Genomic DNA, 115,343 nt, shown 5'->3' with positions numbered 1-115,343 from the left:
TGACCGCCCTTGCCGATGTCGCCTCCTCGGCACACTTCAGCAATTTCCATTACGAGGTAATCGATCTCGATCTGAACGACGGCATCACGGCCGCCCTGACGCTGGACGAACCCGGCAAGGGACTGACCGCCGGCTTCGACCCCGGCAACGGTTTCCCCGACCCGCTCGAGTACCTGTTCGAGGATGGCACCGTCAGCGCCACGGTCGGTGCCGGCAGTGCGATGGCATCGCTGGCAAACGGCGTGGGGCATGCATCGGCATCGTTCAACGGCGTTACGGGCGAGCTCTTCAGCACGATCGCCGTGGGTCACACGTACACGCTGACGGCGAATACGCAAGTCATCCTGTACCTCGATGCTGAGGTCGCCGGAGGCGCTGGCGCCGGCAATGTGTGGAGCCCGAGCTACACCGGACTGTTCGCCATCAACGACGATCCCGTCACCGGCGTCCCGGTCCAGACCGAGGACTATCTGGCGAGCTACCTCGGCAACACGGCCGGGCGCCAGCTCACCGTGAGCTTCACGAGCGGCGACACGGAACAGGTCGGCGAACTCGGCTACTTTGCCGGCGCCTACGCCGGCGTCAGCCCGGTGCCGGAACCATCGCAGGTCGCTCTGCTGACCCTGGGCCTGGCGGGTTTTGGCTGGCAGGCGCGCCGCGCACGGCGCAAATAACACGGCAGCGTCACCTCGCCACGCAAAAGCCAACCGTCGGCGGTTGGCTTTTTTGCTTTTCATGCACGACGAAACGCCTTGCGGATCGAAATGATTCTCATTTATATTGCAGGCTTTTTGCCGAAAGCCCCCATGCCCGCCCGCAAGTCCCCTTCTCCCGCCACCAGCCTTGCCGCGCTGTGCCTGCTTTCCGCCACGCTGCCGGCAGCCGCCAATACCGATGATGCCGACGAAACGACGATGCAGCAGGTGACCGTCGTTGCCGAGCGCACGGCCGAGGGCTATAACGCGCAGCAGGCGCGCGGCGCCACGCGTACCGATACGCCGCTCAGGGAAGTGCCGCAATCCGTGCGCGTGATCGGCCAGCAGCAGCTCGACGATCTGGGCGCGACGCGCATGGCCGACACCGTGGACTTCGTCAGCGGCATCTCGCGGCTGAACGACTTCGGCGGCACGTGGGACAACTTCGCGATACGCGGTTTCAGCAGCACGGATATGGGCTACCTCGTGAACGGCTTTCCCGGTTCGCGCGGGTACAACCCGCCGCGCGACACGGCCACCGTGGAGCGCTTCGAATTCCTGAAGGGGCCGGCCGGCGCCGTCTATGGCAGCAGCGAGCCCGGTGGCACGATCAACATCGTCACCAAGAAACCCAGGTTCGAGAATGCCAATGTGGCCGAGGTCAGCCTCGGCAGCACGGGCCTGCGGCGCGCCACGCTGGACAGCACCGGCGCGCTGACAAACTCGGTGGCCTACCGGCTGAACATGATGGCCGAGGAAGGCAGCACGCGCTCCTCGCTGCTGCACAACAAGCGCCATCTGGTCGCTCCCGCGCTGACCTGGGTGATCGACAGCCACACCACGCTGAACGTGGAATCGGAATTCCTGCGCACCAATACGCCGCTCGACCGCGGCGTGATCAACGTGCGCGGCGTGCTGGGCACGCTGCCGCGCGACCGCGTGCTCAACGAGCCCGGCGACGAGAACATGCGCCTGAACAGCGACATGTACCAGGCCACGCTCGAGCACATGCTGGCGGACGGCTGGCGCCTGCGCGTCGGCGCCAGCTACAAGGAAAGCGATTTCTACGGCGAGTACACGGAAGCGACTGCGCTGGCGGCGGACAACCGCACGCTGAACCGCCAGGCCACCTGGCGCACGCTGCCCTCGCGCGACGCGGCATTGCAGGCCGAACTGGAAGGCAAGTTCGCTACCGGCGGCGTCCAGCACACGCTGCTCGTCGGCGCCGAGGCGTCGCGCCTGTGGATGAACATGGAGATCCTGCGTTCGGCGAACCGCCCGATCGATATCTACACGCCCGTGTACGGCACCCCGGCCGCGGCGCTGACGAACCTCACCACCAGCTCCGACGAGCGCCAGCGCGTGAAGGCCGTGTTCGCGCAGGACCAGGTCAGCCTCACCGATCGCTGGAAACTGCTGGCCGGCCTGCGCTGGGACGAATACAGCCAGTCGCTGGAGAACCGCGTGGCGAAAACCTTCGTGTCGCGCAAGCAGAGCGCCGTCACGCCGCGTGCCGGCGTCACGTACCTGCCGAACGAATACAGCTCGCTGTATGTGTCGGCCGGCAAATCGTTCCGCGGCAATAACGGCACCGACATCGCGGGCCAGGCCTTCGATCCGCAGCGCTCGACCGCCTATGAAGCGGGCTGGAAACTGCAATCGCGCGACGGCCGGCTGGGCGCCACGTTCGCCCTCTACGACATCGTGAAGACCAATGTGCTGACCGCCAGCGACATTCCCGGCTACTCGGTGGCGGCCGGAGAAATCCGCAGCACGGGCGCCGAGGCCGACGTGAACGGCCAGGTAGGCCGCCACTGGCGCATGATGGGCAACGTGGCATGGGACGATGCGCGCGTAACGAAGGACAAGACGCTGGCCGCCGGCACGCGCCTGGCCAACGTGCCCGAGGTCAGCGCGGGCCTGCTGGCGATCCGCGAAGACCGCCTGCCCGGCGGCGGCCGCTACGGCGTCGGCGCCGGCGTCAATTACGTGGGCGAGCGCTCGGGCAACAACGCCGATACGTACTCGCTGCCGGCCTACACCACGTTCAAGCTGGTCAGCTACTGGCAGCTCAACGGGCGCACGCGCCTGTCGGTCGACGTGCACAACCTGGCCAACCGCATGTTCTACACGTCGTCGTGGGGCAACCTGTACGTGACGCCGGGCGCCGAACGCAGCGTGGTCGCCCGCCTGAAGGTCGACCTGTAAAGCGGGCAGCCCCGGTCTCTCAGGACCGCAGTGACGCGCCGTCGGCCGGCCAGGCCGGCGTGGCCGAAGCAGCTGGGGTAGAAGTCCGCGTTGCAGCGGACTGCACGGCGCGACCCAAGGGCACCTCCACCCAGCGGTGGAACATGGCGCCGGCCGCGAGGCTCGCCGCCCATGCGATCGCCATGCCCAGCAGCTGCCATTGGGGCTCGGCCGGCACGAAGCGCGTGAATGCCGCGTTCACGACCAGGCACACGGGGAAGTGCACGAGGAACACCGCGTATGAAATGCGCCCCAGCCTGCCGATGGCCGCTGCCGCGAGGCCGCCCGACTGCGTGCGGGCGCGGCCGAACAGGAACAGCACGCCGGCCACGGCCAGCGCCAGCGCGATGCGCTCGCGGAATTCGAGCACCAGCGCACCCAGCACCGGCAGCACGGCCAGCGCCACCAGCATTGCCACGGTACCGCCCTTGCGGGTGCGATCGCCGGCCCACCAGGCCATCGCTCCCAGCCCGTAGCTGCCGAAGAAATACGGCGCCCAGTCGTCCCAGTCTCCATCCAGGTTGAAGTACAGCAGCGAGACCGCGATGCCCGCGGCAACGGCGCATGGCACCAGGTATGGCAACGGGCGCGAGCCGGCCACTCTTCCCGCGAGCCACAGCAGCAGGGCCAGCGCCGCATACAGCTGGAAATCGATGGCGACATACCACGCGCCGGCCGACAGCGATTCATATCCCAGCACGCCGTGCAGCAGCACCGCATGGGCGCACAACTGCGCGAACGTGGCCGGTGCGGAAATCGAATCGTGTGTCATCCAGGCTGCGGCCCAGGCGGTGACCACTGCGGCCAGCAATGTCGCGGCCATGAAGGGTGGTACCAGCTTCACGTAGCGGCGCCAGATCGCCGCGCGCGGCCGGGGCAGCCCGGCATGCCCGGCGGGGCTCAGCGACTTCGCGGCCAGGAAGCCGCCGATGACGAGGAACACCTGCACGGCGATGCGCGCCGTGTCGCCCAGCCAGTCCATCAGGTCCGGCATCAGGGGGCGCGCCCGGTCGGCCATCGGGCCGTAGAACGCCATGTGGTGCAGCACGATCAGTTGCGCCGCCACCGCCTTCAACAGGTTAATGAGTACGAATTCCGATCCGGTCTGCGTGTTTTCTCCAGGGCTTGCCAACTTCATCCGCTTCCTTTTTGCTGCCCGTCACGGCTTTCGCGGCCGTGACGATTTGATAAAGGACGGGAGAATAGCCGAGTTGACTGATCCGTGGCGCAAGAAAGTGCACGGCTGTTCGCAACACGGCTCCGGCTCGCCCTTATTTTCCGTTCTTCAGCCGCCAAAGCGACGTGGGCAACGCGATCGGCGCACCGGGCTTGAAGAACGCGGAATCCTGGATGCGCGACGTGGTCACGTACACGGTGCCGTCCGGGCCCTGGCTGAACGTGTCGGGCCAGCGCAGGCGCGGGTCGCGGATCACCAGCCGCGGCTCGCTGCCGGGCAGCTGCAGGTTGCGTACCTTGACCGAGTCGTCCTCGGGCGACGTGATGTACATGTGCTTCCCGCCGCGGTCGATCAGCAACCCGTCCGCCACGCCGTTGCGCCCCACCGTTTCCACCTTGCCGCCGATATCGTCGCCGCGCCAGCCCTCCTCGACCAGCACGCTGGTGGCGATGCGGTACAGCGTATCGCCCTTGATCGCCTGCCAGTACAGGTACTGGCCATCCGGCGACAGCGCGATGCCGTCGGCGGCGAATTCGATGCCCTTGCCGTCCGGCCGGCGCAGCGGCTTGCCGTCGGCCGTCACCACCAGGCCCTTCTTCGGCTGCGTGGAAGGATGGCCGTCCAGCAGCCGCTTTGCTTCGCCCGTGCCCAGGTCCACCAGCACGATGGCGCCGCGCACGCCGGAATCGGTGATGTACGCCCACTTGCCATCCGGCGAGAAGCGCACGTCGTTCAGGTAGGAACCCTGCGTGGCCACGCTTTCGTCGAAACGGATGTTCTGCAGCACCGCGCTCGACGCCAGGCTCACGCGCACCAGCTTCGGCCCGCCCGGCACGATCGGCCCCTGGGCCGGCGCGGCGGGATCCAGCACCCATACATTGCCCGCCTTGTCGGCCACCACGCTCTGCACGCACACCCAGTGCTCGCCGGGCGACAGTTCATCCTTGCGCGCATTGCGCCACGCATTCCACTGCTCGTTCGGGAACGGCACGGTCGCGCCATCGCGCACCTCGGCTACGGAGATGGGCGAATCCTCGGTCCAGCGCGGGAAGTTGACGAAGATGCGGCCATCCTCGGCCACGGTCACGCCGGTGACCTGGTGGCCGAAGTCGGCCACTTTTTCCAGCGTAAAACCTTTTTGAAGCGGCGCGGTCTGGGCGATGGCGGACGTGCCGCTGGCCATCAGGGCGGCGGCGAAGAGGGTAATGTACAGGCGGGACAGGCGGAAAAGCGGCAAGCGGGATGGCATCTGATTTCCTTTCGTGACAGGATCGTTTCGGAAACTGCGGGGAAACTGCGGGAAACTTCGGGGCACGGGGGAAAGTTCCCGCACCGCGATGCGCGCGATGATGCCATACGGGTTGCATGTTGCGGCAAGGTAGCGGAACGGGGTGCTACAGTGCGGTTTTCCCTTGCAAGGACATGCAATGAACTGGTTGTACCTCGCCATCGCCATCGTGGCCGAAGTGATCGCCACCTCCGCGCTGAAGGCTTCCGAAGGCTTTACGCGACCGCTGCCTTCCGTGCTCGTGGTGGCCGGCTACGGCATCGCGTTCTACCTGCTGTCGCTGACGCTGCGCACGATCCCGATGGGCGTCGTGTACGCGATCTGGTCCGGCGCCGGCATCGTGCTGATCACGCTGGCCGGCTACGTCCTGTACAAGCAGCGGCTCGACCTGCCGGCACTGGTCGGGATCGGCCTGATCGTCGCCGGCGTGCTCGTCATGCAGCTGTTCTCGAACTCGACGTCGCACTGACCATCGCGCCCGAGGCCGGCGCCGCATGGACCGCGGCGCCGGCGGCGAGCAGCGCACCCGCCAGCAACAGTTGCGTGGCGCGCATCAGGCGTCCGCCCCGATCAGCCGTGCCAGGCCGGAGACGCGCACTGCGCTCCCCTGCCCCGGCAATGCCTGCGCACGCAGGTGGCATGGCACGCCCATGTCCTCTCCCTGCGCGATGTCGATGGCCGGTTCGGGCCAGCCGCTGTCGCGCAGGTAGCCGGCCAGCGCGGCGGCGGCCGCACCGGTTGCCGGATCCTCGTAGACGCCGCCGGAAGCAAACGGATTGCGGGCGTGGAAGCGGCGCGGCGTTTCGGCATGCACCAGCGCGATCGTCGCCCAGCCTTCGCGCCGCATCAGCGTGCGGCCCGCGGCGAGGTCATAGCGCATCGCGGCCAGTGCCGCGCGCGTTTTCAATGCCAGGATCAGGTGGCCCGCGCCGCCGTTCGCCAGCGCCGGCGCAATGCGCTCGTCAAGGTCGGCATCGGTGTAGCCGAACAAGGCCAGCGCTTCGGCGACGATCGCCCTTGGGGCCGGGGTACCGGTGGCAGGCGGGGAAACGAGGCTGGCGGCGAGCGCACCACCTTCCACCCTGGCTTCCACGGTGACGGGCGCATGATTGGTCCGGAGCGCGAACGTGCCCGGACCATGTTCGAGTGCCAGCACGGCGCCGAGTGCGATCGTTGCGTGGCCGCAGAACGGCACCTCGGATTCGGGCGAGAAATAGCGCACCCGCCACTCTGCCGCCGCGCCTTCGCCATCGGGCGCCGCGAACACGGTCTCCGAATACCCGACCGCGGCGGCGATCCGCTGCATGTCCGCTTCCGTGGGCAGCGCCATGCCTGTCCATACGCCGGCCGGGTTGCCGCCGCGGCTGTCTTTTCCATCGCCGGCGCAGAATGCCGCCACCCGTTTCACTTCATCGATCATTGGCCATCCTCCTGGGCGGCCAGTATACCCGCCGTTTTCCGGTTGAAGGCCGGTTGACGGCCGGTTGAAGGCCGATTGAGGGATCCATTGAAGCTCAGTTGAACTCAGTTAAAACTCAGCGCGCCGCTCTCCGCGTTGGTTACTTTCCTGCCTCTCAAATCGATCGTGAAGTGCCCGCTCGGCTTGGCCGAACCCAGGCCCTTGAAGATGCCGAAGACCTGCTTGAACTGGTTCTGGAACGCCACGTGCACGGGGTTCTGGTCGGACACCTGGCTGCCGCTCATCGCGATCGCCGCCGGCGTAGCAGGGAAAGCGCCCATCAGCACCTTGTACTGGTTCACGCGCTCCTGGCCCATGTCGCGCAGTGCCAGTTCGCCGGCATACACGGTGCGGTGGAAGTCGCCATAAAATTCATAGGGGGTGATCTTCGCGAAACTGGCCAGCGTGAGGCCGGCGGCGCCGGCAAGCCGGTCGGCCTTCGCCGTGGCTTCAGCCCAGTCGGCGGCGAGCTGGCTGGCAGCCACCGCATCGGTGCCGGCCGTTCCCTTCGCGGCGCAGCCCGCGGTCAGCGGCAGCACGCCCGGCACGTCCTTCAGCTGGGCCAGCGTGACCTTCGTCCGCAATTGCGACAGGACCAGCATCTGGCGGCCATCGAGGTTCATCGCCGCTTCCTTCATTTCGCAGGGCCAGTATTCGTCCATGAAGCGCAGGCGGGACAGCTCGCCGAAGTAGTAGCGCGTGAACTCGCCGTACGACTGCGTGTCGAGCACGGCGCGGTTCCAGCGCTTCGCCGCATCGGCACTGCCCTGCAGGTAGTCGTATTCGACCTGGTAATACGGGAACAGCTCGTTGAAGCGCGGTACCGCGTTCAGCGGCACCGTCTGCACGTCGATCGTGTCCTTGTCCTTGTACGCCACGATCTTGTACGACGCGCCATACACGGCCAGCGACGGCGACTGCACGTTGACGAGGAAATTGCCGTTCGCATCCGCATGGTCGTTGGTGCCGTTGAAATGCATGTGGCCACCCACGTGCAGCGGGATGCCGGTGGCGGCCACGGCGGCCGTGGTGGCCGCTTCGGGTACGCGCGCGGTCTGGAAAGCGCCCGGCTTGAATACGGCTTTCATCGCGCCCGTCTGGTTGGCGTAGAAATCCATCGTGGGATAGTGCGAGAACGCCATCAGCTGCTTGCCCTGCGCCTTCGCCCGCTCGTTGACGGACCTGATCCATTCCATCAGGTGCTGCTTGTGCGTGAGCACCTTGTTCCAGCCGGCGTTGCCCGCGCCATCGAAGCCCTTGAAGTTCTTCGGGTTGGCCGGATCGAAGTTCCCGTTCGGAACGAACACGTTGGCATCGATCGCCAGCAGCCACAGGCCCTTCACCGGTTCCACCAGGTAGCTGGCGTCGACGATGCTGGTGCACTTCGTGTATGGGCGACCCAGCCTGGTCTCGCCCGCTGCCTTGTATGCGCCGCCCGTGCCCTCGGCGCAGATCTCGAAGTTGCGGTTCGCCAGTGCCGCCTGCGCGCTTGCCTGCTCATACGTGTACGCGCCGCCGTACTTGCTGAACGGCGTTTCCCAGTACACGTCGGCGCGGTTCGGCATGAAGCCGTGTCCGCCCAGTTTGGCCAGCAGTTTCTCGTAGCCCTGCTCCATCAGCTGGTCGGTGCAGACCACCGCCGGATCCCTGGCCTTGCACGCCGCATTGCCGGTGGCGTACACCTTCTGTTCCTTGCCTTCCTTTGTCAGGAAGTCGCTCTTGCCCGCCTCGTTGTCGTCGTGCGGTTCGTTCGGGTCGTGGTTGCCCGGCGCCAGGAAGAAGCGCATGCCCTTCGCCTGGTATTCCTCCAGGATCCCGGCAATGCCGTCGATGTTGATCGGCTGCGCGTCGTCCGAATAATCGCCCGGCAGCGCCACGTGGCGGATACCCTTCGCATAGGCGTCGTCCAGCGCGGCGCGGAACGCAAAGTAGTTTTCGTTGAACAGGCGGGTGGACGTGAGCTGCGCGTACATCGTGCGGATCGTCGCATTCCTGCCATCCTTGGTCGGGATGCCGGCGAACTGGCTGCTCTTGAAGTCGCCGTACACGTTCTCGAAGTGCACGTCGGTCATGAATGCCACCGCAGGCGTGGCGGCCGGCGCCGCCGGCGCGTCAGGCGTTCCCGGCGCAGTTTGCGGCGGGCTGGCGGGGGTGCCGTGGTCGTTGTCGCTGCCGCAGGCGGACAGCAGTGCCAGCGCCAGGATGGCGCCGTACGCGCGAGGTTGCATGCAATACTCCGGTCGGATAAAGGCGGCCATGATCCCATCGCAATTTGACGGCATCATGACAGTTCCTCTCCTCTTGCAAGCTTTATCGAAGGAGGCTTCCATGGATTCATCGACCGAATTTTCCGGCCGTGCCGCGCTGGTGACGGGCGCGGCGACAGGCATCGGCGAGCAGGTCGCACGACGGCTTTTCGATGGCGGCGCCTGGGTCACGGTAACCGGGCATGACGGCGCCACCCTGGAGCGGCTGCGCCGCGAACTCGATCCGGACGGCGAGCGGGTGCTGGCCATCGAGGCGGACGTGCGCGACGAAGGGGCGATGCGGCAGGCGGTGCGCCGCACCGTCGACACGTTCGGCGCGCTCCACCTGGCCGTTAACAACGCTGGATTGACGGGGCCCCACGATACGCCGCTCGAAGCACTGTCGCTGGATACCTGGAACACGGTCATTGGCACCGACCTGACGGGTATCTTTATCAGCCTGAAGGCGGAGTTGCCGGCCATCGTCGCGGCCGGTGGCGGCGCGGTGGTCAACCTGTCGTCCGCCAACGGCATCGTCGGCGTGGCCGGGATCGCCGCCTACACGGCCGCGAAACACGGCGTGCTGGGATTGACGCGGGCAGCGGCGCTCGAATACGCGGACAAGAACGTGCGCATCAACGCCATCGGACCCGGTTACGTGGCCACGCCGCGCATGCTGGAATCGCCTGGTGAAGCACTCGATGCCATGGCCGCATCGCATCCGCTGCAACGCCTGGCCACCCGGGAGGAAGTAGCCGAGTTCATCGCATTCCTGCTGTCGGAGCGGGCATCCTTCTGCACCGGCGGCTTTTATGCGGTGGATGGCGGCTATACCGCGCGATAGGCACCCGGAAGGTCCGAAAAAGGCTGAAAAAAGGCCCGCCTGAAAAGGCGGGCCAGACCGGAGATGCTGGAATCAGCTGGTTGAGCTTATTTCTTGACCTGGATCGAGCTCTTCACGTCCGTCACGCCCTGCACGCCCTTGGCCAGCTCGACAGCGCGGTCAGCCTCGGCCTTCGATGGCACGAAGCCGCTCAGCATCACTACGCCTTTCTGGGTTTCCACGTGCACGTCCATTGCCTTCACGGTATTGTCGGCAGCCATGTCGGCTTTGACTTTGGCCGTGATCATCGTGTCGGACATCGCAGCCTTTGCGGTGCCCGTGGCGTCGGCGGTCTTCTCTTTCGCCGACTGTGCCATGTCGGAAGCCTTTTCGCGCGCATTCGCGGTGGCGGCGGCGGTGCGGTCGCCGGCACGGTCCATCGCGGCGGCGGTACGGTCGCCCGCGCGGTCGGCGGCGGCGGCGGTACGATCGCGCACGTCGGCAGCGGTACCGGCCACGGCGGCACCCGTGCCGTTATCGACCAGCACGGCGGTGCGGCCATCGCCGGCCATCGTCGACGCCATGTTGGCCTTCATCGAACGTGCCTGGGCCTGGCAGGAATCCTTGGCGTTGCCACTCAGGTCGTCGCATTTTTCCTGTGCCAGTTCGAACTTGGCTTCGGCCAGCTTGCGATCGGCGCGGGCCAGTTCGTTGCCGGTGTTCTTGTGCTTGGCCACGGCGTCGCGTTCAGCCTGGGCCTGGGCGACCTTGGCTTCTTCTTCGCACACGTCCTGGGCGTTATCCTTCAGCTTTTCGCAGCGGTCCTTGGCGGCCTTGTAGTTGGCTTCGGCTTTGTCGTGCGCTGCCTGGTAGGCCGAGTTGTTCGCGGTCTGGGCGGTGGCGAATGCGCTGACCAGTGCCAGCGTGATGAATGCGGCTTTTTTCATGGTAGTCCCCTTAGGATGGTTGGCAGGGACGATTAAACGCTACCGCAGCCCATCCTTCTGTGCGCAGCCGTACACAGACTGGAACTTGTTGTCCTTTTGTTACTCAGGCATGAGCAAGCCCTTGCTCCACAATGTCGAGGCTTGCTCGAACGGGCCGGCGCCGGCGGCAAATACGCCGCCATGCGGCGCCAGCTGAAGCCAGGCCCGGGTATCGTGCGAGCCATGGCTGGCCGGCTGGTCGTCACGCACCTTGCGCATCCAGCCAACCACGTGGCCATACTGGGCCGGATGGCGGTGCTGCGTCCATGCCAGGGCTACCAGGTCGGAAAACCCTTCCTCGCGGCGCGTTTCACGCATCTGTTTCGACATCTCCAGCAACTCCGGCGTGGCGGCGGTTTCGTGCCCTGCCTCGGTAAACCCGGCCGGCAGCGCATGCCAGCGGCCCTGCGCGATACGCCAGCAATGGCCTACCTCATGGGCAGCCATTGCCTCGATCAGCACGTCACGCCGTTCATCGGCCACGCCGGCAAGGATCGTCTCCGCGTTCGGGTTGCCGCGCATCGACAGCACCAGCTTGCAGCGCCCGTCGGCGTATCCCATGGCCAGCGGCACGTCGTTCGGGCCAGCCTTCGGCTGCACGATGATATCGATCGGCAGGTTCAGCGACTTTGCATAGTCGAGCACGGGAGCCGCCGCGGCAAGCCAGCGGGTTTCCAGTGTGGTGAGCTGGGCGGCAAAAGCGGAGGTCGCGGACAGCGAAAACAGCAGTGCGGCGGTGGCAGCGCGGGCAGGGATAAAGGAAAACGTCGGCATGAATTTCTCCATCGGGAAGAATTACTATACATGCCGTACGGAAATTTGTTACCGGGAAATCGAGGCTGTTACAAAATATTTCCTTACCGAAATTTACAAGTTTGCAGGAAGCGCAATGGCCCTTGCGTCAAGAAGTATCGGTCTTTACAGCCGGCAATATTTAATTGCCATGCGTCGAGGTTGAGATATCGCAAAAGCATGCAGAATGCGCGACAGACAGCGCGGGGATTGGCAGGCCACGCGGCCTGCCATGGGGATTTAATTCGCTAGCAGTGCCGCGGCCGTCGGAAACGCCGGGCGGATATCGTTCGGAATCGACTTCATCCGGTCCAGCGCGCGGGCGATTTCAGGCCGGATCACGACGTACTTCGCCATCATGTCTTTGGCGCGGGTATAGTCGCCGGTGGCTTCGACCGTCAGGAATTCCCGGTCGAGATCGGTGACGGCCTGGCGGATCTTCGCGAAGTCCACGGAGAACGTGCCGTCGGCATGGGCGACGAAGCCGCCCTTGTCCAGCAGGTAGTTGACCTGGATCGCCATGCCGCGCGCATGCGAGCTGGAGAGGCCGAAATGCAGCGTGCGGAAAGCCGATGCCAGGAACGTCGTGTACAGCCTGCGTTCGGCCGCTTCCCCCTGCCCCAGTATGCTTTTCAGCTGGTCCTTCTCCATCATGGTCGCCAGCGCGTACAGGCCCGTAACGTCGGCCTTGGCTTCCTCGATCGTCGAGTACGTGTCCTTCAGGTCCTGGCGCGGCGTCGACTTGCCGCCCTGCGTGCTGTGGGGGCCCAGGCCGTGCGTGATTTCGTGCGCCAGGATGTGCGTGAAGAAGGAATCGAAGTCCAGGTCCTGCTGGTCCTGCGGCCGCAGCACGATCCGCGCGATCGGCGTGAGCGTGGCCTTGAACTTTGCTTCCTGCACGTTCTTGAGCATCACCCGCTTGGAACCGCGCTGGCTGATGATGCGCTCGTCGTTCGGCAGGTTGTAGGCGGCCGTCTGCACGCCCATGTTGCCGTCGCCGGCGCCGAACACCTGGTTGACGACGACCATCGGTGCCACCGCGCCCACTTTGGGGTTGCGGTATTGCGGATCGAGCGGCAGGCTGTCCTCGATTTCCTGCATGTGCTTTGCAAAGAAATCCAGCTTTGCCGTTTCGGCCTCGTCGCGGATGCTGACATAGGCTTCGAACGCGGCCTTGTAGCCGAACAGCTCGTCGTTATAGGTTTCGTAGGGGCCGATCGTCACGTCCACCGCCGAATCGAGGTCCATCCACGCGAGGTCGGACGGTAGATAGTCGTTCGACAGGAACGCGTCCGCCCGCAGGGTGAGGAATTTTTTCAGCGATGCGTTATCGGTGGCGGCCGCCGCATCCCTCAGCAGCGCCGCCAGCTTCGCGAGTTCGGGCCTGTATTCGTCGGCATATTTCACCGTGCGGAACTTGCCGTCCTTGCCGGCGCGGATCGTCGTGAAAAACCACTGGGCCTGCTGCCTGTCGGCCGGTGGCAAGCCGTTCATCCACTGTTCGAGCGATTGCTTCGTGGCGCCGGCGGGATAGAAATTCGCGCCTTCCGGCTTTTTGGGGGGGATCGCGACGCCACCGATGTGCGCGGGCAGGAACGAGGCGTTGCCGTCCAGGTTCGACCATGGCCCCTTGTTCAGCCAGAAGTAATCGGCACGCGCCTTGCCGAGCGGCGTCGTGTCCTTTTTCAGCGCGGCCCACAGCGCCTCGTTGTGCACCCAGCGCTGGCGCAGCTGCAGCGTGTCGATGACCTGCGCCGCCTCGATCAGCTTCGCGATCGCCTTGCGGTCGCCGGCCGACAGCTTCGACGTGTCGGCCTTCAGCTCGACGGGCGCGAACCGCTGCGTCATCCGGTTCAATTCGGCCACGCCGGGCGGCGCCGCCATCGCCGTCGCGGCCGACACGGCCAGTACCATCGGGAGCAGGAGATTCTTCATGGGCATACCTCTTTGGAATGAAGCGCCCATTGTATGCCCGCGTCCCGTGATACCGGGCCGGCCGGCAAGGGACTTATTCGACTTCGGTAACGAACTGCTCGCGCGGCCGGCGCACTTTCGGCAGGTTCACGAGCCAGTCGCCATCCTCGGCGCGATACCCCAGCGGCAGCATCGCCACGCTCTTCAGGCCACGTGCATGCAAGCCGAGGATGTCGTCCACGGCGGCCGGATCGAAGCCTTCCATCGGCACGCTGTCCACTTCCTCGAACGCGGCCGCGATCAGCGCCGCGCCCAGGCCCAGGAAGGCCTGCCGGGCGGTATGGCTGAAGTTCACCTCGGCGCCGCGCTGCGGGTATGTGGCGAGCAGCTGCTGGCGGTAGGCTTCCCAGCCTTCGTTGCGGAAACCGCGCACTTCGTTCGTGTAGTCGAACATCTGGTTGATGCGCTCGGGCGTGTAGTCGTCCCATGCGGCGAACACGAGCAGGTGCGAACCGTCGACGACCTGCTGCTGGTTCCACGCCACCTCGGCGATGCGCTTGCGGATGGCCGGATTCGTCACCAGCAGGATTTCATACGGCTGCAGGCCGCTGGACGTGGGCGCCAGGCGGGCCGCCTCGATGATGCGCTCGACCTTGTCCGCCGGCACCGGACGGCTTGGGTCCATTTTCTTGGTGGCGTAGCGCCACTGCAGTTTTTCCAGTAATGGCATGGTTAATTTCCTTTGTGGGTGAATGAAGCCATTGTATTTTTCGCCGAAGCGCCGATAAACTGGCCCTTCGACAAATCATCTGTTCTTGAAAGGCTAAAATGGCGCGCCGTTTCGATCACCTGGCCGACGTGGAGGCATTGCTGCGCGTCGTCGACGAAGGTTCGCTGACGAATGCCGCCGTCGTCCTCGGCACGACGCCCTCGGTGCTCAGCCGCGCAATCGCCCGCCTGGAAGCGCGGCTCGGCACGCAACTGCTGCGCCGCACGACACGCAGCCAGGGGCTGACGGACGCCGGCCGCATCTATGTGGACGAGGCGCGGCAGGCTTTCGCGCTGGTCGAGAAAGCCGAGCAGGCCATCAGCGGCAGCGCGCCGCACGAGGAACTGGCGGGCCGCGTGCGCCTCAGCGTGCCCACCAGCTATGCCCACTGCCGGCTGGCGCCCATGCTGGCCACGTTCGCGCAGCGCCATCCGCGCGTGCATGTGGAACTGAACATCACGAACCGCAACGTGGACCTGGCGGCCGAAGGCTACGACATGGCGATCCGCTCCGGCCCGCTGCCGGACAGCAGCATGGTCGCCCGCAAGCTCGAGGACGGGGCGATGATCCTCGTGGCCTCGCCCGGCTATGTGCGCACCGCCGGGCCGCTCGACACGTTCGACGACCTGCGGCGCCAGCGCTGCATCGCCTTCGTGCGCCCCAGCACGGGGCGCGTGATCCCGTGGATGCTGCGTGTCGACGGCAAGGATGTGGACTGGCCGCCCACGCCTGCCATCACCGTGTCCGACGACGTGATGGGCGTCGTCACGCTGGCCGCGCAGGGCCTGGGCATCACGATCTGCGCGGCGCTGATGGCCACCGAAGCCATTGCGGCGGGCCGGCTCGTGCCGGTGCTGCCAGCGCTGTCCGGGCGCATGCGCGCCTTCTCTCTCGTCTATGCGCCGCACCGCGGCCTCTCGCCTGCCGCGCGGGCATTGATCGAGATGCTGGCCGAGGAAACCGCGCAGCGCACGTGAGCTTACTGCCCCGGCGCCTGTGCCAGCTGCCCCAGCCTGCCTTCGGGCTGCCAGCCGGCACCCAGTGCGCGGGCCACCGACACGGCGGCCAGCAGCCGCTGCGTGTCGATCTGCGCGGCGGCCCGATCGGCCGCCAGGGCGCTGCGCTGCGCATCCGTCACGTCGAGGTAGGTGGACAGGCCGCGCTCGTAGCGGGCCCTTGCCACCAGGTAGGCGCGGCCGGCCGCTTCGCGCGATACCGCCTGCGCCTTGCCCTGCCGCTCGCGCTGCTGCACGTCGGACAGCGCATCTTCCACTTCGCGCAATGCCGTCAGCAGCCGGTCCTGGTGGTTCGCCACGGCTTCGTCATAGCGCGCCTGCGCCGCGGCCAGGTTGGCCTTGTTGCGGCCGCCATCGAGGACCGGCAGCGACAGCGCCAGCGGGCCGAAGCTGAACTGGCGCGAGCCGCCCTTGGCGATCTCGGACAGGCTCTCGGACGCGAAGCCGAAATTGCCCGTGAGGCTCAGCGTGGGATACAGCGCGCCCTCGGCCACGCCGATATTCGCATTGGCCGCCTTCAGCGTGGCCACGCTTTGCGCCAGGTCCGGCCGCTGCGCCAGCAGGCTGGCCGGCAGGCCGACGGGGATCGCCGGCGGCCGCGGCAGGCCGGCACTTGCCGTCTCCAGCACGGTCGACGACGGCGATGCGCCCAGCAGCACGGCCAGGCCATGTTCCAGCGCGTTGCGCTGGCGCTGCGCTTCTTCCAGGTCGGCTTCGGCATTGGCGCGTTCGATCTTCGCGCGCGACGTGTCGAGTTCGTTCGACAGGCCGGCATCGAAGCGCGCGTTCACCAGTTCCTCGGTTTCGCGGCGCGTATCGAGTGCGCCGCGCAGGATGCCGATTTCCGCGTCGAGCCCGCGCAGTTGCCAGTAAGTCGTTGCGACCTGCGACGTCAGCATCAGCATCACGCCATCGCGGTCGGCCTGTGCGGCCAGTGCCTGCGCATCGGCTGCTTCCACGGCGCGGCGCACGCGGCCCAGCAAGTCGAGTTCGTACGAGAACGACGAGCCGATCGAATAGTTGTTGCCGGCGACGGCGCGGCGGCCCAGCGCGATGCCCTGCGCCGTGTTGGCCGATGTGCGCGTGTTCGAGACACCGGCATTCACGTTCAACTGCGGCCGTTCGCCGGCGCGCGTGACGCCCAGTTGCGCCTCGGCCTGCAGCAGGCGCTGCGCCGCCGCCTTCACCGTGGGGCTGTCGGCCAGCGCCTGCTGCTCGAGCCGGTTCAGTGTCTCGTCGCCGAACACGCTCCACCACTGCCGTGGCAGGCTTGCCGCGGCATCAACACCTTGCGGCAGGCGTGCCGCGGCATCCGCGGCATCCGCGGCATCCACGGCTCGGGGCGCATGGCGGAAGTTCGCGTCCGCCACGCCGGCCGGCGCCTTGAAGTCGTTGCCGACGGTGGCGCAGCCGGACAGGAACAGCACGGCGGAGGCAACCGCCACGGTGATGCTTTGCTTGATGAACATGGTGTGACCTTTGTGTATTTGTCTCAGTGGCCGCCGCCGCCGGCACCCGATGGCGATTTCACATTGTCCGACAGCCAGAGGATGGCGATGCAGGACAGCAGGATGCCGCCGACGATGAAGAAGCCGTCGTTGTAGGCCATCACGAACGCTTCGCGCCGCACGATGCCGTCGATCGCTTTCAATGCCTTGTCCGCCGCGTTGACCGGATCGAAGCCCTGGCCGATGAAGGCCTGCGTCATCTGGTCCAGCCGCTGCTGCGTGGCCAGCGAGTAGCTGGTGATCGATTCACCCAGCCGCGCCGAGTGGAAGTGTTCGCGCGTCGACAGCGCGGTGGCCAGCAGCGCGATGCCGATCGAGCCGCCCAGGTTGCGCGTCATGTTGAACAGGCTCGATGCGGAAGGCATGTCCTTCGGCGCGATGCCGTTCATGGCGAAGTTCGACAGGGTCAGCATCACGAACGGCTGGCCCAGCGCGCGGATGATCTGCGACAGCATCAGCTGGTCGTAGCCCGTGCTCGCGTCCATGTAGGCGTTCATCAGGCACGAGCCGCCGAACAGCAGCAGGCCGAACGAGCACAGGATGCGGTTGTCGATCTTCGACGACAGCTTGGCCACGAACGGCATGATGAACAGCTGTGGCAGGCCCACCCACATGATCACTTCGCCGATCTGCATCGGCGAATAGCCGGCGATCTGGCCGAGGAACAGCGGCAGCAGGAACGACGAGCCGTACAACCCCATGCCCATGACCGCCGACAGCACGGTGGCGACGAGGAAGTTGCGCTGTCCATACAGGCCCAGGTTGACGAACGGCTGTTCGCGCATCGCGCTCGTCACGATCCAGCCCAGCAGGCCGACCAGCGCCATGGCGGCGAAGGCGACGATGAAGCCGGAATCGAACCAGTCCTTGCTGTTGCCTTCTTCCAGGAAGATCGTCAGGCAGCCCAGGCCCATCGCCATGAACGCGATGCCCAGCCAGTCGGCGTTCCACAACTGGTCGAGCTGCCATTTTTCCTTGTCCAGGCCATAGGCGATGCCCGCCATCAGCAGCACGCCCGGCACCCAGTTGATGTAGAAGATCGACGGCCAGCCATACAGCTCGGAAAGGTAGCCGCCCAGCGTGGGGCCCATGGCCGGCGCCAGCGTGGCCGTGAGGCCGAACAGCGCCATGCCGGCCGCGCGTTTCGACGGCGGCAGCTTGGTCATCACCAGCGTCATCGCCATCGGGATCAGCGCGCCGCCCGTGAAGCCCTGGGCCATGCGGAACACGATCATGCTTTCCAGGTTCCAGGCAAAGCCGCACAACGTGGAAAACACGAGGAACAATCCCGTGGTGCCCATCATGTAGCCGCGCAGCGAGAACACGCGCGTCAGCAGGGCCGTCAGCGGAATGACGATGATCTCGGCCACCAGATAGGCCGTGGAGATCCACGAACCCTCTTCCTGCGTGGCCGACAGCGAGCCGAGGATGTCCTTCAGCGACGAATTGGTGATCTGGATGTCCAGCACCGCCATGAACGCGCCCAGCATGCCCGCGGCCACGGCGATCCAGGTGCGGCCGGACACCGCGCCGCTGGCCTGGCCATAGGCCAGGGCGCCGGGCGGGCTGCCGGTCAGGGTTTGCGTGCTCATTGGATGTGCCGCTTAGTGAACTTGCGGCTGCACTCGGGAAGCGGCCTGCGCATGCTGCGGCGCTTCGTCGCCGATCGCCACTTCGGCGATCACCGACATGCCGGGCACGAGGCGGCCGGCCAGCGCTTTCCGGTCCTTCTCGTCCAGCGTGATCTTCACCGGCACACGCTGCACGATCTTCGTGAAGTTGCCGGTGGCGTTATCGGCCGGCAGCAGCGCGAACTGGTTGCCCGAGGCGGGCGAGAAGCTGTCGACGTGACCGGTGAGTTCCCGGCCCGGCAGCGCATCGACGCTGATGTGCACCGGCTGGCCCACGTGCATGTCGGCCAGTTGCGTTTCCTTGAAGTTCGCGGTGACCCACACGTCGTCCTGCACCAGCGCCGCCAGCTGCTGGCCGGGCGACACGCGCTGGCCCACTTCGATGTTGCGCTTGCCGACACGGCCGCCGACCGGCGCGACGATGGTGTTGTAGGCGAGCTGCTGTTCGGCTTCCTTCAATTGCACTTTCAGCACGTCGATCTGCGCCTTCAGCACGTCGCGCGCGGACGTGGCGGCGGCGATCTGCGCCTTCGCGGCGCTGACGCTGTCCTTGCGGGCCGCCAGGTCGGCCACCGCGCTGGCGCGGCCGGCATTGGCGGCATCGAGTTCCGCCTTCGACACGGCCTTCATCTGGCTCGTGTACAGCTGGCCATAGCGCTCGGCATCCTGCGTGGCGCGCACCAGCAGCGCTTCGGACTGTTTTACCTGGGCGGCGGTGGCGCTGGCCTGGGCCTTCACCTGGGCGACCTGGGCATCGGCCTGCAGCACCTGCGTTTCGGCGCTGGCGATCTGGGCGCGGATCTGCTCCACCTTCACGCGCTGGTCGAACGGATCCAGTTCGGCGATCACGTCGCCCGCCTTCACGTACTGGTTATCGTCGATCAGCACTTTCGTGACGGTGCCGGCGATGCGCGACGACACCGGGTGCACGTGGCCGGCCACGTAGGCGTTTTCCGTCTCCACGAAGTGCGCGCTGCGATACCACATGCGGCCGCCGCCCGCGATGGCCGCGACGGCGATCAGGCCGGCCACGACCAGCACGCGGCGGTTCGGCTTTTTCGCCGGCGCTGCCGCCTGGGGGGTGGCTGTCGATTCGGCGCCCAGCACTTTTTGTTCTGCCTGGTTGGACATGGAAAACGCTCCGAGAAATGAAATGAAATGAGTTGAGCGCATTATTCGTCATTAGATGCTTGAAGTCAAGAAATGAAACGGTTGCATTTCATTTCCGGCTGGAATAAAGTGGCGTCATCTGATAGCCTCCGCGGTACTCCCACTACCTTCCGCCTATGTCCGACGAGCACACTTCCGCCGATTCCCCCTGCCCGATCGCCCGCGGCGCCGGGCGCCCGCGCGCCTGCGACGCGGAAGCTCGCACGCAAGAACTGATGGGCGCCGCCGCCGAGCTGTTCCTGGAAAAAGGTTATGCAAAGGTCAGCCTGGACATGATCGCGCGCCGGGCCCGCGTGGCGGTGCGGACGATCTATGTGAAGTTCGGCGGCAAGAGTGGCCTGTTCCGGGAAATCCTGAAGTCCGGCCGCGACGTCTACTTCGAGTCGATGGAAGATCTGGAAACGAACCCGCGCCCGATCCGCGAAGTCCTTGTCGATTTCGGCATGCGGGTGCATGAACTGATGTCGTCCGACGGGGCCATCAAGCTGCACCGCATGGTGATCGCCGAGGCGCACCACGATCCCGAACTCGCCGAAGCTTTCTTCGAATCGGGCCCGCAGCAGACCCGCCTTGCACTGCAGCGCTATTTTTCGCGGCCCGACGTGCGTGCCCAGCTGCGCGACCTCCCCGCCGAGCAGTTGGCCGTGCACCTGATGAACTGCCTGATGGGCGACCTGCTGAAGCGTTACCTGTTCGCCTCGCACGTTCCCGTTCCGCCTGGCGACGCATCGCTCGTCGAAGGGCGTGTCGACCTTTTCCTGCATGGCGCCAGGGCTTGACGCGCATGTGAAATTCGCCTGGCACTCACTTGACACCTGCGCGCCGGTAACTCATCCTTGGTGACCATTGCTTGGTGCGCTAACGCACTGAGTGTATGCTGGCGGGCAGGGATAATGTTGTCCTTAAGACTATAAATTGCAGGGAGGCTTTATGAGCAAGTTTGACAGGCTGGAATGGACGCAGAAAGTAGCTGCGCTCAACGAGCGCATTCGCGGTTTCCAGGCAAATCCCAGCGAGGAACAACTCGAGTTGGCCATCAACGAATTGCGTGACTATGCCGCCGCCGCCAGTGCCGGCATGGAAATCCCGCCGCGCTTCATCGCCAGCTAAGCAAGATCCAGCCAGCACACCCAAACCCGGGACAGACCCCTGTTTCAAGGAAATTTCTTGAAAACAGGGTCTGTCCCGGGTTTTTTTATTGCTGAAAAACAGTAGCGGGAGCGGATTTTTCGTAATTGACACGGCATCGGCCTTGCGGTCTAATGTCCAGCACTGCATGAAATCGTTTTCATGGATTTTCCCCTACTCTTCCAGCAGACAAGACAATGACCGACAAACTGCAATTTCCGCCTTCGTTCACGTGGGGCGTGGCCACCAGCTCGTTCCAGATCGAAGGTGGCGCCACTGCCGATGGCAAGGGCCCTTCCATCTGGGATACGTTCAGCCACACACCCGGCAAGGTGATCGATGGCAGCAATGGCGACGTGGCGTGCGATCACTATCACCGCTATGCGGAAGATGTCGGCATCATGGCTGACCTTCACGTGGACGCCTATCGCTTCTCGATGGCCTGGGCACGCGTGCAGCCTGCCGGCAAGGGCGCCTGGAACGAAGCCGGCTTTGCCTTCTACGAACGCCTGCTGGACGAGCTGGACAAGAAAAATATCGCTGCGCACGTCACGCTGTACCACTGGGACCTGCCGCAAGGCCTGCAGGATGAAGGCGGCTGGCTGAACCGCGATACCGCCTACCACTTCGCCGAGTATGCCGCCGAAGTGGCGCGCCGCTTCGGTAATCGCGTGAAAACGATTGCAACGCACAACGAGCCGTGGTGCACGGCGAACCTCGGCTACGGCAACGCGCAATTCGCGCCGGGCGTGGCGGACGTGAAGCAGTCGGTACAGGTATCGCACCACCTGCTGCTGTCGCACGGACTGGCGATGACGGCGATGCGCGCCGTGGGCGGCTCCGCCCAGCTGGGCATCGTGCTGAACCAGTGGACCGCCGACGCGGCCACCGACAGCCAGGCCGACCGCGATCTCGCCGCGTGGGAATATGCCCGCTCGGTGCAATGGTTCATGGACCCGATCTTCAAGGGCCATTATCCGGAATACGCGCTGCGCGGCCATGGTGCGAACGCGCCGGACGTGCAGGAAGGCGACTTCGGCATCATCCGCCAGCCGATCGACTTCCTTGGCGTGAACTACTACTTCCGTTCGTTCTGCAGCGCCGAAACGCCACCGCGCCAGGCCCCGGCCGCGCTGGGCACCACGGACATGGGCTGGGAAATCTATCCGCAAGGCCTGACGGAACTGCTGGTCAAGCTGAAGGGCGAATACGACCTGCCGCCGATCTATATCACCGAGAACGGCATGGCCAATCCCGACCACCAGGTGGTCGAAGGGCGCGTGGCCGATGCCAAACGCATCGACTATGTGGAGCGCCACCTGGCCGCGCTGAAGGAAGCGATGGACGCGGGCGTGGACGTGCAAGGCTACTTCCTGTGGAGCCTGCTGGACAACTTCGAGTGGAACTCGGGCTACGCCAAGCGTTTCGGCATCATCCACGTGGATTACGCGACCCAGAAGCGTACGCCGAAGGACAGCGCGCTGTGGTATCGCGAATTCATCGACATGCAACGCCGCTGATGGTGGAAAAAGCGGCATTGTTGGCGCTATCATGATGAGTACAGCGTGACGGGCACAGCGGCAATATAGCCCGCGTGCACGACCCAAGACAGGAGACGACATGAACACGAAAGCCGCCGCGCCGGGTACCCTCCCCGGCAATGGCACGACGGGCACGACGGGCGCCGCCGCCCCCGGGCGCCGGGCCAGCCCGCTGCTGTGGGTGCCGACCGGGTATTTCACGATGGCGCTCGCCTATGTCATGCTCACCAGCGTGACGGCGATCATGTTCAAGAACCTGGGCATGGACAACGGCAAGGCGGCCGAATATGCGAGCTACCTGATCCTGGCCTACACGATCAAGCCGCTGTTCGCGCCGTTCGTGGAAATGTACCGCACGAAGAAATTCTTCGTGCTGTGCGCGCAGCTGATCGTGGGCGTCGGTTTCGGCCTCGTGGCGCTGGCGATGTCCCTGCCCGGCTACATGGCGATCATGATCGGGCTGTTCATCGTGCTGTCGTTCGTGGGCGCCACGCAGGACATCGCGTGCGACGGCGTCTACGTGACGGCGCTCGACACGCGCACGCAGTCGCTGTACTGCGGCATCCAGAGCCTGTCGTGGAACGTCGGCCCGATCGTCGCTTCCGGTGGCATGGTCTACCTGTCCGGCTGGCTGCACGTCAATGTCTTCGGCCACGATCCGAAGGTCTTCGGCGAAGCCTGGATCGACAGCTGGCGCATCGTGTTCTTCATCGTGGCGGGCATCACGCTGGTGATGTCGGTATGGCACCTGCGCACGATGCCCGAGGGTTCCAGGGCGGAAAACGCACCCGCGTCGATCGGGCAGGCTTTGACCATCCTGTGGGATTCGTTCGTCACGTTCTTCCAGAAGCGCGACGTGTGGCTGATGGTGGGCTTTGCCTTCCTGTTCCGCCTCTCGATCGGCCTGCTGGAAAAGATCGGCCCGTTCTTCATGGTCGACCCGGTGGCCAAGGGTGGCCTCGGGCTGTCCAACGAACTGCTGGGCATCGTGTACGGCACTTATGGACTGGTGGCGGTGCTGGTCGGCTCGCTGCTCGGCGGCTTCTTCGTGGCGAAGCGGGGCTTGAAGCCCACGCTGTTCGTGCTGTGCTGCGCCGTCAACATCCCGAACGTGACGTTCCTGCTGATGGCGATGTACCAGCCAACGAGCCTGGTCGCGATCAGCGCCGGCGTGGCGATCGAGAAATTCTTCTACGGCTTCGGTTCCGTGGGCTTCATGATCTACCTGATGCAGCAGCTCGCACCGGGCAAGTATTCGACCACCCACTATGCGTTCGGTACCGGCCTGATGGGGCTGTGCATGATGGTGACGGGCGCCGTGTCCGGCCACCTGCAGGAATGGATGGGGTATGTCAATTACTTCTGGTTCGTGATGGCGGCCACGATTCCATCGTTCCTCGTGACCTGGTTCGCGCCGTTCCACCACAAGGAAGGGTGATGCCCCTCCCCTCGCATTTTCGTCAGTTCCTGCGGAAATGCGAGGCCAGCAGTTCGTAGTCCTCCGGCGCTTCGAACAGCGCTGGATCCGGTTCGCTGCGGTCGAGTTCCGACAGTTCGACGGTCGACTCGCCGAAGCGCGGGTCGCTGTGCTTGCGGTACAGCGATAGTTTCAGCTCTTCGGCATACCAGACTTCGCTGGTCGCCTCGATGTTTTCGCCCTCCCTGCCCACCTGGTGCCGCGTGACCAGGCCGGTTGCCGCCACCCCTTCGATATCGCGCCGGCCCAGCTGCTCCACGACAGGGCGCGCCCTGCTGGCCGGCATGCGGCCAGCCTCCCTGTCGAGTGCGGGCGCCTGGCGGTCCGCGCCGCCCGATACCAGTCCGTTCTTGTGATCGAGGAAGATCGTGGCGCCATCTGCGCCGGTGATGACCGAGTGATCGAGCTCGCCATCGCCATCGAGCGTATCCCGGCGCGTCCTGCCGGCACTGTCGCGGTACAGCCGCGTGACCGTCTGCCGGGTGAACTCGTCGCCATCCGCCAGCAGGCGGACGATCGTCACCGTCTGGATGGCGCTGTACGGCCGCTCGGTGACCAGCGAACGGTTTGACTGCTGGGCTTTCTGGACGGCAGGCGCCGGGCCTGCATCGTTGGCGGAGCATGCATTGGCCGACACGAGGCCGGCCAGCAGTACCATGAGGATGCGCTTGTCCATAGGTGCCTTTCAGAATGAATGACAGCAGGCGAATGCGGTGCGGCGTTCCATGCTACACCTGGCGCTGTCATCGAAACGCACGAATGCCCATGGTGCCAACCGGATGAGTCCGGGAGGCTGAGCTCACGGCCCGAGGAAGTCGTCCAGCTCCTTGATCCGCTGTTCCGCACGTTTCTGCATGCACCCGATGTGCACCAGGTTGCGCATGGTGCCGCCGGCGTAGTACTCGTAGGCGGCATCGCAGTCGGCTTCGCGGAACTTGATCCATGCGCGCTGCGCCGCGACGAGCTTCTTGCGCGTTTCCGGATGATCGTCGTCGCGCCGTTCGAGTTCCTTGAGCACCTTCTGGTAAGTGCTGTTGAGCTTTACCTCGACCGCTTTCTGCTCCCTGGCGGCGCATTCGTTGAGATCGGTCGTGGCGAACGCCTTGTCGCAATCGATCGCCCAGGCGCTGGAGATCGTCAGCAGGATCGTTCCCGCTCCGATGGCGATGTTCTTCATGGTCCCTCCTGTTCGATGATGATGTGCAAGCATAGCGGAGCGGCACCGGTGCGGCATCGCGACGGATGAAAAAACGCCACCCGAAGGTGGCGTTGTGTGCTGCGGAAAGCGAAGGATCAGCGCTTGCGCACCGGCGGCAGGTCGGTGCAGACCCCTTCGTACACCTCGGCGGCCATGCCGATCGACTCGCCCAGCGTCGGGTGCGGGTGGATCGTCTTGCCGATGTCGGTGCCGTCGGCGCCCATCTCGATCGCCAGGGCGATCTCGCCGATCATGTCGCCGGCGTGCGTGCCGACGATGGTGCCGCCCACGATGCGGTGCGTTTCGGCGTCGAACAGCACTTTCGTGAAGCCTTCGTCACGGCCGTTGGCCACGGCGCGGCCGGAAGCGGCCCATGGGAAGTGGCCCTTCTCGACCTTGATGCCCTTGGCCTTCGCTTCGTCTTCCGTCAGGCCGACCCACGCCACTTCCGGATCGGTATAGGCGACGGACGGGATCACGGTGGCGTCGAAGTGCGACTTCTGGCCCACGGCCGCTTCGGCGGCCACGTGGCCTTCGTGCACGGCCTTGTGCGCCAGCATCGGCTGGCCCACCAGGTCGCCGATGGCGAAGATGTGCGGCACGTTGGTGCGCATCTGGCTGTCGACGTTGATGAAGCCGCGGTCGGTCACCTGCACGCCCGCCTTGTCGGCGGCGATCTTCTTGCCGTTCGGGCTGCGGCCCACGGCCACGAGGACCATGTCGTAGATCTGCGGTGCCGGTGCGGTGGCGCCGGCTTCGGCCGCCTCGAACGTGACCTTGATGCCTTCCGGCAGCGCTTCCACGCCGACGGTCTTCGTCTTGGTCATGATGTTGTCGAAGCGGTGCGCGTTGTACTTCTGCCAGATCTTGACGGCATCGCGGTCGGCGCCCTGCATCAGGCCATCCATCATTTCGACCACGTCGATGCGCGCGCCGAACGTGGAATACACGGTGGCCATTTCCAGGCCGATGATGCCGCCGCCGATCACCAGCATGCGCTTCGGCATGAAGCGCAGTTCCAGCGCGCCGGTCGAATCGACGATGCGCGGATCTTCCGGCACAAAGGGAAGCTTCACCACGGCGGAACCGGCGGCGATGATCGCCTGCTTGAACTGCACGACCTTCTTGACGCCGTCGGCGCCGGTGACTTCGATGTGGTTCGGGCTGACGAACTGGCCCACGCCCTGCACCACCTGCACCTTGCGCGCCTTGGCCATGCCGGACAGGCCGCCGGTCATCTTCGAGATCACGCCTTCCTTGTACGCGCGCACTTCGTCGATGTCCACTTCGGGCCTGGCGAACTTCACGCCATGCTTGCCCAGGTGCGACGTTTCATCGATCACGGAAGCCAGGTGCAGCAGCGCTTTCGACGGAATGCAGCCCACGTTCAGGCACACGCCGCCCAGCGTTGCATAGCGCTCGACGATCACGGTGTTCTGGCCCAGGTCCGCGGCGCGGAACGCGGCCGAGTAGCCGCCGGGGCCGCCGCCCAGCACCATCATGTCGCACTGGATGTCGACATTGCCGGTGTAGGAGCCGGCTGCCGACGCGGGGCCGGAAGCCGGCGCGGAAGCCGGCGCCGCCACGGCGGGGCCGCCATACACAGGCGCGGCCTGCCCTGGCGCTTCGCCCTTTTCCTCGGGCTTGGCAACCGGCGAGGCCGGCACGCCAGCCGAAGCGGATGCAGGTGCGGGTGCCGAAGCCCCTGCAGACTCTTCCAGCAACAGCAGCGGCGAGCCTTCGGACACCTTGTCGCCCACCTTGATCTTCAGTTCCTTGATCACGCCGGCGTGCGTGGCCGGAATCTCCATGGAAGCCTTGTCCGACTCCACGGTGGCGATCGACTGGTCGACCTTGATCGTGTCGCCCACCTTGACGATCAGTTCGATGACTTCGACTTCCTTGAAGTCGCCGATGTTCGGTACTTTTACCTCAACAATACTCATGTGGCGGGCTCCTTACAGCAGCACTTTGCGCATGTCGCCCAGCACTTCTGCCAGGTAGACTGCGAAGCGGGCACCGGAAGCGCCGTCGACCACGCGGTGGTCGTACGACAGCGACAGCGTCATCATCAGGCGCGGCACGAACTGCTTGCCGTCCCACACCGGCTTCATCGAAGCCTTCGACAGGCCGAGGATCGCCACTTCCGGCGCATTCACGATCGGCGTGAAGTGCGAGCCGCCGATGCCGCCCAGCGACGAGATCGTGAACGTGGCGCCCTGCATGTCGGCCGGTTTCAGCTTGCCTTCGCGCGCCGCCAGCGACAGTTCCGTCATTTCGCGGGCGATCTGCGACACGCTCTTCTGGTCGGCGTTCTTCACCACCGGTACCACCAGGCCTTGCGGCGTATCGGCGGCGAAGCCGATGTTGTAGTACTTCTTCAGGATCAGGTTCTCGCCCTTCGCGTCCAGCGAAGAGTTGAACGCCGGGTATTTCTTCAGCGCCGCGGCCGATGCCTTGATGACGAAGGCCAGCATCGTCAGCTTGGCGGCATCCTTGTTCTTCGCGTTGGCGTTGTTGGTCTCGACGCGGAACGCTTCCAGGTCGGTGATGTCCGCATCCTCGAACTGCGTCACGTGCGGGATCATCACCCAGTTGCGATGCAGGTTCGGGCCGGAGATCTTCTTGATGCGCGGCAGCGGCTGCAGTTCCGTTTCGCCGAACTTGGAGAAGTCCAGCGACGGCCATGGCAGCAGGTTCATCCCTGCGCCGCCACCAGCGGCGGCCGGCGCAGCGGTCGGCGCAGCGGCAGCGCCGGCGATCACGCCCTTCACGTAGTTCTGCACGTCCTGCTGGGTGATGCGGCCTTTCTGGCCGGTGCCAGGCACCTTCGACACGTCCACGCCCAGTTCGCGGGCAAACTTGCGCACGGACGGCGAAGCGTGGGCCAGCTTGCCGGAAACGGCGGGCGCAGCCGGCGCGGCAGCGGCCGGCGCCGGTGCCGCGGCAGGTGCCGGTGCCGGAGCGGAAGCCGCGGCTACAGGAGCAGCAGGAGCAGCAGCAGGTGCAGCAGCAGCGGCAGCCGGGGCGGCCGCGCCGCCGGTCGATTCAACGACCAGCACCAGCGAACCTTCGGCCACCTTGTCGCCGACCTTGACCTTGATCTCTTTCACCACGCCGTCGTGCGACGACGGGATTTCCATCGATGCCTTGTCCGACTCGACGGTGATCAGGGACTGGTCCTTCTTGATCGTGTCGCCGACCTTGACCATCACTTCGATGACTTCCACTTCCTTGAAGTCGCCGATGTCCGGCACTTTCACGTCCACCGGGCCGGCCGCGGCTGCCGGAGCAGCGGCAGGTGCCGGGGCGGCCGCAGCGGCCGGAGCCGGTGCAGCGGCGGCCGGAGCCGGAGCGGCGGCGGCGGGTGACGCAGCTTCAGCGGCGGCGCCTTCACCTTCGACCAGCAACAACAGCGAACCCTCGGCGACCTTGTCGCCGACCTTGACCTTGATCTCCTTGATGACCCCGGCCGACGACGATGGAATTTCCATCGACGCCTTGTCGGATTCGACGGTGATCAGCGACTGGTCGACCTTGATCGTGTCGCCGACCTTCACCATCAGCTCGATGATCTCGACTTCCTTGAAATCACCGATATCCGGGACTTTGACTTCCACAATGCTCATAGCGTTTGCTCCGTATTCTCGTTATTGGGTCACCGGATTGGGCTTGTTCGGGTTCAGGCCATATTTCACGACAGCCTGCTCCACCACGGAGATGTCGATCTTGCCTTCGTCGGCCAGCGAGCGCAGCGCGGCAACCGTGATGTAGTAACGGTTCACCTCGAAGAATTCGCGCAGCTTGGCGCGGCTGTCCGAGCGGCCGAAACCGTCGGTGCCCAGCACGCGGTAGGTGCGCTCTTTCGGCATGAACGCGCGGATCTGCTCGGCGTACAGGCGCATGTAGTCGGTCGTGGCGATGATCGGGCCCTGCGTGTTCTGCAGCAGGCCGGTCACGTATGGCACGCGCTGTTCCTTGGTCGGGTTGACGAGGTTCCAGCGCTCGGCATCCTGGCCGTCGCGTGCCACCAGCGTCAGCGACGGGGCGGACCAGACGTCGGCGGCAACGCCCCAGTCCTTCTCCAGCAGCTCGGCGGCGAAGATCGATTCGCGCAGGATCGTGCCCGAGCCGACCAGCTGCACGCGCTCCTTGGCCTCTTTCGAACCTTCCTGCAGCAGGTACATGCCCTTCAGGATGCCCTCTTCCTGGCCGGCTTTCAGGCCCGGGTGAGCGTAGTTCTCGTTCATGATGGTGATGTAGTAGAACACGTCTTCCTGTTCCGTCACCATGCGGCGCAGGCCGTCATGGATGATCACCGCCAGTTCGTGGCCGAAGGTCGGGTCGTACGGCAGGCAGTTCGGGATCGCCGCGGCGAACAGGTGGCTGTGGCCATCCTCGTGCTGCAGGCCTTCGCCGTTCAGCGTGGTACGGCCGGCGGTGCCGCCCATCATGAAGCCGCGTGCGCGCATGTCGCCGGCGGCCCAGGCCAGGTCGCCCACGCGCTGCATGCCGAACATCGAGTAGTACGTGAAGAACGGGATCATCACGCGGTTGTTCGTCGAGTACGACGTGGCCGCCGCGATCCACGAGCTCATGCCGCCCGCTTCGTTGATGCCTTCCTGCAGGATCTGGCCGGCCTTGTCTTCGCGGTAGTACATCACCTGGTCTTTATCGACCGGTTCGTACAGCTGGCCTTGCTGGTTGAAGATGCCGATCTGGCGGAACAGGCCTTCCATGCCGAAGGTGCGGGATTCGTCGACGAGGATCGGCACCACGCGCTGGCCCAGGCTCTGGTCGCGCAGCAGGGCGGTGATGATACGCACGAACGACTGGGTCGTGGAGATCTCGCGGCCTTCCGGCGTGGCATCCAGCACGGCCTTGAACGCTTCCAGCGGCGGCACGACCAGCGTTTCGTCGGCCTTCATGCGGCGGGCCGGCAGGTAGCCGCCCAGGGCCTTGCGGCGCTCGTGCAGGTATTTCATTTCAGGCGCGTCGTCGGACGGCTTGAAGAACGGGATTTCGGCCAGCTTGTCGTCGGGGATTGGAATATTGAAGCGGTCGCGCATTTCGCGGATCGCCTCGTCGTCCAGCTTCTTGGTCTGGTGGGCGGTGTTGCGCGCCTCGCCGGACTTGCCCATGCCGTAGCCCTTGACGGTCTTCACCAGCAGCACGGTCGGCTTGCCCTGCGATTCCTGCGCCACCTTGAACGCGGCGTAGATCTTGTGCGGATCGTGGCCGCCGCGGGTCAGGCGCCAGATGTCGTCGTCGCTCATGTTGGCGACCATTTCCAGCAGCTTCGGATGCTTGCCGAAGAAGTGCTTGCGCACGTAGGCGCCGTCCTTGGCCTTGTAGTTCTGGTATTCACCGTCCAGCGTTTCCATCATCACGCGCTGCAGGATGCCTTCCTTGTCCTTGGCCAGCAGTTCGTCCCAGCCCGGGCCCCAGATGACTTTCACCACGTTCCAGCCGGCGCCGCGGAATTCGCCTTCCAGTTCCTGGATGATCTTGCCGTTGCCGCGCACCGGGCCATCCAGGCGCTGCAGGTTGCAGTTGACGACGATGACCAGGTTGTCCAGCTGTTCGCGGGCGGCCATGCCGATCGCGCCCAGCGATTCCGGTTCGTCCATCTCGCCGTCGCCGCAGAAGGCCCACACCTTGCGGCCGTCGGTATTGGCGATGCCGCGGGCGTGCAGGTATTTCAGGAAGCGTGCCTGGTAGATCGCCATCAGCGGGCCCAGGCCCATCGACACGGTCGGGAACTGCCAGAAGTCCGGCATCAGTTTCGGGTGCGGGTACGACGACAGGCCGCGGCCGTCCACTTCCTTGCGGAAGTTGATCAGCTGGTCTTCGGTCAGGCGGCCTTCCAGGTAGGCGCGGGCATACACGCCGGGCGACGAGTGGCCCTGGATGTACAGCAGGTCGCCGCCGTGCTCTTCGCTCGCGGCTTTCCAGAAGTGGTTGAAGCCGATGCCCAGCATGTTCGCCAGCGAGGCGAACGAGGACAGGTGGCCACCCAGGTCGCCGTCGGCGCGGTTGGCGCGAACCACCATCGCCATCGCGTTCCAGCGCATCCACGAGCGCAGGCGCTCTTCGTACTCCAGGTTGCCCGGGCAGTGCGCGCCGACATCGGCAGGGATGGTGTTCACATACGCGGTGTTGGCCGAGAACGGAATGTCGGCGCCGCGGCGGCGCGCCAGGTCGACCAGGCGCTCCATTAGGTACTGGGCGCGTTCCGGCCCTTCGTTCTGCAATACGGCTTCGAGCGCCTCGAGCCATTCCTTGGTTTCCAGTGCGTCCGGATCGTTGGCGGTTTGGGCCGTGACCTGGTCAAGTTGAGCTGACATCTTATCTAGTCTCCTGAGTGAATTGGCCCGAACCGATGCGGTGATCGTTGGCGGACGCGAGGGTGATTATTTACCAAGACTTTTACAAAGTGCGGAGATTCTAACAGTGAATTTAGCCTTTTTCAAAATACGAAAGAGCTTTTTATAATATGAAATCTCCCTATGGAAAAATGCTGCAATGCCGCATAAATCCACGCTTTTCGATCAATTGACGTGATTAAAAAATCACTTTTCTGAGCATGATCGGACTACTTTCGATGGCGCTTTCAAAGGCTGTAAAAAAAGTACGCTCGGACGCTTCCCGGCCACCGTCCCGATGCCCCGGCGCAGCCTCGCAGCAGCAAGCCCCGGTGCCGCGTTATGCGCCTTTATAATGTCGGTTTTTCTCCCCCACTTAGCCAATCACCATGTCTGCCCAACTCATCGACGGAATCGCCCTCTCCCAAAAACTGCGCGCCGAAATCGCATCCCGCGCTGCCGCATTGACCGCCAAGGGGCAGCAGCCCGGCCTGGCCGTGATCCTGGTGGGCGAAGACCCGGCCAGCCAGGTGTATGTGCGCAACAAGGTGAAGGCTTGCGGCGACGTGGGCATCCACTCCGTGCTGGAAAAATACGATGCCGACCTGACGGAAGAGGCACTGCTCGACCGCATCGCGGCACTGAATGCCGATCCGGCCATCCACGGCATCCTCGTGCAGATGCCGCTGCCGAAGCACATCAACCCGCACAAGGTCATCGAGGCGATCTCCACGTCGAAGGATGTCGACGGCTACTCGGTGCTGTCGGCCGGCGAACTGATGACGGGCCTGGAAGGTTTCCGCCCCTGCACGCCGTATGGTTGCATGAAGCTGATCGAATCGACCGGCGTGGACCTGCGCGGCAAGCACGCGGTGGTGATCGGCCGCAGCAACACGGTCGGCAAGCCAATGGGCCTGCTGCTCTTGCAGGCCAATGCAACCGTCACCATCTGCCACAGCGCAACGCCGGATCTGGGCTTGTACACGCGGCAGGCGGATGTGGTCGTGGCGGCCGTCGGCCGCCGCAACACGCTGACCGCCGACATGGTGAAACCGGGCGCAATCGTGATCGATGTGGGCATGAATCGCGACGATAATGGCAAATTGTGCGGGGACGTGGATTTTGCCGCCATCAAGGAAGTGGCTGCGCACATTACGCCCGTGCCCGGCGGTGTCGGCCCGATGACGATCACCATGTTGTTGATGAATACGATCGAATCTGCTGAAAGGGGTTAAGCCTTTCAGCCAACCATAGGAATAAACGATGACGACTGACAACCCCCTGCTGGACTTTGGCGGCCTGCCGCGTTTCGACGCGATCCGCCCGGAACACGTGACGCCGGCCATCGACGAGCTGCTGGCGAAGAACCGTGACGTGGTGGCGCAGCTGGAAGCGCCCGCGGACACGGTGACGTGGCAGAACTTCGTGACGCCGCTGGAAAGCGCCACCGAGCTGCTGGGCCGCGCATGGGGCATCGTCGGTCACCTGAACAGCGTGGCCGACACGCCCGAGCTGCGTGCGGCCTATAACGAAAACCAGCCGAAGGTGACCGAGTTCTGGACCGAGCTGGGCCAGAACGAGGCGCTGTTCGCCAAGTACAAGGCACTGCAGGCGTCGCCGGAATTCGCCACGCTGGCGCCGGCGCGCAAGCGCATCGTCGAGAACGCGATCCGCGACTTCCGCATGGGCGGCGCCGAGCTGCCCGCCGAGCAGAAGGAACGTTTCGCGCAAATCCAGGAAGAGCATGCCGCCACGTCGACCCGCTTCTCGGAAAACGTGCTGGACGCCACCAACGACTGGAAGCTGCTGATCGAGGACGAGGCCGAGCTGGCCGGCCTGCCGGACGACGTGAAACAGGCGGCGAAAGCCCTTGCCGGAAAAGACGGCAAGCAGGGCTGGCAATTCACGCTGCACTTCCCTTCCTATTACCCGGTCCTGCAATTCGCCGACAGCCGCGCGCTGCGCGAGAAGGTCTACCGCGCCAACGCCACGAAAGCTTCGGAACTGGGCGAGGTGTTCAGCGAGCGCGACAAGTGGGACAACAGCGCCAACATCGTCAAGCTGCTGAAGCTGCGGTCGGAAGAGGCGCAACTGCTCGGCTACAGGAATTTTGCCGAGGTATCGCTGGTGCCGAAGATGGCGCAGAGCCCCGAGCAGGTGATCGGCTTCCTGGAAGACCTGGCGAAGCGCGCCCGCCCGTATGCGGAAAAGGACCTGGAAGAGCTGCGCACGTTCGCGGCGGAACACCTGGGCCTGACGGAACTGAATGCGTGGGACCTGCCCTATGCTTCCGAAAAACTGCAGCAGCACCGCTACGCGTTCTCCGCGCAGGAAGTGAAGCAGTACTTCCCCGAGCATCAGGTGATCGATGGCCTGTTCAAGCTGGTGCAGAACCTGTTCGACGTATCGATCCTGCCGGACGAAGCGCCGGTGTGGCACAAGGACGTGCGCTTCTATCGCATCGAGCGAAACGGCGAGCTGGTGGGCCAGTTCTACCTGGACCTGTACGCGCGCCCCGGCAAGCGACCCGGCGCATGGATGGACGATGCGCGCAGCCGCCGCGTCGAAGCGGGCCGGTTGCAGACGCCGATCGCCTACCTCACCTGCAACTTCACCGAGCCGGCCGTCATCGACGGCAAGGTGCAGCCTGCGCTGTTCACGCACGATGAAGTGATCACGCTGTTCCACGAGTTCGGCCACGGACTGCACCACATGCTGACGGTGGTCGAGGAACTGGGCGTGTCCGGCATTGCCGGCGTGGAGTGGGATGCCGTGGAGCTGCCGTCGCAGTTCATGGAAAACTTCTGCTGGGAGTGGAACGTGCTGTCGCACATGACGGCCCACGTGAAAACGGGCGAGCCGCTGCCGCGCGCGCTGTACGACAAGATGCTGGCCGCGAAGAACTTCCAGTCCGGCCTGCAGACGCTGCGCCAGGTGGAGTTCTCGCTGCTGGACATGCATTTGCACTACGACTACCAGCCGAAGGATGAGCAAATGCGAGGCAAGTCGGTGCAGGACGTGATCGACGAGGTGCGCAAGCGCTTCGCCGTCATCATCCCGCCGGCGTTCAACCGCTTCCAGAATTCGTTCGGCCATATCTTCGCCGGCGGCTACGCGGCCGGCTACTACAGCTACAAATGGGCCGAGGTGCTGTCCGCCGATGCCTATGCGGCGTTCGAGGAAGCCGCCGATCTGGAAGGCGCCGACCAGCGTGTGGCCGATACGGGCCGCAAGTTCCTGCACGAGATCCTGTCCGTCGGCGGTTCGCGGCCGGCGCTGGAATCGTTCACGGCCTTCCGTGGCCGCGAGCCGCAGATCGATGCGCTGCTCCGGCACAGCGGCATGGCTGCCTGATGTTTCTCCAAAACCGGTGACAGACACCGGTTTTTTTTGAATGTTCCGGATTAACTGGTGCCTGTCACCGGTTTTCGCGCCTGCTTTCACCCCAACGGCACATGCCGGGGTCAGACCTGGGTCTGACCCCAGGTTTTGCTTCTGGGTTTGCATTTCCCGCCGCGCTACAATAGCGCCCATGACCCGCATCGATTTCCACACCAACGTTCCCGACAAGATCGCCTACGCGTGCCGCCTGGTGCGCAAGGCCTACAATGCTGCAAGCACGCCGGGTGCGAAAAACCGCATCGTCGTGATGACGGAAGACAGCGACCAGCTGGCCCGCTTCGATGCGGCGCTGTGGGCCGTGTCCGATGTCGATTACCTGCCCCACGTGCATGCGAACGACCCGCTGGCGCCGGATACGCCGATCGTGCTGGCCGACAGCGATGCCGTGGAACTGCCGCAGGCCGACCTGCTGATCAACCTGGCGCAACGCGCGCCGGCGCAGTTCGAAGCCTTTCCGCGCCTGATCGAAGTGGTGTCCACGGATGAAGCCGACGCTGCAGCCGGCCGCATCCGTTTCGTTGCCTACAAGCGGCAGGACTTCAAGCCGGCCCACCTCAGCGTGGGCAAATCATGAGCACGAATCACAGGAAAGCAGCATGAGCACGTCCGCCCCGTTCGATGCCGGCATTCCCGTGCTGACGGAAGTACTGCAGGAGGTTCCGCCCCTCGCCCCTGCTCCAGCTTCCGCGGTGATGAAGCCGGCCGTCTGGCGCACCGGGACAGCGATAACCGCACCGGTATCTGTGCCCGAGCCTGTGCCTGTACCGGACCCTGTGCCCGAACCTGTGCCTGTGCCTGTACCTGTGCCTGTGCCTGTACCTGTGCCTGTGCCTGTACCTGTGCCTGTGCCTGTACCTGTGTCAGAACCTGTACCTGTGCCCGAACCGGAACCTGTACCTGTGCCTGAACCTGCAATCGTGACCGCACCTGCTCCGCGGATCGACCTGGTCGTGCCTGCCGAACAGGATGAGCCGGATGAACCGCCGATCACCGTCGCACCCGTCGAACGTGTCGAACCCGTCGAACAGGCCGGGCCCGACTTCGCGGCGCTCGAACGTGCGCTCACCGAACGCATCCTGGCGCAGCTGATGCCCCGTGTGGATGCGCTGGTGACCGAACGCGTCGAGCAGCTGCTGCGGCACCTGGCGGCCGACCTCAGGGCGGGCCTGGGCGAATCGGTCACGAAAGTCGTCACGGTCGCCGTACAGGACGAACTGGCAAGCCTGCGGGCACCGAAAGAGTGAACAGGAAGTAAAAATCGCGACCCCGGCCGGTGCATCCACGCCCCCTGCCGGTGCACGCTGCAACATTCGCCATTTGCGCCTTTGCCAATCGAAAAATTTGTTGTACCTTCTGGCCAGATGATGCCCACGAGGCATCCATTACTTTCATTGGAGAGACGAGTATGCAGACGAAGTTCATCGCAGTAGCCATCGCCCTCGCCTTCGCAGCGTCCGCCACCACATCGGCCAGCGCGCAGGAGATCGTCAAGATCGGCCACGTGGGCCCGGTCTCCGGCGCCCAGTCCCACCTGGGCAAGGATAACGAGAACGGCGCCAACATGGCCATCAGCGACCTGAATGCCAAGGGCATCAAGATCGGCGGCAAGCCCGTGAAATTCGTGCTCGTCCTGGAAGACGACGGCGCCGACCCCAAGCAGGGCACCACCGTCGCGCAGAAGCTGGTCGATGCCAAGGTCAACGGCGTGGTCGGCCATTTGAATTCCGGCACCACGGTGCCGGCATCGCGTATCTATTACAATGCCGGTATCCCGCAGGTTTCGCCGGCCTCCACCAATCCCGTCTATACAAAGCAGAAGTTCAACACCACGTTCCGCGTGGTCGCCAACGACGCCAAGCTGGGCGGCACGCTGGGCAAGTACGCCGTCGGCAAGCTGGGCGCGAAAAAGATCGCCGTGATCGACGACCGCACCGCCTACGGCATGGGTGTGGCAACCGAGTTCATCAAGGGTGCCAAGGGTGCGCAGATCGTCGACAAGCAGTTCACGAACGACAAGGCCACCGACTTCAACGCGATCCTCACGAGCATCAAGGCGAAGAACCCGGACCTGGTGTTCTTCGGCGGCATGGATGCGGTGGGCGGCCCGCTGCTGCGCCAGATGAAGGCGCTGGGCATCAAGGCGAAGTTCATGGGCGGCGACGGCGTGTGCACCGATGCGCTGCCGCGCCTGGCCGGCACCGCCGCGGCCGATGGCGTGGTGACCTGCGCCGAAGCGGGCGGCGTACCGCCGGAACTGCAGAAGAACATGGACGACTTCCGCGCCCGCTACAAGAAAGCGTACAACCAGGAAGTGCAGCTGTATGCGCCGTATGTGTACGATTCGGTGATGACGCTGGCCCAGGCCATGCAGGATGCGGGGTCGAGCGATCCGAAGAAATACCTGCCGTTCCTGAAAAAGGTGAAGTACCAGGGCGTGACGGGCCTGATCACGTTCGACCAGTTCGGCGACATCAACGACGGCTCGCTGACCCTGTTCACCTACACGGGTGGCAAGAAGACGCGGATGGAAGTCGTCAGGTAACAAGGACAAAAAACGGGAGACACCCGAGTGGCCGTCCATCATGGGCGGCCTTTTGTTTTTTCAGTGGCCCTTATGAGGTGGCCGCATAAGTATTGGAGTAAAACGCATATGCAACAGAAGCTGATTTCCCTCGCCATCGGCGCCACGCTGCTTGCCGCCGGCGGCGCGATGGCACAGGAAGTGGTCAAGATCGGCTACGTGGGGCCGCTGTCGGGCCAGTCCGCCCACCTGGGCACGGACACGTCGAACGGCGCGCGCCTGGCCGTGGAAGACCTGAATGCCAAGGGGTTCAAGATCGACGGCAAGCCGGTCAAGTTCGTGCTGATGGCCGAGGACGACGGCGCCGAGCCGAAGCAGGCCACGGCCGCCGCCCAGAAGCTGGCGGACCAGAAAGTCAATGGCGTGATCGGCCACCAGACTTCCGGCACGTCGATCCCGGCCTCGCGCATCTACTACAACGCGGGCATTCCGCAGATCTCCGCCTCGGCCACCAGCCCCGTGTATACGCGCCAGAGGTTCAACACCACCTTCCGCGTCGTCGCCAACGACCTGAAGCTGGGTGGCACGCTGGGCACGTACGCGGTGCAGAAACTGGGCGCGAAGCGGATCGCCGTGATCGACGACCGCACCGCCTACGGCATGGGCGTGGCGACCGAATTCGTCAAGGCCGCGAAAGGCGCGCAGATCGTCGACAAGCAGTTCACCACCGACAAGGCCACCGACTTCAACGCCATCCTCACCAGCATCCGGTCGAAAAACCCGGACCTGGTGTTCTTCGGCGGCATGGACTCGGTGGGCGGCCCGCTGCTGCGCCAGATGAAGGCGCTCGGCATCAAGACAAAGCTGATGGGCGGCGATGGCATCTGCACGGAAGCGATGCCGAAACTGGCCGGCGCCACGGTTGGCGACGATGCGATCGTGTGCGCCGAAGCAGGCGGCGTGACGCCGGCGCAGCAGAAGAAGATGCAGGAATTCGCCGGCCGCTACAAGAAGCGCTATGGGCAGGAACTGCAGATCTACGCGCCCTATTCGTATGACGCGGTGATGGCGATGGCGACCGCCATGGCGAACGCCAGATCGGCCGATCCGAAGAAATACCTGCCGAGCCTGGCAAAGGTCAGCTACCCGGGCATTACCGGCACGATCGCGTTCGACGCCCTCGGCGACATCAAGGATGGCGCGCTGACGCTGTTCACGTTCCGCGGCGGGAAGAAGACGCTGATCGAAGTCGTCAAGTAATCTTGCAGCAATAAAAAAACCGGGCTCTGCCCGGTTTTCTACATGGCGCGGAAGATTACTTCTGCGCCAGGATCCATTTGACGAGCGTTTTCGCATCCGCTTCGCTCACTTGGGGGTTGGCCGGCATCGGGATCGCGCCCCACGTGCCCACGCCACCCTTGATCACCTTGCCCACCAGCTTGGCTTCGGCATCCTTCTGGCCCGCATATTTGGCGGCCACGTCCTTGTAGGCCGGCCCCACCAGCTTGTTCGCAACAGCGTGGCAAGCCATGCAGTTCTTTGCCTTCGCCAGGTCGGCGTTCGCCATTGCAGCCTGCGACACGAACGCCGCGCCCACTACCATTGCACCCATCACGAAACGTTTCATCGATCTCTCCAACGATTTCTCTACATTAAACCCGCGGTGATTCTAACGCGTTTCGCATCGGCGAGTACGTATGGCGGGGTACGTATAGCGTCTATCGACACAACGGGGTGTCCGGGTAGTCCGTTGACCTCGAATTGTTGCAATACGTAAATTTTGTAAGTACCATGGACGGCTCACCGGAGCCAGTCATGCCGATCATCCTTGCCATCGTTGTACTTTGCACACTGCGTTTCTTTGAAATCTGGCGCTTTGCCGACCTGTCGTGGTGGTGGATCGTGGCGCTGATGGGTGTGGCGTTCATCTGGTTCGAGTTCGTCGAACCGATGCTGGGGCTGGACAAGCGCAAGGCGCACGACGTGGATGCGAAGCGGCGCAAGGACCGGGTTACCGATCGCTTCGGCGCATCAGGAAAAAAGTAACGTAGTGCGGTTGAGTTCGTGTTGTGCGAGCACTGCTCGCACAACACGAACCCAGCCATTGCGATTACCGCTTCAGCTGCGACAGGTCGCGCACGGCGCCGCGGTCGGCGGACGTGGTCAGCGCGGCGTAGGCACGCAGCGCCTGCGAGACGGCGCGCTCGCGGTTGACCGGCTGCCACGCGGCGGTGCCCAGGTCTTCCATTTTCGCGCGGCGGTGCGCCAGTTCCTCGGTCGTCACGCGCAGGTTGATCGTGCGGTTCGGGATGTCGATGTCGATCATGTCGCCCTCTTCCACCAGGCCGATCGCGCCGCCTTCGGCCGCTTCCGGCGAAGCGTGGCCGATCACCAGGCCGGAGGAGCCGCCGGAGAAACGGCCGTCCGTGAACAGCGCGCACGCTTTACCCAGGCCCTTCGACTTGATGTACGACGTGGGGTACAGCATTTCCTGCATGCCCGGGCCGCCTTTCGGGCCTTCGTAGCGGATGATGACGACGTCGCCCGCATGTACCGTGTCGCCCAGGATGCCTTCCACCGCCGAGTCCTGGCTTTCGAACACGCGCGCCTTGCCGGAGAATTTCAGGATGCTTTCATCCACGCCGGCCGTTTTCACGATGCAGCCCTTCTCGGCGATGTTCCCGTACAGGACCGCCAGGCCGCCATCCTGCGAGTACGCATGCTCGCGGTCGCGGATGCAGCCGGCCGTGCGATCGAGGTCGTTGGCCTCGAAGCGTTCCGATTGCGAGAACGCCGTCTGCGTCGGCACGCCGCCCGGCGCGGCGCGGAACAATTGATGTACCGCCTGGTCGTCGCTGCGCTTGATGTCGTATTTCTCGATCGCTTCGCCCAGCGTTTTGGAGTGCACGGTCGGCAGCGACGTGTCGAGCAGGCCGGCGCGCGCCAGCTCGCCCAGGATCGCGATGATGCCGCCGGCGCGGTGCACGTCCTCGATGTGGTACTTGTCCGTCATCGGCGCCACCTTGCACAGGCATGGCACGTTGCGCGAGATGCGGTCGATGTCGGCCATCGTGAACGACACTTCCGCTTCGTGCGCGGCGGCCAGCAGGTGCAGCACGGTGTTGGTCGAACCGCCCATCGACACGTCCAGCGCCATGGCGTTTTCCCAGGCGGCCTTGGAGGCGATATTGCGCGGCAGGACCGAGTAATCGTCCTGTTCGTAATGGCGCTTGGTGATTTCCACGATCGTGCGGCCGGCGCGCAGGAACAGTTCCTTGCGGTCCGAGTGCGTGGCCAGGATGGTGCCGTTACCCGGCAGCGACAGGCCCAGCGCCTCGGTCAGGCAGTTCATCGAGTTGGCGGTGAACATGCCCGAGCAGGAACCGCAGGTCGGACAGGCCGAGCGCTCGATTTCCGCCACATCCGCATCCGACACGGTGGCGTCGCCGGCCTTGATCATCGCATCCACCAGGTCCAGCTTGATGATCTTCCTGTCATTGTTGACGACCTTGACGACCTTGCCCGCTTCCATCGGCCCGCCGGACACGAAGATGGTCGGAATATTCAGGCGCATCGCGGCCATCAGCATGCCCGGGGTGATCTTGTCGCAGTTCGAGATACACACCATCGCATCGGCGCAGTGCGCATTGACCATGTATTCGACCGAGTCGGCGATCAGGTCGCGCGACGGCAGCGAGTACAGCATGCCGCCGTGGCCCATCGCGATGCCGTCGTCGACGGCGATCGTGTTGAATTCCTTGGCTACGCCGCCGGCCGCCTCGATCTCGCGGGCCACCATCTGGCCCAGGTCCTTCAGGTGCACGTGGCCCGGCACGAACTGCGTAAACGAGTTGACGACGGCGATGATCGGCTTGGAGAAATCGCCATCCTTCATGCCGGTGGCGCGCCACAGCGCGCGGGCACCCGCCATGTTGCGGCCCTGGGTAGTGGTATACGAACGGTAGGTTGGCATGACGATGTCTCCTCAGACTTGTTCAGTGATGCGTGGTAACGCGTAAAGGACATCAAGCTTGCGCCCGTTGCCATCAGTTGTCAAATATATGATTTAATGCCCTGTGATTCACTACGCATATCACAGAACAGATGAACATCGAACTCCGCCAGCTGCGCTACTTCGTCACCGTGGCCGAGGAACTCCACTTCGGCCGCGCCGCGAAACGCCTGCACATGACGCAGCCGCCGCTGTCGCAAACGATCCTCGCGCTGGAAGACACGCTGGGCGCCCTGCTGTTCGACCGCAACCGCCGCGGCGTGGCGCTGACCGCGGCCGGCGAAGCCTTGCTGCCGGAGGCGCGCCGGCTGATCGCGCAGGCCGGCGAGCTGCCGGGTCTCGTGCAACGGGCCGCATCGGGCGCCACCGGCAAGCTGGTGCTGGCATTCGTGTCGTCGGCCGACTACAGCGTGTTGCCGCCTTCGCTGCGCGCCTACCGCGCCGCCTTTCCGCAGGTGCAGATCACGCTGCAGGAGGCCACGTCCGACCTGCAGCTGGAAGAACTGCTGCATGGCCGCGTCGATGCGGGACTGCTGATTCCGCCGCTGCCGGAGAAAGCAAAGGCCGAACTGGATTACCTGCCGGTGCTGAACGAGCCGCTGATCCTGGCGTCGCCGGCCAACCTGCCGGAGCTGCGGGGCAAGCATGAGGCCAACCTGCGCACGTTGCCGCCGCTGCCGCTGATCATCTTCCCGCGCGCGATTTCCCCGAGCCTGTACGACGCGATCCTGGCCGTGTTCCGCGCCGCCGGCATCACGCCCGTGATCGGGCAGGAAGCGATCCAGATGCAGACGATCGTCAGCCTGGTATCGGCCGGCATGGGCATCGCACTTGTGCCACAATCGGTCTCCAACCTGCGCCGCCCGGGGGTAGAATACCGCCCGCTGGCGCAGGCCACCCCGCTCGTGGAAACGGGCCTGGCCTGGCGCCGCGACAATACTTCCCCCGTCCTCAAGGGCTTCCTGGACTTGATGAGAAAGAGACTCTGAATGCTGATTCACCCGATGCCCGATCCCGTCGCCCTGCAAATCGGCCCGGTAGCGATCCACTGGTATGGCCTGATGTACGTGCTGGCGTTCGCGCTGTTCATCGCACTGGGCCGCGTGCGGATCAGGCAGCCGCACATCGCCGCATTGGGCTGGAAGAACCAGGACCTCGACGACATGCTGTTCTACGGCATGCTGGGCGTGGTGATCGGTGGCCGGATGGGTGAAGTGATCTTCTACCAGCCGCACCTGTTCGCCACACCGCTGGAGATCTTCAAGGTCTGGCATGGCGGCATGAGCTTCCACGGCGGCTTCCTCGGTGTGCTGATCGCGATGTGGTTCTGGGCGCGCAAGGCCGGGCGCAACCTGCTGGACGTGTATGACTTCATCGCGCCGATGGTGCCGCTCGGGTATGCCGCTGGGCGCCTGGGCAACTTCATCAACGCCGAACTGCCTGGTCGCCCGGTGCTCGACCCGGACCTGCCCTGGGCGATGATCTGGCCGAACGTGGATGCGCTGCCGCGCCACCCGTCGCCGATCTACCAGATGCTGGTCGACGGCATCCTCGTGTTCATCATCCTGTGGCTGTTCGCGCGCCACGTGCGCCCGCGCCTCGCGGTCGGCGCCATGTTCACGCTGCTGTATGGCTGCGCGCGCTTCTTCACCGAATACTTCCGCACGCCGGACTGGGAAACCACGGTACTGGGGCTGCCGATCACGTCGGGCCAGGTGCTGTCGCTGCCGATGATCGTGGCAGCCATCGTCATGCTGGTGTGGTCGTACCGGCGCAAGACCTACGGCGCGGCACCGGCCGCCGCCTGAGGTTTGCAGGGGCCTTGCGCCCCGCCCGCCTTCAGCCGATCAGTTTCACGATGAAGCGCCACTCCTCCGGCTCGACCGGCATCACGGACAGCCTGCTCCCCTTGGCCAGCAGGCGCATGTTTTCCAGCTCCGGGTGGCTGCGCAATTGCTTCAGTTCCAGGTAGCGCCCCTTCTTCACTGCCTTCACGTCGATACCGGTCCAGCGGGGATTTTCCCGCGTCGCCTTGGGGTCGTGATAAGGGCTCGCCGGATCGAATTGCGTGGCATCCGGATACGGCATGCTGGCGATTTCCGCGATGCCCGCGATACCCGGTACCGCGCAGCTGGAGTGATAGAACAGCACGCCGTCGCCGACCCGCATGTCATCGCGGATGAAGTTGCGGGCCTGGTAGTTGCGCACGCCATACCATGACGTGGTCTGGCCCTTGGCCGCCAGCACGTCGTCGAAACTGACATCGTCGGGTTCGGACTTCATCAACCAGTATCGCTTCGCCATCGCGCTCCTCCGACGTAAAAATGATGGACATGAAAAATCATGGACATGAATGATGGACAGGAAAATCGGGGCGAAAAAAAAAGCGGTTGCACATCTTTCGATGCATGCAACCGCTCTCACTGAATAAGGCCCCGCCTGTGCCGTCATGCCGGCATCCTGAACCTTACGGTTCAAGGCGGTCACAGTCAGTTCAACTTCGGGTTCATCGGACTAGCGACGCTCACACCCGCCAAACAATGTTCCGCGACCTATGCGTGTAAATGGTTCAAGGAATATATGGCACTTCTCGAACACCGCAGGGTGACACGGAGTTTACTCCTCTATCTCGATAAGGGAAAGTCCTATCGTGCGTCAGAAGAGATTTTCTTGCGGGGTCAGCGCACTGTCGAGCACCCGGTGCATCGCGGCGATCTTGTGCTGCACTTCGAGCAGGGAGATCTCGGACAGCGGTCCGGCCGGCGCTTTCGCAGTCAGGAACTCGGCCGCCATCGACAGCGCGGCCATCACCGCGATGCGGTCGTTGCCCTTTACCCTGCCGGTATCGCGGATGGTGGTCATTTTCTTGTCCAGCAACGCCGCGGCTTCGCGCAGCGCACGCTCCTCGCCTTCCTTGCAGACGAGACGGTACGACGAACCCAGGATGGTCACGTCCACATTGCTCATGACGGAATATCCTCGTTTTCAGGGGTGGCCGTTTCCAGCGGGGGAATATGTTCCAGCAACGCCGACACGCGCGCATGCGCTTCGGCCAGGCGCTTCTGGTAGCCGAGGTTTTCAGCCACCATCGCGGCATTGGCCTGGCGCAATTGCGCGTTTTCACGGCGCAATGCCTGCGCCATTTCGGCCAACTGCTCGATCTTGTCGGAAAGTTCTTGGAAGTCTGCAATCATCCCGCCACTATAGGACGGCACGATGACGTGGTCAACCGAATCGGCTGACTTATATACTTAATATAATCTTAATGAGTGCGTCGAGAATGCGTGTCGACATGCCGCCCCCACGCGGCATGGGAGGACGGCACAGGGGAATTTCAGGAACCCGAACGATCAGGTGATCGCACCCACGGCCAGCAGCAACGCGGCTCCGGCCAGCACACCCAACGCCGCGCCGGCGGCAACGTTAAGCGCCACACGCACCCATTCGGGCGCATGCAAGTCTCTCGGTAATTTGGTCTGGAACATCGCAGCCTCCGCTCAACAATGTTGTTGCAGTGTTTGATGAATGCTTCCAAATGCGAACGGACAGTGTGCGCTTCCGCCGCGGCTTTGTCAAAACACAGGCGGGCGTCAGCCGCCCCGGCCGGGGCTTGTACGTTTTTCCAATATGAATCCTCTTGAAATCACTTGTGACCATCCCTATAATCGTTGGCACTCGTTAGTCGAGAGTGCTAACAACGAATCAACCTCACTGTACACATAAGGAGTTTTGTATGAACCTTCGCCCCTTGCACGATCGCGTCATCGTTAAACGCCTGGACCAGGAAACCAAGACCGCATCCGGTCTGATCATCCCTGATGCCGCCGCTGAAAAGCCGGACCAGGGTGAAGTGCTGGCAGTGGGCAACGGCAAGGTTGCCGACAACGGCACGCTGCGCGCATTGGAAGTGAAAGTCGGCGACCGCGTTCTGTTCGGCAAATACTCTGGCCAAGCTGTCAAGGTTGACGGCGAAGAGCTGCTGGTGATGCGCGAAGAAGACATCCTGGCCATCGTCAACAAGTAATCGGCCGACCCCTTACCTAGATTCTGGAGAATTCGAACATGGCAGCTAAAGAAGTGATTTTCGGCGACGCAGCGCGCGCCAAAATGGTTGAAGGCATCAACATCCTGGCCAACGCGGTCAAGGTCACCCTGGGCCCGAAAGGCCGCAACGTCGTACTGGAGCGCTCGTTCGGCTCCCCGACCGTGACCAAGGACGGTGTCTCGGTCGCGAAAGAAATCGAACTGAAAGACAAGCTGCAGAACATGGGCGCGCAGATGGTGAAGGAAGTCGCATCGAAGACTTCCGACAACGCCGGCGACGGCACCACCACCGCGACCGTGCTGGCACAAGCCATCGTGCGCGAAGGCATGAAGTTCGTTGCCGCCGGCATGAACCCGATGGACCTGAAGCGCGGCATCGACAAGGCCGTGGCCGCCACCGTCGAAGAACTGACGAAGATCGCCAAGCCATGCACCACGTCGAAGGAAATCGCCCAGGTTGGCGCGATCTCCGCGAACTCCGACTACTCGATCGGCGAGCGCATCGCTGAAGCGATGGAAAAAGTGGGCAAGGAAGGCGTCATCACCGTGGAAGACGGCAAGTCGCTGAACGACGAGCTGGACATCGTGGAAGGCATGCAGTTCGACCGCGGCTACCTGTCTCCTTACTTCATCAACAACCAGGAAAAGCAGGTCGCCGTCCTGGAAAACCCGTTCGTCCTGCTGTTCGACAAGAAAATCTCGAACATCCGCGACCTGCTGCCGGTACTGGAGCAAGTGGCAAAGGCCGGCCGTCCGCTGCTGATCATCGCCGAAGACATCGAAGGCGAAGCGCTGGCGACCCTGGTGGTCAACAATATCCGTGGCATCCTGAAGACCTGCGCCGTGAAGGCTCCTGGCTTCGGCGACCGTCGCAAGGCCATGCTGGAAGACATCGCCGTGCTGACCGGCGGCCAGGTGGTGGCTGAAGAAGTCGGCCTGACGCTGGAAAAAGTCACGCTGGCCGAACTGGGCCAGGCCAAGCGCATCGAAGTGGGCAAGGAAAACACGATCGTCATCGACGGCGCCGGCGAAGCCGTGGGCATCGAAGGCCGCGTCAAGCAGATCCGCGCACAGATCGAAGAAGCCACTTCGGACTACGACCGCGAAAAACTGCAAGAGCGCGTGGCCAAGCTGGCCGGCGGTGTTGCCGTGATCAAGGTTGGCGCTGCCACCGAAGTCGAAATGAAGGAAAAGAAAGCCCGCGTGGAAGATGCACTGCACGCTACCCGCGCTGCCGTGGAAGAAGGCATCGTTCCTGGCGGCGGCGTGGCCCTGCTGCGTGCCCGTGCTGCGCTGACCGTGAAGGGTGACAACCCTGACCAGGAAGCCGGCATCAAGATCGTGCTGCGCGCGATGGAAGAGCCGCTGCGCATGATCGTGCAGAACGCCGGCGAAGAATCGTCGGTGGTGGTGAACGCCGTCCTGGGCGGCACCGGCAACTACGGCTACAACGCCGCCAACGGCACCTACGGCGACATGGTCGAAATGGGCGTGCTGGATCCGGCCAAGGTGACCCGTTCGGCACTGCAGAACGCCGCATCGATCGCCGGCCTGATGCTGACGACCGACTGCATGGTGGCTGAAGTGGTGGAAGACAAGCCAGCCGGCGGCATGGGTGGCATGGGTGGCATGGGTGGCATGGGCGGCATGGACGGCATGATGTAATCATGCGGTAAATGCGGGCTTCGGCCAGCTGCACCTGAAAAGGCTGCTTCTTCGGAAGCGGCCTTTTTTATTTCCTGGCCAACAAACTGGGGACGTACCCCTGTTTCCAGGCAATACTGCTGACGTACCAGCATGGGCAAGCTCGCGGGATGTTTCCTCTAAACAGGGGTACGTCCCCAGTTTTGCGTCTCAGTTTTGGATCGCGGAAATAACAACGGCTGCCGAGGCAGCCGTCGATCACGTACAGGGCCGATCAGGGTCGCCGTCGCGCGAGGCCGGCTCCGACGGCGCTGCCGACGCCGACACCGAGGCCGATGCCCATCGCAAAATTACCCATTGCAACACCGATCGCGCAGCCGATCGCTGCACCCAGGCTGATACCGAAGCCAACATAGCGCCCGGTGCGGTCGTCCGGTTCCATATCCATTGTGTCTCCTGTTTCCGTGGTTGTTGTGCATTCAATATACACCCGGATTTCGCTCTCTCTGCCGTTTTTTTAAGCGGCACGTCCCGCGTGAACAACGTTTTCAGCATCCTCCGAAGCGGGCTTTTGCGCCGCATCAAAGGACGCATTTCCATCCTAAAAGATAGCTCCTGAACAACGCGCAAACGGCGCCGGATGCTGCACCGCACCGCTCGCGTGCGCCTGTCGATTGTTGGCCAATTTATCATTTCAGCTTGACTAATCGAGCGAGATGACCATGGCAGACACGGTAGGCGACTTCCTCCTGCAACGGCTGGGCGAATGGGGCGTGCGTCGCGTCTATGGCTACCCCGGCGACGGCATCAACGGCATCATGGGCGCCTTCGGCCGGCAGGAACAGATCGAATTCATCCAGGTGCGCCATGAGGAGATGGCCGCCTTCATGGCCACGGCGCATGCCAAGTTCACGGGCGAGGTGGGTGTCTGCCTGGCCACGTCGGGGCCCGGCGCCGTGCACCTGCTCAACGGCCTGTACGACGCCAAGCTCGATCACCAGGGTGTGGTGGCGATCGTCGGCCAGCAGAAGCGCATGTCGATGGGCAGCGACTACCAGCAGGAAGTCGACCTGCAGACGCTGTTCAAGGACGTGGCCCATGAATACGTGCACATGGCCACCGACCCGGCCCAGGTGCGCCACCTGATCGACCGCGCCTTCCGCATCGCCAAGGAGGAACGGGCCGTCACCTGCATCATCTTCCCGAACGACGTGCAGGAACTGGAAGCCGTGCCGAAGCCGCCGCGCGAGCATGGCACCGTGGTTTCCGGCATCGGCGCGCTCACCCGCAGCCACGTGCCGTCGCAGGACGCGTTGCAGCAGGCCGCGCGCATCCTCAACGAAGGGAAAAAGGTGGCGATCCTGGCCGGCGCCGGGGCGCTGCATGCGACCGACGAACTGATCGAAGTGGCCGAGATCCTCGGCGCCGGCATCGCCAAGGCGCTGCTGGGCAAGGCGGCGGTGCCGGACGACCTGCCGTTCGTCACCGGCACCATCGGCCTGCTCGGCACGAAACCCAGCCATGACATGATGAACGACTGCGACACGTTGCTGATGGTGGGCTCGAACTTCCCGTACAGCGAGCACCTGCCGAAGGAAGGCCAGGCGCGCGGCGTGCAGATCGACATCGATGCGCGCCGCGTCAGCGTGCGCTACCCGATGGAATTCAACCTGATCGGCGACTCGCGCGAGACCCTGCGCGCCCTGATCCCCCTGCTGCAGCGCAAGACCGACCGGCAATGGCAGGACGACATCCGCACCAACGTCGAGCGCTGGTGGCGTGTGCTCGAAGGCCGCGCCATGAACGACGCGAACCCGATCAATCCGCAGCGCGTGTTCTGGGAACTGTCGCCACGGCTGCCGGACGATTGCATCATCGTCGGCGATTCCGGCTCGGCCACGAACTGGTATGCGCGCGACGTGAAGATCCGGCGCGGCATGATGACGAGCGTATCCGGCGGCCTGTCCACGATGGGGTGCGCGGTGCCCTATGCGATCGCCGCCAAGTTCGCGCATCCCGACCGTCACGTGATCGCGCTGGTGGGCGACGGCGCGATGCAGATGAACGGCATCAATGGCCTGATCACCATCGCCAAGTACTGGCCGCGCTGGGGCAACGGCAAGCTCGTCGTCATGGTGCTCAACAACCAGGACCTGAACCTCGTCACGTGGGAAGAGCGCGTGATGGGCGCCAACCCCAAGTTCGAAGCCTCGCAGGTCATGCCGGACTTCCCCTATGCGCAGTATGCGGAACTGATAGGCCTGAAGGGCATCCGCATCGACAGCGCCGATGCGGTCGCCGCAGGCTGGGAAGCGGCGCTGGCGTCGGACCGCCCGTGCGTGCTGGAGATGGTGACGGATCCGAACGTGCCGCCGCTGCCGCCGGACGTGCCGGCCAAGCAGGCTGCCGCCTACTTCAAGGCGCTGCTCAAGGGCGACCCGGATGCGCTGGCCACCGTGCGCGCCAGCATCAAGGAAACCTGGGAATCGTGGTTCCCGCCGAAGAAGGATGCCTGACCGGAGAAGCGACCGCCACGCACCGGGGCTTTCGATTACCATGTTCGCAACATGGACACGAAAGCACGCCGCATGAGCAAATCCTCCCACCTCCCCGCCGTGGCCGGCACGCTGGCCGGCCTGCTGGCCGCCGCGTTAGGAGCGTGGTACCTGTATCCGCAGCACGTGGGGCCGGGTGCCGCGCCGGCGCGGTCCGCACCTGCCGCGGTTTCCGGCACCGCGACGACCACCGCCTCGGCCATCCCCCCCGCACCGGCCGCACAACGGCAGGCGCTGAACCGCGACCAGGCCGTGGCACGCCTGATGGCGCTGCCCGAACTGCAGGCGTGGGCGCGGCAGATCGAATCCGCCTCGAAGGGCGCGGTGCGTGGCGCCGTGATCCCGTTCGACCCGGCGCTGCGCCTGGTCGATGGCAGGCAGTATCACCAGCTCAGCTTTGTCGAAAACCGGCCGGATGCCGTCGTTACGTGGGAAAGCTTTCTTGTCGGCGCGGCCGATGGCGAGATCCTCGTCGACGATGATGAAACGCTGCTGCCGCTTGCCCGCTGGCGCAGCGAGAAGCGCCCGATGGACCGTGCAAGCCCCGAAAGCGCCCCTCACCAATCCCAGTAACGCACAACAACGGAGAACGCAGGCGATGTACAAACTGTTCTATTCCCCCGGCGCGGCCAGCCTGGCCGTGCATGCCGCGATCCATGAAAGCGGCGCGCCGCACGAGCTCGTCAACGTCGATCTCGGCGTACCGCGCACCGAAGACTACCTTCGCCTGAATCCGCAAGGCACCGTTCCCACGCTGGTCATCGATGGCATGGCGCACCGCGAGTCGGCCGCCCTGCTGATCCTGCTGACCGAACGCCACTCCGAGGCCAGCCTGGCCCCGGCACCGGGAACCCCGGGCCGGGCCGAGTGGCTGCAATGGACCGTGGCACTGGCCACATCGCTGGGCGGCCCATTCCGGCTATGGTTCTATCCGCGGGACCTGGGCCTGGAAGCGCACGACGAAAACAGCCGTGCGCCGGTCCGCCGCACGCTCGAGGCGGGCTTCGAGCGCATCGCTTCGCACCTGCGGGCTCACGGCCCTTACCTGCTGGGCGAGCGCTTTTCCACCGCCGACTACCAGCTGTGCATGTACATGCGCTGGTCGCGGGCGATGCCGAAGCCGGCCACCGAATGGCCGGAGCTCGACCGCCTGGCACGGCTGGTCAGCGCGCGGCCGGCCTGGCGCAACGCGGTGGCGATGGAAGGGCTGCGCGGCTGGCATCTCGATACCCAGTAACAGTACAATGCTGGCATGTTCAAGAAACTCCTCGCCGCGCTCTCGTCGCGCCGGCACGCCTCCCGGCCGGCCGCCGCCGCCCTGCCCTACCAGCAGGAAGAACTGAACCTGATGTACCAGCTGCTGTTCTGCGACGATCCGCAGCTGGTGAAGCAGGGGCCCGAGCCCGCGTCGCTGTTCGGCGCGGCGCCCGATCCGCGCGTGGTGCAAACCATCGGCGAAGATCCCGCCGAGGAAAGCCGCGTGCGGCTGCTGGCGTGGCAATGGCTGCGCGTCGCCGGCCAGCCGGTGGCGTCGCGCGAACTGCTGGGCGTGGTCGTGGAAGTGCCGCTCGAGGGCGGGCTGGATGTCCTGGCCGCCTATGCCGACGGCAGCGTGCGCTACATCAACCATACCGGCCGCGTCGCGGTCTTCGAGGGATTGCCCGAGGACATTGCCGAGCAGGGCAAGCTGCTCGTGCATGCGGCGATTCCGCTGGCGGCAAAAGGGCTGGTGAAGAACCGCGCCGTGCCGCCCGTGCTGGGCAATATGCGCCTGTCGCTGCTGGCCGCGGACGGCCTGCACGTGCGCGACGGCACGTTCGGCGACATCGATCGCGACAAGATCGCATCGCCCGTGCTGAAGCAGGCGCAACGCCTGCTCGATGCCGTCGTCAGGCAGGGTTTCTGACCGTGGCGGACGCCGGCACCGCCGGCACCGCCTGTACCTTCGCCACCCACCACCATGTAAACAGCGACAGCCCGGCGGCCAGCCAGCCGTTCAGGCCATAGCCGCTGATGTGGCCGGCCGCATCCGTGTGCAGCCACAGCCCGCCCAGCAATGCCCCGAGACCGGTGCCGACCTGCTGCACGGCCGCGTTCGCGCTGAGGAACGCGCCACGCCGGCGCGGATCGGGCACCGTCGTCATCAGGGCCTGCAGCGGCACGTTGCGCCCATTCATCGCCACCATGAAGAACGGGAACAGGGCGACCAGCGCCAGCAGCGGCCAGTGCGGCAATCCCAGCGGCAGGTGCGTCACCACCAGGATCGGCACGATCGAGAACAGCACGAACACGCGAAACACCTTGTGCCGGCCGGCGCGGTCGGACCATGAACCGACGAAGCGCGAGCTGAAGAAGGCCGCGATGCCGCCCGCCATGTAGATCCACGTGATGTCGGCGGGCCGCACGCCCAGGTTGCCCACCAGGACCGGCGAAATGAACGGGATCACCAGCATGCCGTTCAACATCGTCACGAACGTCAGCAGGAAGGCGCGCAGGTGTGCCGGCACGCGGAACAGCGCCACCAGGTCCGGCAGCGCCCGGGACAGCGGGGTCTTGCGGTCCGCGTGCGCCGGCAGCGCCGGCAGCACGAACGCGGCAAGGCACCAGATCGCCATCGAGAACACCACCAGCAGGTAAAACGGTGACTGCCAGCCGAAGCGGGCAGCCAGGCCCACGCCCAGCGGCACGCCGAGGATCGCCGCCATCGAGAACGACGTCATCACGATGCCGGTCGCATAGCCGCGCCGCTGCGGCGCGATCAGGTCGCCGATGATCGCCATGCCGATCGCGCCCAGCACGCCGCCGGTCAGCCCGGCAAACGCGCGCGACAGCACCAGCACATGGAAATTCGGCGCCAGCGCGCACGCCAGGTTCGACAGGTTAAAGAGCAGGAATACCGCAAGCAGCATGCGCTTGCGGTCGTAGCGGTCGATATACGTGGCGGCCAGCAGGCCGGACAGGCCGGCGCACCAGGCATACGTGGACACGGCGCCGGAAAACTGCGCCGGGCTGATGGCGAACGCGGACATCAGCTGCGGCGCCAGCGGCATCATCACCATGAAATCCATGATCACGGTGAACTGGGTGAGCGCCAGCAGCCACAACACGAGCCGTTCGCGTGCGGGAGTAAGGGAAGTGGTCATGTGTTTTTTCTTGTTGGGCGGCGGGAGCGGCACTCCCGCCGGTTCGCTACCTCGTGTTATGCCAGTTGCCGGATTTCTTCCGCGGCGCGGCGCAGGATCGCCGCGATCCGCTCGCCGCGATCCTGCGGGGCGGCCGGGTCGCGGCCCTTCTCGATGACGACATGCTTCAGCTCGTGCATCACCGAGCGCAGGTTGTCGCGGCCACCACTGCCCGGCTCGGACATGCGCGCCATCAGCGCATCGACCATCTGCCGGTTCTCGTCCAGGAACGCCTGCCCTTCCGGCGTGATCGAGTGCAGCTTCTTGTTGCCTTCGCTGCTGATCGATACGTGGCCCAGTTCGTACAGCATCGCCATCAATGGGTAGATCGCCCCCGGGCTGGGCGCATACCCGCCACCCACGCGCCCTTCCAGCTCCTTGATGATTTCATAGCCGTGGCGCGGCTTCTCCGCGATCAATTGCAGCACGACATAGCGCATGGCGCCCGCATCGAACATGCGCGGCCCCCTGCCGCCATGGCCGCCGCCCGGACCGCCCTGGCCGCCATAAGGGCCGCGGTGATGGTGATGTTCGTGCGAACGCGGGCCATGGTGTCGGAATTTGTGGAACATGTGAGACTCCTTAAGATATATCGCAATAAGATATATCTTAAACTTTCTACGCCAGAGTGCAAGCACATTTTTCCATGGCCGAGCCCGTGTCCACCATGGGGTCAACCCCAAAAGTGGACACGGACTCTGCCATTAAATGCCATAAGTGGCCTAAAGATGAGTTCGTGTCCGAAAATGGGGTTGACCCCAGGGTGGACACGAACCGGGCAGTGGTGCAGTTCTTATGCTGCGCTCGCAATTTTTCATTTCCGGTATCGTTGGCTCACCGCCGCGGCAGGCATCGTGCCATGCCGCGTGCAATGGAACCAACCAACAGGAGGATGTATGCGCAAGATGATCATGATGGCGATTGCCGGCTTCATCTGGAAAAAAGTCCAGGCACGGATGCTGAACCGGGCACCGGCGCAGACTGTGCGCCGCCGCTACTGAAGCAGCGGATAAAAAAAACGCCGGGGAAACCCGGCGTTTTTTATTGGGGAGTGGATCAGCTGTCCAGGTGGGAAATCTGCAGGCGCTGGCCATTGGCCGCACCCTTCCCTTCCAGCACGAGCGACTTGTTCTGCTCGTCCAGCGAGATGCCCACGGTGAGGATGTCGATCAGCAGCAGTTGCAGGATGCGCGAGATCATCGACAGGAACGTCGTGCTGTCCTCGCTGTGGTCCACGGCCAGGCACACGCTGGCCTTCTTGGCCAGCGGCGACTGGCTGGCGGTGATGGCGATGACATCCGCGCCCGCCGCGCGCGCCGTGTCCACGGCCTCCAGCAGTTCCGGCAGGCGGCCCGAATTCGAGATGGCGATGACCACATCGCCCGGCTGCAGCAATTCCGCCGCCAGCGACAGCAGGTGCGAGTCGCCATACGACGCTGTGGGAATGCGGAAGCGGAAGAACTTGTGCTGCCCGTCCAGCCCCACCACGCGCGAATTGCCCATCGCGTAGAACTCCACCTTCTTGGCCTTGGCCACGAGGGCGATGGCGCGGTCGATCGCGCGCACGTCGAGCTGGTCGCGGAACTTGAGGATTGCCGACACGGTGTTGTCGACCACCTTGGCCGACAGGTCGTGCGTGCTGTCGCTGTTGCGCACCTGGCTGTGGCGCACGGGGATCGCGCCCGTCAGGCTGCTGGCGAATTTCAGCTTGAAGTCGGCAAGTCCCGTGAAGCCCAGCGAGCGGCAGAAGCGGATCACGGTCGGCTGCGACACTTCGGCCAGCCGCGCGATATCGGCGATCGGCTCGTTCAGCACGAGGCGGGGCTGCTCCAGCACCAGTTGCGCCACGCGCTGCTCGGCCGGCGTCAGCTCGCGCAGCAGGGTCTGCACGCGTTCCATCAGCGTGTTGGCGCCGCTGCGGCCGCGCAGGTGTTCCGAGAGGATCGTGGCCACCCCATAGAACGCCGGGTTCGGCGTGGTGATCACGTAGGTGGGAATCTCGGCCAGGTAGGACGAGAAGCGGCCCTTGGCCTCGAAACGGGTACGGAACGGCGACGCGAGGAACCAGTCGCCCATGCGCGGCACGATGCCGCCACCGATGAAGATGCCGCCGAACGAACCGAGCGTGACGGCCAGGTTCGCGGCCGCGCCGCCCAGCATCGCGCAGAAGCATTCGAGAACCTCGATGCACAAGGCATCCTTGTCCTTCAGGGCGCCGGAAATGATCTGTTGCGACGTGAGGTCGCGCACCTGCAGGCCGTTGCGCCGGGCCAGCGCGCGGTAGATGATCTCCATGCCTGGGCCGGAAATCAGGCGCTCGTTCGACACGTGCGACCACGTTTGCCACGCGTATTGCAGGATCGCGTATTCGCGCTCGTCCGCCGGCGCGAAGTTGTTGTGGCCGCCTTCGGAACCGAGCGTGACGAAACCGTCCACGGTGGGAATCACGCCCGAGCAGCCCAGGCCCGTGCCGGGGCCGAGCACGCCGATGACGGAGTTCGCCGCCGGCACGCCGCCGCCCACCTGCATCAGGTCGGTCGGTTTCAGGCCGGGAATCGCCATTGCCAGTGCGGTGAAGTCGTTCACCACCAGCAGCGTGTGCAAGCCCAGTTCGCGGCGCACTTCATCCGTCGAGAACTGCCAGTCGCGGTTCGTCATGCGGATATAGTCGCCATGCACCGGGTTCGCCAGCGCCAGCGCACCGTGATTCAGGTTGATGCCGGGATGGTCGGCGAGATAGCTGCGCAGCAGCGGAACGATGCCGGTGTAGTCGTCGCATTGCAGCACGCGCACGGCTTGGTACTCGCCGGGCCCCGTCTGCAGCGCGAAGCGCGCATGCGTGGCGCCGATGTCGGCCAGCAGCCGCGGGCCGTCGGCAAATGCGGCACGTCCCAGTTTCTGTTCCACTTCCACTTGTCTCATCTCGCTCTCTTTTACTTGTTGCTTCGCTCATGCGGGCGAGGTCGCAGCATACCCGAAACGGGCGCGCTGAAAAAGCGCACCCGCCTTTGCGGCGGTTCGTCAGCCTTCGTACCCGTACCACCCGCCGCAGGCCGGCAGGTTGACGATGCCATCGACGACACTGCCCGGCAGGCCGGCTTCGCCGATCTCCTGCGCGCCCCTGGCCTGCGGCAGCGTGAACGTCACGTCTTCGCCGCCCAGGTTGAACACGCACAGCACGGAACGCTCGCCGGCCAGCGTGCGCCGGAATGCCAGCACGGGTTCGGGCGCATCGAGGAATTCGATGTCGCCGCGCGTCAGTTGCGGCATCGTGCGGCGCCAGGCGATCAGCCGGCGCGCGAAGTTCAGCGGCGATTGCGCGTTCGCTTCCTGCACGGAAGCCGCGGCGGCGATGTGCTCCGGCGCCACCGGCAGCCAGGGCTTGCCGGTCGTGAAGCCGCCGTTTTCTCCATCGGTCCATGCGATCGGCGTGCGGCAGCCGTCGCGGCCCTTGAACTCGGGCCAGAACGTGATGCCGTACGGGTCCTGGATCAGCTCATATGGCACGTCGGCCTCGGTGAACGCCAGCTCGTCGCCCTGGTACAGGCACGGCGTGCCCTTCAGCGACAGCTGCATCGCCAGCGCCAGCTTGCCGAAAGCGGCGGGATCCTTGCCGGCACCCCAGCGCGTGGCCACGCGCGGCACGTCGTGGTTGCCCACCGACCAGGAGGCCCAGCCATCCTTCACTCGGCGCTTGAAATCCTCCACCTGCGTGCGGATGTGGCGCGCCGAATGGTCTTCGGTCAGCAGGTTGAAACTGTAGGCCATGTGCAGCTTGTCGCCACCGGCCGTGTATTCGGCCATGAAGGCCAGCGCATCGTCCGCGCCCACTTCGCCGATCGACACCGCGCCGAACTCGTCGAGCACCTGGCGCACGCGCCGCAGGAACGGCACGTTCTCGGGGCGGCACTTGTCGTACACGTGCGCCTGCATGCCATACGGGTTCACGTCCGTCACGGTGGCCGTGTCGCGCACGGTGGCCGGCGCATTGCTGCGCAGCTCCTTGTCATGGAAGTGGAACGTGACCGCGTCGAGCCGCACGCCATCCACGCCGCGCTGCAGCCAGAAGCGCAGGCTGTCCAGCATGGCCTGCTGCACTTCCGGGTTGTGGAAGTTCAGGTCCGGCTGGCTGGTGAGGAAGTTGTGCATGTAGTACTGCTTGCGGCGCGAATCCCATTGCCACGCCGAGCCGCCGAAGATCGACAGCCAGTTGTTCGGCGGATTCCCGTCCGGCAGCGGGTCGGCCCACACGAACCAGTCGGCCTTCGGATTGTCGCGGCTCGACCGGCTTTCCACGAACCACGGGTGCTGCTCCGAGCAATGGCTCATCACCTGGTCGATCATGATCTTCACGCCCACGGAATGGGCTTTCGCGATCAGCCGGTCGAAATCGGCCAGCGTACCGAACAGCGGATCCACGTCGCAGTAATCGGCGATGTCGTAGCCGAAGTCCTTCATCGGCGACTTGAAGAAGGGCGAAATCCACACGATGTCCACGCCCAGCTTCGCGATGTAGTCGAGGCGGTCGGTAATGCCGTTCAGGTCGCCCACGCCATCGCCATTCGTGTCGAGATAGCTGCGCGGGTACACCTGATAAATGATGGCTTCCTGCCACCAGGTCGAAGACAGGGACGTGGTCGTGGGCTGACTCATGGGAGGTTCCGAAAAGGTTGAAGAGATTTGTCGAGAATATACATGAAGCGTATGAATAGTTCAACGGACCTCCTTTACGACGTAGTTGCACTCCCTCCTTAATAATCAATGACTTAAGTAAAAATTGCCGAAAAATATGCTTGCACTACCGTAGTCAAACTACATCACTTTTAACAGAGATTGTTCGCGGTGCGCCGGCCGGGGCATTGCCAGCACAACCGTATTCGACATAGCATCGCGTCCATCCACAATTCGAGAAGGCTATCCATGGCAAACGCCACCCACGAAGCGGGCTCCGGTCCGCTGCCGCGCCAGATACCGTACATCATCGCCAACGAAGGGGCCGAACGCTTTTCCTTCTATGGGATGCGCAATATCCTGACGCCTTTCCTGATCAGTACCCTGCTGCTGTTCATTCCGCTGGAAGACCGCACGGGCGAGGCGAAGCACGTGTTCCACACGTTCGTCATCGGCGTGTATTTCTTCCCGCTGCTGGGCGGCTTCCTCGCCGACCGCTTCTTCGGCAAATACAACACGATTTTCTGGCTCAGCCTCGTCTATGTGGCGGGCCACGCCTGCCTGGCGATCTTCGAGGACAACCTCACGGGCTTCTACTTCGGCCTGTTCCTGATCGCGCTGGGTGCGGGCGGCATCAAGCCGCTGGTGTCGGCCTTCGTGGGCGACCAGTTCGACCAGACCAACAAGAAGCGCGCCAAGGTCGTCTACGATGCCTTCTACTGGATCATCAACTTCGGTTCGTTCTTCGCGTCGCTGCTGATGCCCCTGTTCCTGAAGAACTACGGCCCTTCCGTGGCCTTCGGCATCCCGGGCCTGCTGATGGCCCTGGCCACCCTTATTTTCTGGCTGGGTAACAAGAAATACGTGCACGTGCCACCGGCGCCACCCAGCCCCGATTCACTCACGCGCGTGGCGCGCACTGCGCTGCTGGCGAAAAAGCCGGGCCAGGGCCGTCCCGGCCTGGTAGTGGCCGCCATCGGCGCGGCTGGCGCCGTGGCTTCGCTGCTGATGTCGTTCTCGTGGGGATTCGTGATCGCCGCCTGCACGGCACTGGTGCTGCTGCTGGCCTTCGGCGGCATCGGCACCGCGATGCAGCTGGAACGGGCTCGCGGCCATCACCCCGATGAAGCGGTGGAAGGCGTGCGCGCCGTGCTGCGCATCCTCGTCGTCTTCGCCCTGGTCACGCCGTTCTGGTCGCTGTTCGACCAGAAGGCATCGACATGGATCGTGCAGGCCAATGCCATGACGAGCCCCGTGCTGAGCCTGTTCGACTGGGAATTCCGGATCCTGCCGGCGCAGATGCAGGCCGTGAACCCGGCGCTGGTCATGCTGCTGATCCCGTTCAACAACCTGGTGATCTACCCGCTGCTGCGCAAAGGCGGCGTGGAACCGACCGCACTGCGCCGCATGACGGCCGGCATCGCCTTCTCCGCCGTGTCCTGGCTGGTGATCGGCTGGATCCAGGTGTCGATGGATGCCGGCACGCCCATGTCGATCCTGTGGCAGCTTGCGCCCTATGCGCTGCTGACGATGGGCGAGGTGCTCGTTTCGGCAACCGGGCTGGAATTCGCCTACAGCCAGGCACCGGTGTCGATGAAGGGATCGATCATGAGTTTCTGGACGCTGGCCGTCACCGTGGGCAACCTGTGGGTGCTGATCGTGAACGCGAGCGTGAAGAACGACATGGTGCTGGGCCATATCGGCGACACGGGGCTCTCGGTGATCGCTTTCCAGATGTTCTTCTTTGCCGGCTTCGCGGCGCTGACGGCCGTGGCGTTCGGCCTGTATGCGCGGCGCTACAAGATGGTCGACAACTACCGGGCGCAGGTGGGCATTGCCTGAAATATCATGATCGCTACCGGTGCGCCATCCCGTCGATGAAGTACCGGTAGCAGATACGGAAATTGTGACCTTTCCTGCGGCACTTACGCAACAAACTCCCGATCCGCACGATCGTTCCACACGGAAATTCTCATATAATTGCCCGAAGGCACTACCAAAGTGCCATCCGGCTTCGCCCAGTCCACGCGCCGCCGGCCCCATTTGACCGCCTTCGCTTTTCTTGCGGTCGTCGATACCGAACGGAAAACCATGAACTTCAAGAATATGAAAGTCGGCACCCGGCTGGCGCTGGGCTATGCGATCGTCCTTGTACTGCTGCTGGTCATCGTGGGCGCGGGCCTGATGAAAATGCGCTCGATGCAGGAGCGTGTGAATAACATCACCGATTTCAACAACACGCAGATTTCCAATATCGGCGCCTTGCAGGACAGCCTGATGGAACGCGCGATCATCCTGCGCAACCTGGCACTGCTGAGCGACATGAACGTCATGCGTCCGGAAGCGGAGCGCATGCGCGAGCTGGAAAAGATGTATGCGCAAAGGATCTCCCTGCTGGAGAAATCCCTTGAGGCCCCGGATACCGCGCCGGAAGAAAAGACGCTGTTCGCCACGATCCGTGAACAGGAACGCATGGCCATGCCGCTGATGGCCGAAGCCGAGAAGCTGGGCCTCGCCAATGAATCCGAGGCGGCAACCAAGGTATTGATGGAGAAGGTGCGCCCCGTACAGATCGCGTGGCAAACGGCGATGACCCAGCTGATCCAGCTCGAGACCAAGCTGAACAAGGAAGATGCCGAGGCGGCAAAGGATGCGTACCGGAGCGCCGTGACGCTGATGCTGTCCCTGGCGGCGCTGGCGCTCGTCGTGGGTGTCGTGGCGGCCGTGACGATCACGCGTGCACTGCTCAAGCAGCTGGGCGGCGAACCGAACGACGCGGCAGCGATTGCCGCCCGCATCGCCGATGGCGACCTGACGGTGGACGTGCCGGTGAAGGCAGGCGATACCGCCAGCATGATGTTCGCCATGCGTAACATGCGCGACAAGCTGGCCGCCATCGTCACCGAAGTGCGCACCGGTACCGACACGATCGCCACCGCCGCGGCCGAAGTCTCGGCAGGCAACCTGGACCTGTCGTCGCGCACCGAAGAGCAGGCCAGCTCGCTGGAAGAAACCGCATCGTCGATGGAAGAACTGACGTCGACCGTGCGCCAGAACGCCGAGAACGCGCAGCAGGCCAGCGCCATGGCCGCCTCGGCGTCCACGGTTGCCGCCCAGGGCGGCGCCGTGGTGGCGCAGGTGGTGGACACGATGGGCGCGATCGATGCGTCCGCGAAGAAGATCGTCGACATCATTTCCGTCATCGACGGCATCGCGTTCCAGACCAATATCCTGGCGCTGAACGCGGCCGTCGAGGCGGCGCGTGCCGGCGAACAGGGCCGCGGCTTCGCCGTGGTGGCCAGCGAAGTGCGCAACCTGGCGCACCGTTCCGCCACCGCCGCCAAGGAAATCAAGGCGCTGATCGACGACTCCGTCGACAAGGTCGGCCTGGGCACGCAGCTGGTGGGCCAGGCTGGTGCCACGATGAACGAAGTGGTCGGCAGCGTGCAGCGCGTGACGGACATCATGGCGGAAATCTCGTCGGCCAGCCGCGAGCAGAGCAGCGGCATCGACCAGGTGAACGTGGCGATCACGCAGATGGACGAAGTGACGCAGCAGAACGCCGCGCTGGTGGAACAGGCGAGCGCCGCTTCCGAGTCGATGCAGGAACAGGCGCGCCGCCTGGCCGAGCTGGTGGGCACGTTCACGGTGGCACAGGGTGCTTCCCAGGCACCGGCCACGCGCCTGCCTGCCACCAAGCCTGCCGCCAAGCCTGCCGCAAGGTTGGCCGCAAGCCCGGTGGCAAAACCTGCCGCCCGCCCCGCGCTGCCGGCGGCAAGCACCCGGCCAGCCGCCGCCAAGGCGGCACCGACCGCCCGCAAGGCGCCCGTGACCGTGGGTTCCGAGACCGACTGGGAAGAGTTCTGATCCGCCACGGATGAATGGTGCGACTACAGCATGGCTGTAGTCGCAAGCTTCCTTTACCATACGTCCCCATCGAAACAGGGGGACGCATGGACCATCAATACCGCAGCCGCGCGCTGCGCCTTGCCGTTGCCGCGGCACTTGCCAGCGCCATCGCCGGCGCGGGTGCCGCGCACGCCGCTTCTTCATCCGCCGCCCTCTGCGATGGCGACGGATTCCAGACCATACTCTCCCCCAGCGCCGCGTCGTTCGATGCACGCGCAGCCTGGATCGACCGGCGCACGCTGGCCTGGCCCGGCGCCCGCGCCGACGCACGCGTGCGGCTGTACCACGCGCGGCACGCTTCATTGACGGCACCGGCCGGCAGCAAGGTCGGCGGCGCCGACGGTTTCCTCGCAGTCGACGCGACGCCCACCGCCATGCCCGAACGCCTGCGCTACCTGGGCGAAGGCCCTGTGTTCGCGCTGCGCGAAGCCGATGTCGCCGACGTGACCAATATCGCCGGCCTGCACCGCGGCCAGCTTCTGCTGGTGAACGAAGCCGCGGACGGCACCGTGCTCGACGCCACGCGGGTGCAGGTGGCCGGTGCGCTCGACGACCTGTACGCGGCGGCGGAAGCGGTACCGGACCTGGGCGCCACGCCGCGCGCGAAGGGCACCACATTCAAGCTGTGGGCACCGACCGCGCAGCGGGTGTCCGTCTGCACCTACGACAAGGGCACCGGCCCCTCGCGCGCCGCGGCGCCCCTGCGCTTCGATCCGAAGACCGGCATCTGGTCCGCCACGCTGGCCGGCAACCTGGATGGCAAGTACTACCGCTACGCGGTGGACGTGACCGTGCCTGGCGCCGGCATCGTGCGCAACCTCGTCACCGATCCGTATTCCGTCAGCCTCACCACCGATTCGCGGCGCAGCTACATCGCCGACCTGTCGGCGCCGCGCCTGAAGCCGGCCGGCTGGGACAAGGCTGCGCCGCCCGCCAAGGTACGCGCGCAGCCCGACATGTCGATCTACGAACTGCACGTGCGCGATTTCTCGATCGGCGACGCGACCGTGAGCCCGGCGAACCGCGGCAAGTACACGGCCTTCCTCGAATCGGGTTCGGACGGCATGAAGCACCTGCGCGCACTCTCGCAGGCCGGGCTCACGGATGTGCACCTGCTGCCCGTGTACGACATCGGCAGCATTCCCGAGAAGGGCTGCGTGACGCCGGCGCCGGCCGGCGCGGCGGACAGCGACGCCCAGCAAAAGCTCATCGGCGCGAGCAAGCTGGCGGACTGCTACAACTGGGGCTACGACCCCTACCACTACAACGCGCCGGAAGGCAGCTACAGTACCGATCCGGCTGACGGCGGCAAGCGCGTGCTGGAACTGCGCCAGATGGTGATGGCGCTGCATGGCGCCGGCCTGCGCGTGGGCATGGACGTCGTCTACAACCACACCTACACGGCCGGCCAGGACGAAAAATCCGTGCTGGACCGCGTGGTGCCCGGCTACTACCACCGCCTCGATGCGAAAGGCGTGATCGAGCGCTCCACCTGCTGCGAGAACACGGCCACCGAGCACCGCATGATGGGCAAGCTGATGGTCGATTCGAGCGTGCTGTGGACGCAGGCCTACCACATCGACTCGTTCCGCTTCGACCTGATGGGCCACCAGCCGCGCGCCGTCATGGAAACGCTGCAGCGCCGCGTGAACGCGGCCGCCGGCCGGCACGTGCACCTGATCGGCGAAGGGTGGAACTTCGGCGAGGTAGCCGACGGCAAGCGCTTCGTGCAGGCATCGCAGCTGTCGCTGAACGGCAGCGGCATCGGCACCTTCAGCGACCGTGGCCGCGACGCGGTACGCGGCGGCGGCGCCGGCGATGCCGGGCGGGACATGATCACGCGCCAGGGCTATGTCAACGGGCTGGTGTACGACGCCAACGAAGGCGCCTCCCGCGCCCCCGCGGACCTGCTGAAGGCGGCGGACCTCATCAAGGCGGGTCTGGCCGGCACGCTGCGCACGTACCCGCTGCCAACGCACACGGGCGAGATCCGCGAACTGCAGCGCATCGACTACGGAGGCCAGCCGGCCGGCTACGCGAGCGAACCGGGCGAGGTGGTGAACTACGTGGAGAACCACGACAACCAGACGCTGTACGACCTGAACGTGCTGCGGCTGCCCGCGTCGACCTCGACGGCCGACCGCGCCCGCGTGCAGGTACTGGCCGCCGCAATCAACGCGTTCAGCCAGGGCGTGGCCTACTTCCACGCCGGCTTCGACATCCTGCGATCGAAATCGCTGGACCGCAACAGCTTCGAATCGGGCGACTGGTTCAACCGGCTGGACTGGACCTACCGCGACAATCATTTCGGCACCGGCCTGCCACCCGCGGCCGACAACGGCAAGGATTACGCGCTGTTCCAGCCGCTGCTGGCCAACCCCGCCTTCAAGCCCGCGCCCGCCGATATCGCGTTCACCCGCGACGCCTTCCGCGACCTGTTGGCCATCCGCACCAGCAGCACGCTGTTCCGGTTGCGCAGCGCCGCCGACGTGAAACAGCGCCTGCGCTTCCACAACACCGGCCCCGCCCAGGTCCCCACCGTGATCGCCGGCCGCCTCGACGGCACCGGCTACGAAGGCGCCGGCTTCAAGGCCGTGCTGTACCTGCTCAACGTCGACAAGACCGCGCAATCGATCGTGGTGCCGCAGGAAGCCGGCCGCACATGGAAGCTGCACCCCGTGCAAGCCTCCCCTGCCGCCGCCGACCCGCGCGCCCGCGAAGCCCGCTACGACGCGACCACCGGCCGCTTTACCATCCCCGCCCGCACCGCCGTCGTGTTTGTGGAATAAACCCCACAAAAACTGTTGCCCGAATTCGGGGACTGTCCCCGATTTTTGGCAATAAACCTTTTTGTAAACGCTAAAAGCCGCGAACTGCGGCTTTTGGCTGCTAAAAATCTTGCAGAGAATAATGAGGGGAAATACCGTTTGAGAAATATTTCCTGAAACCGGGGTCAGACCCCGTTTTCTGGAAATATTGCCTGGAAAATGGGGTCCGTCCCTATTTTCCAGGCAAGATCAGCGCAGGGGCTCGAGGAGGACGGTGCTGAACTTGCCGCCGGTGCGCACGGCGCCGTTGGCGACGGTGTAGGTAGTGCCGGCATAGGCGTCGCGCACCTTGGTGCCGTTGGCGAAGATGCCGCCGACCTTGATCTCGACCGGCTTGCCGACCGGGACGTCCAGCGCCACCACCACCTTGTCGCTGGCGCCGCCACCACTGAACGTGCGCGAGAACGTGTACGGCGCATCGGCCAGTTTCGCATGCACGCCGGCGCCGATCGACACGTGGGCGCGCCGGAACTGGCCCAGCTTGGCCCAGTGCGCGCGCACGTCGGCGATGCGGTAGCCGTCGCGCGCGGCGTTCGATGACAGCTCGTCCCAGTTCATGAACGAGCGCAGCTTTGCGTCGCCAACAGCTTCGGCAATGTCGAGCCGCCGGGCGGTTTCGTCGCCGTAGTAGACCTGCGCGGCGCCCGGCGCCAGCAGCAGCTTGTTCGCGGTCTCGAACGGCTTGACGCGCGCCGCATCGAAGGCGTTGGCGTCGTCGTGCGAGTCCATGTAGTTCAGCACCGACTTGCCCTTCAGCGGGCCATGCAGCTGCGCCGAGAATTTCGCAAAGATGCTGTCGTAATCGCCCTTGCCGTCGCCGGGCAGGCTGAAGTTGATCATGCTGTCGAAGCCGTTCGCGTAGAAGTCGGTCTTCACGCCGCCGCCCATGTCGAACTCGCGGCCATGGGCGATGGCATAGTTGTACACCTCGGCCACGGTGAAGAACTTGCCGTCGCCGAGCACCTTGCCCGGATTGGCCTTCTTCCATTCGGCATGCGCCGCCTCGGTAACGGTGCGCAGTTCCTTCCACACACCGGCCTCGGTATGCTTGACGGTGTCGGCGCGATAGCCGTCGAGGCCGTACTTGCGCACCCAGTCCGCGTGCCATTTCATCAGGTAGTAGCGCGGCGCCCGCGGGTAGCCGGTGCGGGCGAAGAAGTCGTCCAGCTCCTTCGCCTCGCGCTCGTAGCGCCCTTCCTTCTTCCATTTTTCGACAAGTGCCGCAGGCAGCGCCACCGGCGTATCGCTTTCCGTGCGGACGTCCGGCAGATTGTCCACCAGCGTGCACGAGATCGTCGTCGGCGCATCCTTGTGCGTGCAGGTGGGCGACGTGCGCACCCAGTCCGCAGGCCACACGGGATCGGCATCCGTTACCGGGCCGGTGTGGTTCATCACCACGTCCAGCAGCACGCGGATGCCGCGCGCATGGGCCGCGTCGACGAAGTCGCGGAAATCCTGCTCGGTGCCCAGGTTGGCATCGATCGCCGTGAAATCGCGCGCCCAGTAGCCGTGGAAGCCATACGACTTGCCGGTGCCTTCATCGGTGCCGGCATGGATCTGCTCCACGGGCGGCGTGAGCCAGATCGCATTCACGCCCAGGCTGTCGAAATAACCTTCCTTGACCTTTGCCGTCAGGCCTTTCAGGTCGCCGCCCATGTAACCGCGCAGCGGCGCCGCGTCGCCCTTCCGGCCATAGGCCAGGTCGTTCGACTTGTCGCCGTTGGCGAAGCGGTCGGTGAGCAGGAAATATACGGTCGCGTTCTCCCACATGAACGGCACCTTCGGCGCCGGCGCCGCAATCGCGGAAGCGCCGGAAGTCGTCAGCAATAAAGACAGTGCGATAGATGAGAGTTTCATGCGACCTTTCCTGGGGTGTGGATGATTAAGTGATCACGGTGGGATTGCTCCGCCCCGTGTTGTAGGCGATGCTGGCCACGCTGTCGGCAATGGCGATCAGCGCCGCCAGCGCCTGCTGCGTGGGAATGTGGTGCTGCTCGGGATCGGCCTCGTAGCGCTCCAGGTAGATGCGCAGCGTGGCCCCTTCGGTGCCGGTGCCGGACAGCCGGTAGACGATGCGCGAGCCATCGGTCATCACGATGCGGATGCCCTGCTGCGATGCCTGCGAGCCGTCGACCGGGTCGGTGTACTCGAAATCGTCGGCGTAATCGACCGTGTAGTGGTTCATTTCCACGCCCTTCAGGGCGGCGAGCTTCACGCGCAGGTCGTCCATCAGGACCTTGGCCGCGTGCGCATCGATGGCTTCGTAGTCGTGGCGCGAATAATAATTGCGGCCAAAGCGCTGCCAGTGCTCCTCGACGATTTCCTGCACGGACTTGCCCTTCACCGCCAGCAGGTTGAGCCAGAACAGCACGGCCCATACGCCATCTTTCTCGCGCACGTGGTTCGAGCCGGTGCCGTAGCTCTCCTCGCCGCACAGCGTGGCAAGGCCTGCATCGAGCAGCGTGCCGAAGTACTTCCAGCCGGTCGGCGTTTCGTAGCACGGCACGCCGAGCGCTTCGGCTACGCGGTCGGCCGCGCGCGACGTTGGCATCGACCGGGCGATGCCGGCGATACCGCCGCGATAGCCGGGCGCCACCTGCGCGTTCGCGGCCAGGATCGCCAGGGAATCGGAAGGCGTGACGTCGAACTTGCGGCCGACGATCATGTTGCGGTCGGCATCGCCGTCCGAGGCGGCGCCGAAGTCGGGCGCATCGTCGCGCGCCATCAGTTCGATCAGCTCGGCCGCATTGACGGGGTTCGGGTCCGGGTGGCCGCCACCGAAGTCCTCGCTCGGTACGGCGTTGATCACGGTGCCCGCCGGCGCGCCCAGGCGGCCTTCGATGATCGCCTTCGCATACGGGCCCGCCACGGCGTGCATCGCATCGAAGCGCATGCGGAAGCCGCTGGCGAACAGCCCGCGGATCGCCTCGAAGTCGAACAGCTGTTCCATCAGCTGCGCGTAGTCGTCGACCGGGTCGATCACCTCGACCTGCATCTGCTCCAGGTAGGAACGGCCGCCGTGGTCGATGTCGAGGTCGGGCGCATCGCTGATGCGGTAGGCGTTGATGGTGGTGGTGCGCTGGTAGATGCCTTCCGTCACCGCTTCCGGTGCCGGGCCGCCATTGCCGATGTTGTACTTGATGCCGAAGTCGCCATCCGGCCCGCCGGGATTGTGGCTGGCCGACAGGACGATGCCGCCCATTGCCTCATACTTGCGAATGACGCACGACACCGCCGGCGTGGACAGGATGCCGCCCCTTCCCACCAGCACGCGCGCCACGCCATTGGCCGCGGCCATCTTGAGGATGGTCTGGATCGCGACGCGATTGTGGAAGCGGCCGTCACCGCCGAGCACCAGCGTCTTGCCGGAAAGGTCGCCGAGCGTATCGAATACGCTCTGCACGAAGTTCTCGAGATAGTGGGCCTGCTGGAAAACGCCGACCTTCTTGCGCAGGCCGGAAGTGCCCGGCCGCTGGCCGGCGACGGGCGTGGTTTGAATCGTCTGAATTGCCATGTCTGCTCCGCTGTGGTGTTACCTGAAGATTAACATCCCAGCCTACCGCGATCCAGTGCGCGATGGCGCGCGGCTCATGACCGAAGGAGCCGTTTTCAGTGGCGCCTGCAGGTTCGCGCCTGCAGGTTGGCGCTTACAGGTTGGCCCTACTGCGCGCGCCCCGCGTTATCCTTCACGAACACGGTCAGCGCGGCGGCCACCAGCAACGAGACGCCGCCCAGCACCAGCGTTCTGGCGGCATGGCCATCGAACGCGTGGCGGATCACGAAGCCCAGCACCACACCGGCGATGATCTGCGGGATCACGACGAAGAAATTGAAGAGGCCCATGTAATAGCCCATCCGCTTGGCCGGCAGCGAGCCGGCCAGGATCGCGTACGGCATCGTCAGGATGCTGGCCCAGGCGAGGCCCACGCCGATCATCGGCAGCATCAGCATCTGCTTGTCGTGGATCTGGAACACGCTGGCCAGCGAGACGCCGCCGATGGCGAGGCAGGCCATGTGCACCGCCTTGCGGCTGGTGAGGCGGGCCAGCACGGGCAGGATGAACGCGGCCAGCGCGGAGACGCCGGAGTACACGGCGAACATGATGCCGACCCAGTTGCCGGCAGCCTGGTAGGCGGCCGACGTGGCGTCGGTCGTGCCGAATACGTTCTCGGCCACGGACGCCGTGGTGTAGATCCACATCGTGTAGAGACCGACCCAGGTGAAGAACGACACGGAGGCCAGCTGCACCATCGTCTTCGGCATGCGGCCAAAGCCGCCGACAATCTCGGCCAGCGCATGGCCCAGCCCCTTGGACAGGCTGCGCTCGCGCTGGAACTCTTCCAGGTTCTCCGGCGGCAGTTCGTCGGCGGTGAACACCGTCCACAGCACCGCCAGCAGATATACCGTGCCGCCCGCGTAGAAGGCGTAACGGACCGAATCGGGAATCGCACCGGCGGGTGCCACGTTGCTGACGCCGAGGTAGTCGGTGAAGATGGTCGGCAGCAGCGAGGCGATGACGGCGCCGCAGCCGATGAAGAAGGTCTGCATCGCGAAACCGGCCGTCTGCTGCGACTCATCGAGCTTGTCGCCGACGAAGGCGCGGAACGGTTCCATCGACACGTTGATCGCGGCATCCATCATCCACAGCACGGCGGCCGCCATCCACAGCGACTGCGAATTCGGCATCAGGAACAGCGCCAGCGACGCGAACACGGCGCCAAGGAAGAAGAACGGCCTGCGGCGGCCCCATTTCGGGTGCCAGGTATTGTCGGACAGGTAGCCGATGATGGGCTGCACCAGCAGGCCGGTGGCCGGCGCCGCCAGCCAGAGCAGCGGCAGTTGATCGGGATTGGCGCCCAGCGTGGAAAAGATGCGGCTGGTATTGGCATTTTGCAGCGCGAAGCCGAACTGAATGCCGAAAAAGCCGAAGCTCATGTTCCACAACTGCCAGAACGACAGCCGGGGTTTGGTGGAAGAAGAGTGCATCTACGTCTCCGATGTTATGCGCTACTGTATTTGTAGCAAAATAACATGGGCATCATCGCCAGTCAATGCATGATATACCCCTAAAACGACCGGGAAACACGTTCTTTGTAGTCAAACAACAGAGAAACTGGGGACGGACCCCTGTTTAGAAGAAATTTCCCATAAACAGGGGTACGTCCCCGGTTTTATACCCGGGTGATGGCGGCCTACTGGAACTGCACAAACACCTTCGCCGCGAGCCGCGCGCGCGCCGGTACAGCGACGCGCGCGACACGTGTTTTTGCATCCCACGTGAAGGCCAGCGCGCGGCCGTCGAGCAGCACGCGCTTCGGTTTGGACACGCCATGCACGTGCAAGGTGTAAGCACGCACTACCGGCGCCATCGCGCTACCCGTCTCGGTGGCGATGCCGATATCGAGCGAATTGGGCCGCGCGGCGGCGGTGAAACGGGCGATCTCGTACTGGCCTTTGCCGAACGCATCGGCAGTAATGCCATCGTCTTCGTACAGCATGCCCGTCGACGCGGATACGCTGTCGTCGTGCCAGTAATGCAGGTCGATATTCTTGCCGGTGTAGTCGCGCGTCGTCTGCACGACCGGCGTCATCGGCACGAACGCGCCGGCCCGCACGTACACCGGGATGCGCTCTTCCACCACATCGACCGTTTCGAGGATGCCGCCGCCGTGTCGCGCACCGCTATGGAAGTCGAACCATACGCTGCCCTTGGCCGGGAAATACACTTCCTTGCGCCGCGCGCCCGGCTCGGTCACCGGCGCAACGAGGAAGCTGCCGCCCCACAGGTAGGTCGAAGCCAGCGTGCCGGCATCGTTCTTCGTGTCCTCGAACAGCACGGGGCGCATCAGCGGCATGCCGGTGGTGCTGTTCTCGAATGCCATCGTGTAGTGATACGGCAGCAATGCATAGCGCAACCGGATCGCATCAAGCGCCAGGCGTTTCGCGCGCGGCGCGCGGTACACGGGCTCGGACGGCACCTCTTCCTGCGCGTGCGGGCGGAACACCGGCTGGAACACGCCATACTGCAGCCAGCGCACATACAGTTCGTCGTCCAGTACCGGGCCGGCGAAGCCCCCCAGATCGGAGTGCATGTAGGCCAGGCCCTGCATGCCCATCTGCAGCGCGATCTCCATCTGCGACTGCAGCCCGCCCCAGCTGCGCGACACGTCGCCCGACCAGGGAATCATGCCGAAGCGCTGCGAACCCGAGTAGCCGGCGCGCATCAAGATGAACGGGCGCTCGTCCGGGAAGTCCTTCGCATAGCCTTCCGCGATCAGCCGCGCCCAGTCGTGGCCATAGATGTTATGCACCTGGTCCGCCGAACCGGTGGTGTGCTGCAGCGCCGCCGGATGCAGCTCGGGTTCGCCCAGGTCGCCCCACCAGCCGGCCACGCCCTGCTCCTTCAGCCCCTTGTAGATGTTCCACAGCCAGTCCTTGCCCTGCGGACTGAAGATGTCGACCAGGCCCGTGTTCCCGAAGAAGAAGTCATACGTGTACGGCTTGCCTTCCTTCGTGGTGGCCAGCGCCTTCGCATCCACCGCTTCCTGCCAGCGGTTCGAGGTTGTCAGCACGAACGGCTCGGTGATGACCACCGTGTTCACGCCTTTCGCCTGCAGGTCGCGCAGCATGCGCTGCGGATCGGGGAAGTTGTCCTTGTCCCAGGCCAGGTTGCCCATCGTGCCCTGCACCTCCTTGCCGAACCAGTACAGGTCGAGCACCACCGCATCGAGCGGAATCTTCTCTTCCCTGAATTTGTCGACGACGGCGCGCACTTCCTTTTCGTCGTGGTAGCCGAAGCGGCTGGCGAAATTGCCGAACGCCCAGCGCGGCGGCAGCGGCTGCCGGCCCGTCAGGCTCGTGTAGTTCGACATCACGTCCGCCCATGCATCGCCCGCGATCACCTGGTAGGTCTTCCTGCCGCCGATCGTTTCATAGGCCAGCGTGCCATCCTTGCGGCTGTCGAAATCCAGGTAGCCGGTTTGCGGGTTATCGAAATGCACCGCGTATTTTTTCGACGACAGCGCCACGGGGATCGTGAAGTTCAGCAGTTCGGAGCGATTGCCGTAGCCATAGTGCGCCTTGTTGTATAGCTGGAAGCGATAGCCGCGGCGGTTCATGCCCACGGCGCGCGCGCCGGCACCGTACAGCGCCTCGTCGGCATCGAGCGCGAACTCCAGCGCTTCCAGGCCGTTCCTTTTCGTGTAGCCCAGCTTTTCCGCCAGCAGCGGCTGGCCCTTGTAGGCATAGCTGATGCGCAGCGGCCGGCGCTCGATCGTGACGGCGATGCCCGGCGTGGCGTATTCGATGCGGCCATCGGCTTCCTTCACCGTCGTCTGCACGCCCGCGGGCCGCAGCACCACGGCATGCGAGCGCGCGTCATGCTGTTCGCCGCTCGGAATGAAGGTGGTCTCGACGATCGACGCGGAATATGGCCGGATCACGTAGCGGCCGTCGTTGGTGGCGATCTGCAGCGCGCCGTCCTTTTCGGTCCAGCTTTCCACCTGCCGCGCGCTGTTCTGCGCCACGGCGGATTGACAGGCGAAGGTCAGCGCGAGCGCCGCGGTCGTGGTGATTTTCATGTTTGGAAGGGAGTGACGAGGGAACCGGGAGCATGACAAAACGGCGCCATGAAAACAAGGGGAAATGCTTTATATTGAAGCCTTCATGAAGGAACCGGAGAACCGATGAAGCTGCCCGTTGTATCACTCCTCACCTTATCACTCGTCACGTTGCTGGCGCTGGGCGCAGGCATGACCCAGGCGCATGCGCAGACCACGGTAACGGCAAAGCCGAAGGCTCAGCAAAAGGCCAAGGCCAAGGCGCCGGCCAGGCCCACGCTCGTCGAGGCTAAGCGTTTCCTGGCCCAGACCGAGGCAAGGTTCGACAGGCTCAATGCGGACCAGGCACGCGCCGACTGGGTAGGCGCGAACTTCATCACCGACGATACCGAAGCGATCGCCGCCTACTTCGGCGAACTGCAGCTGGACGCGGCCGGCCAGGCGGCGCTGGCCGCGCGCCGCTTCAACGGGCTGAATCTCGGTAATACGGATGCGCGCAAGCTCAAGTTGCTGCAGCTGACACTGATGTTCTCCGACCCGAAGGAGCGCGCCGACTACGCGGCGGCGCGCGCGGCGCTGTCCGGCGCCTACGGCAAGGCGAAATACTGTCCCGCCGATGGCCGCCCCTGCATGGCCCTGGGCGAACTGGAAAAGATCCTGGCCACCAGCCGCGATCCGAAGAAGCTGCTCGACGCGTGGTCCGGCTGGCATGCGCAGTCGCCCTCCTGGAAAGAGCGCTATGCGGGCTTCGTGGCCCTGTCGAACAAGGGCGCCCGCGAGATGGGCTACGCCGATACCGGCGCGCTGTGGCGCTCCGGCTACGACATGCCGCCCGACGAGTTCGCATTTGAAATGGAACGCCTGTGGCTGCAGGTAAAGCCGCTGTACGACGCACTGCACGAATACACGCGCTACAAACTGCGCGCCGCCTACGGCCCGGACGTGGTGCCGCTGACCGGCCCCGTCCCCGCGCACCTGTTCGGCAATATGTGGAGCCAGACATGGGACAACCTCTACCCGCTGGTCAAGCCCAGGTCCGGCGCCAGCGGCTTCGACCTCACGAAGGTGCTGGACCAGCGCAAGACCACGCCGCGGCAGATGACGGAATACGCCGAACGCTTCTACACGTCGCTGGGCATGCCGAAGCTGCCGGCCACGTTCTGGGAACGCTCGCTGCTGGCGAAGCCGCGCGACCGGGAAGTGGTGTGCCATGCGTCCGCGTGGTCGATCGATGCCCGCGACGACGTGCGCATCAAGATGTGCATCAACCCCACGGCCGAGGATTTCACCGTCATCCACCACGAGCTGGGGCACGTCTACTACTTCCTCGCCTACCAGGACCAGCCGGCGCTGTTCCGCAACGGCGCCAACGACGGCTTTCACGAGGCGATCGGCGATACCATCGCCCTGTCGATCACGCCCGCCTACCTGAAGCGGATCGGCCTGATGAACGAAGACCCGGACCCGAAAGCGGACATGGGCGAACTGCTGCGCCGCGCGCTGTCGAAGGTGGCGGTGCTGCCATGGGCCTACATGGTCGACCGCTGGCGCTGGGACGTCTACGCGGGCAAGACGCAGCCGGCCGACTACGACCGCAGCTGGTGGGAGCTGCGCGAACACTACATGGCCATCGGCCGCCCGCTGCCGATGGCGGCGAACGGGTTCGACGCGGGCGCCAAGTACCACGTGCCGGCGGACGTGCCGTACGCCCGCTACTTCCTGGCCAACCTGCTGCAGTTCCAGTTCCACCGCGCGCTGTGCCGCGAAGCCGGCCACGAGGGCCCGCTGCACACGTGCTCGATCTACGGCAACGAAAAGGCGGGCAAGAAGCTGCAGGCGATGCTGGAACTGGGCGCCAGCAAGCCATGGCCCGAAGCGCTCAAGGCGATCAGTGGCGAGGATCGCATCGACGGCGGCGCCCTGCTCGAGTATTTCGCGCCGCTGAAGGCATGGCTCGACGAGCAGAACCGGGTGCTGGCCGCGCAGCAGAAGTGGTGAGCACCGTACGCTACGCTGGAGTTGACATCGGCAATCGGTAAACGGGGCCGTTTGTTGCGAAAGAATGAGGGGTAACCATGTTTGTCTCCAATTCGTCTTGCGTAAAGCGTCGTGCCGCTACGCTCAGATTTTTTGCTGTTACCGCCCTGGCATTTGCTTCGGCATGTTCATTTGCCAATGGCATGAACACCGACGAAGATGTCGTGACCGGAAAATGGCGGGTGACCGCGGCTTTGGATAGTGCCGATGTCGCATCGCTCGACGAGCGCGAGGCCAGGCAGCTCGTGAATCGCGTAATGACCATCAGCCGCGAAAAAGTTCAATTCGGCACTCATGCATGCGGGCCTTCGACATTCGAAGCAGAGAGCGTGGAGCCCCGCCTTTTTCTGCGACAGCAATTCCGGGCCAGTGGAGAAAACCTGCGACTGCCAAATCCCGTCACTGTTGTGAAGTTGAGCTGCACGGCCGTATTCATCAAGAACCCTGACAAGCTGCTGATCTTCTGGGACGGCTGGTTCTTCGACGCGGTACGTATAAAGCCCTGATCACGCGCTTCCAATAAAGGCCCGGATTTGCCGGGCCTTGTCGTTTCGACACCCCCCACGATATACTTGATGGTTCCACTCAACTATTAAGCAGCCAGCCGCCGCCAGCCCGCTACGTAGCAACAGCCACAACGTAGTCACCATCAGGAAGGGTTTCATGGCGCAGTTCTCCAAGCCGGCACGGGCCGATCTTCTCTCACTTCTCACGCTTCATCCGATCAGGCTTCGTCCAGTTGCCTTCGCGCTGCTGTGCGCCTGGGCTCCCGCTCATGCAGCTGATTACGCAGCTGATCCCGCCGACACTCCGGCCGAAGCCGATGCCGCCCCGGTCGCCGTCGTGAAAATCGAAGGCAGTAAGGCCGACGACGATTTCGTGGCCCGTCGTGGCGGCTCCGCCACGAAGACCGACACACCGCTGATCGAAACGCCGCAGTCGATCTCCGTGATCCCCGCCGAACGCCTGCAGCTGCAGGGTGCGCAAACCCTGCGGCAAACGCTGAACTACACGGCGGGCCTGGTCTCGGCATCGTTCGACAGTCGCGGCGACAGCGTCACCTCGCGCGGCGGTTCGCCCACGTCGCTGGTCGATGGCCTGCAGTACAACTTCGGCTCCTACAACACCACCCGCCCCGACCCGTTCATGCTGGAACGCGTGGAAGTGCTGCGCGGCCCATCGTCGGTGCTGTATGGCCAGGGCAGCGTGGGCGGCGTGATCAACTACGTCACCAAGAAGCCGCTGGCCGAACGGCGGCGCGAAGTGCAGGTGCAGGTCGGCAGCCATGACCGCAAGCAGGTGGCGGTGGACTTCAACGAGGTGCTCGATGACGCGGGCCACTGGCGCCTGCGCGTGGTGGCGATCGGCCGCGACAGCGGCTCGCAGGTGGACCACGTGGCGGACGACCGCAAGGTGCTGATGCCGTCGCTGACGTGGGCGCCGGATGCCGACACGTCGCTCACGCTGCTTGCGCTGCGCCAGCAGGACGAAAGCGGCTCGCTGATCGGCTTCTTCCCGTGGCAAGGTACCCTGCTGCCGTCGCAATATGGCCGGATCCCGACCGATACGTTCACGGGCGAGCCGGGCTGGGATGCCTACAAGACGGACCGGACGTCGTTCGGCTGGCAGTTCAGCCACCACTTCAACGACAACCTCGTGCTGCGCCAGAACGCCCGCAAGAGCAACTCCGAAGTGGACTACCGCAGCGCCTACACGAGCTTCACCCCGATCCAGGCGACGGGACGGCCGGGCCGCCCCGTGTTCAATGCCGACAACCGCACGATCGAGCGCGACCTGATCCAGCAGGCGAATGCGCTCGACACGCTGCTGTTCGACACGCAGCTCGAAGCGCAATTCGCCACCGGCCGCTGGCAGCACACTTTCCTGGCCGGCTTCGACGTGCAGCGCGCCGAGACGCGGCAGGCCACCGGTCGCGGCATCGCTGCGGCGCTCGATGTCTATAACCCCGTGTATGGCAACTTCACCGCGCCCGTGTCGCTGGCGCACCAGCCGACCGCGGTGCTGCACCAGAAGGGCTTCTACGTACAGGAACAGGCGAAGTTCGACGAGCGCTGGGTCGGCGTGCTGGGCTGGCGCCGCGACCATGCCGAGAACGACATCGAAGGCCGCCCCGCTTCCCGCACCGACGACAAGGCCAACACGAAGCGCGTGGGCCTGCTGTACCTGGGCGACAGCGGTTTTTCTCCCTATGTCAGCTACGCCGAATCGTTCCTGCCGCTGGGGGGCGTCGATGCGTACAACGAACCGTTCAAGCCGCAGCGCGGCAAGCAGTGGGAAGCCGGCGTGAAATGGCAGCCGGCCGCCGCGGTGACGGCATCGCTGGCGCTGTACCAGCTGCGCGACCAGAACCGCAAGACCGCCGATCCGGCGAACCCGCAGAACAGCCTGCAGCTGGGCGAAGTGAAGGTGCGCGGCGCGGAACTGGAAACGGCCGGTGCCGTGCGCGGCTGGGACTGGACCGCCGCGTACACGTTCACCGACGCGCGCGTCTCGCGCAGCAATGGCGCCGACCTGGGCAAGCGCGTATCCGGCATCCCGAAGCACAACGCGTCGGCCTGGCTCGCGCGCGGCTTCTCCGTTGGCGGCGCGACCGGCTTCACGGCGGGGGCCGGCGTGCGCTATCTCGGCACGTCGCTGGACGGCACCGATTCGCTGGAAACGCCATCGGCCACGCTGGTCGATGCCCTGCTCGCCTGGCAGACCGGCCAGTGGCGCTTCGCGCTGAACGCCGTCAACCTGGCCGACAAGGTGCAGATCACCACCTGCCTCGCCCGCGGCGACTGCTTCTACGGGCAGCGGCGCACGGTCATGCTGACGGCGCGGTATCTCTGGTAAAAAAGTTGCAGGAAAACCGGTTTTGAAAAGCAAAAAGCCCCGCCGCTTGCGCGACGGGGCTTTCTGCATGCAGCGAAGCTGGCTTAGAACTTGTAGTTCACACCCAGCAGCAAGGTGCGGCCGTATTTCTGGTATTCCAGCTGCTGGTTCTTCGAACCGTTGTAGGTTTCGTAGGCGGCGTTGCGCAGGTTGTTCGCCTGCAGCACGATACCCATGTCCTTCAGCGGACCGTTCTGGAACGTGTAGCCGACCTGGAAGTCCAGGATGCTCTCGCCCACCACGTAGCGCAGCGAACGTTCGGCGGCGAAGTTGCCGATCTCGCCCACGAAGTCGGAACGCTTGCGCTGGCTCAGGCGGGTCTCGAAGCCGTTCTTCTCGTAGTACACGGTCAGGTTCGTCACGCGCTTGGACAGGCCGGGCAGCGGGATGTTCTGGCCGATCGAGCCATCCGGTTCCTGGATCGCGATATTGCTGTCCGTGTAGGTTCCCGAAGCCACGATGCCGAAGCCATCCAGCACCGGGGTCAGCATGTTCAGCGGGAGGGAGCCGGACAGTTCGATGCCGCGCATGATACCGCCGTTGCCGTTGTACGGTGCCTTGTAGTCGCCGAATACCGTGTTGGCCTTGGTGCCCGGCACGAACGCCGAGAAGTCATAGGTCTTCGTCTGCGTGAAGATGTACGTGTCGAGCTTCTTGAAGAAGAATGCCGCGGCCACGTAGGCCTTCTTGCCGAAGTACTTTTCATACGACACGTCGAACGCCTTGGCGCGCCATGGATCGAGCTGCGCATTGCCGCCCGATGCACCCGGCTTGAACGTGGTGTCCGACACGCCGAAGTCCAGCGCGGCGCGCAGCTGGTCCACGCGCGGGCGGGCGATCTGCTTGGCCATTGCCACGCGCACGGTCTGGTCGTTCGGCAGGCCGAAGTTCAGGTTCATGCTCGGCAGCCAGTCGTTGTACGACTTGCCGTCGTGGATCGGCTGTACCTGTTGGTCGCCGGCCAGTGCGCCGTTGAAGTACTTCGAATCGGACGACTGCTTGGTGTGCTGCACCTGCACGCCCACGTTACCGCGCAGCGAGATGTCGCCGAACTCGTGTTCGATGTTCGCCTTGGCGTAGGCCGTGGAGATCTTCTCGCGCACCGACCAGTTCTTGATCAGGATGGCGCCGCTGCCGGCGGTCGGGTTGAACGTCATGTAGCGTGCGACGACAGCCGGCACGTCCCATGCCGGCACGTTGCCGACACCGGCGAAACCCAGGTCGACGGAACCGTACAGCAGCGACGGGTCGATCGTGGTCGGGTTGCCGGCCAGGTTGATGTTGCCTTCCGGCTGGTCCTTGTCCTTCGAGCGGTCGCTGAAGTTGACGCCCACGTCGAAGCCGGCGAACCAGTTTTCCAGTGCGGCCGGCGCCTGGAAGTTGGCCGCCAGCTTTACGCTCTTGAGCTCATCTTCCACGTACGGCACCTTGCCGTAGCCGGAGCCGTAGATCGTGTTCTTCACGTACAGGTTCGAGGCGTCGCTGTAGTCGGCGCGGCCCGGCGTCATCGTCGGGAACGTGCCGCTGTTGAAGCCCAGGTTGATCGTGTCGAGGTACTGCGCGTTGTTGACGGCACCCAGCTGCAGGTTGTTTTCCAGGCCCAGTTCGTCGCGCTTGGCTTTCGACCAGGACAGGTCGGCCACCAGCTTCACGCCATCCAGGCGCCATTCGTTGTTCCAGCCGAGCGCGCGGATGTCGTCGCGCCGGTTCGTATACATGCCGCGCACCAGCGGGTAGACGTTGTTGGCGATGGCGGTGCTGATCGCATTGCCGTTCTTCGTCAGGTTCGAATAGAACGGCGAAGGCTGCAGGTCGCCGTTCCAGCCGGACAGGTTCACTTCGAACTGGTTGGCGGTGTCTTCATGCTTGAACACCGACGCGTAGAAATCCAGCGTGCTGGTGAACGACTTGGTTGGGCGGTATTCGACCACGCCCATCAGGCCGTCGCGGCGGTTGTAGCCGGTGCGCGACAGGGCCTTGATGCCATCGGTGGCGGTGGTGCCTGCCGGCAGGCCGGTGCGGGCATCGGTCTTCCACGGTTCGTAGATGCCGGTCTCGTTGGCCAGCACCGGCGACTCCAGGTGCGCGAAGCCGATCGCCACGCCCAGCTTGCGGTTCAGGAACTGGTCGATGTAGCTGATGGAGAAGCGGTTGCCCAGCGACTTCGTGTTGGCCATGCTGCCCAGCGAATTGTGCTCGGCACGGGCGTTCATCGCCACGGTGCGTTTGCCGAAGTTCAGCGGACGCACGGTCTGCAGGTCGATCGTGCCCGACAGGCCCTGGCCGATCAGGCCAGCGTCCGGGGTCTTGTAGATCGTCACGCCCGACAGCAGTTCGGACGGGTACTGGTCGAATTCCACGGAGCGGTTGTCGCCGGTGGATACCTGTTCGCGGCCGTTCAGCAGCGTGGTGGAAAAGTCCGGGGACAGGCCCCGCACCGAGATCACCTGTGCACGGCCGGCCACGCGCTGGGCGGCCAGGCCCGGCAGGCGGGCGATCGATTCGGCGATGGACACGTCCGGCAGCTTGCCGATGTCTTCGGCGGAGATGGCTTCGACGATCGACGACGAATCCTTCTTGACCGAGATGGCATCCTCGATGCCGCGGCGGATGCCGGTCACGGTCACGGTGGCGATCGGCGCCTCGGCCGCCGGGGTGGTTTGTTCCTGCGCGGCGACCGGGGTGGCCAGCGCGGCGACGAACAGTGCGCAGCCGGTTGCTACCGGGCTCAGTTGCAGGGCCGTGCGCATGCGGCGCTCAGGCGCGAAGAATTTCATCGAAGTCCCCTCAATAAATACGAATTTTTCCCATGCTCAATAATTAGCTCGACTACATGGGAATCCAAGGATTGTGGCCGCTCTGTCAGACGTCCTGGAAGAATTTTGTATTAAAACTAGATGCAGTGTCAATTAAAGTTCAGTCCAGAATCGGCCGATTCAGCCGTTTTGCGGCCTGCCAGGGGGCCGCATCACGTTTTCGTTGTATGCCGGCTACAGAACGCTGAACAGCGATCTGTAGTGGAACTACAAAATATGCCATGAAACAACCGTTTCCACTGTAAAGATGTAACGAAACCGCCATCCGGGCGCAGAACATGTATTAAAACTAGGCATCTTGTCCAGCGGGTCGTTGTACATGCCCTGCGAACATAGTATTCTGCTCACGTTTCAGAGGAAGCAAGCCGCCCAAGAGCTTGTAGTCCCACTACTTATCGGTTTTCGCAGAGGAGACGCATGCGCCATACCGTATTGCCGCCGGCCCTGGCTGTGCCGGCCCTGACCGTACCACTCCTGCTGGCTCTCGTTGCGGTGCGCGCCCCGGCCGCAGCCGCACCGGCCACACCCGCCATCGGCACTTACCGCATCGACCACCTGGAGCCCGCGTCATGGTGGGCGGGCATGCGGCACCGCACACTGCAACTGATGGTGCATGGCCAGCGCATCGCCGAGCTGCAGCCGCGCATCGATTACCCGGGCCTGCGCATCGCCGGCACCACGCGCGTGGCCAACCCGAATTACCTGTTCATCGACCTGGCGCTGGCTGCCGACGTACGGCCGGGCAGTGTCGACATCGCTTTCCACCCTGCCGGCCAGGCTGGAAAGCCGGCAGTACTGACTCACCGCTACCAGCTGCGCTCGCGCGCGCCCGGCTCGCGCGAGCGCCAGGGCTTCACGAGCCGCGATGCCATCTACCAGGTGATGCCGGACCGTTTCGCCAACGGCGACCCGTCGAACGACAGCATCGCGGCCATGCCGGACAAGGCGAACCGCGCAGCTGGGGGCGGCCGGCATGGGGGCGACCTGGCCGGCATGACCGCCCATCTCGACTACATTGCCGCGATGGGCTACACGCAGGTGTGGCCCACGCCGCTGCTCGAGAACGACATGCCGGCCTATTCGTATCACGGCTACGCGGCCACCGACCATTACCGCATCGACCGGCGCTACGGCAGCAACGAGGACTTCCGCGCCTTCGTGCAAGCCGCGCGCGCAAAGGGCATCGGCGTCATCCAGGATGTGGTACTGAACCACATCGGTGCCGGCCACTGGTGGATGAAGGACATGCCGATGCCGGACTGGATCACCCACGAGGGCAAGCCCGTGATGACGCGGCACCACCGCGTGGCGGTCGGCGACCCGTACGGCAGCCGCGCCGATGCGCGCAATTTCACCGAAGGCTGGTTTTCGCGCGGCATGCCCGATCTCAATGGCTCGAATCCCCACGTGGCGAATTACCTCATCCAGAACACGATCTGGTGGATCGAGTACGCGGGCCTGTCCGGCCTGCGGGTCGATACGTGGGGCTACTCGAACAATGCCTTGCTCGCCGAATGGTCGCGCCGCGTGATGGCCGAATACCCGAACCTGAACCTGGTCGGCGAGGAATGGAGCACGCGCGTGCCTGTCGTGGCGCGCTGGCAGGCCGGCAAGGCCAACCACGACGGCTACGTGTCCCATTTGCCGTCGCTGATGGATTTTCCGCTCAACGATGCGCTGCGCCGCGCGCTGGCCAGTACGGCCATTGACAGCAACCACGGTACCTTCAGCCTGAACGACCTGTATGAAACGCTGGCCCAGGATCACCTGTATCCGGCACCGCAAGACCTCGTGCTGTTCGAAGGCAACCACGACCTGCCCCGCACCTGGAGCGTGCTGGGTGAAGACATCGGCCTGTGGAAGATGGCGATGGCCTACGTGCTGACGGCGCCGCGCATCCCGCAGCTCTACTACGGCACCGAGATCCTCATGACGAGCACCACGCAGGGCCGCGACGACGCGTCGTACCGCCACGATTTTCCGGGCGGCTGGCCGGGCGACAAGGTGAATGCGTTTACCGGCGCGGGCCTCACGCCGGCGCAGCGCGATGCACAGGCCTTTCTGAAAAAACTGCTGAACTGGCGCAAGGGCGCCACCGTGATCCACCATGGCCGGACGATGCATTTCGGCCCCGAACAGGATACCTATGTGTTCTTCCGTTATGGCAGCAATGCGCAAGGCGGCGGCAAGGTGATGGTCGCGCTGAACAAGAACCGCACGCCCGTCACGCTCGACACGGCCCGCTTCGGCGAAATGCTCGAAGGCGTCAATGCCGGCACCGATGTCCTCACCGGACAGACCTTCCACCTCGAACGCGGCATCACGCTGCCGGCCCGCACGGCCATCATCCTGGAGTTGAAACAATGAAGCGCACCCTTATCGCCACCGCCACCCTGGCCATGCTCTTCGCCGGCTCGCTGCACTGCGCCGAACAGGCCATTCCCTTCGGTTCCTGGGGCAAGCCGGAAACGGTGCGCATCAGCGTCGACGACGAAAAGGCGCCGCTGCGCACCTACACGCATGGCACGACGATGAAGCTGCGCGACGGCGATCCGCAGAATGTGACCTATGCCGAGAGCGCCGGGCTGCCGCGCGTGCGCAGCGGGAGCGTGGCGTTCGACGCGCTGTTCGCGATGGCGATGGCCGAGATGCGGCAGGATGCCGTGGCCGCGATCCGCGACGACTCCTATAACGGCGGGCAGCCCATTCCGTGCGACTGCTTTGAAACCGGCGAGAAATGGCATTACGTGTGGACGCGCGACCTGTCGTACGCGGCCGGCCTGGGACTGGGCATGCTGGACCCGCAACGGGTGCGCAACTCGCTGCAGTTCAAGCTCTCGGGCTACCGGGATGGCGTGAAGAAGCCGGCCGCAGTGCCCGGCACCGAGGACGGCCTGCAGATCGTGCAGGACACCGGCAGCGGCGGCAGCTGGCCCGTCAGCACCGACCGCGTCACGTGGGCATTCGGCGCCGACGAGGCGTTGAAGGCGCTACCGCCGGCCGAGCGCGCGGCGTTCGTGCCGGTCGCCCTGAAAGCCCTGTCGAACACGATCGAGATCGACCGCGTGGCCGCGTTCGACCCTGCTTCGGGCCTGTACAACGGCGAAGAGTCGTTCCTCGACTGGCGCGAGCAGACCTATGCGGACTGGATCCCCGGCCAGCTGGCGCACATGGCGACGGCGAAGGCGCTGTCGACCAACGTGGCCCACTACAAGGCGCTCACGCTGGCCACGCAACTGGCGGAGGAACAGGGCGACGCCACCATGGCGAAGCGCTTCGGCGGCTGGGCCGTGCAACTGAAGGATGCGATCAACGACCGGCTGTGGCTGGAGGATGCCGGCATGTACAGCAGCCTCACCGCCGGCCATTTCGACGGCGCGCCGCTGCACAAGTTCGACTGGCTGGGCCAGGCGCTGGCGATCGTCACCGGCGTGGCGGACGCCGAGCAGGCGAACAGCATCGTCGCCCGCTACCCGCACGGGCCGATGGGCGCGCCGGTGATCTGGCCGCAGCAGCCGGGCCGCGCCGTGTATCACAACCGGGCGATCTGGCCCTTCGTCACCGCCTATGGGCTGAAGGCCGCGATCCAGGTGCAGAACGTGGCGGCGGCCGATGCCGCCTACGACACGCTGCTGCGCGGGGCCGCCGTCAACGCGTCGAACATGGAAAACTTCGAATGGCTCACGGGCCTGCCGATGTTCGACCCGAGCGGCGGCAAGCAGGCGGACCTGGCGGGTCCCGTCGTCAATTCGCGCCGCCAGCTGTGGTCCGTGGGCGGCTTTGCCGGCGCGCTGGTGAGCGGCGTGTTCGGCATCTCGACCACGCAGGACGGCATCGACGTCAGGCCGTTCGTCACGTCGAAGCTGCGCAATGAGGCATTCCAGGGCAGCGGCACGGCCCTGCTGTCCGGCCTGAAGCTGCGCAACCACGTGATCGACGTGCAGCTGGTACTGCCGCCGGCGCAGTCCATGGCCGGCTATCATCCCGTGCAGCAGGTGCTGTTGAACGGCAAGCCCGTCGATGGCCGCATCAAGTGGGCGGATCTCGGCGACCGGAACACGATCGTCGTGCAACTGGGCACCCTGGTGCCGGGGCGGCAGGCGATCACGCGGGTGGCGGCCGACCCGCTGGCCATCGATCCGGCCGTGTTCTCGCCGGCCGATCCGGCGATCGTGTCCGCCGCGAAAGGCAGGCTCGCATTCGCGTCGAAGCCGGCGGCAGGCACCGTCTACAACGTGTATCGCGACGGCCAGCTGGCGGCAGCGGGCGTAGAAGCCGCCAGCTGGACCGATCCGAAGCCGGCCGCTGCCGCATGCTACGCGGTGGAAGCCATGTTCCCCGGCTCGGGCAACCGCAGCCACCACAGCGCGCCGGCCTGCACGGGCACGGCGATCGACATCGGCGCCGGCGACAGGCGCATCGCATCGAGCGTGGAAGCGGAAAACGGCGTGATCGTTAATTGGGGCGCACCTGCCGATACCTTCGCCGCCACGCTCGCCGTGCCGCAGGCCGGCACCTACGCGGTGCAGGTCCGCTACCGCAACAATGCGCACCAGGTCAACCTGGGCATCACGGGCGGCGTCAAGTGGATGAAGGTGCGCGACGCGGCGGGCAACGTCGTGGCCCAGGGGGTCGTGCAGTTGCCCCACTCCCCTGCCGGCCAGGCCGTGTACTCGACGCCGCTGTCCGCGCAACTGAAGGCGGGCAAGCACGCGATCGAACTGTCGGACTTCATCAACATGAGCAGCCTGCAATCGAATGCCACCTATGCCGATGCCGGCGGCAAGTCGGGTCCGGCGAACCGGGTCGACATCCATGGCATCCGGCTGCTCGCCACGGGCGCGACAGCGCCGGCGCCGGTGGCGAAAGGCCGCCTCGTCATCGTCGACGACTTCGCATCGCCGCAACTGGGCAACACCCGCAAGCTGCGCATCTGGCTGCCGGCAGGCTACGAGCGCAATCCCGGCAAGCGCTACCCGGTGCTGTACATGCACGACGGCCAGAACCTGTTCGACCAGAAGACGGCCTACAGCACCGAATGGCACATCGACGAAGTGGTCGACCGGCTCGCCGCGCAAGGCGACATGCGCGAGATCATCGTGGTCGGCGTCGACAACACGCCGGACCGCAACAGCGAGTACACGCCCTGCTGCGACATGCGCTACGGCGGCGGCAAGGTCGCCGCCTATGGCCGCTTCCTCGTCGAGACCGTCAAGCCCTACATCGACAGGCAATACCGCACGCTGCCCGGCCGGGCCGATACCGCCGTCATGGGGTCGTCGTTCGGCGGCCTGGCGTCGCTGTACCTGGCGCAGCACCATGCGGACGTCTTCGGCCAGGCCGGCATCATGTCCGGTTCGTTCTGGTGGAACGGCGGCACGCCCGTCACCAGCGCGCGCAAGATCGCGGCAACGCCGGTTCGGTTGTACGTGGACGCCGGCACGGGCATGGACGGCGTCGAAGGCACGCGGGCATTCCGCCAGGCCGTGCTGAAGAACGGCTGGCGCGAGGGCGACAACCTGCTGTACGTGGAAGACGAAGGCGGCATGCACAACGAGCAGGCCTGGGCCGGCCGCGTGCACCGCGCGTTGCAATGGTTCTTCCCGGCTGCCCGGCCCGCCAAGGGCACGAACGCGACGCGGTAGATTCCTGCCGCATCGGGCACGCCGGCAGCCGCTTTATCGCGGCTGGCCCAACTGGCGGAAGTCCGCGCTGCCGGGCCGGCCCGGCAGGTCGAGACGCGCCACGGCACGCGGCGATTCGGCCACGATGCGGCCGCGCCGCATCACCAGCCGGCGCGCAGCACGCAACCGGATCGCCTCGATCGGATCCCCCGCGTCCAGCAGCACCAGGTCGGCATGGCAGCCGGGTTCCAGGCCATAGCCTTCCAGCCCGAGGATCTTCGCTGGATTTTCGGTGACGGCCGCGAAGCAGGCGCGTATCCCTTGCTGGCTCGTCATCTGCGCCACGTGCAGGCCCATGTGCGCCACCTCCAGCATGTCGCCGGACCCCATGCCGTACCACGGGTCCATCACGCAGTCGTGGCCGAACGCCACGGTGACGCCGGCCGCCATCAGTTCCGGCACGCGCGTCATGCCACGGCGTTTCGGATACGTGTCGTGCCGGCCCTGCAGCGTGATGTTGATCAGCGGGTTGGCAATGGCGGCCACGCCGGATTCGGCGATCAGGGGCAGCAGCTTGCTCACGTAGTAGTTGTCCATCGAATGCATCGACGTCAGGTGCGAGCCGGCCACGCGGCCGTGCAGACCGAGGCGGTGCGTCTCGGCGGCCAGCGTTTCGATGTGGCGCGACAGCGGATCGTCCGATTCGTCGCAATGCATGTCCACCATCAGCCCCTGCTCCGCCGCGAACTCGCACAGCACGCGCACCGACTCGGCGCCATCGGCCATCGTGCGCTCGAAATGGGGAATGCCGCCGACGACGTCCACGCCCATCGCGATCGCCCGCTTCAGGTTGGCCAGCGCCGTGGGGCTGCGCAGCACGCCATCCTGCGGGAACGCCACGAGCTGCATGTCGATATATGGCGCCACACGGCGCTTTACTTCCAGCAGCGCCTCCACCGCCAGCAGGCGGTCGTCGCAGACGTCCACGTGGGTGCGGATCGCCAGCAGGCCGCGCGCCACCGCCCAGTCGCAATAGCGCATGGCCCGTTCGACCAGCGCTTCCTGCGTGAGCTGCGGTTTCAGTTCGCCCCACAACGCGATCCCTTCGAGCAGCGTGCCGCTGGCGTTCACGCGCGGCAGGCCGTAGGACAGCGTGGCATCCATGTGGAAGTGCGCGTCGACGAACGGCGGCGAGACCAGGTCGCCTTCCGCGTCGATCTCGCGCGCCGCGGTCATGGCGAGGCGCGGGCCGACCGCGGCGATGCGGCCGGCCTGCACGGCGATGTCGATGCCGGTGCGGCCGTCGGGCAGCGTGGCGTTGCGGATAACGAATTCCATGGGTGACTCCGGCAATGGGGATGACTGATTGTAGGGAAATCCCGGCAAATCGTGCAATGGCAACGGAAAATCTGCCATCGAAACGTATGTTGCAGTGCGTAAATTTACGAATAAAGAAAGCACAAAGCGCTTTCCAACGTCTTATTTCATCGCTAGAATTCATTTATTGCAACGCACAATTCCTTGTTCCCAGGAGAGACTATGGCTTCGATTACCGAACAGATTTCCGAACAGATTTCCAGGACGAGCAAAACGCAACTTGAAAGCCAGCTCAATTTCCTGAACAGCGTGCTGAAGAATACGGTCGATGGCGCCGGCCAGCTCGTGGCACTGAACCTGAGCACGGCACGCAACGCCGCCGAACGCGGCACGGTTGCCGCCCGCAAGCTGATCGAAGCGAAAGACACCAGCGCGGTGTTCGAACTGGCGCGCCCGCTGTCCGCCATAGAGGGCCTGTTTGCCTACAACCGCGAAGTGTTCTCGATCGCCACCAAGACCCACCAGGCGCTGCTGCACACGGCCACGGAACGGTTCCGCGACGTGCCGGCCAAGACACTGGCATTGGCCACGCCGGTCGTTGCGCAAGTGTCCGAGTCCGCTGCGAATGCCGCGCTGGCCGCCACGAACGCGGCGGCAGAAGCGGCGCAGTCTGCCGCTTCCGGCGCCACCGCGACGGCTTCCCAAGCGGCACATGCGGCAAGCGATGCCGCGCAGGCCGCAACAAACAGCACGGTGGAAGCGACCCGCGCAACTGCCGGCAGCGTGGCGCAGGCCACCTCCGCAGTGCAAAGTACAGTGCAGGATACGGCGCAAGCCGCCACGAAGGCAACGCAGGATGCAGGCGAAGCCGCGGTGAAGAACACGGGCGATGCGGTCGAAGCGGCCAGCGAGTCGATTTTTCGCGCGGCTGAGGCCGGGGCTGAAGCTGGGGCCGACGTCGGCGCCGACGCAGCGTCGAAGGCAACGGACGCGGTGAGCGAAGCCGTGGAACGCGTAACGGCCGCAGCCGCGGATGCGCCGGTTGCCGCACCGATCGCGGCCGAATCCGCCGAGTCCACCGCTTCGGTATCCGAGGCCGAAACCACGGCGTCGAAAGCCGTGCGCGGCAAGCCGGCCACGAAACCCGTCGCCGAAGCGCTGGCCGCCCTGGCCGACAACAAGCCGGCCCGCTCGGCGCCTGGCAAGTCCCGCAAGTAATTTCCCTCCCCAACGTCGGCCGGGCCCGCACGGGCCCGGCCGACGCGCTCTGCCCGCCTGATGTATCCTAGTGCCCCGAATCGGCCACTGGCCCCATTCAAGGATATGTCATGAGTTTATCGAGGCTAATCGCCGGCTTCGTGCGGACGCATTGGCGCGCATATGCGGGCGCCGGCGTGATGCTGGCCCTCGTTGCCGTCATCGGCGTCTGGATTCCCCGCAAGATCGGCCAGATGGTCGACGCCCTGGCCGCGCAGCGTCTCTCGCACACGGAACTGATCGAAGGCGTGGGCCTGCTGCTGCTGGTCGGCGTGGCCAACTACGGCCTGCGCGTGGCGTGGCGGATCCGGCTGTATTCGACCGCCTACCGGCTCGGCGTGGAATTGCGCACGCGCTTCTACAGGCGCCTCACGCTGCAGGGCCCGGCCTTCTACCAGAAGCAGCGCACCGGCGACCTGATGGCGCTGGCCACCAACGACATCGATTCGATCGAACAGGCGGCCGGCGAAGCCATGCTGGCCGGCTTCGACGGCGCCCTCACGCTGGTGCTGGTGATCGGCATCATGATGCTGGGCGTCGACTGGCGCCTCGCGCTCGTCGCCCTGCTGCCCTTCCCGCTGATGGCATGGGCGTTCTGGCGCATCTCCTCGCAGATCCACAAGGCGGCGGGCGATTCGCTGAAACGGTTTTCGGCGCTGAACGACCATGTGCAGGAAACCCTGACCGGCGTGCGCACGCTGCGCACGCTCGGCCTGGAAGGGCGCAGCGCCGCCACGTTTTCCGAGCTGGCCGGCAAGGCATCGAACGCGGCGCTCACCGCGCAGCGCTGGGAGGCGGCCTACGAACCGGCCGTGGGCCTGACACTGACGGCCGCCACCGGCCTCACGCTGGGCCTGGGCGGCTACCTCATATGGACGAACCAGCTGACGATCGGCGCGCTGACGAGCTTTTCGATGTACCTGGGCCAGCTGATCTGGCCGATGTTCGCCGCCGGCTGGGTGCTGTCGCTGCTGGAACGGGGCCGCGCCGCATGGCAGCGGCTGCAGCCGCTGCTCGATGCGCCGCTGACGATCGCCGACCACGGCACGGTGGCCGAACTGCAGCCGGGCGAACTGGCGGTCGACCACCTGACCGTGTGCTACCCGGGGCAATCGGAATCGGCGCTGGCCGACGTGACGCTGCGCCTGCGGCCGGGGCAGACGCTGGGCCTGGTCGGCCCCACCGGCTCCGGCAAGACCACGCTGCTGCGCGTGCTGCTGCGCCAGCTGGCGCCGCAGTCGGGCACCGTGCTTTGGCACGGCCATCGGCTGGAAGAATACAAGCTCGAGGCGTTGCGCGGCGCGATCAGCTGGGTGCCGCAGGAATCGTTCCTGTTCTCGGCATCGATCGCGGAGAACATCGCGCTGGCCAAGCCTGGCGCCACCCGGGCCGAGGTGGAACACGCGGCCGACCTGGCAGCTATCCACGACGACATCCTGCTGTTCCCGCACCGCTACGACACGGAAGTGGGCGAGCGCGGCATCACGCTGTCCGGCGGCCAGCGCCAGCGCGTGGCGATCGCCCGCGCGCTGCTGTCCGATAACGACCTGCTGCTGCTGGACGATGCGCTGTCGGCGGTCGACACGGGCACCGAAACGCGCATTCTCGACCACCTGGAAGAGCTGCGCCGCGCACGGCCGGTGCGCAGCGCGATCATCGCCAGCCACCGGCTCTCGGCCGTGGTGAACGCCGACTGGATCGTCGTGCTGCACCACGGCCGCCTGGTCGAACAGGGCACGCACGACGAACTGCTGGCGCACGATGGCTGGTATGCCCGGCAGTGGCGCTATCAACAACTGGAGGCGAGCCTCGATGCAAGCTAGCACGGACGAAAACCCACAGGAAAAATCGCACGCCGAATCGATGCGGCGGGCAACGGGCCTGCTGAAGGATGCCGCCGGGCCGGACGGCCACCACCTGTGGTGGGCCGTGCTGTGGCTGGTCATCGCCGCCGGGCTGGAAGTGGTCGGGCCGCTGCTGGGCAAGCGGCTGATCGACGAACACCTGCTGCCGCGCGTGATGGACTGGCAGGCGATGGCGCTGCTGCTGGGCGGCGTGGTGGTCACCGGCTGCGCCGCCTCCTGGCTGCGCTACCTGCAGCTGGTGCGCCTGTCCGGCCTGGCGATGCGCTCGGTGCAGCGGCTGCGCGAGCGCGTATACGGCCACGTGCTGCGCCTGCCGATGGCGTTCTTCGACCGCGCCATCACCGGCCAGCTGGTGTCGCGCGTGACGAACGATACCGAGGCGGTGAAGGGCCTGTATATCCAGGTGCTGTTCGTGATCCTGGACAGCACCATCGTGTTGATCGGTACGATCCTGGCCATGGCGTGGCTGGACTGGCGGCTGATGTCGCTGGTGGTGGCGCTGATGCCGTGCGTGCTGCTGATCGTGTGGCTGTACCAGCGCCTGTCGGCGCCGGCGGTGGCGAAGGCGCGCCAGCTGCGCAGCGACATCAATGCCCAGGTGGCCGAATCGATCGGCGGCATGAGCGTGCTGCAGGCGAACAATGCGCAGGCGCGTTTCGCCGAGCGCTTTTCGCGCACCAATGAAGACCAGTACACGCAGCGGGTGGCCGAGATCCGCGCCAATGCCTGGCTGCTGCGGCCGGCGCTGGACATGCTGAACGTGGTACTGCTCGCCTCCGTGATCTGGCTGTTCGGCCTGCGCGGCGAAAGCACCGTGCTCGGCGTGGCGGAAGTGGGCGTGCTGTACGCGTTCATCAGCTATATCGCGCGCGTGATCGAGCCGCTGATCCAGATCACCCAGCAATTCTCGCAATTGCAGCAGTCGGTGGTGGCCACGGCGCGCGTGGCCACGCTGCTCGACGAAGCGGGGGCGCCGGAGCACGGGAAGAACGCGGCCAGCGAGGCCGCGAACGAGGTGGTGTCGCCGGACACGCCGGCGATCGACATCCGCCACCTGGACTTCGCCTATGTCGGCGACCAGAAAGTATTGCACGACCTTTCCCTGCAAATCCCGCAAGGCGCGTTCTACGGCATCGTCGGCCATACCGGCAGCGGCAAGTCGACGCTGATGTCGCTGCTGCTGCGCTACTACCCGGCGCCGCGCGGCAGCATCCTGATGAATGGCGTGCCGCTGGACGATATCGGGAACGACGCGTTCCGCGCCCGCGTGGGCCTGGTGCCGCAGGATCCGTTCCTGCTGGCTGCGTCGGCCCGCGACAACATCGACATGGGGCGCAACCTGCCGCCCGAACGGATCGAGCGGGCGGCGCGCGCGGCGCATGCGCACGACTTCATCGTGGCACTGGAAGACGGCTACGACACGCTGCTGGGCGAAGGCGGTTCGCGCCTGTCTTCCGGCCAGAAGCAGCTGATCGCGATCGCCCGGGCGCTGGCCGGCGAGCCGCGCGTGCTGATGCTGGACGAAGCCACGTCGCGCATCGACAGCTCCACCGAGCAGATCGTGCAGCAGGCGCTGGACGAATTGCGCGGACAGGTAACGATCATCGCGATCGCCCACCGGCTGTCGACGATCCGCGACGCCGACCGCATCGTGGTGCTGAACCATGGCCGCATCGAAGAATCCGGCCCGCACGACGCGCTGATGCGGATCGAGGGCGGCCTGTACCAGCGGCTGTACCTGCTGCAGCAACTGGCCGCCTGACCTTGCCGTCCACGATGCACTTCGGCCAATGACGGCGCGACAATGTTGTTGCGGAAATGCCGTGGCAAAGCGCTCGTCCGTGATATTTCAAGGACGAGCGTGAAATCCCCTATGGCAACAAGCCTATAATATGTGCACTCGCGCTCCCTCCCCGCGCGGCAAGGACCTTTCGTTGGCCACCCTGCTCTCCGTCTTCCATCCCCGCGCCGTTCGCCGCCTCGCCGCCATCCTGGTGCTGGCGCCGGCGTTCGCGTTCGGCCAGGCCGCGCTCGACGCGGAGCTGGCTGCGACGCGCGAGATGGTGCGCTTCAAGCCGGACGACGCGGTTTCCCGGCTTGGCCGGCTCGAGCCGCAGGCACGGGCCGCTCCACTGGCCACCCGCGCCGAGTTCCAATGGCTGTACAGCAGCGCGATCCGGCGCGGCGGCGACCCGCGGCGCGCGCTGGCGATGGGCGATGAACTGGTGGCCTGGGGCCGCGCGGCGCGCGATGACGCCGTCCAGGCCAAGGGCCAGCTCGCCCGCGCCTATGCGCTGTTCGACCTGGACGACCTGCCAGGCTCGCACAAGGCGGCATTCGAAGCAGAACGGGTGGCGCGCCATGCCGCCGACGTGCCGCTGCGTGTGCAGACAACGATCACGGCCGGCCAGGCCTGTCAGGAGCAGGGCAACTATCCGGCCGCGCTGGCCCGGCTGCAGGCGGCCGTCGACCTGGCGCGCACGGTGCAGGGCGATGACGCGCCGCTGGCCAGTGCCCTGAATGCGCTGACATTCCTGTACACGGACATGAAGCAGTTCGACAAGGGCTGGGAAGCGCAGCGCGAATCGCTGGAAGTGGCGCAGCGGATGAAATCCCCCGGCCGGCTGGCGATCGCGCTGGCCACCGAATATGGCCTGGCGATCGAATCGGGGCAGCATGAACGGGCCCGCCGCGCGCTGCTGGCGGAACTCGATGTCGAGCGCCGGCTGGGCGCGCGGCAGATGATCGCCGACACGCTCGTGAATTTGTCGGACCTTTACCTGAAGAAGGGCGACTACCGGAACACGATCGTGTTCGCGCGGCAGGCGCTGGCCGCGGGCGAGGACGTGAAAAGCCCGAGCGTGATCGCCACGGCCCGGGTCAACCTGGGCCAGGCTTTCCTGGGCATGGGCCGGCTGGCCGACGGCAAGCGCCAGTTCGAAGCCGGGCTGGATGCCTATGAAAAAAGCGGCGTGAAGCCGGAACTGCAGGCCGTGCTGCTGGAATACGGCGCCGCGCTGGAACGCGCCGGCGACTACCGGGGCGCCATCGACGCCTATCACCGCGAACGCGCCATGTCGAATGAAATGTTCGCCGGGGAACGCCAGAAGGCTGTGCTGGAACTGCAGCAAAAGTACGATACCGAGAAGAAGCAGCGGCAGATCGAGGCACTGCGCCACGATAACCGCGTGAAGAGCGTGGAGCTGGTCAACCACCGGCTCGAGCAACGCATCTGGTGGCTGCTGGCGATCGTGTTCGCGCTGGCCGCCCTGGTCGTGGGCCTGCTGTATCGCAAGGTGCGCCAGGCGAATGCCCAGCTCGAGGTGAAGAACCGGGAACTGAAACAGCAGAGCGCACGCGATCCGCTGACGGCGCTGTACAACCGCCGGCACTTCCAGGAGTTCATGCGCCAGCACGGGCTGGCCGAGCCCGGCCAGCTCGTGCCCGGAGAAACCGAGCGGCGCCAGCATGCCGTTGCCGCTGATGACGATACGATCGGCGCGCTGTTCCTGCTGGATGTCGACCACTTCAAGCACATTAACGACAGTCATGGCCACGCGGCCGGCGATGCGGTGCTGAAGATGATCGCGGCGAGCCTGCGCGAAACGCTGCGCGACACGGACATGATCGTGCGCTGGGGCGGCGAGGAATTCCTGGCATTCCTGCCGGCCGTGCCGCGCGGCGGCCTCGACGACGTGGCACGCCGCATCCTGCACGGCATCTCGTCGCAATCCCTGCAATACCAGGGCACCATGCTGTCGGTGAACGCATCGGTAGGATTCGCGCCGTTCCCGCTGGTGGCGCTCGGTACGCCACTGTCGTGGGAACGCGCCGTCAACCTCGTCGACATGGCACTGTACATGGCCAAGTCGCATGGCCGCAACCGCGCCTATGGCGTGTGCGGTTTCCATGACCTGGAGCGCACGACGCTGGAAGCCGTCGAGCAGGATCTCGAGGGCGCGTGGCGCAGCGGCTTCGTCGACATGGTGGTGGTGGTGGCGGGCGACATGCCCGCTGCCGAGGACGCAGTGGAGCGGGCAGAGCTGGTGTCTTGAACTGCCGCTTCGGATACCAACCCAGAGGCAGAATCCGGGGTCGGACCCCGGCCTTTGCATCTGGGGTAAATATACGAGGGCCCTACCCTTACTTCGACTTGCCTTTTTCCGCCTCTTCCTCGTCCTCGCGTGCCGCCTCGGCGCTGGCCTGCACTTTTTCGCCGGCCCGTTCGAGCTTTTCGCCGACCACTTCGGCGGCCTTGTTCAGGTTCTCGCCGGCCGTTTCCGCCGCCTTGTCCAGCTCGCGGCCGGTTTCCTTGGCCGCTTCCTGGAAGTCTTCGCGTGCCTTTTCCAGGTGCTCGGCCGCTTTCTCGGTAGCCTGGTCGAGTTCGCGGCCGGCGCGCTCGGCCGGGCCGTCGATCCGGCGGTCGTCTTCCTTCTGGCAGCCGGCCAGCGCCAGCAGCAGCGCCAGGATGCCGGTGGCCATGGTGAATCGTGATGGTTGTTGCGTGATACGTTGCATGATGTCCTCCTTGCCGGCAGCTTAACAAACTTCGGCGGCAAGCCGCGATCCGGCTGCCGGCCGCGCCGCTTTCCTACCCTTCGCAGCGTTCGCCGGCCCATTGCCGGCCAGCCTGCAGGCACACATGCATCTCGCGCTCCAGCCGCGCGGCCCGGTCCCGAAGGGCGCCGCAATCGCTGCCGCCCTGTGCGCTGCACTGCCCGGCGAGGCCGATCGCGCTGCGGTAGTTGCCCTGGGCAAGTTCGCGTTCGGCCTCGGCGCGCAACCGCCGGGCCTCGGCACTGCCGCCCGGCGTTTGCACCGCGGCCGTGGCAACGCGCGGCGGCGTCGTCGACAGCGGCGGCGGATAGGCGGCCTGGCCGGCCTGCGCCACTTGCACACCTTGCCCGCTTATTTGCCCGCTTATTTGCCCGGTCACTTGTCCATTGCCTTGTCCATTGCCTTGTCCACTGCCTTGCCCGGCACCTTCGAGCAGCGTCGACTCCAGCATCCGCGACAGCGATTCGCGCAGTGCTTCGATACGCGGCCGGGATGCCGGCCGGTTCAATTTTTCGGCCTTGTCCAGCCTGGCTTCCACACAGGCCCGATCCTTTTTGGCCAGGCACGCATTGGCTTCGTCGAGCAGCTTTTCGGCGCGGCGCGTGTCGATGCGTTCGCGCATTTCGCGGGTTTCGTCATCGTCCTTCCAGCGCTTGACGAAAGCCGACAGCCGCGCCGACGCCTTGTCGAGCGCATCGGCCGACAAGGCCGCCTCCAGCGCGGTCCGGGCATCGGACCATGCCTTGGCGCGCTGGTTTTTCCTTTCGCAGGCCGGCGCGGCACTGGCGATCGCTTTCTGCAGCCGCGCCACCTGCACCGTGTCGGCCTTGGCGCTGCGCAGTTCGGCCAGCGTCTCCCGCGCATCGGCGACCTTGCAGCTTTCCGCCAGCGCGATGGCTTCGTCGACCTTGCCCGCCAGCTGCTTTGCCGGATCGCCCGGCTTCACGAGGAACCAGATCGCCACGAGCAGCAAGCCCACGAATATCCACGTGCCCTTGCCGACCGGCTTGCGCACCGGCGGCAGCGATGGCCCGCCGGGCATGCTGCCCGGCGGCCGGGGCACGCCGGCCGACGGCTGCGGTTGCTGGTAACGCGGCGCCTGGGTGGGGCCGGGGCGCGATGGCGCCGGCGCCGCCGGCGGCGTGGCGGCCGGCGGCTGCGCCGGTGGGCGAACCGGCGGCGGCACGGGTGCCGGCGGTGGCGGCGTTACCGTTGCCGGTGGCGGAACCGGCGCTGGTGCCGGCGCTGGTGCCTGTACAGGCGCGGAAGCGGGCGGCATGGCGCTGCGCGCCTGGTTGGTGGCGCAATACGGGCAGAACCGCACGGCGCGCGGGAAGCCGCGGCCGCACGCCTGGTTGATGCAACGATAGCTGTAGCGAACTTCGGACGTCACCGTTTACTCCGGGTCGGGGATGTCATCCGCCGGATCGGGGATCGCCCGGGCGAACAGCGGCGCCAGTTCGGCCACCGCGCCCGCAGGCTGCCATTGATCCACGTGCGGCACCCAGCGCATGTTCCAGGCCTTGGTGGCGGCATCCACTTCGCCGCGCGCGATCCGCTCGGCCAGCTCGGCCACCGTGTACGGTCCTTGCTGCGTCCGGTTGACGAACACCTTGAAGAGCGCGGATGAACTGGTCAACGACGCGGTAGCCGAAGGTGCCGGCGACGCAACGCCTGCGTGGGTGTCGAGCCCCTTGGCGATCGATACGCCGCCACCCAGCAGCGCCTTGGCGGCGGTCTCGCCTGCCAGGTACTCGGCGCGCGGCACGCGCTTGTCGACACTGTGCTGCACTTCCCACTGGTAGGCGTCGGACGCCGACCCCGGCACCGGCTCGCTCCACTGCAGCAGCAGTTCCAGCGCGCGGTCGAACGACCCGGCCAGCGCCGGCTCGGCCGCCAGCGCGCGGCGCAGCCATTCGTCGTGCAGCCGCTTGGCCGTGATGTTCGGCAGCGACGGCGACGGCAGCTCGGCCCCGGTCTCGTCCACTTCCAGGCGCGGCTGGTAGACGCGATGCTGGTAATGGCGCATCAGCGCCGCCAGCAGCAGGAACTGGTGCGGCCCCATGCGCGCCAGGCGCTGCTGCACGGTGGCCACGATCTGTTCGCGGTAGAACGCAGGCAGGCCGTTGGAACGGACCGCATATTCGTTCCCCACCTGCAGCCATTCGCCGGACCCCTGCTCCACCTCGAACAGGTACTGGCCGCGCGGCTGGAACGATGCCTCGCGGTCGGCCAGGTCGGCCTTGCGTTTCAACACGCCGATGGCGACGGCCTGCAGGAACCATTCGTAATCGTCGGCCAGCCGGTTCAGTTCATCCATGCCGGGCGCGATCGGGTGGCGGAAGCGCGTCGCGTCGAAGTGCAGGTGCGTGGGGATCTTCGGATTCTCGATCTGGTACGACGTGCGCCACGTGGGCAGGCCGCGCAGCACCGTCATCGGGTAGCCGGACAGTTCGATGTAGCACACCGCCCTGCCCTTGACGCCCGTGTTGACGATGTTGACCAGCTCGCCGTGGAAATAGCCGGTGGGCACGGCCGCGCGGATTTCCGCTTCCAGCCGCTTCCAGGCAGTGACGTCGCCGACGCCGACGAAGCACTTGAACTGGTCGGCGCCCGGCGTGAACTCCGCCGAGAACCTGGCGTTCACCCACGGCATCGCGCTCTTGAGCCATTCGGCAAAGACGCGCTGGCGCTCCTGCACCGACATGGCCAGCAGGCGGTCCAGCAGTGGATCGGACGGTTCCGAATTGATTCCTCCTTCGGCTTGTTCCGTGGACAGCTGCGTCTGCGCGCGGCGGAACAGTTTGAGCAGCAGCGAGGAGCGCAGCTTTTCGTCGCCCAGCTGCGGGAACAGCCGCGCCGAGCCGCCGAACTCCAGCAGCACTTCCTCGCTCCACGCCGACACGTCGCCGGTCAGCTTGACGGGCGGCGGCGCTTCGTCGTTCGCCAGCTTCATGTACGTGGCATGGTCATGCTGCGCATCGGCGCGCAATTGCGCCACGCGCTGGTCGACGGCGCCCAGCATCGCTTCCACGTGGCGGCGCCCGTCCTGGAACTCGCCGGCGATGCCGGACCATATGGCCTGGCCCTTCTCGTCGACCGATTGCGGTTCGCCCAGCCAGGAAGACGTTTGCCGCAGCACCTCGGCCGACTGGCCGGCGGTGACGGCGAGCAGGTGGAATCGCAGGTAGTCGGCAATGTCGCGTTTCAGGTGCACGATCACCTCGCGCGCCTGCGCATTCGCGTTGATCCATTTGCTGGCTGCCTGCGAGAGATTGTTGAGCGATTCCTCGACCTGCCGCGTACGCAGCGCATCGCGCATTTCGCGGTAGCGGCGCTCGTTATGCTCCATGCGCGGGATGTCGCGCTGGGCCACGCGGGCCTTGATCTGCTCGAGCAGCGACAGCACGAATTCCAGGCCGCCCTGGCGGCGATCGTCCAGCAGCGCATACAGGCGCTCGCGCACCCGGCCCTTCAGCCGCATCACCAGTTCCTGCGTGTGGCGCTTCAGGCGGTCTTCGCTGGTCTCGGCGATGGCACCCGCTTCGCGGATCGCATCGCGTTCCAGCTGCGGCAGCAGCTCGGCGATCTTGGCGCGCCATTCCTTCAGGTCGTAGCCGCCGGTGATGCGGTCGATCTCGGCCTGCACCTTCGCTTCCACGCGTTCCAGCAGCGAGCGCTGGTCCTTGTCCATCAGCAGCTGGTCGGTCAGTGCGTATTCCTGGAACGGCGTCACTTCCACCGTGCCCTTCTTGAAATCCGGGAACTCGTCGAACGGGCGCTCCGCCAGCCACATGTGCTCGCGCATGAACACGTCGCGCTCGCCGTCGCCGGCGCGGCGGGCCGGGGCGCCATCCTTGCCGATGATGCCGAAGAAGGCCTTCACCATCAGCGCCGCGAGTTCATAGGCGCGGATATCCTCGCGCAGGCCCTGCTGCGTGTCGAGCACGGACTGGCCGAACGCCGAATACACTTTCGAATACGACAGCCGCATGTCGCCGAAGCGCTGTTCCGGCACCTTGGGATTGAACGGCCCGAGCTTGTGCTGCTGCTGGTTGACGGCCACCGAGCGCTTGCGGTTCGCGAAATCGGCCGAGGCGAAATCCTCGAACAGCGAGTCGGCCACCATCTGGTACACGTCCTTGACGTCCTGCGTGGCCTTGTTGGCCAGGTTGGCGGTATCGACGAAGTACACGTCGTCGTACGGCGCCCCGCGGCCGACCAGGCTGTCCGGGTCGGCCCAGCGCACCTGCGCGTTCATGTCGCGCATCGCCGTTTCCATTTCCATCAGCGTGGCGTAGGCATTGGCCTCGGTGCGCTCCTTGTTGGCGTGCACATAGCCGGTGGGCATGAACATCACCAGGTCGACCTGGCTGTCCGCGACTTCCTGCCGGGCGATCGCCTTGGCCAGCCAGCCAAGGTCGAGCGCGGTACCGGCGCCGGTGCCGCCCGCGTTCGACGCGATGACGACGATACGGAATTTCGACGTGTCGACTTGCAGGCCCAGCCTCTGGTAATTGTCCTTGCGCTCGATGCCGGCGTTCGACGCCAGGAAATTCAGCGCGCCCTTGATGCGGCCGCGCAGTTTCGGGTATTTGTTGAACAGGTACAGTCGCGCCACGGCGCGGATCTGGCCCGCTCCCAGCGATGGGTCGATGCCCAGCGAACGCAGCTTCTTCGGCCGCAGCGGCATCCAGTTTTCGATGAGCGGAAAGCGCGCCAGGCTGTCGTCGGATTCGTGGTATTGCTGCAGGTCGATCGGTTCGACCAACCGCTCCTCATCGCCCAGCTTGACCAGTTCGTACCACGGGTCGGTGCGCTGCGACTTGCCTTCGTCGATGACGGCGCCGCTGTCCAGGTCGATATGCAGGAAGCGCGCGACGGGGAATTCGCCGATCGATTCGACGCGCGCCGGATGGTGCCGGTTCCACACGGCAGACAGGATGCGCCGCCGGATCCGCATCATCACTTCCATGCCGGTGCCGCCGGCGCCGATGAACAGCGTCGGCCGCAGGTCAACCTTCAACTCCGTCTTTTTCCCGATCGGATCCACGGCTTACCTCCGCCCGGTGAAGAGTGCGCCGGCGATGGCGGCGATGCCGAACACCAGCAGCGTGCCGGTGATGGCCAGGCTGAGGAACTTGGTGGAATTGACGAAGCCCAGCACCACCGCGGCCGACAGGAACGCCAGCCCGACGAACAGCAGCCAGCCGGCCGTATCGGCCGACGATGGTGCTACGCGGCGCTTCACCAGGTTGTTGACGAAGGCGTTGCGGACAAAGAAGAAGACCACCAGCAGGAACAGGAAGATGGCGCCGCCGATGGCGATGTCGCGCGTGGACGTGTCGGTGGCGGGCACCTGCCCGCCGGGGGCGACTTCGATGCCGGTGGTCGCGGCGGAGCCGGTGTCGGCTGGCGGCGCGGTGGACAGCGTGCCGTCGCCCGTGGGTGCCTGGGCGGGTTTGTCGTCCGGGATCCGGAAACCGGGATCGCGCTGGGGTTCGTTGGCTTGCATGGTTATCCTCTGGTTTTCTTATCTGCCAAGGCGCACGTTGGCGCCTTCGCGCACGTTCGCCAGCTGGTGTCCGAACAGGGTGGTGCGCAGCTCGGCGACCTGGTCGCCGGCCGTGTCGTACAGCGGTGTCTTCGCGCCCGCCTTCGTGCGCAGCGTGCGCTGTTCGCCGTCGACGGTGACGACGACCTTGCGGCCGCGCGTCGCCGCCACCGCCAGCGCCCCGGCCGCGGCCAGCAGCGCGAACAGGCCGCCGATCGCGGCGAGCAGCGGGCCGGCACCATATTGCAGCCGCACTTCGACGGGCAGCACGGCGCGCGACCCCTGGATTCTCTCCGGCGGCGTGAAGATGTCCGGCAGCGGATCGCCCGGGAACAGTTCGGCCATCCGCTGCCGGAAGGCCTGCGACAGTTCGAGCCGCTGGTTCGCCAGTTGCACTTCGATCCGCCCCGGGATCACCTGGGCGGAACCGGCCGTCGACAGCGCGGCCAGCGACCACTTGCCCGGCACGTTCGCCACCGGCAGGCTCAGCGTCGATGCCAGCGGCTGCGGCTTGCCGGGGGCCAGGTTGCGCACCGTGTCCGCCTGCAGCGCCACCGGCTTCACTTCGCCGGCCAGCGCGGCCTGCGCGCTGATGTCGGCCGACGTGATCGTGTACGGGTACATCGCGTTCTCCAGGCGCCACGTGATGCGTGCGGAAGGCGTGGAAGCCGCGGCCGGCTTGCCGGCATCGAGTTCGGCACGCAGCCTGCCATCGGGCAGTACGGCGTAGCGCACGCCCGGCGTGTTCTCCACGCGGGCCGGCACGAGGCGCACCGTGTCCTGGTCCAGCGGTTTCAGGCGCGCCGGCGTTTCCGTGATGACCTGCTTCAGGCGGCCGCTGGCCAGCAGCGCATCGAGTTCGCGCGCGCCGCCTTCGTGCACGGCGAACACATACACCATCAGGCCGCCCGCGCTGTACTGGGCACCCTGCACCGGCATCTTCAGCGGGAACGCGAGGGCCTTGCGGATTGCCTTGCCTTCGTGGATCAGCTGGTAGAACTCGCGGTTGCGGCGCGCCGTGGCCTGGTCGTTGTTCGGGCTGTTGCGGTTGTTCGTGAACAGCCATACCAGTCCCGGCTTGCCGGCCAGCGCGCCGTCGATCGCGCCGCCGACCGCTTCGCCCAGGTCGGTATCGGCCATGGCCTTGCCGCCGGGCTTGCGGCCCACTTCCAGCGGCCCGAGCACGTCGCGCAGTTTCTCGCGGTCGGGCTTCCCTTGCTGCGCCAGCAGGGCGCGCGGCGACGGCGCGCCCGGCAAGCCCTGGTTGAACGACGCCAGTACCAGTGCATCGCCGGGCGCCATCGCGGCCTGCACCACTTCGGTCACCAGCGCCTTGTAGGGCGATGCCGGATCCGTATAGAACGGTTCCATCCAGCCGGAGTTCTGCACGAGGAACACGTGCGACGCTGCCTGCGCGGTAACGGCCGGAGACAATGCAAGGGCGGACGCAACGGCGGATGCAAGCACGAACGCCGGCCAGCGCTGCAACCGCGTCACGCCAGGCCCTCCAGCTTCCAGCCACGGATCTCGTTCCACGTGGGATGGTGCAGCCACAGGCTGCCATGCCAGACGAACGGCACGCAGTCGCCCGGGTTCCTCAGCCGGGCGATTTCATCGAGGATCACGTTGTGGCGGCCGATCCATTCGACGAAGGTGCGCGGCAGGATGTCGCCGGCCAGCGCCGCCTCGGCACGGCCCGTGAAGCCGGCAAAGCGCAGCACCAGGCCGGATGGCTGGCCGCGCGTGGCCGATACCGCTTCCAGCAGCGGCAGCACGAGCGCATCGCCGCGCGCCTGGTCTTCCACGTCCTCGACGGACCACGGGTCGTCCTTCACCTGGTGGCCGCGGCGGAACAGCAGCGTGCCGAAGCCCAGCCGCGCGCCGTCGATCGGCTCGACCTGCGGCGCGCCGAGGCCCGCGCCGTCGTCCAGCGCGCGGAACGAATAGTTGGCGCCATCGTTCCCGATCTGCCACAGGCGGCCGTCGCGGCTGCGCGCCGGACCGCCGAACTGCAGGCGCGGCGACCATGGGAACGGCCACGGCAGCCAGCGCGGCGCATGGCCGGGGCGCCACAGCAACTGGCCATCGTCGTGCAGCCAGTACAGCCGGCCGTCGTAGGTGAACGGGCGCGACCAGCCGCCGTGCGGCACGGGCACGGCGGGGTCGACGGATTCGATGTCCAGCACTTCAGGATCGGCACCATCAGCGGCCGCGCTCCACAGCCGCACGCCATCGGGCGTGACGAACGGACAGGCGATGCGACGGCCCACCCCGCCGGGGCTGGCGGCCAGCGGCGCCTGGAACACGGCTTCGGTGCGCCAGCTCTCGGCCAGAGGATTGATCACCAGCCGGAACAGGCCCTGCGTGGTGGGCACGATGCCGAACTCGCCGCGCGACGTGGCGTCACTCGCATCCGCCGGCGGCAGCCACGCATAGGCCGACGCGGTGAAGTGCAGGTCCGCCGAACCTTCGTCGGCGGTGAAGACGTGCCAGCGGGCGCCGGGCGGATCCCAGTACTGCACCACGTTGCGGGTATAGGCCAGTGCGACGAGGCGTTGGGCAGCAAAGCCGAAATCGGCCGCGGCGAACACGCACACGGCGTTCGGCGGCGCCGGTATGCGCCAGTCGGGCCGGCCGACGAACGGTTCCGGTTCGCGCGCCTCCAGCGCATCGCCGAGCGGCATTGCCGTTTGCGGCAAACCGTGCGGCACGTGGCGCGGCAGCGGGGCCGCGCCGGGTGCCGGGGAACCGGTTGCCGGCCCCCACCATGCAGTGTGCCGCGCCGGAACGGCGCGATGCAGTGCCGCGCCGCACTCGGGGCAAAAGGCGAATTCCTGGGGGAAGATCGCCGCGTGCGCGCAGGTGGTGGGCAGCGCGGCGCCCACCAGCAAGGCCACGTCCGTCAGCCGGCCGCGCGCCAGTTCCCAGTCGATGCGTGGCACGCCCTGCACCGCCTCGAGCACGAAGCGCGTGGGCGTTGCCGCATCCTCGCGCCACACGCTGTCCCCGGCCCGCCACCAATCATCCATCGATCCCCCATCCACGATTGCAATCTGTTGCGTCAATCATAACGCATTTGACCAATGTGATAGGACATGGAAGGCGCATGATGCAAACGCCCCGCTCTATGGCGGGGCGTTGATTGCGAGGATTGCTGCCGATGAAGGCCTTGCGTTACCGCTCGGTGTCGAGCGCCGATTTCTTCGGCGGCGGCGGCAGTGCCCACGTGACGCTTTCGCTGGCCGGCGCCGTGTCCAGCGCATCGGAGAACTCCAGCCAGCGTTTCAGGCTGTCCATGCGGCGGATATTGATGCCCTTGCCGCTGATGTAGCCTACCTGTTCGAAGTATTCCAGCTTCGTCGTCATCTTCGACGTGGTCGGCAGGTCGTCCACGAGCCGGGCATATGCCTTGCGCGCCTTCAGCTCCCACTTGGCCAGCGTCGGCTCGTTGAAGCGGTTGCTTTCATAATAGATCGTTACCGTGCGGTCGTGGTTGCCGAAGCCGACCACGGCGGCACCCTTGCGCACCAGTTGCAGTACATCGTCCTTGATGCCCGCCTTCGGCACGAACAGTGCCGCGCGGCCGTCCGCATCGGGGCGCTCCTGCGGGAGATCCTGGCCAAACGTAATGCTCATCTTTGCTCCATGTCTGCGTCGGCCCTGAGGATGTTGCCGAGTGGATATATTCGGCGATTCTACTTGGGCTTGCTGGCCGTCACAAGCAAGTTGCGTCTATACGCGACTTATAATGTGCTCGCCGCAACACTTTGCCGTTTTCCTTTTCAGCTTTGCAAACATGATGACTTTTCCACCATCCGTCCTCGACACTGCCGCCCGCAACGTGGCCGACCTGCTCGCCCATGCGATCGAGCACGGGCCGGCGCACCGGGCACTGGTGGTGTTCGACCGCCGCAGCGAGCTGAACGCCGTGTTGACGGAAGCCTACCGGCGCGCCCTGCCCGGCGGCACGTTCATCGACTTCGACGCGGTGGCCGCCGACGACGTACTCGCCGCCTTTGCCGGACTGGCACCGCGCGACCTCGTGGTGCTGGTCCAGACCACCAGCTTCCGCCTGAACGAATACCGGATCCGCATGGAGCTGTTCCAGCGCGGCCTGAAGGTGATCGAGCACCTGCACCTGTCGCGCATGCCGGGCGAACAGGGTCTCGTCTACATCGATGCGCTGGCCTACGACCCCGCCTACTTCCGCGGCACCGGCCACGCGCTGAAGGCGCGGCTGGACCGCGCGCACGGCGGCGTGGTCGACAGCGGCGATGGTTGCGAACTCGTCTACGCCACGCCGTTCGAGGAAGCCAAGCTCAATATCGGCGATTACTCGGCGATGAAGAACGTGGGCGGCCTGTTCCCCATCGGCGAAGTCTTCACGGAGGCGCGCGACCTGGAAGCGGTGAACGGCCGCGTGCGCGTGTTCGTGTTCGGCGACACGGCGTTCCGCGTCAACCGCCCCGCCGCACCGATCACGATGATCGTCGAGCGGGGCCGCGTGGTCGGCGCGGAAAACAGCACGCCGGCGTTCGACGAGATGCTGGCCATCATCCGCGCCCATGAAGGCGACGTGTGGGTGCGCGAACTGGGCTTCGGCATGAACCGCGCGTTTTCCTTCACGCGCACGGTGGACGACATCGGCACCTATGAGCGGATGTGCGGCGTGCACCTGTCGCTGGGCGCCAAGCACGGGCAGTACCAGAAGCCGCAATTCAAGCGCAAGGATGCGCGGTATCACGTGGATGTGTTCGCCGTGACGGAGGGGGTGTATCTGGATGGCGAGCGGATTTATGCGGAAGGGGCGTGGGTGGCCTGAGCCGCACCCGCACCGCGCCCGGGCGTGCCTTCATGCGCCGGAGGCGATGATGCCACGCCGGATGGCGATGACCACCGCATGCGTCCGGTCGCGGGCACCCAGCTTGGCCAGGATGGCGCGCATGTGCGCCTTGACGGTTTCCTCGGAGATCCCGAGTATCCGGGCCACGCGCTTGTTCGAATTGCCGTCCGCCACGGTGAACAGCACTTCGGCCTCGCGTGCCGACAGGGCTTCGGTATCGATATAGGTTGCGAGCGCCGCGCCGATCTCCGGCGGGATATGGAATTGCCCGTCGTGCACGGCAATGATCGCCTGGAGCAAGTCCGTGCGCAGGCCGCTTTTCAGCAGGTAGCCGGTGGCGCCGGCCTGGATGGCGCGCAGGGGCTGCACGTCGCCTTCGCACGTTGCAAGCACGATGACCCGCGCGCCCGGGAAGATGTCCAGTATCGCGGCGATCGACTCGGGGCCGTTCATCACCGGCATCTGCACGTCCATCAATGTCACGTCGGGCCGGTGCCGCACGAACTGCCGGATGGCCTCGCGCCCGTCGGCGGCCTGGGCGACCACGGCGAAGCGCGCATCGTTCGACAGCACGGCAATGATGCCTTCGCGGAGCAACGGGTGGTCATCGACGACCATCACGCCTATCGGAGGATTGTTTGCCGCACCTTGCATGTCTGCCCCTGTAGCCCACCGGTTTTCCCGGTCGAGAGCGGCGCATCTTACACGCGGTTATGCGAATGTCATTGCCGGGCTGACGGGTCTTCCTCGAATGGGGGGTATGCGCACTGCCAGCATGGGTGGAGGAATCACCCGTGCCTCGCGGCGTCCATCTCATTCATCGTTTGACAGGAAAATATCGCAGGTAACCGGCGATGTCGGATCCGCCGCCTCCGGCCTTGTCCCGGGGATGAACCCTCCCCTCGTTCACCGGCACTTCGTCGAAATCAAATGGGCTGATCCCCTCCAGGCACGCCGCGTTGATGCCATATTGGTCGGGATTGGAGCGGCGCTGGTGATGTGTGTAGATACCGCACCTGGAGCAAAAATAGTGCTTTGCTTCCTTTGTATTGAACTGGTAAAGCGTGAGCCATTCCTCGCCCGCGGTGAACTCGATATCGTGCAGCGCCGCCGACACGGCAACGGCCCCGCGCATGCTGCAATAGGAACAGTTGCAGCGCCGTGCGGTGTTCAGCCCGGCAGCTAGCCGGACACGGAATTTCACCGATCCGCAGTGGCATGCGCCATTGATCTGTTGTGGGTCGCTGTTCATGCTCTCCTTTTCTGCAAGACCGGTTGCGCCGCCATTGCCGACATCCAGATCTCGCTGTCGCCCTCGACCCATGGCAGAGTTCGATAGTGTGCCGGACTCGATTCGTGACGCGGTGCGTCGCACTTCGGGAGCGCTTGATCGAGCATCATATTAATACTGTTTATATTGAATCAACGACCTTCCTTGCTACGGACCGGCATCGTCGAGCCCTGTTCGGCGTTCTTGTGCACAAGCCACGATCCCGTCTCCGGAGTGTAGGTCAGGAAGGGATTGTCCTCCCAGTTTTCAGGAGTGATCGCCACGGGCAGTTCCAACGCCCCGGCCAGCTTTTCGATGAACGACAATACCTGCTCATGCTCCAAAGGTCCGCTTACTTCCTTCGGGCAGATGTCGAGTTCCAGCTGCCATGCCACGAAGTAGTGGCAGTTGACCACCGGGCCACCGAGCAGGATCGACAGCAAATGGCTGCCGTCGCGATTCTGCAGGACTGTTCGCGACCCAGGGAATGGCAGGGGTATCCCGTCAAACGTGTAGGCATGGTCGTAGCGTCCGACCAGCTGGTCGAAGCGGTCCCAGTGTCCATCCTCCGTATCGTGCACATGGATGTCCCGCAGGGAGCCATCGCGCACCCACAGTCCTCCTGAATCCAAATAGCATGGCTTCATGATGCCAGCGCCACATCCCACGGCGGCACCGGCTGATACTCGGCCACGAGAAAATCGATCAGCTTGCGCACCTTCGGCGACAGCCGGCTGCTGGCCGGATACAGCGCGGACAGGTGATTCAGCGGCAATTCCCAATCCGGCAGCACGGCCACCAGCGTGCCGGCCTGCAGTTCGCGCCAGGCGAGGAACGTGGTGCTGTAGACGATGCCGGCGCCCTGCAGCGCCGCATGGTGCAGCACCAGCCCGTTGTTGGACGTGAACGCGGCGTCCACGTGGACGGTGCGGCGCTCCCCTGCCCGCTCGAAGTGCCATGCGGTGCCATCGGTCAGGTGCGAGAAATGCAGGCAGCGATGGCCGGCCAGGTCGCCGGGTTCCTGCGGCATGCCGTGCCGGCGCAGGTAGTCCGGCGTGGCGCACAGCACGGCGCGGCACGGGGCCAGCGGGCGGATCGCCAGCGCACGGCTGTCGGGAATGCCGCCCACGCGGATCGTCAGGTCGAAGCCGTGCGCGATCGGGTCGAGCAACGCATCGTCCACGTGCAGCAGCGGCGTCAGTTGCGGGTGCGGCAGGCTGAAACGGGCCAGCGCGTCGGCCAGCCACGTGACGCCGAAGCTCGACGGGGCCTGGATGCGCAGCGGGCCGGCCAGCGTGTCCCCGGCGTGGGCGACGATGCGGGTCGCTTCCTGCGCCTGCCGCACGGCCGCTTCGCAGGGCGCCAGGTAAGCCTGGCCGGCATCCGTCAGGCTCACGTCGCGCGTGGAACGGTGCAGCAGCCGCACGTTGAGTCGTTCTTCCAGCTGCAGGATATGCTTCGAGACCATCGCGCGCGACAGGCCCAGCCGGCGCGCGGCTTCCGAAAAGCTGCGCTGCCGGGCCACCTCGACGAAGATTTCCATTGCGCGCAGCTGGTCCATCCGTGCATTGTCTGCATTCCGGCGACAATATGTCAACCATTGTCCACCTTTCGGTGAATGACGGGCTTCCGTACAATCGGTGTCATCATCCAATACAAGCAAATCGGAGCATCGCCATGCTGAGCGCAGCGCAACAAGAGCAGTACCAACGCGACGGGTTCCTCGTCATTCCGGGTTTCAAGTCGGCGAAGGAAATCGCCGCGCTGCGCGCCGGTGCCGCGCGCATCGTCGACGCGTTCGACCCGAGCGCCGCCAGCGGCATCTTCACCACGAAGGACCAGGAAAGGAAGTCGGACGAATACTTCCTCCGCTCGGACAACACGGTCCGCTGCTTCTTCGAGGAAGAAGCGTTCGGCCCGGACGGCCGGTTGCGCCAGGCGAAGGAACTGTCGATCAACAAGATCGGCCACGCGATGCACGATCTCGATCCCGCGTTCCGCGCGTTTTCAAGCGACCCGCGCCTGCAGCAGGTGGCCCATGACCTCGGGCTCGCGCAGCCGCAGGTGTGGCAATCGATGTACATCTTCAAGCAGCCCGGCATCGGCGGCGAGGTGCGCTGGCACCAGGATGCGACCTATTTCGAAACGGATCCGATCAGCGTGACCACCTTCTGGTTCGCGCTGGAAGACGCCACGCTGGACAATGGCTGCCTGTGGGCCGAGCCGGGCGGCCACCGCACGCCGCTGCGCGAGCGCTTCGTGCGCAACGGCGACGACATCCGCATGGAAAAGCTGGACGCCACCCCATGGCCGGACGACAGCACCGCCGTGCCGCTCGAATGCAAGGCCGGCGCGCTGGTGTGCTTCCATGGCCTGCTGCCCCACTACAGCGCGCCGAACCGCTCGCCGGTGTCGCGCCATGCATACACGCTGCACGTGACGGACGGGCGCACGGCCTACTCGCCGCAGAACTGGATCCAGCGCGATGCATCGTTCCCGGTGCGGGGTTTCCTGTGACCGAAGCAGCCGTGACGAAAATCCGCATCCTCGCCCCGCAGTGGGGCAATAACGAGCTTGCCGCGCCGGTATTCATCGAGCGCGTGCTGGAAGCGGGCTTCGACGGCATCGAGATGTCGCTGCCCGACGATGGCGCCGAGCGGGAAGACTGGCTGCGCCGCATCGGCGATGCCGGGCTCGATCTCGTCGTGTCGCAATGGCAGACCGTGTTCCACACGGAGTTCCCTGCCCACCGCACAGCCCTGCAGTCGCTGCTGACACAGGCGTGCTCGGTGCGGCCGCTGCTGGTGAACTCGCACACCGGCAAGGATTTCTATACGCCCGAACAGAACGAGGAACTGATCGCGCTGGCCGATGCGATCGCCCGCGAATACCGCGTGCCCATCGTCCACGAGATCCACCGCAGCCGCTTCTCCGGCCACCCGGTGCTGCTGCGCCCCTACCTGGAGCGCCTGCCGGGGCTGCGGCTGACGGCCGACCTGTCGCACTGGTGCGCCGCCTGCGAATCGCTGCTGGAAGACCAGCCGGCCATGCTCGATGCCGTGCTGCCGCGCGTGCGGCACATCCATGCCCGCGTGGGCCACGCGCAAGGCCCGCAGGTGCCGGACTTCCGCGCGCCCGAATACGCCGTCGAGCTGACTGCCCACCTGGCGTGGTGGGACCGCATCGTGGCGCTGCGCCGCGAGGCCGGCGCCCCCATGCTGACGATCACGCCGGAGTTCGGCCCGGCACCCTACACGTTCCGGCTGCCCTACACGCAGCAGCTCGTGGCCGACACATGGGAGCTGAACGTGGCGATGGCGGCCCTGCTGCGCGAGCGCTACGGACGCTGACGCGACGCCCCGCTACGACTCGGTGGAGCGGCTGGACTGACATCGCGGCCGGCCCATTACGGCGGCCTAGCGCCGCAGCGCCAGGTCCAGCACCAGCGCCATCAGCAGCGCGAAGGACACGCCCTTCCAGAACGCCAGCGGGCTGCGCTCGATCAGCGCCGGCCGCGTGCGATCGAGGAAGGCGCGGTTCGGCCGGTGCAGGTCGAACACGAATTCGTCGACATCCTCATGGCGCTTGCCGGGGTCGATCGACACCGCTTTTTCGATTGCCGCGTCGACCCAGGCGGGAATGGCCGGGTCAAGCTCGCGTGCCGGCGTGTACATCAGCTTGCGCTGCGCCGCACGGTTTTTCGCCTGGGGAATCTGCACGCCATACGGCAGCTGGCCGGTCAGCATGTGGTAGGCAAGGACGCCCAGGGAAAAGATGTCGGAACGCACCGTGCCCTGGCCGCCGAGGAAATATTCGGGGGCTGCATACAGTGCCGCGCCCGTGAGCGTGAAGCCTTCGCCGGACGATGGCGCCATCTCCCGCACCCCGGCCACGCTGGCCGAGCCGAAGTCGATGATCTTCGCCGTGCCGGTGCGGTCGACCATCACGTTTTCGGGGCGGATATCCTGGTGCAGCATTTCCAGCCGGTGGAAGGCGCGCAGCCCCTTCGCCACCTGGCCGACGATATCGCGCACCGCATCCAGGTCCGGCTTGCCGCGGTCGCGCAGCCACTGGGCCAGTGTCATGCCTTCGATGTATTCGGTCACCAGGTAGACATAGCTGCGCTGGCGCTCGTGCACGACGGGTTCGCATACATGCGGGCTGACGATGCGCCGCGCGATCCACTCTTCCATCAGGAACCGTTCGAGGTAGGCGGGATCGTCGCGCAGGTCGATCGACGGCGTCTTGATGGCCACCGGTTCGCCGTTGGCCAGGTCGAGCGCCAGGTAGAGGTGGCTGCGGCTGCTGCCGTGCAGCGTGCGCATGATGCGGTAGCCGTCGAATTCGCTACGCGGCTCGAATTGCGGCGGAAACGGCAGCTCGGCCATCTGCTGCAGCAGTTCGCCCGCTTCGTGCGCCTGCAGTGATTCCACCCGTACCAGCTGCACCGTCAGGTTGTCGGCGCTGCCATTGGCCAGCGCGCGCGCGACCAGCAGCCGCGCGGCCTCGTCAAGGTCCGCGCCGGTCGACAGCGCCTCGTGCACTTCGGCGGCGTTTACGTATTCATGCACGCCATCGCTGGCCAGCATGAACAGGTCGCCCGCGTGCAGTGTCACCGTGCGGTAATCGATCTCCAGGTGCGCGTCCACGCCCAGCGCGCGTGCCAGGTAACTTTGCCCGGGCGATACCCAGACACGGTGCTCGACCGTCAACGGCTCCAGCGCGGTCGCGTGGCCGCCGACATGCACGCGGCAGATGCGCGTATCGCCCACGTGGAACAGGTATGCCGTGTTCGACTTGATCACCATCGCCGACAGCGTGCACACATAGCCGCGGTCCTTGTCGTAGCGCCCCTGCCCCTGCTGCGTCTGCGCGTAGAGCCAGGAGTTGGTGGCGGCCAGCACCCGCTCCACCGACGTCTTCACGGACCACGCGTCCGACGTGCAGTAGTAATCCTCGAGGAAGGCCGCCACCGCCGTTTCGCTGGCGATGTGGCTCACGTCGCTGCTGCCAATGCCGTCGGCCACCGCCAGCGCCGCGCCCTTCACGGACAGTTGCGGCTCGCGCGGCACGTGGCTGCCGTGGAAGTCCTGGTTGATCGCCTTGCGGCCAGGGTCCGTGTGCTGGCCGATGGAGAGCGTCAGTCGGGCAGGCATGGTGACGGTGGCAACGGGTCGCAGGGCCGAATCAGTCAGACCCGGATCAGTTGAATGTGCGTTTTGCGCCGGTACGCACGTGCGTGGAGTACAGCGTCAGGCCGGTAAAGGCCAGGCCGCCCACCAGGTTGCCCAGCACGGTCGGGATCTCGTTCCAGATCAGGTAGTCCATCACCGTGAAGTTACCGCCCATCATCATGCCGAACGGGAAAAGGAACATGTTCACCACCGAGTGCTCGAAGGCCATGAAGAAGAACAGCATGATCGGCATCCACATCGCCAGCACCTTGCCGCCCACGGTCGTCGAGACCATCGCGCCCACCACGCCCATCGACACCATCCAGTTGCACAGCATGCCGCGGATGAACAGCGTGAGCATGCCGGCGGCACCGTATTCGGCATAGCCGGTGGTGCGGTTTTCGCCGATGTGCGCCACGGTCTGGGCGATCTTGCCGCCATCGGTGTTGAAGCCGAACGTGAACATGTAGGCCATCAGCACGGCCACGGTGAAGGCGCCCAGGAAGTTACCGACGAAGACGATGCCCCAGTGCTTCAGGATGCGGGGAATCGTCACGCCGGGGCGCCGGTCGATCCAGGCCAGCGGCGTGAGCACGAACACGCCGGTCAGCAGGTCGAAGCCCATCAGGTACAGCATGCAGAAGCCCACCGGGAACAGCAGCGCGCCCACCAGCGGAATGCCGGTGGCGACGGTGCAGCTGACGGCGAACACGGCCGCCAACGCCAGGATCGCGCCGGCCATGTAGGCGCGGATCAGCGCGTCGCGCGTGGCCATGTAGATTTTCGATTCGCCCGCGTCCACCATCTTGGTCACGAATTCGGTTGGCACCAGGTACGCCATGTTTTCCCCCTTAGGTTTTGGTCAGTGAGCTGCGCGCTCTTTATGCAAGGGAGAGCAAGAAGCGGGCCTACTACCCGAGCCTGCTGAACAATGATGCGTAACGGTCAGCTCATGCATTCGGGTGCACGAAAGTGGCCCGCCGCGCCATACCGTGGTGCGCCGCTGCACCAGCCGGGATCGCCATGCGCGATCGCGGAGCACGGTATCGAACAGAGTGGTTTCGGCAGCCGCCAGCCGGCGGGCCATCATGGTGCGAGGACCGGCTATGCTGCGGCGGCGCGCGGTACCGTGCGGGGCAACGTGATCACCACCGTCGTGCCGCTGCCCGGCGTGGATTCCACGCGGATCGCTCCCTTCAGCACCCCGGTCACGATGTTGTAGACGATGTTCATGCCCAGGCCGGACCCGCCCTGCCCCATCTTGGTGGTGAAGAACGGATCGTAGATCTGGTGCAGCGTGCGCCCGCTCATGCCCACGCCATCGTCGGTGAAGCGCAGCTCGGCCATGTCATTGTCCAGCGCACGGGCGGCGATCGCCACCGTGCCGTGCGGGCGGCCGTCGAAGGCATGCAGCAGCGCGTTGTTGATCAGGTTGCTGAGCACCTGGCTGACGCTGCCCGGATAGGAATCGCAGTCCAGGCTGTCGGGCACGTCCACCCGCACATCGCAGCCGGCGCGCCGCAACTGCGCGGCAAACGTGGCCACCGTATCGCGCACCACGCCGCCCAGGCCGAAACGGCGCCGCTGGTCCGATGCCTGGTCCACCGCCACCTGCTTGAACGACGTGATCAGGTCGGCCGCCTTGCCCAGCGACCCGGCGATGATGGCGCATGCCGCCTGCGCATCGGCCAGGTGCGCTTCCAGCGCCGAGCGGCGCAGGCCGGGCCCGTCCAGCTGGCGCTGCAAGTCCGTTACCCGGTCGGCCAGCGCGGTCGCCGTCAGCAGGCTGTTGCCGATCGGGGTGTTCAGTTCATGCGCGATGCCGGCCACCAGCGCGCCCAGCGATGCCATCTTCTCGGATGTGATCAGCGTATCCTGCGCCTGCCGCAGGCGGTCCAGCACGTCGGACAATTCGCGGTGCGCCTGTTCCACCTGGGCCTTCTGCTGCGCCAGCTCGCCCAGGCTGTTCTCGAGCGCGGCCTCGGTGCGGCGGCGGTCGCTGATGTCGCACAGCACCCAGACGCACCCCTTGTCCGGCACCTGCCGGTCCACCATGCGGCCGTTGACGATGCACCACATGCTGCCGCCATCGCGCCGCGTCAGCTCCAGTTCGCGGTGCGTGCGCTGGCCGGAAGAGGCGCACACGAACGGATCCGGCCCGGCCGGTACCAGCGTCGCCGTCGACTTGCCGGCCAGCGTGCCAGACGGATAGCCCAGCATCTCCTCCATGCCGCGGTTGCAGCGGGCGACGCGGCCATCGGCAAACAGGCCGATGCCGACCACGGCGCTGTCCTGCAGCGCCCCCTGTTCTTCCAGCGCGGCACGCAGCGTGTGCGCCAGTGCGCGGCGCCGCTGCAGCGTAACGACCAGTGCGCCGATCAGCGCACTGATCAGGAAACCGCAGGCGGCGATCAGCCAGATCGTTTCACGGTCGCGTCCATAGCGAACGCCATCGTAGCCGGCCACCTGCACCAGCCAGCGCCGCTGACCCACGTCCAGCACCGCCTTCGACTGCAGGCCCGGCACGGTAACGCGTGCTTCTCGCGCGCCGCCCAGCTTGCCGGCGCTGTCGAACAGCAGGCCGTCCAGCGCCGGTTCGAGCGCCGCACCCTCATGCAGGTAGCCGGTGTCGTGGATCACCACCTGCAGGTGGCGCAGCATGGGCGGATCGATGACTTCGCGCATCAGGTCGGTGACGCGGAACACGATCGCCACGAAGCCCACCAGTGCCGCGCGGCGTTCTTCCACCGTGGCGACCGGCACGTTCTTGCGGTAGACCGGCAGGCGGGCGATGAAGCCGGGCTGGCCGCTGGCGTCCTGCACCAGCGTGATGCGCTCGGTGGCCACCAGCTCGCCCGTGTCGCGCCCGAATTCCAGCGCGCGCAGGTGGGCGGGCAGCGCGGCAAGGTCCAGCCCGAAGGCGTTTTCGTTGCCCGCCATCGGTTCGGTGTAGACGATCGGATAATGCTCGTCCCGCACGATCGACGGGTGGATGCGGTAGCCGGGATACCCGCCCGGCACGATGCTGGTATCGGCGCGCACGGTGGCCACGTGCCGGGCCAGGTCTTCCTCGCGCACGCGCAGCGACCACTGGATCGCCTGGAAGCCGGGATAGCGCTCGGCCAGGTCAAGCTCGGTCACGTAACGGTGGAAGTCGGCGCGGCTCACCTGCTCGTGCACGGCAAACGTGCCGCGGATCGCCAGCAGCGTGTCGAAATAGGTTTCCAGGCGCGCCTGGGTATCGCGCACGACCTTGTCCGCGTCGTAGCCGAAGCGGTCGGCAATCAGGCGGTCCTGCGTTTGCATCGCGAACAGGCATGCCCAGGCGGTAAGGCAGATCCCGACGGCGAAGGCCAGGTAACCGTGTGCACGCATGTCGTCCCCTGCTTGTGCTTATTTTATGCAAGCGACTATAGCATGGGGGCTCGTGCTGGCCGGACAGCAAGGCATGGGTGTCCGGCCACGGCGGGATGGCCTGGAACGGTCCTGGAAAAGGTCGTGGAAAAGGTCGTGAAACGCCGAAGCGCAGGCAAAAAGCGCCAGTGGGCCACCAGGTGAAAAATAAAGGCGCTGTCAGCGTTAGATCTGCGAACTAATCGAACCGGACACTGTCTTACTCTTCGTTGAGGTAACTCATGCCGAGGAGGGGCGATGGACACCGCGAGCTTTGCCGGGCTGTTCGACATACTGCGCCGTGAATCATTGAGCGATCAGCAGGCGGACAGCTTGCGGGCCTGGCTCGACACGCTGTCGTCGTGTACGAACTGTTTCCTGCTGATCGAGCAAGCAGCTGGCCGCGGGCCCTGTCCGCGTTGTGGCTGTCCCCGCCAGCACCGCTGCGGCAGCGCAAACGGGCTGCAACGCTATCGGTGCCTCCAGTGCGGCCGCAGTTACAACGCGCTGACCGGCACGCCGCTGGCGCGCTTGCGCCAGCGCGAAAAATGGCTGCCCTATTTCACGTGCCTGCTCGATTCGCGCACCGTGCGCGCGGCGGCCGAACAGGTCGACGTCGCCCGCTCGACGAGTTTTCGCTGGCGTCACCGGTTCATTGCCGGGGTGCGGCGCGAGCGCCCGGCAATGCTGTCGGGCATGGTCGAAGCCGACGAGACCTACCTGCTGGAATCGCAGAAGGGCTCGCGGCACCTGGACCGGCCGGCGCGGCGCCGGGGCGGCAAGGCAAAGCGGCGCGGTATCAGCCGGGAGCTCGACTGCATTCTTGTTGCCCGGGACCGGAATAAAACGACGCATGAATTCGTCGTGGGGCGCGGACCAGTCAGCGCAAGCCAGCTGACACAGCACCTGCGGCCGGTATTGAGTCCCGATGTGCTGCTGATCAGCGATGCGGCGAAGGCCTACCAGGCATTTGCGCACGCTGCC

Annotated in this window: 87 protein-coding genes, 1 other RNA gene and 1 pseudogene (1 of these 89 running past the window's edge); 41 read left to right on the top strand and 48 right to left on the bottom strand. The window is 65.4% G+C overall.

The window, feature by feature from the left end; genetic code table 11:
• A protein-coding gene (locus tag ACY65G_RS24325; RefSeq protein WP_464999870.1) for a PEP-CTERM sorting domain-containing protein crosses the window boundary here: on the top strand, positions 1 to 674 show its 3' portion. The gene continues 46 nt to the left of window position 1, outside the view; the window shows 674 of its 720 coding nt (coding positions 47-720); the start codon falls outside the window, past its left edge; the stop codon is at positions 672 to 674.
• Positions 675 to 806: 132 nt separating this feature from the next.
• The gene (locus ACY65G_RS24320) at positions 807 to 2,903 is read left to right on the top strand and encodes a TonB-dependent siderophore receptor (RefSeq protein ID WP_464999869.1); all 2,097 of its coding nucleotides are present in this window, start codon (positions 807 to 809) and stop codon (positions 2,901 to 2,903) included.
• Between the two features lie 19 nt (positions 2,904 to 2,922).
• On the opposite strand, the gene ACY65G_RS24315 is transcribed toward ACY65G_RS24320, so the two are convergent.
• Both ACY65G_RS24315 and ACY65G_RS24310 read right to left on the bottom strand, forming a co-directional pair.
• The gene (locus ACY65G_RS24315; RefSeq protein ID WP_464999868.1) at positions 2,923 to 4,080 is read right to left on the bottom strand and encodes an acyltransferase family protein; all 1,158 of its coding nucleotides are present in this window, start codon (positions 4,078 to 4,080) and stop codon (positions 2,923 to 2,925) included.
• Positions 4,081 to 4,213: 133 nt separating this feature from the next.
• Complete coding sequence (locus ACY65G_RS24310; protein WP_464999867.1) at positions 4,214 to 5,368, bottom strand: L-dopachrome tautomerase-related protein; 1,155 nt, start codon at positions 5,366 to 5,368, stop codon at positions 4,214 to 4,216.
• 178 nt (positions 5,369 to 5,546) lie between these two features.
• Between ACY65G_RS24310 and ACY65G_RS24305 the strand changes: the two genes are divergently transcribed.
• A complete protein-coding gene (locus ACY65G_RS24305; RefSeq protein ID WP_464999866.1) occupies positions 5,547 to 5,876 on the top strand; it encodes a DMT family transporter in 330 nt (109 codons plus the stop codon).
• An 84-nt stretch (positions 5,877 to 5,960) separates the two neighbouring features.
• Here the strand turns inward: ACY65G_RS24305 and ACY65G_RS24300 are convergent, their stop codons facing one another.
• Positions 5,961 to 6,827, bottom strand: coding sequence for a PhzF family phenazine biosynthesis protein (locus tag ACY65G_RS24300; RefSeq protein ID WP_464999865.1), 867 nt, complete (start codon positions 6,825 to 6,827; stop codon positions 5,961 to 5,963).
• A gap of 104 nt (positions 6,828 to 6,931) precedes the next feature.
• Complete coding sequence (locus tag ACY65G_RS24295; protein ID WP_464999864.1) at positions 6,932 to 9,094, bottom strand: metallophosphoesterase; 2,163 nt, start codon at positions 9,092 to 9,094, stop codon at positions 6,932 to 6,934.
• 100 nt (positions 9,095 to 9,194) lie between these two features.
• Between ACY65G_RS24295 and ACY65G_RS24290 the strand changes: the two genes are divergently transcribed.
• On the top strand, positions 9,195 to 9,956 hold the full coding sequence (locus ACY65G_RS24290) for an SDR family NAD(P)-dependent oxidoreductase (RefSeq protein WP_464999863.1): 762 nt from the start codon (positions 9,195 to 9,197) through the stop codon (positions 9,954 to 9,956).
• An 86-nt stretch (positions 9,957 to 10,042) separates the two neighbouring features.
• On the opposite strand, the gene ACY65G_RS24285 is transcribed toward ACY65G_RS24290, so the two are convergent.
• Together ACY65G_RS24285 and ACY65G_RS24280 are read right to left on the bottom strand one after the other, a co-directional pair.
• The gene (locus ACY65G_RS24285) at positions 10,043 to 10,882 is read right to left on the bottom strand and encodes a BON domain-containing protein (RefSeq protein WP_464999862.1); all 840 of its coding nucleotides are present in this window, start codon (positions 10,880 to 10,882) and stop codon (positions 10,043 to 10,045) included.
• Positions 10,883 to 10,981: 99 nt separating this feature from the next.
• A complete protein-coding gene (locus tag ACY65G_RS24280; protein ID WP_464999861.1) occupies positions 10,982 to 11,695 on the bottom strand; it encodes a hypothetical protein in 714 nt (237 codons plus the stop codon).
• On the opposite strand from ACY65G_RS24280, the gene ACY65G_RS24275 reads away from it, so the two are divergent.
• The gene (locus ACY65G_RS24275) at positions 11,694 to 11,879 is read left to right on the top strand and encodes a hypothetical protein (protein ID WP_464999860.1); all 186 of its coding nucleotides are present in this window, start codon (positions 11,694 to 11,696) and stop codon (positions 11,877 to 11,879) included. The two genes, ACY65G_RS24280 and ACY65G_RS24275, sit on opposite strands and share 2 nt — an antisense overlap.
• 74 nt (positions 11,880 to 11,953) lie before the next feature.
• Here ACY65G_RS24275 and ACY65G_RS24270 read toward each other — a convergent pair whose 3' ends face one another.
• Both ACY65G_RS24270 and ACY65G_RS24265 read right to left on the bottom strand, forming a co-directional pair.
• Positions 11,954 to 13,648 carry a dipeptidyl-peptidase 3 family protein gene (locus tag ACY65G_RS24270; protein WP_464999859.1) on the bottom strand — a complete coding sequence of 565 codons (1,695 nt, stop codon included), beginning with the start codon at positions 13,646 to 13,648 and terminating at the stop codon, positions 11,954 to 11,956.
• A gap of 73 nt (positions 13,649 to 13,721) precedes the next feature.
• Positions 13,722 to 14,357 carry an NAD(P)H-dependent oxidoreductase gene (locus ACY65G_RS24265; protein ID WP_464999858.1) on the bottom strand — a complete coding sequence of 212 codons (636 nt, stop codon included), beginning with the start codon at positions 14,355 to 14,357 and terminating at the stop codon, positions 13,722 to 13,724.
• 98 nt (positions 14,358 to 14,455) lie between these two features.
• Between ACY65G_RS24265 and ACY65G_RS24260 the strand changes: the two genes are divergently transcribed.
• Positions 14,456 to 15,373, top strand: a complete 918-nt coding sequence (locus ACY65G_RS24260; RefSeq protein WP_464999857.1) for a LysR family transcriptional regulator — start codon at positions 14,456 to 14,458, stop codon at positions 15,371 to 15,373.
• 2 nt (positions 15,374 to 15,375) lie between these two features.
• On the opposite strand, the gene ACY65G_RS24255 is transcribed toward ACY65G_RS24260, so the two are convergent.
• The 3 genes from ACY65G_RS24255 to ACY65G_RS24245 are packed head-to-tail and all read right to left on the bottom strand — an operon-like array spanning position 15,376 to position 19,682.
• On the bottom strand, positions 15,376 to 16,881 hold the full coding sequence (locus tag ACY65G_RS24255; protein ID WP_464999856.1) for an efflux transporter outer membrane subunit: 1,506 nt from the start codon (positions 16,879 to 16,881) through the stop codon (positions 15,376 to 15,378).
• 23 nt (positions 16,882 to 16,904) lie between these two features.
• On the bottom strand, positions 16,905 to 18,512 hold the full coding sequence (locus tag ACY65G_RS24250) for a DHA2 family efflux MFS transporter permease subunit (RefSeq protein WP_464999855.1): 1,608 nt from the start codon (positions 18,510 to 18,512) through the stop codon (positions 16,905 to 16,907).
• Between the two features lie 12 nt (positions 18,513 to 18,524).
• Positions 18,525 to 19,682, bottom strand: a complete 1,158-nt coding sequence (locus ACY65G_RS24245; protein ID WP_464999854.1) for an HlyD family secretion protein — start codon at positions 19,680 to 19,682, stop codon at positions 18,525 to 18,527.
• A gap of 155 nt (positions 19,683 to 19,837) precedes the next feature.
• Here ACY65G_RS24245 and ACY65G_RS24240 point away from each other — a divergent pair, with 155 nt between their 5' ends.
• The 4 genes from ACY65G_RS24240 (at position 19,838) to ACY65G_RS24225 (ending at position 23,828) form a co-directional block, all read left to right on the top strand.
• Positions 19,838 to 20,500 (top strand): TetR/AcrR family transcriptional regulator, encoded by a 663-nt coding sequence (locus ACY65G_RS24240; protein ID WP_464999853.1) that lies wholly within the window; start codon positions 19,838 to 19,840, stop codon positions 20,498 to 20,500.
• 151 nt (positions 20,501 to 20,651) lie between these two features.
• Entirely contained in the window at positions 20,652 to 20,831 is a 180-nt protein-coding gene (locus ACY65G_RS24235; RefSeq protein ID WP_464999852.1) for a hypothetical protein, read from the top strand.
• A 215-nt stretch (positions 20,832 to 21,046) separates the two neighbouring features.
• Positions 21,047 to 22,369: a GH1 family beta-glucosidase gene (locus ACY65G_RS24230; RefSeq protein ID WP_464999851.1), complete on the top strand. Its 1,323-nt coding sequence runs from the start codon at positions 21,047 to 21,049 to the stop codon at positions 22,367 to 22,369.
• Between the two features lie 223 nt (positions 22,370 to 22,592).
• The gene (locus ACY65G_RS24225; protein ID WP_464999977.1) at positions 22,593 to 23,828 is read left to right on the top strand and encodes an MFS transporter; all 1,236 of its coding nucleotides are present in this window, start codon (positions 22,593 to 22,595) and stop codon (positions 23,826 to 23,828) included.
• 22 nt (positions 23,829 to 23,850) lie between these two features.
• Here the strand turns inward: ACY65G_RS24225 and ACY65G_RS24220 are convergent, their stop codons facing one another.
• The 5 genes from ACY65G_RS24220 to aceE all read right to left on the bottom strand — a co-directional run bounded on the left by ACY65G_RS24220 (position 23,851) and on the right by aceE (position 31,412).
• A complete protein-coding gene (locus ACY65G_RS24220) occupies positions 23,851 to 24,543 on the bottom strand; it encodes a hypothetical protein (RefSeq protein ID WP_464999850.1) in 693 nt (230 codons plus the stop codon).
• A 123-nt stretch (positions 24,544 to 24,666) separates the two neighbouring features.
• Entirely contained in the window at positions 24,667 to 25,044 is a 378-nt protein-coding gene (locus ACY65G_RS24215; protein WP_464999849.1) for a lysozyme inhibitor LprI family protein, read from the bottom strand.
• Positions 25,045 to 25,160: 116 nt separating this feature from the next.
• A complete protein-coding gene (lpdA, locus tag ACY65G_RS24210) occupies positions 25,161 to 27,011 on the bottom strand; it encodes a dihydrolipoyl dehydrogenase (protein WP_464999848.1) in 1,851 nt (616 codons plus the stop codon).
• A gap of 12 nt (positions 27,012 to 27,023) precedes the next feature.
• Positions 27,024 to 28,694, bottom strand: coding sequence for a dihydrolipoyllysine-residue acetyltransferase (gene aceF / locus ACY65G_RS24205; RefSeq protein WP_464999847.1), 1,671 nt, complete (start codon positions 28,692 to 28,694; stop codon positions 27,024 to 27,026).
• 21 nt (positions 28,695 to 28,715) lie between these two features.
• On the bottom strand, positions 28,716 to 31,412 hold the full coding sequence (aceE, locus tag ACY65G_RS24200; RefSeq protein WP_464999846.1) for a pyruvate dehydrogenase (acetyl-transferring), homodimeric type: 2,697 nt from the start codon (positions 31,410 to 31,412) through the stop codon (positions 28,716 to 28,718).
• Between the two features lie 407 nt (positions 31,413 to 31,819).
• Here aceE and folD point away from each other — a divergent pair, with 407 nt between their 5' ends.
• The 6 genes from folD to ACY65G_RS24170 all read left to right on the top strand — a co-directional run bounded on the left by folD (position 31,820) and on the right by ACY65G_RS24170 (position 38,613).
• Positions 31,820 to 32,665, top strand: coding sequence for a bifunctional methylenetetrahydrofolate dehydrogenase/methenyltetrahydrofolate cyclohydrolase FolD (gene folD / locus ACY65G_RS24195; RefSeq protein ID WP_464999845.1), 846 nt, complete (start codon positions 31,820 to 31,822; stop codon positions 32,663 to 32,665).
• A gap of 28 nt (positions 32,666 to 32,693) precedes the next feature.
• A complete protein-coding gene (locus ACY65G_RS24190; RefSeq protein WP_464999844.1) occupies positions 32,694 to 34,784 on the top strand; it encodes a M3 family metallopeptidase in 2,091 nt (696 codons plus the stop codon).
• Positions 34,785 to 34,962: 178 nt separating this feature from the next.
• Positions 34,963 to 35,406, top strand: coding sequence for a DNA polymerase III subunit chi (locus ACY65G_RS24185; protein WP_464999843.1), 444 nt, complete (start codon positions 34,963 to 34,965; stop codon positions 35,404 to 35,406).
• A 325-nt stretch (positions 35,407 to 35,731) separates the two neighbouring features.
• Positions 35,732 to 36,076, top strand: a complete 345-nt coding sequence (locus ACY65G_RS24180) for a hypothetical protein (protein WP_464999842.1) — start codon at positions 35,732 to 35,734, stop codon at positions 36,074 to 36,076.
• A 161-nt stretch (positions 36,077 to 36,237) separates the two neighbouring features.
• A complete protein-coding gene (locus tag ACY65G_RS24175) occupies positions 36,238 to 37,374 on the top strand; it encodes a branched-chain amino acid ABC transporter substrate-binding protein (protein ID WP_464999841.1) in 1,137 nt (378 codons plus the stop codon).
• Positions 37,375 to 37,482: 108 nt separating this feature from the next.
• Positions 37,483 to 38,613 (top strand): branched-chain amino acid ABC transporter substrate-binding protein, encoded by a 1,131-nt coding sequence (locus ACY65G_RS24170; protein ID WP_464999840.1) that lies wholly within the window; start codon positions 37,483 to 37,485, stop codon positions 38,611 to 38,613.
• A gap of 55 nt (positions 38,614 to 38,668) precedes the next feature.
• Here ACY65G_RS24170 and ACY65G_RS24165 read toward each other — a convergent pair whose 3' ends face one another.
• The gene (locus ACY65G_RS24165; protein ID WP_464999839.1) at positions 38,669 to 38,980 is read right to left on the bottom strand and encodes a c-type cytochrome; all 312 of its coding nucleotides are present in this window, start codon (positions 38,978 to 38,980) and stop codon (positions 38,669 to 38,671) included.
• 188 nt (positions 38,981 to 39,168) lie between these two features.
• Between ACY65G_RS24165 and ACY65G_RS24160 the strand changes: the two genes are divergently transcribed.
• Positions 39,169 to 39,399, top strand: a complete 231-nt coding sequence (locus ACY65G_RS24160) for a TIGR04438 family Trp-rich protein (RefSeq protein WP_464999838.1) — start codon at positions 39,169 to 39,171, stop codon at positions 39,397 to 39,399.
• A 64-nt stretch (positions 39,400 to 39,463) separates the two neighbouring features.
• Here ACY65G_RS24160 and ilvD read toward each other — a convergent pair whose 3' ends face one another.
• Positions 39,464 to 41,326, bottom strand: coding sequence for a dihydroxy-acid dehydratase (ilvD, locus tag ACY65G_RS24155; RefSeq protein ID WP_464999837.1), 1,863 nt, complete (start codon positions 41,324 to 41,326; stop codon positions 39,464 to 39,466).
• A 131-nt stretch (positions 41,327 to 41,457) separates the two neighbouring features.
• On the opposite strand from ilvD, the gene ACY65G_RS24150 reads away from it, so the two are divergent.
• Both ACY65G_RS24150 and lgt read left to right on the top strand, forming a co-directional pair.
• Complete coding sequence (locus ACY65G_RS24150) at positions 41,458 to 42,354, top strand: LysR family transcriptional regulator (RefSeq protein ID WP_464999836.1); 897 nt, start codon at positions 41,458 to 41,460, stop codon at positions 42,352 to 42,354.
• Positions 42,355 to 43,173 carry a prolipoprotein diacylglyceryl transferase gene (gene lgt, locus ACY65G_RS24145; RefSeq protein ID WP_464999835.1) on the top strand — a complete coding sequence of 273 codons (819 nt, stop codon included), beginning with the start codon at positions 42,355 to 42,357 and terminating at the stop codon, positions 43,171 to 43,173.
• Positions 43,174 to 43,204: 31 nt separating this feature from the next.
• Here the strand turns inward: lgt and ACY65G_RS24140 are convergent, their stop codons facing one another.
• From ACY65G_RS24140 to ACY65G_RS24120, 5 genes are all read right to left on the bottom strand, one after another.
• The gene (locus ACY65G_RS24140) at positions 43,205 to 43,669 is read right to left on the bottom strand and encodes an EVE domain-containing protein (protein WP_464999834.1); all 465 of its coding nucleotides are present in this window, start codon (positions 43,667 to 43,669) and stop codon (positions 43,205 to 43,207) included.
• A 124-nt stretch (positions 43,670 to 43,793) separates the two neighbouring features.
• Positions 43,794 to 43,974: non-coding RNA, 6S RNA (gene ssrS, locus ACY65G_RS24135), on the bottom strand.
• Between the two features lie 46 nt (positions 43,975 to 44,020).
• Positions 44,021 to 44,332 (bottom strand): cell division protein ZapA, encoded by a 312-nt coding sequence (locus ACY65G_RS24130; protein WP_464999833.1) that lies wholly within the window; start codon positions 44,330 to 44,332, stop codon positions 44,021 to 44,023.
• Entirely contained in the window at positions 44,329 to 44,580 is a 252-nt protein-coding gene (locus tag ACY65G_RS24125) for a hypothetical protein (protein ID WP_464999832.1), read from the bottom strand. The genes ACY65G_RS24130 and ACY65G_RS24125 overlap by 4 nt, the downstream gene beginning before the upstream one ends.
• Positions 44,581 to 44,715: 135 nt before the next feature.
• Positions 44,716 to 44,850, bottom strand: a complete 135-nt coding sequence (locus ACY65G_RS24120) for a hypothetical protein (RefSeq protein WP_464999831.1) — start codon at positions 44,848 to 44,850, stop codon at positions 44,716 to 44,718.
• 248 nt (positions 44,851 to 45,098) lie between these two features.
• Here ACY65G_RS24120 and groES point away from each other — a divergent pair, with 248 nt between their 5' ends.
• Complete coding sequence (groES, locus tag ACY65G_RS24115) at positions 45,099 to 45,389, top strand: co-chaperone GroES (protein WP_130187819.1); 291 nt, start codon at positions 45,099 to 45,101, stop codon at positions 45,387 to 45,389.
• A 38-nt stretch (positions 45,390 to 45,427) separates the two neighbouring features.
• Positions 45,428 to 47,074, top strand: a complete 1,647-nt coding sequence (gene groL / locus ACY65G_RS24110) for a chaperonin GroEL (RefSeq protein ID WP_464999830.1) — start codon at positions 45,428 to 45,430, stop codon at positions 47,072 to 47,074.
• A 253-nt stretch (positions 47,075 to 47,327) separates the two neighbouring features.
• On the opposite strand, the gene ACY65G_RS24105 is transcribed toward groL, so the two are convergent.
• Positions 47,328 to 47,501 carry a glycine zipper domain-containing protein gene (locus tag ACY65G_RS24105; RefSeq protein ID WP_175424636.1) on the bottom strand — a complete coding sequence of 58 codons (174 nt, stop codon included), beginning with the start codon at positions 47,499 to 47,501 and terminating at the stop codon, positions 47,328 to 47,330.
• 274 nt (positions 47,502 to 47,775) lie between these two features.
• Here ACY65G_RS24105 and ACY65G_RS24100 point away from each other — a divergent pair, with 274 nt between their 5' ends.
• From ACY65G_RS24100 to ACY65G_RS24085, 4 genes are all read left to right on the top strand, one after another.
• On the top strand, positions 47,776 to 49,569 hold the full coding sequence (locus ACY65G_RS24100) for a thiamine pyrophosphate-requiring protein (RefSeq protein ID WP_464999829.1): 1,794 nt from the start codon (positions 47,776 to 47,778) through the stop codon (positions 49,567 to 49,569).
• A gap of 72 nt (positions 49,570 to 49,641) precedes the next feature.
• The gene (locus ACY65G_RS24095) at positions 49,642 to 50,181 is read left to right on the top strand and encodes a hypothetical protein (protein WP_464999828.1); all 540 of its coding nucleotides are present in this window, start codon (positions 49,642 to 49,644) and stop codon (positions 50,179 to 50,181) included.
• Positions 50,182 to 50,206: 25 nt separating this feature from the next.
• On the top strand, positions 50,207 to 50,845 hold the full coding sequence (locus ACY65G_RS24090) for a glutathione S-transferase family protein (RefSeq protein ID WP_464999827.1): 639 nt from the start codon (positions 50,207 to 50,209) through the stop codon (positions 50,843 to 50,845).
• A 15-nt stretch (positions 50,846 to 50,860) separates the two neighbouring features.
• Entirely contained in the window at positions 50,861 to 51,514 is a 654-nt protein-coding gene (locus ACY65G_RS24085; RefSeq protein ID WP_464999826.1) for a hypothetical protein, read from the top strand.
• On the opposite strand, the gene ACY65G_RS24080 is transcribed toward ACY65G_RS24085, so the two are convergent.
• The 4 genes from ACY65G_RS24080 to ACY65G_RS24065 all read right to left on the bottom strand — a co-directional run bounded on the left by ACY65G_RS24080 (position 51,498) and on the right by ACY65G_RS24065 (position 57,443).
• Positions 51,498 to 52,751 carry an MFS transporter gene (locus ACY65G_RS24080; RefSeq protein WP_464999825.1) on the bottom strand — a complete coding sequence of 418 codons (1,254 nt, stop codon included), beginning with the start codon at positions 52,749 to 52,751 and terminating at the stop codon, positions 51,498 to 51,500. The genes ACY65G_RS24085 and ACY65G_RS24080 overlap by 17 nt on opposite strands.
• Before the next feature lie 56 nt (positions 52,752 to 52,807).
• Positions 52,808 to 53,362 (bottom strand): PadR family transcriptional regulator, encoded by a 555-nt coding sequence (locus ACY65G_RS24075; protein ID WP_464999824.1) that lies wholly within the window; start codon positions 53,360 to 53,362, stop codon positions 52,808 to 52,810.
• Between the two features lie 484 nt (positions 53,363 to 53,846).
• Complete coding sequence (locus ACY65G_RS24070) at positions 53,847 to 55,712, bottom strand: glucokinase (RefSeq protein ID WP_464999823.1); 1,866 nt, start codon at positions 55,710 to 55,712, stop codon at positions 53,847 to 53,849.
• Between the two features lie 99 nt (positions 55,713 to 55,811).
• Positions 55,812 to 57,443 (bottom strand): alpha-glucosidase family protein, encoded by a 1,632-nt coding sequence (locus ACY65G_RS24065; RefSeq protein WP_464999822.1) that lies wholly within the window; start codon positions 57,441 to 57,443, stop codon positions 55,812 to 55,814.
• A gap of 267 nt (positions 57,444 to 57,710) precedes the next feature.
• Between ACY65G_RS24065 and ACY65G_RS24060 the strand changes: the two genes are divergently transcribed.
• The 3 genes from ACY65G_RS24060 (at position 57,711) to ACY65G_RS24050 (ending at position 64,159) form a co-directional block, all read left to right on the top strand.
• Complete coding sequence (locus tag ACY65G_RS24060) at positions 57,711 to 59,303, top strand: POT-type proton-dependent oligopeptide transporter (protein ID WP_464999821.1); 1,593 nt, start codon at positions 57,711 to 57,713, stop codon at positions 59,301 to 59,303.
• A 249-nt stretch (positions 59,304 to 59,552) separates the two neighbouring features.
• Positions 59,553 to 61,328: a methyl-accepting chemotaxis protein gene (locus ACY65G_RS24055; protein WP_464999820.1), complete on the top strand. Its 1,776-nt coding sequence runs from the start codon at positions 59,553 to 59,555 to the stop codon at positions 61,326 to 61,328.
• An 86-nt stretch (positions 61,329 to 61,414) separates the two neighbouring features.
• Positions 61,415 to 64,159: an alpha-1,6-glucosidase domain-containing protein gene (locus tag ACY65G_RS24050; protein WP_464999819.1), complete on the top strand. Its 2,745-nt coding sequence runs from the start codon at positions 61,415 to 61,417 to the stop codon at positions 64,157 to 64,159.
• A 228-nt stretch (positions 64,160 to 64,387) separates the two neighbouring features.
• Here ACY65G_RS24050 and ACY65G_RS24045 read toward each other — a convergent pair whose 3' ends face one another.
• The 4 genes from ACY65G_RS24045 to ACY65G_RS24030 form a co-directional block, all read right to left on the bottom strand.
• On the bottom strand, positions 64,388 to 66,055 hold the full coding sequence (locus tag ACY65G_RS24045) for an alpha-amylase family glycosyl hydrolase (protein WP_464999818.1): 1,668 nt from the start codon (positions 66,053 to 66,055) through the stop codon (positions 64,388 to 64,390).
• Positions 66,056 to 66,080: 25 nt separating this feature from the next.
• Positions 66,081 to 67,712: an alpha-D-glucose phosphate-specific phosphoglucomutase gene (locus ACY65G_RS24040; RefSeq protein ID WP_464999817.1), complete on the bottom strand. Its 1,632-nt coding sequence runs from the start codon at positions 67,710 to 67,712 to the stop codon at positions 66,081 to 66,083.
• A 146-nt stretch (positions 67,713 to 67,858) separates the two neighbouring features.
• Positions 67,859 to 69,184, bottom strand: coding sequence for an MFS transporter (locus ACY65G_RS24035; RefSeq protein ID WP_464999816.1), 1,326 nt, complete (start codon positions 69,182 to 69,184; stop codon positions 67,859 to 67,861).
• 206 nt (positions 69,185 to 69,390) lie between these two features.
• Positions 69,391 to 71,778, bottom strand: a complete 2,388-nt coding sequence (locus ACY65G_RS24030) for a glycoside hydrolase family 31 protein (protein ID WP_464999815.1) — start codon at positions 71,776 to 71,778, stop codon at positions 69,391 to 69,393.
• A 105-nt stretch (positions 71,779 to 71,883) separates the two neighbouring features.
• Between ACY65G_RS24030 and ACY65G_RS24025 the strand changes: the two are divergent.
• From ACY65G_RS24025 to ACY65G_RS24015, 3 genes and pseudogenes are all read left to right on the top strand, one after another.
• A pseudogene (locus ACY65G_RS24025) lies at positions 71,884 to 73,671 on the top strand (M2 family metallopeptidase); the annotation flags it as partial.
• 266 nt (positions 73,672 to 73,937) lie between these two features.
• Entirely contained in the window at positions 73,938 to 74,300 is a 363-nt protein-coding gene (locus ACY65G_RS24020; protein WP_464999814.1) for a hypothetical protein, read from the top strand.
• 157 nt (positions 74,301 to 74,457) lie between these two features.
• The gene (locus ACY65G_RS24015; RefSeq protein ID WP_464999813.1) at positions 74,458 to 76,650 is read left to right on the top strand and encodes a TonB-dependent siderophore receptor; all 2,193 of its coding nucleotides are present in this window, start codon (positions 74,458 to 74,460) and stop codon (positions 76,648 to 76,650) included.
• Positions 76,651 to 76,733: 83 nt separating this feature from the next.
• On the opposite strand, the gene ACY65G_RS24010 is transcribed toward ACY65G_RS24015, so the two are convergent.
• On the bottom strand, positions 76,734 to 79,466 hold the full coding sequence (locus ACY65G_RS24010; protein ID WP_464999812.1) for a TonB-dependent receptor: 2,733 nt from the start codon (positions 79,464 to 79,466) through the stop codon (positions 76,734 to 76,736).
• 456 nt (positions 79,467 to 79,922) lie between these two features.
• Here ACY65G_RS24010 and ACY65G_RS24005 point away from each other — a divergent pair, with 456 nt between their 5' ends.
• A complete protein-coding gene (locus ACY65G_RS24005; RefSeq protein WP_464999811.1) occupies positions 79,923 to 81,872 on the top strand; it encodes a glycoside hydrolase family 13 protein in 1,950 nt (649 codons plus the stop codon).
• Positions 81,869 to 85,150 (top strand): alpha/beta hydrolase-fold protein, encoded by a 3,282-nt coding sequence (locus tag ACY65G_RS24000; RefSeq protein WP_464999810.1) that lies wholly within the window; start codon positions 81,869 to 81,871, stop codon positions 85,148 to 85,150. Before ACY65G_RS24005 ends, ACY65G_RS24000 begins: the two co-directional genes overlap by 4 nt.
• A gap of 33 nt (positions 85,151 to 85,183) precedes the next feature.
• Here ACY65G_RS24000 and ACY65G_RS23995 read toward each other — a convergent pair whose 3' ends face one another.
• Positions 85,184 to 86,467, bottom strand: coding sequence for an amidohydrolase family protein (locus ACY65G_RS23995; RefSeq protein WP_464999809.1), 1,284 nt, complete (start codon positions 86,465 to 86,467; stop codon positions 85,184 to 85,186).
• A gap of 201 nt (positions 86,468 to 86,668) precedes the next feature.
• Here ACY65G_RS23995 and ACY65G_RS23990 point away from each other — a divergent pair, with 201 nt between their 5' ends.
• The 4 genes from ACY65G_RS23990 to ACY65G_RS23975 all read left to right on the top strand — a co-directional run bounded on the left by ACY65G_RS23990 (position 86,669) and on the right by ACY65G_RS23975 (position 93,623).
• Entirely contained in the window at positions 86,669 to 87,664 is a 996-nt protein-coding gene (locus ACY65G_RS23990) for a phasin family protein (RefSeq protein ID WP_464999808.1), read from the top strand.
• A gap of 110 nt (positions 87,665 to 87,774) precedes the next feature.
• Positions 87,775 to 89,526: an ABC transporter ATP-binding protein gene (locus tag ACY65G_RS23985; RefSeq protein WP_464999807.1), complete on the top strand. Its 1,752-nt coding sequence runs from the start codon at positions 87,775 to 87,777 to the stop codon at positions 89,524 to 89,526.
• Positions 89,516 to 91,330: an ABC transporter ATP-binding protein gene (locus tag ACY65G_RS23980; protein WP_464999806.1), complete on the top strand. Its 1,815-nt coding sequence runs from the start codon at positions 89,516 to 89,518 to the stop codon at positions 91,328 to 91,330. Before ACY65G_RS23985 ends, ACY65G_RS23980 begins: the two co-directional genes overlap by 11 nt.
• A gap of 172 nt (positions 91,331 to 91,502) precedes the next feature.
• A complete protein-coding gene (locus ACY65G_RS23975) occupies positions 91,503 to 93,623 on the top strand; it encodes a tetratricopeptide repeat-containing diguanylate cyclase (RefSeq protein WP_464999805.1) in 2,121 nt (706 codons plus the stop codon).
• Between the two features lie 88 nt (positions 93,624 to 93,711).
• Here the strand turns inward: ACY65G_RS23975 and ACY65G_RS23970 are convergent, their stop codons facing one another.
• The 7 genes from ACY65G_RS23970 to ACY65G_RS23940 form a co-directional block, all read right to left on the bottom strand.
• Complete coding sequence (locus ACY65G_RS23970) at positions 93,712 to 94,086, bottom strand: apolipophorin (protein WP_464999804.1); 375 nt, start codon at positions 94,084 to 94,086, stop codon at positions 93,712 to 93,714.
• Between the two features lie 73 nt (positions 94,087 to 94,159).
• Entirely contained in the window at positions 94,160 to 95,518 is a 1,359-nt protein-coding gene (locus tag ACY65G_RS23965) for a hypothetical protein (RefSeq protein ID WP_464999803.1), read from the bottom strand.
• A 3-nt stretch (positions 95,519 to 95,521) separates the two neighbouring features.
• Positions 95,522 to 99,151, bottom strand: coding sequence for a tubulin-like doman-containing protein (locus ACY65G_RS23960; RefSeq protein ID WP_464999802.1), 3,630 nt, complete (start codon positions 99,149 to 99,151; stop codon positions 95,522 to 95,524).
• A gap of 30 nt (positions 99,152 to 99,181) precedes the next feature.
• Complete coding sequence (locus ACY65G_RS23955) at positions 99,182 to 99,640, bottom strand: hypothetical protein (RefSeq protein ID WP_464999801.1); 459 nt, start codon at positions 99,638 to 99,640, stop codon at positions 99,182 to 99,184.
• 18 nt (positions 99,641 to 99,658) lie between these two features.
• Positions 99,659 to 101,215 carry a hypothetical protein gene (locus tag ACY65G_RS23950; RefSeq protein ID WP_464999800.1) on the bottom strand — a complete coding sequence of 519 codons (1,557 nt, stop codon included), beginning with the start codon at positions 101,213 to 101,215 and terminating at the stop codon, positions 99,659 to 99,661.
• Positions 101,173 to 102,708, bottom strand: coding sequence for a hypothetical protein (locus tag ACY65G_RS23945; RefSeq protein WP_464999799.1), 1,536 nt, complete (start codon positions 102,706 to 102,708; stop codon positions 101,173 to 101,175). The genes ACY65G_RS23950 and ACY65G_RS23945 overlap by 43 nt, the downstream gene beginning before the upstream one ends.
• 145 nt (positions 102,709 to 102,853) lie before the next feature.
• Positions 102,854 to 103,315, bottom strand: a complete 462-nt coding sequence (locus ACY65G_RS23940) for a hypothetical protein (protein ID WP_464999798.1) — start codon at positions 103,313 to 103,315, stop codon at positions 102,854 to 102,856.
• Between the two features lie 160 nt (positions 103,316 to 103,475).
• Between ACY65G_RS23940 and ACY65G_RS23935 the strand changes: the two genes are divergently transcribed.
• A complete protein-coding gene (locus ACY65G_RS23935; protein ID WP_464999797.1) occupies positions 103,476 to 104,501 on the top strand; it encodes a M29 family metallopeptidase in 1,026 nt (341 codons plus the stop codon).
• Positions 104,502 to 104,531: 30 nt separating this feature from the next.
• On the opposite strand, the gene ACY65G_RS23930 is transcribed toward ACY65G_RS23935, so the two are convergent.
• From ACY65G_RS23930 to ACY65G_RS23915, 4 genes are all read right to left on the bottom strand, one after another.
• A complete protein-coding gene (locus tag ACY65G_RS23930) occupies positions 104,532 to 105,140 on the bottom strand; it encodes a response regulator (protein WP_464999796.1) in 609 nt (202 codons plus the stop codon).
• 199 nt (positions 105,141 to 105,339) lie between these two features.
• Positions 105,340 to 105,774 carry a GFA family protein gene (locus tag ACY65G_RS23925; RefSeq protein WP_464999795.1) on the bottom strand — a complete coding sequence of 145 codons (435 nt, stop codon included), beginning with the start codon at positions 105,772 to 105,774 and terminating at the stop codon, positions 105,340 to 105,342.
• A 170-nt stretch (positions 105,775 to 105,944) separates the two neighbouring features.
• A complete protein-coding gene (locus ACY65G_RS23920) occupies positions 105,945 to 106,439 on the bottom strand; it encodes a hypothetical protein (protein WP_464999794.1) in 495 nt (164 codons plus the stop codon).
• Positions 106,436 to 107,353: a LysR family transcriptional regulator gene (locus ACY65G_RS23915; RefSeq protein WP_464999793.1), complete on the bottom strand. Its 918-nt coding sequence runs from the start codon at positions 107,351 to 107,353 to the stop codon at positions 106,436 to 106,438. The genes ACY65G_RS23920 and ACY65G_RS23915 overlap by 4 nt, the downstream gene beginning before the upstream one ends.
• Before the next feature lie 116 nt (positions 107,354 to 107,469).
• On the opposite strand from ACY65G_RS23915, the gene ACY65G_RS23910 reads away from it, so the two are divergent.
• Both ACY65G_RS23910 and ACY65G_RS23905 read left to right on the top strand, forming a co-directional pair.
• Positions 107,470 to 108,309 carry a phytanoyl-CoA dioxygenase family protein gene (locus ACY65G_RS23910; protein ID WP_464999792.1) on the top strand — a complete coding sequence of 280 codons (840 nt, stop codon included), beginning with the start codon at positions 107,470 to 107,472 and terminating at the stop codon, positions 108,307 to 108,309.
• 11 nt (positions 108,310 to 108,320) lie between these two features.
• Complete coding sequence (locus tag ACY65G_RS23905; RefSeq protein ID WP_464999791.1) at positions 108,321 to 109,142, top strand: sugar phosphate isomerase/epimerase family protein; 822 nt, start codon at positions 108,321 to 108,323, stop codon at positions 109,140 to 109,142.
• Positions 109,143 to 109,208: 66 nt separating this feature from the next.
• On the opposite strand, the gene ACY65G_RS23900 is transcribed toward ACY65G_RS23905, so the two are convergent.
• The 3 genes from ACY65G_RS23900 to ACY65G_RS23890 all read right to left on the bottom strand — a co-directional run bounded on the left by ACY65G_RS23900 (position 109,209) and on the right by ACY65G_RS23890 (position 114,341).
• The gene (locus ACY65G_RS23900; protein ID WP_464999790.1) at positions 109,209 to 110,948 is read right to left on the bottom strand and encodes a protein kinase domain-containing protein; all 1,740 of its coding nucleotides are present in this window, start codon (positions 110,946 to 110,948) and stop codon (positions 109,209 to 109,211) included.
• A 46-nt stretch (positions 110,949 to 110,994) separates the two neighbouring features.
• Positions 110,995 to 111,807, bottom strand: a complete 813-nt coding sequence (locus ACY65G_RS23895) for a formate/nitrite transporter family protein (protein WP_464999789.1) — start codon at positions 111,805 to 111,807, stop codon at positions 110,995 to 110,997.
• Between the two features lie 263 nt (positions 111,808 to 112,070).
• Positions 112,071 to 114,341 carry a CHASE domain-containing protein gene (locus tag ACY65G_RS23890; RefSeq protein WP_464999788.1) on the bottom strand — a complete coding sequence of 757 codons (2,271 nt, stop codon included), beginning with the start codon at positions 114,339 to 114,341 and terminating at the stop codon, positions 112,071 to 112,073.
• A gap of 276 nt (positions 114,342 to 114,617) precedes the next feature.
• Between ACY65G_RS23890 and ACY65G_RS23885 the strand changes: the two genes are divergently transcribed.
• A partial coding sequence (locus tag ACY65G_RS23885) for an IS1595 family transposase (RefSeq protein WP_464999787.1) occupies positions 114,618 to 115,343 on the top strand: 726 nt, incomplete at its 3' end.

Source organism: Pseudoduganella sp. jia 12 (assembly GCF_055502675.1).
The sequence above is the reverse complement of the archived record's forward strand: the minus strand, read 5'-3'. Positions and strand labels throughout refer to the sequence as shown.

Bases quoted from the DNA above. Each gene is read 5' to 3' on its own strand.
- ACY65G_RS24065 (WP_464999822.1), bottom strand. From the start codon at position 57,443: ATGAGTCAGCCCACGACCACGTCCCTGTCTTCGACCTGGTGGCAGGAA.
- ACY65G_RS24215 (WP_464999849.1), bottom strand. From the start codon at position 25,044: ATGAAGAACATCGCCATCGGAGCGGGAACGATCCTGCTGACGATCTCC.
- ACY65G_RS24000 (WP_464999810.1), top strand. From the start codon at position 81,869: ATGAAGCGCACCCTTATCGCCACCGCCACCCTGGCCATGCTCTTCGCC.
- ACY65G_RS23955 (WP_464999801.1), bottom strand. From the start codon at position 99,640: ATGCAAGCCAACGAACCCCAGCGCGATCCCGGTTTCCGGATCCCGGAC.
- ACY65G_RS24220 (WP_464999850.1), bottom strand. From the start codon at position 24,543: ATGGACAAGCGCATCCTCATGGTACTGCTGGCCGGCCTCGTGTCGGCC.
- ACY65G_RS24130 (WP_464999833.1), bottom strand. From the start codon at position 44,332: ATGAGCAATGTGGACGTGACCATCCTGGGTTCGTCGTACCGTCTCGTC.
- ACY65G_RS24320 (WP_464999869.1), top strand. From the start codon at position 807: ATGCCCGCCCGCAAGTCCCCTTCTCCCGCCACCAGCCTTGCCGCGCTG.
- ACY65G_RS24255 (WP_464999856.1), bottom strand. From the start codon at position 16,881: ATGTTCATCAAGCAAAGCATCACCGTGGCGGTTGCCTCCGCCGTGCTG.
- ACY65G_RS23920 (WP_464999794.1), bottom strand. From the start codon at position 106,439: ATGAAGCCATGCTATTTGGATTCAGGAGGACTGTGGGTGCGCGATGGC.
- ACY65G_RS24080 (WP_464999825.1), bottom strand. From the start codon at position 52,751: ATGACCACTTCCCTTACTCCCGCACGCGAACGGCTCGTGTTGTGGCTG.
- ACY65G_RS24055 (WP_464999820.1), top strand. From the start codon at position 59,553: ATGAACTTCAAGAATATGAAAGTCGGCACCCGGCTGGCGCTGGGCTAT.
- ACY65G_RS24140 (WP_464999834.1), bottom strand. From the start codon at position 43,669: ATGGCGAAGCGATACTGGTTGATGAAGTCCGAACCCGACGATGTCAGT.
- ACY65G_RS24260 (WP_464999857.1), top strand. From the start codon at position 14,456: ATGGCGCGCCGTTTCGATCACCTGGCCGACGTGGAGGCATTGCTGCGC.
- ACY65G_RS24105 (WP_175424636.1), bottom strand. From the start codon at position 47,501: ATGGATATGGAACCGGACGACCGCACCGGGCGCTATGTTGGCTTCGGT.
- lgt (WP_464999835.1), top strand. From the start codon at position 42,355: ATGCTGATTCACCCGATGCCCGATCCCGTCGCCCTGCAAATCGGCCCG.
- ACY65G_RS24315 (WP_464999868.1), bottom strand. From the start codon at position 4,080: ATGAAGTTGGCAAGCCCTGGAGAAAACACGCAGACCGGATCGGAATTC.
- ACY65G_RS23910 (WP_464999792.1), top strand. From the start codon at position 107,470: ATGCTGAGCGCAGCGCAACAAGAGCAGTACCAACGCGACGGGTTCCTC.
- ACY65G_RS24250 (WP_464999855.1), bottom strand. From the start codon at position 18,512: ATGAGCACGCAAACCCTGACCGGCAGCCCGCCCGGCGCCCTGGCCTAT.
- ACY65G_RS24010 (WP_464999812.1), bottom strand. From the start codon at position 79,466: ATGAAATTCTTCGCGCCTGAGCGCCGCATGCGCACGGCCCTGCAACTG.
- ACY65G_RS24305 (WP_464999866.1), top strand. From the start codon at position 5,547: ATGAACTGGTTGTACCTCGCCATCGCCATCGTGGCCGAAGTGATCGCC.
- ACY65G_RS24120 (WP_464999831.1), bottom strand. From the start codon at position 44,850: ATGTTCCAGACCAAATTACCGAGAGACTTGCATGCGCCCGAATGGGTG.
- lpdA (WP_464999848.1), bottom strand. From the start codon at position 27,011: ATGAGTATTGTTGAGGTAAAAGTACCGAACATCGGCGACTTCAAGGAA.
- ACY65G_RS23985 (WP_464999807.1), top strand. From the start codon at position 87,775: ATGAGTTTATCGAGGCTAATCGCCGGCTTCGTGCGGACGCATTGGCGC.
- ACY65G_RS23945 (WP_464999799.1), bottom strand. From the start codon at position 102,708: ATGGATGATTGGTGGCGGGCCGGGGACAGCGTGTGGCGCGAGGATGCG.
- groES (WP_130187819.1), top strand. From the start codon at position 45,099: ATGAACCTTCGCCCCTTGCACGATCGCGTCATCGTTAAACGCCTGGAC.
- ACY65G_RS23895 (WP_464999789.1), bottom strand. From the start codon at position 111,807: ATGGCGTACCTGGTGCCAACCGAATTCGTGACCAAGATGGTGGACGCG.
- ACY65G_RS24090 (WP_464999827.1), top strand. From the start codon at position 50,207: ATGTACAAACTGTTCTATTCCCCCGGCGCGGCCAGCCTGGCCGTGCAT.
- ACY65G_RS24035 (WP_464999816.1), bottom strand. From the start codon at position 69,184: ATGCACTCTTCTTCCACCAAACCCCGGCTGTCGTTCTGGCAGTTGTGG.
- ACY65G_RS24020 (WP_464999814.1), top strand. From the start codon at position 73,938: ATGAACACCGACGAAGATGTCGTGACCGGAAAATGGCGGGTGACCGCG.
- ACY65G_RS24230 (WP_464999851.1), top strand. From the start codon at position 21,047: ATGACCGACAAACTGCAATTTCCGCCTTCGTTCACGTGGGGCGTGGCC.
- aceF (WP_464999847.1), bottom strand. From the start codon at position 28,694: ATGAGCATTGTGGAAGTCAAAGTCCCGGATATCGGTGATTTCAAGGAA.
- ACY65G_RS24310 (WP_464999867.1), bottom strand. From the start codon at position 5,368: ATGCCATCCCGCTTGCCGCTTTTCCGCCTGTCCCGCCTGTACATTACC.
- ACY65G_RS24060 (WP_464999821.1), top strand. From the start codon at position 57,711: ATGGCAAACGCCACCCACGAAGCGGGCTCCGGTCCGCTGCCGCGCCAG.
- ACY65G_RS24030 (WP_464999815.1), bottom strand. From the start codon at position 71,778: ATGAAAATCACCACGACCGCGGCGCTCGCGCTGACCTTCGCCTGTCAA.
- ACY65G_RS24175 (WP_464999841.1), top strand. From the start codon at position 36,238: ATGCAGACGAAGTTCATCGCAGTAGCCATCGCCCTCGCCTTCGCAGCG.
- ACY65G_RS24245 (WP_464999854.1), bottom strand. From the start codon at position 19,682: ATGTCCAACCAGGCAGAACAAAAAGTGCTGGGCGCCGAATCGACAGCC.
- ilvD (WP_464999837.1), bottom strand. From the start codon at position 41,326: ATGCCAACCTACCGTTCGTATACCACTACCCAGGGCCGCAACATGGCG.
- ACY65G_RS24280 (WP_464999861.1), bottom strand. From the start codon at position 11,695: ATGCCGACGTTTTCCTTTATCCCTGCCCGCGCTGCCACCGCCGCACTG.
- ACY65G_RS24285 (WP_464999862.1), bottom strand. From the start codon at position 10,882: ATGAAAAAAGCCGCATTCATCACGCTGGCACTGGTCAGCGCATTCGCC.
- ACY65G_RS24050 (WP_464999819.1), top strand. From the start codon at position 61,415: ATGGACCATCAATACCGCAGCCGCGCGCTGCGCCTTGCCGTTGCCGCG.
- ACY65G_RS24070 (WP_464999823.1), bottom strand. From the start codon at position 55,712: ATGAGACAAGTGGAAGTGGAACAGAAACTGGGACGTGCCGCATTTGCC.
- ACY65G_RS24225 (WP_464999977.1), top strand. From the start codon at position 22,593: ATGGCGCTCGCCTATGTCATGCTCACCAGCGTGACGGCGATCATGTTC.
- ACY65G_RS24015 (WP_464999813.1), top strand. From the start codon at position 74,458: ATGGCGCAGTTCTCCAAGCCGGCACGGGCCGATCTTCTCTCACTTCTC.
- ACY65G_RS24165 (WP_464999839.1), bottom strand. From the start codon at position 38,980: ATGAAACGTTTCGTGATGGGTGCAATGGTAGTGGGCGCGGCGTTCGTG.
- ACY65G_RS24300 (WP_464999865.1), bottom strand. From the start codon at position 6,827: ATGATCGATGAAGTGAAACGGGTGGCGGCATTCTGCGCCGGCGATGGA.
- ACY65G_RS24045 (WP_464999818.1), bottom strand. From the start codon at position 66,055: ATGAAACTCTCATCTATCGCACTGTCTTTATTGCTGACGACTTCCGGC.
- ACY65G_RS24170 (WP_464999840.1), top strand. From the start codon at position 37,483: ATGCAACAGAAGCTGATTTCCCTCGCCATCGGCGCCACGCTGCTTGCC.
- ACY65G_RS24005 (WP_464999811.1), top strand. From the start codon at position 79,923: ATGCGCCATACCGTATTGCCGCCGGCCCTGGCTGTGCCGGCCCTGACC.
- ACY65G_RS23970 (WP_464999804.1), bottom strand. From the start codon at position 94,086: ATGCAACGTATCACGCAACAACCATCACGATTCACCATGGCCACCGGC.
- ACY65G_RS24095 (WP_464999828.1), top strand. From the start codon at position 49,642: ATGAGCAAATCCTCCCACCTCCCCGCCGTGGCCGGCACGCTGGCCGGC.
- ACY65G_RS23990 (WP_464999808.1), top strand. From the start codon at position 86,669: ATGGCTTCGATTACCGAACAGATTTCCGAACAGATTTCCAGGACGAGC.
- ACY65G_RS24160 (WP_464999838.1), top strand. From the start codon at position 39,169: ATGCCGATCATCCTTGCCATCGTTGTACTTTGCACACTGCGTTTCTTT.
- ACY65G_RS24265 (WP_464999858.1), bottom strand. From the start codon at position 14,357: ATGCCATTACTGGAAAAACTGCAGTGGCGCTACGCCACCAAGAAAATG.
- ACY65G_RS24235 (WP_464999852.1), top strand. From the start codon at position 20,652: ATGAGCAAGTTTGACAGGCTGGAATGGACGCAGAAAGTAGCTGCGCTC.
- folD (WP_464999845.1), top strand. From the start codon at position 31,820: ATGTCTGCCCAACTCATCGACGGAATCGCCCTCTCCCAAAAACTGCGC.
- ACY65G_RS24075 (WP_464999824.1), bottom strand. From the start codon at position 53,362: ATGTTCCACAAATTCCGACACCATGGCCCGCGTTCGCACGAACATCAC.
- ACY65G_RS24100 (WP_464999829.1), top strand. From the start codon at position 47,776: ATGGCAGACACGGTAGGCGACTTCCTCCTGCAACGGCTGGGCGAATGG.
- ACY65G_RS24190 (WP_464999844.1), top strand. From the start codon at position 32,694: ATGACGACTGACAACCCCCTGCTGGACTTTGGCGGCCTGCCGCGTTTC.
- aceE (WP_464999846.1), bottom strand. From the start codon at position 31,412: ATGTCAGCTCAACTTGACCAGGTCACGGCCCAAACCGCCAACGATCCG.
- ACY65G_RS23925 (WP_464999795.1), bottom strand. From the start codon at position 105,774: ATGAACAGCGACCCACAACAGATCAATGGCGCATGCCACTGCGGATCG.
- ACY65G_RS23935 (WP_464999797.1), top strand. From the start codon at position 103,476: ATGATGACTTTTCCACCATCCGTCCTCGACACTGCCGCCCGCAACGTG.
- ACY65G_RS24085 (WP_464999826.1), top strand. From the start codon at position 50,861: ATGTTCAAGAAACTCCTCGCCGCGCTCTCGTCGCGCCGGCACGCCTCC.
- ACY65G_RS24295 (WP_464999864.1), bottom strand. From the start codon at position 9,094: ATGCAACCTCGCGCGTACGGCGCCATCCTGGCGCTGGCACTGCTGTCC.
- ACY65G_RS24150 (WP_464999836.1), top strand. From the start codon at position 41,458: ATGAACATCGAACTCCGCCAGCTGCGCTACTTCGTCACCGTGGCCGAG.
- ACY65G_RS24185 (WP_464999843.1), top strand. From the start codon at position 34,963: ATGACCCGCATCGATTTCCACACCAACGTTCCCGACAAGATCGCCTAC.
- ACY65G_RS24240 (WP_464999853.1), top strand. From the start codon at position 19,838: ATGTCCGACGAGCACACTTCCGCCGATTCCCCCTGCCCGATCGCCCGC.
- ACY65G_RS24290 (WP_464999863.1), top strand. From the start codon at position 9,195: ATGGATTCATCGACCGAATTTTCCGGCCGTGCCGCGCTGGTGACGGGC.
- groL (WP_464999830.1), top strand. From the start codon at position 45,428: ATGGCAGCTAAAGAAGTGATTTTCGGCGACGCAGCGCGCGCCAAAATG.
- ACY65G_RS24275 (WP_464999860.1), top strand. From the start codon at position 11,694: ATGAATTTCTCCATCGGGAAGAATTACTATACATGCCGTACGGAAATT.
- ACY65G_RS23915 (WP_464999793.1), bottom strand. From the start codon at position 107,353: ATGGACCAGCTGCGCGCAATGGAAATCTTCGTCGAGGTGGCCCGGCAG.
- ACY65G_RS24270 (WP_464999859.1), bottom strand. From the start codon at position 13,648: ATGAAGAATCTCCTGCTCCCGATGGTACTGGCCGTGTCGGCCGCGACG.
- ACY65G_RS23995 (WP_464999809.1), bottom strand. From the start codon at position 86,467: ATGGAATTCGTTATCCGCAACGCCACGCTGCCCGACGGCCGCACCGGC.
- ACY65G_RS24040 (WP_464999817.1), bottom strand. From the start codon at position 67,712: ATGGCAATTCAGACGATTCAAACCACGCCCGTCGCCGGCCAGCGGCCG.
- ACY65G_RS23930 (WP_464999796.1), bottom strand. From the start codon at position 105,140: ATGGTCGTCGATGACCACCCGTTGCTCCGCGAAGGCATCATTGCCGTG.
- ACY65G_RS23940 (WP_464999798.1), bottom strand. From the start codon at position 103,315: ATGAGCATTACGTTTGGCCAGGATCTCCCGCAGGAGCGCCCCGATGCG.
- ACY65G_RS23900 (WP_464999790.1), bottom strand. From the start codon at position 110,948: ATGCCTGCCCGACTGACGCTCTCCATCGGCCAGCACACGGACCCTGGC.
- ACY65G_RS23980 (WP_464999806.1), top strand. From the start codon at position 89,516: ATGCAAGCTAGCACGGACGAAAACCCACAGGAAAAATCGCACGCCGAA.
- ACY65G_RS23890 (WP_464999788.1), bottom strand. From the start codon at position 114,341: ATGCGTGCACACGGTTACCTGGCCTTCGCCGTCGGGATCTGCCTTACC.